This is a genomic window from Lactobacillus sp. ESL0785 (assembly GCF_029395455.1).
Lineage (GTDB): Bacteria > Bacillota > Bacilli > Lactobacillales > Lactobacillaceae > Lactobacillus.
The window spans coordinates 1095757-1211099 of record NZ_CP113916.1 but is presented as its reverse complement, the minus strand read 5'-3'; the positions used below and the strand labels follow the sequence as shown (position 1 = coordinate 1211099).

At 37.3% G+C, this 115343-nt stretch carries 99 protein-coding genes, 2 tRNA genes, 2 pseudogenes and 2 other annotated features (2 of these 105 only partly in view); of the genes and pseudogenes, 82 read left to right on the top strand and 21 right to left on the bottom strand.

All coding sequences use genetic code 11. The features are described 5' to 3' along the window. Both leuS and OZY43_RS05735 read left to right on the top strand, forming a co-directional pair. Positions 1-43, top strand: partial view of a leucine--tRNA ligase gene (gene leuS / locus OZY43_RS05740; RefSeq protein ID WP_277164118.1) — the 3' end only. It extends 2372 nt beyond the left edge of the window; 43 of the gene's 2415 nt are visible here — the last part of the coding sequence; its start codon lies beyond the left edge, outside the window; it ends in the stop codon at positions 41-43. Positions 44-140: 97 nt separating this feature from the next. Beyond that, positions 141-1784 carry a polysaccharide biosynthesis protein gene (locus OZY43_RS05735; RefSeq protein WP_277164117.1) on the top strand — a complete coding sequence of 548 codons (1644 nt, stop codon included), beginning with the start codon at positions 141-143 and terminating at the stop codon, positions 1782-1784. Positions 1785-1905: 121 nt separating this feature from the next. Here OZY43_RS05735 and OZY43_RS05730 read toward each other — a convergent pair whose 3' ends face one another. Together OZY43_RS05730 and OZY43_RS05725 are read right to left on the bottom strand one after the other, a co-directional pair. After that, on the bottom strand, positions 1906-2133 hold the full coding sequence (locus OZY43_RS05730) for a PspC domain-containing protein (protein ID WP_277164116.1): 228 nt from the start codon (positions 2131-2133) through the stop codon (positions 1906-1908). A 70-nt stretch (positions 2134-2203) separates the two neighbouring features. Then, positions 2204-2287: transfer RNA gene (locus OZY43_RS05725), tRNA-Leu, on the bottom strand. 158 nt (positions 2288-2445) lie between these two features. On the opposite strand from OZY43_RS05725, the gene OZY43_RS05720 reads away from it, so the two are divergent. The 7 genes and pseudogenes from OZY43_RS05720 to OZY43_RS05690 form a co-directional block, all read left to right on the top strand. Further along, positions 2446-3669, top strand: a complete 1224-nt coding sequence (locus OZY43_RS05720) for a serine hydrolase (RefSeq protein WP_277166370.1) — start codon at positions 2446-2448, stop codon at positions 3667-3669. Between the two features lie 2 nt (positions 3670-3671). Next, on the top strand, positions 3672-4514 hold the full coding sequence (locus OZY43_RS05715; RefSeq protein ID WP_277164115.1) for an NAD(P)H-hydrate dehydratase: 843 nt from the start codon (positions 3672-3674) through the stop codon (positions 4512-4514). 63 nt (positions 4515-4577) lie between these two features. Continuing rightward, complete coding sequence (locus OZY43_RS05710) at positions 4578-5234, top strand: L,D-transpeptidase (RefSeq protein ID WP_277164114.1); 657 nt, start codon at positions 4578-4580, stop codon at positions 5232-5234. A 266-nt stretch (positions 5235-5500) separates the two neighbouring features. Next, entirely contained in the window at positions 5501-7186 is a 1686-nt protein-coding gene (gene argS / locus OZY43_RS05705) for an arginine--tRNA ligase (protein ID WP_277164113.1), read from the top strand. A 108-nt stretch (positions 7187-7294) separates the two neighbouring features. After that, on the top strand, positions 7295-8209 hold the full coding sequence (fba, locus tag OZY43_RS05700) for a class II fructose-1,6-bisphosphate aldolase (protein ID WP_277164112.1): 915 nt from the start codon (positions 7295-7297) through the stop codon (positions 8207-8209). Between the two features lie 262 nt (positions 8210-8471). Continuing rightward, the gene (locus tag OZY43_RS05695) at positions 8472-8774 is read left to right on the top strand and encodes a MerR family transcriptional regulator (protein ID WP_277164111.1); all 303 of its coding nucleotides are present in this window, start codon (positions 8472-8474) and stop codon (positions 8772-8774) included. Continuing rightward, positions 8771-9034, top strand: a pseudogene (locus OZY43_RS05690) (TipAS antibiotic-recognition domain-containing protein); the annotation flags it as partial. The gene OZY43_RS05695 and the pseudogene OZY43_RS05690, both read left to right, overlap by 4 nt. 44 nt (positions 9035-9078) lie before the next feature. Here the strand turns inward: OZY43_RS05690 and OZY43_RS05685 are convergent. Continuing rightward, positions 9079-9936: an RluA family pseudouridine synthase gene (locus OZY43_RS05685; RefSeq protein WP_277164110.1), complete on the bottom strand. Its 858-nt coding sequence runs from the start codon at positions 9934-9936 to the stop codon at positions 9079-9081. An 86-nt stretch (positions 9937-10022) separates the two neighbouring features. Between OZY43_RS05685 and OZY43_RS05680 the strand changes: the two genes are divergently transcribed. The 6 genes from OZY43_RS05680 to OZY43_RS05655 all read left to right on the top strand — a co-directional run bounded on the left by OZY43_RS05680 (position 10023) and on the right by OZY43_RS05655 (position 18314). Beyond that, positions 10023-12080, top strand: a complete 2058-nt coding sequence (locus tag OZY43_RS05680; RefSeq protein ID WP_277164109.1) for a PBP1A family penicillin-binding protein — start codon at positions 10023-10025, stop codon at positions 12078-12080. A gap of 16 nt (positions 12081-12096) precedes the next feature. Further along, positions 12097-12447: a YlbF family regulator gene (locus OZY43_RS05675; protein ID WP_277164108.1), complete on the top strand. Its 351-nt coding sequence runs from the start codon at positions 12097-12099 to the stop codon at positions 12445-12447. Between the two features lie 8 nt (positions 12448-12455). Continuing rightward, complete coding sequence (locus OZY43_RS05670; RefSeq protein WP_277164107.1) at positions 12456-13661, top strand: DNA repair exonuclease; 1206 nt, start codon at positions 12456-12458, stop codon at positions 13659-13661. Beyond that, a complete protein-coding gene (locus OZY43_RS05665; RefSeq protein ID WP_277164106.1) occupies positions 13648-16155 on the top strand; it encodes an AAA family ATPase in 2508 nt (835 codons plus the stop codon). The genes OZY43_RS05670 and OZY43_RS05665 overlap by 14 nt, the downstream gene beginning before the upstream one ends. Next, on the top strand, positions 16148-17125 hold the full coding sequence (locus OZY43_RS05660) for an HD domain-containing protein (RefSeq protein WP_277164105.1): 978 nt from the start codon (positions 16148-16150) through the stop codon (positions 17123-17125). Before OZY43_RS05665 ends, OZY43_RS05660 begins: the two co-directional genes overlap by 8 nt. Before the next feature lie 181 nt (positions 17126-17306). After that, entirely contained in the window at positions 17307-18314 is a 1008-nt protein-coding gene (locus OZY43_RS05655) for an SLAP domain-containing protein (protein ID WP_277164104.1), read from the top strand. 95 nt (positions 18315-18409) lie between these two features. Here the strand turns inward: OZY43_RS05655 and OZY43_RS05650 are convergent, their stop codons facing one another. From OZY43_RS05650 to OZY43_RS05640, 3 genes are all read right to left on the bottom strand, one after another. After that, positions 18410-19309, bottom strand: coding sequence for a peptidylprolyl isomerase PrsA (locus OZY43_RS05650; protein ID WP_277164103.1), 900 nt, complete (start codon positions 19307-19309; stop codon positions 18410-18412). A gap of 128 nt (positions 19310-19437) precedes the next feature. After that, positions 19438-19758 carry a hypothetical protein gene (locus OZY43_RS05645; protein ID WP_277164102.1) on the bottom strand — a complete coding sequence of 107 codons (321 nt, stop codon included), beginning with the start codon at positions 19756-19758 and terminating at the stop codon, positions 19438-19440. Positions 19759-19767: 9 nt separating this feature from the next. Continuing rightward, positions 19768-20199 carry an HIT family protein gene (locus tag OZY43_RS05640; RefSeq protein WP_277164101.1) on the bottom strand — a complete coding sequence of 144 codons (432 nt, stop codon included), beginning with the start codon at positions 20197-20199 and terminating at the stop codon, positions 19768-19770. A 90-nt stretch (positions 20200-20289) separates the two neighbouring features. Here OZY43_RS05640 and OZY43_RS05635 point away from each other — a divergent pair, with 90 nt between their 5' ends. Genes OZY43_RS05635 through ytpR form a run of 5 tightly spaced genes read left to right on the top strand, consistent with a single transcriptional unit; the run spans position 20290 to position 23907 of the window. After that, a complete protein-coding gene (locus tag OZY43_RS05635) occupies positions 20290-21030 on the top strand; it encodes an ABC transporter ATP-binding protein (protein WP_277164100.1) in 741 nt (246 codons plus the stop codon). After that, positions 21023-22222: an ABC transporter permease gene (locus OZY43_RS05630; RefSeq protein ID WP_277164099.1), complete on the top strand. Its 1200-nt coding sequence runs from the start codon at positions 21023-21025 to the stop codon at positions 22220-22222. The genes OZY43_RS05635 and OZY43_RS05630 overlap by 8 nt, the downstream gene beginning before the upstream one ends. Positions 22223-22225: 3 nt before the next feature. Beyond that, complete coding sequence (gene trmB / locus OZY43_RS05625) at positions 22226-22885, top strand: tRNA (guanosine(46)-N7)-methyltransferase TrmB (RefSeq protein ID WP_277164098.1); 660 nt, start codon at positions 22226-22228, stop codon at positions 22883-22885. Between the two features lie 35 nt (positions 22886-22920). Next, entirely contained in the window at positions 22921-23241 is a 321-nt protein-coding gene (locus OZY43_RS05620; protein ID WP_277164097.1) for a thioredoxin family protein, read from the top strand. Between the two features lie 18 nt (positions 23242-23259). Beyond that, positions 23260-23907 (top strand): YtpR family tRNA-binding protein, encoded by a 648-nt coding sequence (gene ytpR / locus OZY43_RS05615; RefSeq protein ID WP_277164096.1) that lies wholly within the window; start codon positions 23260-23262, stop codon positions 23905-23907. A 90-nt stretch (positions 23908-23997) separates the two neighbouring features. On the opposite strand, the gene OZY43_RS05610 is transcribed toward ytpR, so the two are convergent. Beyond that, entirely contained in the window at positions 23998-24831 is an 834-nt protein-coding gene (locus OZY43_RS05610) for a helix-turn-helix domain-containing protein (protein ID WP_277164095.1), read from the bottom strand. 678 nt (positions 24832-25509) lie between these two features. On the opposite strand from OZY43_RS05610, the gene OZY43_RS05605 reads away from it, so the two are divergent. The 26 genes from OZY43_RS05605 (at position 25510) to OZY43_RS05480 (ending at position 52412) form a co-directional block, all read left to right on the top strand. Continuing rightward, positions 25510-27234: an ABC transporter ATP-binding protein gene (locus tag OZY43_RS05605; protein ID WP_277164094.1), complete on the top strand. Its 1725-nt coding sequence runs from the start codon at positions 25510-25512 to the stop codon at positions 27232-27234. Between the two features lie 14 nt (positions 27235-27248). Then, complete coding sequence (lanKC, locus tag OZY43_RS05600; protein WP_277164093.1) at positions 27249-29858, top strand: class III lanthionine synthetase LanKC; 2610 nt, start codon at positions 27249-27251, stop codon at positions 29856-29858. Positions 29859-29991: 133 nt separating this feature from the next. Further along, positions 29992-31308, top strand: a complete 1317-nt coding sequence (gene murC, locus OZY43_RS05595) for a UDP-N-acetylmuramate--L-alanine ligase (protein ID WP_277164092.1) — start codon at positions 29992-29994, stop codon at positions 31306-31308. A gap of 130 nt (positions 31309-31438) precedes the next feature. After that, positions 31439-34117, top strand: coding sequence for a DNA polymerase I (polA, locus tag OZY43_RS05590; RefSeq protein ID WP_277164091.1), 2679 nt, complete (start codon positions 31439-31441; stop codon positions 34115-34117). Positions 34118-34129: 12 nt separating this feature from the next. Then, entirely contained in the window at positions 34130-34960 is an 831-nt protein-coding gene (gene mutM / locus OZY43_RS05585; RefSeq protein ID WP_277164090.1) for a bifunctional DNA-formamidopyrimidine glycosylase/DNA-(apurinic or apyrimidinic site) lyase, read from the top strand. Then, positions 34957-35571 carry a dephospho-CoA kinase gene (gene coaE, locus OZY43_RS05580; protein WP_277164089.1) on the top strand — a complete coding sequence of 205 codons (615 nt, stop codon included), beginning with the start codon at positions 34957-34959 and terminating at the stop codon, positions 35569-35571. Before mutM ends, coaE begins: the two co-directional genes overlap by 4 nt. Beyond that, positions 35558-36025: a transcriptional regulator NrdR gene (nrdR, locus tag OZY43_RS05575; RefSeq protein ID WP_277164088.1), complete on the top strand. Its 468-nt coding sequence runs from the start codon at positions 35558-35560 to the stop codon at positions 36023-36025. The genes coaE and nrdR overlap by 14 nt, the downstream gene beginning before the upstream one ends. 2 nt (positions 36026-36027) lie before the next feature. Beyond that, on the top strand, positions 36028-37404 hold the full coding sequence (locus OZY43_RS05570) for a DnaD domain protein (protein ID WP_277164087.1): 1377 nt from the start codon (positions 36028-36030) through the stop codon (positions 37402-37404). 8 nt (positions 37405-37412) lie between these two features. Further along, the gene (gene dnaI, locus OZY43_RS05565) at positions 37413-38312 is read left to right on the top strand and encodes a primosomal protein DnaI (RefSeq protein ID WP_277164086.1); all 900 of its coding nucleotides are present in this window, start codon (positions 37413-37415) and stop codon (positions 38310-38312) included. Between the two features lie 280 nt (positions 38313-38592). After that, the gene (thrS, locus tag OZY43_RS05560; RefSeq protein WP_277164085.1) at positions 38593-40527 is read left to right on the top strand and encodes a threonine--tRNA ligase; all 1935 of its coding nucleotides are present in this window, start codon (positions 38593-38595) and stop codon (positions 40525-40527) included. Positions 40528-40729: 202 nt separating this feature from the next. Further along, a complete protein-coding gene (locus OZY43_RS05555) occupies positions 40730-41467 on the top strand; it encodes an amino acid ABC transporter ATP-binding protein (RefSeq protein ID WP_277164084.1) in 738 nt (245 codons plus the stop codon). 13 nt (positions 41468-41480) lie between these two features. Beyond that, positions 41481-42296 carry a transporter substrate-binding domain-containing protein gene (locus OZY43_RS05550; RefSeq protein ID WP_277166368.1) on the top strand — a complete coding sequence of 272 codons (816 nt, stop codon included), beginning with the start codon at positions 41481-41483 and terminating at the stop codon, positions 42294-42296. Next, on the top strand, positions 42293-42931 hold the full coding sequence (locus OZY43_RS05545) for an amino acid ABC transporter permease (RefSeq protein ID WP_277164083.1): 639 nt from the start codon (positions 42293-42295) through the stop codon (positions 42929-42931). The genes OZY43_RS05550 and OZY43_RS05545 overlap by 4 nt, the downstream gene beginning before the upstream one ends. A 10-nt stretch (positions 42932-42941) precedes the next feature. After that, on the top strand, positions 42942-43595 hold the full coding sequence (locus tag OZY43_RS05540) for an amino acid ABC transporter permease (RefSeq protein ID WP_277164082.1): 654 nt from the start codon (positions 42942-42944) through the stop codon (positions 43593-43595). 65 nt (positions 43596-43660) lie between these two features. Next, positions 43661-43772 (top strand) — a sequence feature (ribosomal protein L20 leader region). Between the two features lie 22 nt (positions 43773-43794). Further along, on the top strand, positions 43795-44319 hold the full coding sequence (gene infC, locus OZY43_RS05535) for a translation initiation factor IF-3 (protein ID WP_277166366.1): 525 nt from the start codon (positions 43795-43797) through the stop codon (positions 44317-44319). 28 nt (positions 44320-44347) lie between these two features. Continuing rightward, entirely contained in the window at positions 44348-44548 is a 201-nt protein-coding gene (gene rpmI, locus OZY43_RS05530) for a 50S ribosomal protein L35 (RefSeq protein ID WP_122018520.1), read from the top strand. A 44-nt stretch (positions 44549-44592) separates the two neighbouring features. Beyond that, positions 44593-44949 carry a 50S ribosomal protein L20 gene (rplT, locus tag OZY43_RS05525; RefSeq protein ID WP_046307264.1) on the top strand — a complete coding sequence of 119 codons (357 nt, stop codon included), beginning with the start codon at positions 44593-44595 and terminating at the stop codon, positions 44947-44949. Between the two features lie 105 nt (positions 44950-45054). After that, complete coding sequence (locus OZY43_RS05520; protein WP_277164081.1) at positions 45055-45579, top strand: YqeG family HAD IIIA-type phosphatase; 525 nt, start codon at positions 45055-45057, stop codon at positions 45577-45579. Further along, positions 45572-46684 carry a ribosome biogenesis GTPase YqeH gene (gene yqeH / locus OZY43_RS05515; RefSeq protein WP_277164080.1) on the top strand — a complete coding sequence of 371 codons (1113 nt, stop codon included), beginning with the start codon at positions 45572-45574 and terminating at the stop codon, positions 46682-46684. The genes OZY43_RS05520 and yqeH overlap by 8 nt, the downstream gene beginning before the upstream one ends. Positions 46685-46693: 9 nt before the next feature. Beyond that, on the top strand, positions 46694-47332 hold the full coding sequence (locus OZY43_RS05510; protein ID WP_277164079.1) for a nicotinate-nucleotide adenylyltransferase: 639 nt from the start codon (positions 46694-46696) through the stop codon (positions 47330-47332). Continuing rightward, the gene (yqeK, locus tag OZY43_RS05505; protein ID WP_277164078.1) at positions 47325-47924 is read left to right on the top strand and encodes a bis(5'-nucleosyl)-tetraphosphatase (symmetrical) YqeK; all 600 of its coding nucleotides are present in this window, start codon (positions 47325-47327) and stop codon (positions 47922-47924) included. The genes OZY43_RS05510 and yqeK overlap by 8 nt, the downstream gene beginning before the upstream one ends. 10 nt (positions 47925-47934) lie before the next feature. Next, positions 47935-48282: a ribosome silencing factor gene (gene rsfS, locus OZY43_RS05500; RefSeq protein ID WP_277164077.1), complete on the top strand. Its 348-nt coding sequence runs from the start codon at positions 47935-47937 to the stop codon at positions 48280-48282. A gap of 6 nt (positions 48283-48288) precedes the next feature. Beyond that, positions 48289-49443 (top strand): nucleotidyltransferase, encoded by a 1155-nt coding sequence (locus OZY43_RS05495; protein ID WP_277164076.1) that lies wholly within the window; start codon positions 48289-48291, stop codon positions 49441-49443. Between the two features lie 2 nt (positions 49444-49445). Continuing rightward, positions 49446-50009, top strand: coding sequence for a DUF177 domain-containing protein (locus OZY43_RS05490; RefSeq protein ID WP_277164075.1), 564 nt, complete (start codon positions 49446-49448; stop codon positions 50007-50009). Positions 50010-50146: 137 nt separating this feature from the next. Continuing rightward, positions 50147-50860 (top strand): response regulator transcription factor, encoded by a 714-nt coding sequence (locus OZY43_RS05485; RefSeq protein ID WP_277164074.1) that lies wholly within the window; start codon positions 50147-50149, stop codon positions 50858-50860. After that, positions 50838-52412: a HAMP domain-containing histidine kinase gene (locus tag OZY43_RS05480; protein ID WP_277164073.1), complete on the top strand. Its 1575-nt coding sequence runs from the start codon at positions 50838-50840 to the stop codon at positions 52410-52412. Before OZY43_RS05485 ends, OZY43_RS05480 begins: the two co-directional genes overlap by 23 nt. A 66-nt stretch (positions 52413-52478) precedes the next feature. On the opposite strand, the gene yidC is transcribed toward OZY43_RS05480, so the two are convergent. After that, complete coding sequence (gene yidC, locus OZY43_RS05475; RefSeq protein WP_277164072.1) at positions 52479-53447, bottom strand: membrane protein insertase YidC; 969 nt, start codon at positions 53445-53447, stop codon at positions 52479-52481. Between the two features lie 34 nt (positions 53448-53481). Further along, a complete protein-coding gene (locus tag OZY43_RS05470; protein ID WP_277164071.1) occupies positions 53482-53814 on the bottom strand; it encodes an acylphosphatase in 333 nt (110 codons plus the stop codon). A 92-nt stretch (positions 53815-53906) separates the two neighbouring features. Between OZY43_RS05470 and OZY43_RS05465 the strand changes: the two genes are divergently transcribed. The 5 genes from OZY43_RS05465 to greA all read left to right on the top strand — a co-directional run bounded on the left by OZY43_RS05465 (position 53907) and on the right by greA (position 59407). Next, positions 53907-54671 carry an RNA methyltransferase gene (locus OZY43_RS05465; RefSeq protein WP_277164070.1) on the top strand — a complete coding sequence of 255 codons (765 nt, stop codon included), beginning with the start codon at positions 53907-53909 and terminating at the stop codon, positions 54669-54671. Positions 54672-54752: 81 nt separating this feature from the next. Then, positions 54753-55103: a helix-turn-helix domain-containing protein gene (locus OZY43_RS05460; protein ID WP_277164069.1), complete on the top strand. Its 351-nt coding sequence runs from the start codon at positions 54753-54755 to the stop codon at positions 55101-55103. 47 nt (positions 55104-55150) lie between these two features. Continuing rightward, positions 55151-55354, top strand: a binding site (T-box leader). A gap of 36 nt (positions 55355-55390) precedes the next feature. After that, positions 55391-56440: a phenylalanine--tRNA ligase subunit alpha gene (gene pheS, locus OZY43_RS05455; protein WP_277166364.1), complete on the top strand. Its 1050-nt coding sequence runs from the start codon at positions 55391-55393 to the stop codon at positions 56438-56440. Continuing rightward, positions 56440-58857, top strand: a complete 2418-nt coding sequence (pheT, locus tag OZY43_RS05450) for a phenylalanine--tRNA ligase subunit beta (RefSeq protein WP_277164068.1) — start codon at positions 56440-56442, stop codon at positions 58855-58857. Before pheS ends, pheT begins: the two co-directional genes overlap by 1 nt. A gap of 73 nt (positions 58858-58930) precedes the next feature. Then, positions 58931-59407: a transcription elongation factor GreA gene (gene greA / locus OZY43_RS05445; RefSeq protein WP_277164067.1), complete on the top strand. Its 477-nt coding sequence runs from the start codon at positions 58931-58933 to the stop codon at positions 59405-59407. A 55-nt stretch (positions 59408-59462) separates the two neighbouring features. On the opposite strand, the gene OZY43_RS05440 is transcribed toward greA, so the two are convergent. Next, positions 59463-60374, bottom strand: a complete 912-nt coding sequence (locus OZY43_RS05440) for a BadF/BadG/BcrA/BcrD ATPase family protein (protein WP_277164066.1) — start codon at positions 60372-60374, stop codon at positions 59463-59465. A gap of 200 nt (positions 60375-60574) precedes the next feature. Between OZY43_RS05440 and OZY43_RS05435 the strand changes: the two genes are divergently transcribed. From OZY43_RS05435 to OZY43_RS05370, 14 genes are all read left to right on the top strand, one after another. Beyond that, entirely contained in the window at positions 60575-62668 is a 2094-nt protein-coding gene (locus tag OZY43_RS05435) for a penicillin-binding protein 2 (RefSeq protein ID WP_277164065.1), read from the top strand. Between the two features lie 84 nt (positions 62669-62752). Beyond that, entirely contained in the window at positions 62753-62902 is a 150-nt protein-coding gene (rpmG, locus tag OZY43_RS05430; RefSeq protein WP_172999151.1) for a 50S ribosomal protein L33, read from the top strand. Positions 62903-62959: 57 nt separating this feature from the next. After that, positions 62960-63526 carry a 5-formyltetrahydrofolate cyclo-ligase gene (locus OZY43_RS05425; protein ID WP_277164064.1) on the top strand — a complete coding sequence of 189 codons (567 nt, stop codon included), beginning with the start codon at positions 62960-62962 and terminating at the stop codon, positions 63524-63526. A gap of 15 nt (positions 63527-63541) precedes the next feature. Beyond that, entirely contained in the window at positions 63542-64219 is a 678-nt protein-coding gene (locus OZY43_RS05420) for a rhomboid family intramembrane serine protease (RefSeq protein ID WP_277164063.1), read from the top strand. After that, positions 64219-64437, top strand: coding sequence for a YqgQ family protein (locus tag OZY43_RS05415; protein WP_277164062.1), 219 nt, complete (start codon positions 64219-64221; stop codon positions 64435-64437). The genes OZY43_RS05420 and OZY43_RS05415 overlap by 1 nt, the downstream gene beginning before the upstream one ends. A 55-nt stretch (positions 64438-64492) precedes the next feature. Beyond that, positions 64493-64897, top strand: a complete 405-nt coding sequence (locus OZY43_RS05410) for a rhodanese-like domain-containing protein (protein ID WP_277164061.1) — start codon at positions 64493-64495, stop codon at positions 64895-64897. A 72-nt stretch (positions 64898-64969) separates the two neighbouring features. After that, positions 64970-65890 (top strand): tRNA (adenosine(37)-N6)-dimethylallyltransferase MiaA, encoded by a 921-nt coding sequence (gene miaA, locus OZY43_RS05405; protein WP_277164060.1) that lies wholly within the window; start codon positions 64970-64972, stop codon positions 65888-65890. Further along, positions 65883-67130 (top strand): methionine gamma-lyase family protein, encoded by a 1248-nt coding sequence (locus OZY43_RS05400; protein WP_277164059.1) that lies wholly within the window; start codon positions 65883-65885, stop codon positions 67128-67130. The genes miaA and OZY43_RS05400 overlap by 8 nt, the downstream gene beginning before the upstream one ends. Positions 67131-67300: 170 nt before the next feature. Further along, the gene (gene glnA / locus OZY43_RS05395) at positions 67301-68638 is read left to right on the top strand and encodes a type I glutamate--ammonia ligase (protein WP_277164058.1); all 1338 of its coding nucleotides are present in this window, start codon (positions 67301-67303) and stop codon (positions 68636-68638) included. Positions 68639-69465: 827 nt separating this feature from the next. Beyond that, positions 69466-72273, top strand: a complete 2808-nt coding sequence (locus OZY43_RS05390) for an SLAP domain-containing protein (RefSeq protein ID WP_277164057.1) — start codon at positions 69466-69468, stop codon at positions 72271-72273. Between the two features lie 46 nt (positions 72274-72319). Further along, on the top strand, positions 72320-72946 hold the full coding sequence (locus OZY43_RS05385) for an SLAP domain-containing protein (RefSeq protein WP_277164056.1): 627 nt from the start codon (positions 72320-72322) through the stop codon (positions 72944-72946). 150 nt (positions 72947-73096) lie between these two features. Beyond that, the gene (locus OZY43_RS05380) at positions 73097-74275 is read left to right on the top strand and encodes an MFS transporter (RefSeq protein WP_277164055.1); all 1179 of its coding nucleotides are present in this window, start codon (positions 73097-73099) and stop codon (positions 74273-74275) included. A 140-nt stretch (positions 74276-74415) separates the two neighbouring features. Then, positions 74416-75909 (top strand): glutamate/gamma-aminobutyrate family transporter YjeM, encoded by a 1494-nt coding sequence (gene yjeM, locus OZY43_RS05375; RefSeq protein WP_277164054.1) that lies wholly within the window; start codon positions 74416-74418, stop codon positions 75907-75909. A 126-nt stretch (positions 75910-76035) separates the two neighbouring features. Beyond that, positions 76036-76539 carry an HXXEE domain-containing protein gene (locus OZY43_RS05370; protein WP_277164053.1) on the top strand — a complete coding sequence of 168 codons (504 nt, stop codon included), beginning with the start codon at positions 76036-76038 and terminating at the stop codon, positions 76537-76539. Between the two features lie 39 nt (positions 76540-76578). On the opposite strand, the gene pyrE is transcribed toward OZY43_RS05370, so the two are convergent. Both pyrE and pyrF read right to left on the bottom strand, forming a co-directional pair. Further along, complete coding sequence (pyrE, locus tag OZY43_RS05365; RefSeq protein WP_277164052.1) at positions 76579-77223, bottom strand: orotate phosphoribosyltransferase; 645 nt, start codon at positions 77221-77223, stop codon at positions 76579-76581. A 1-nt stretch (position 77224) separates the two neighbouring features. Further along, on the bottom strand, positions 77225-77932 hold the full coding sequence (gene pyrF / locus OZY43_RS05360; RefSeq protein WP_277164051.1) for an orotidine-5'-phosphate decarboxylase: 708 nt from the start codon (positions 77930-77932) through the stop codon (positions 77225-77227). A gap of 249 nt (positions 77933-78181) precedes the next feature. On the opposite strand from pyrF, the gene OZY43_RS05355 reads away from it, so the two are divergent. The 7 genes from OZY43_RS05355 to carB all read left to right on the top strand — a co-directional run bounded on the left by OZY43_RS05355 (position 78182) and on the right by carB (position 87420). After that, the gene (locus OZY43_RS05355) at positions 78182-79039 is read left to right on the top strand and encodes a MetQ/NlpA family ABC transporter substrate-binding protein (protein WP_277164050.1); all 858 of its coding nucleotides are present in this window, start codon (positions 78182-78184) and stop codon (positions 79037-79039) included. Positions 79040-79129: 90 nt separating this feature from the next. Next, positions 79130-80053 carry a dihydroorotate dehydrogenase gene (locus OZY43_RS05350; protein ID WP_277164049.1) on the top strand — a complete coding sequence of 308 codons (924 nt, stop codon included), beginning with the start codon at positions 79130-79132 and terminating at the stop codon, positions 80051-80053. A gap of 148 nt (positions 80054-80201) precedes the next feature. Next, entirely contained in the window at positions 80202-80747 is a 546-nt protein-coding gene (gene pyrR / locus OZY43_RS05345) for a bifunctional pyr operon transcriptional regulator/uracil phosphoribosyltransferase PyrR (RefSeq protein ID WP_277164048.1), read from the top strand. Between the two features lie 182 nt (positions 80748-80929). Continuing rightward, complete coding sequence (locus OZY43_RS05340; RefSeq protein ID WP_277164047.1) at positions 80930-81886, top strand: aspartate carbamoyltransferase catalytic subunit; 957 nt, start codon at positions 80930-80932, stop codon at positions 81884-81886. Next, on the top strand, positions 81886-83160 hold the full coding sequence (locus OZY43_RS05335; RefSeq protein ID WP_277164046.1) for a dihydroorotase: 1275 nt from the start codon (positions 81886-81888) through the stop codon (positions 83158-83160). The genes OZY43_RS05340 and OZY43_RS05335 overlap by 1 nt, the downstream gene beginning before the upstream one ends. Then, positions 83160-84245, top strand: coding sequence for a carbamoyl phosphate synthase small subunit (locus tag OZY43_RS05330; RefSeq protein WP_277164045.1), 1086 nt, complete (start codon positions 83160-83162; stop codon positions 84243-84245). The genes OZY43_RS05335 and OZY43_RS05330 overlap by 1 nt, the downstream gene beginning before the upstream one ends. Beyond that, on the top strand, positions 84238-87420 hold the full coding sequence (gene carB / locus OZY43_RS05325; RefSeq protein WP_277164044.1) for a carbamoyl-phosphate synthase large subunit: 3183 nt from the start codon (positions 84238-84240) through the stop codon (positions 87418-87420). Before OZY43_RS05330 ends, carB begins: the two co-directional genes overlap by 8 nt. 55 nt (positions 87421-87475) lie before the next feature. Here carB and OZY43_RS05320 read toward each other — a convergent pair whose 3' ends face one another. Together OZY43_RS05320 and OZY43_RS05315 are read right to left on the bottom strand one after the other, a co-directional pair. Continuing rightward, entirely contained in the window at positions 87476-89875 is a 2400-nt protein-coding gene (locus OZY43_RS05320; RefSeq protein ID WP_277164043.1) for a Xaa-Pro dipeptidyl-peptidase, read from the bottom strand. Positions 89876-89960: 85 nt separating this feature from the next. Continuing rightward, complete coding sequence (locus OZY43_RS05315; protein WP_277153081.1) at positions 89961-90317, bottom strand: arsenate reductase family protein; 357 nt, start codon at positions 90315-90317, stop codon at positions 89961-89963. A gap of 154 nt (positions 90318-90471) precedes the next feature. On the opposite strand from OZY43_RS05315, the gene OZY43_RS05310 reads away from it, so the two are divergent. From OZY43_RS05310 to OZY43_RS05295, 4 genes are read left to right on the top strand one after another with little or no spacing between them, the layout of a single operon-like run. After that, positions 90472-91065 (top strand): hypothetical protein, encoded by a 594-nt coding sequence (locus OZY43_RS05310; RefSeq protein WP_277164042.1) that lies wholly within the window; start codon positions 90472-90474, stop codon positions 91063-91065. Beyond that, on the top strand, positions 91055-94138 hold the full coding sequence (locus OZY43_RS05305; RefSeq protein ID WP_277164041.1) for an HsdR family type I site-specific deoxyribonuclease: 3084 nt from the start codon (positions 91055-91057) through the stop codon (positions 94136-94138). Before OZY43_RS05310 ends, OZY43_RS05305 begins: the two co-directional genes overlap by 11 nt. A gap of 11 nt (positions 94139-94149) precedes the next feature. Further along, entirely contained in the window at positions 94150-95805 is a 1656-nt protein-coding gene (locus OZY43_RS05300; protein WP_277164040.1) for a type I restriction-modification system subunit M, read from the top strand. Beyond that, entirely contained in the window at positions 95798-97006 is a 1209-nt protein-coding gene (locus OZY43_RS05295) for a restriction endonuclease subunit S (protein ID WP_277164039.1), read from the top strand. Before OZY43_RS05300 ends, OZY43_RS05295 begins: the two co-directional genes overlap by 8 nt. A gap of 62 nt (positions 97007-97068) precedes the next feature. On the opposite strand, the gene OZY43_RS05290 is transcribed toward OZY43_RS05295, so the two are convergent. Next, positions 97069-97341 carry a type II toxin-antitoxin system YafQ family toxin gene (locus OZY43_RS05290; protein ID WP_277164038.1) on the bottom strand — a complete coding sequence of 91 codons (273 nt, stop codon included), beginning with the start codon at positions 97339-97341 and terminating at the stop codon, positions 97069-97071. 3 nt (positions 97342-97344) lie between these two features. Continuing rightward, positions 97345-97602: a type II toxin-antitoxin system RelB/DinJ family antitoxin gene (locus OZY43_RS05285; RefSeq protein WP_277164037.1), complete on the bottom strand. Its 258-nt coding sequence runs from the start codon at positions 97600-97602 to the stop codon at positions 97345-97347. 143 nt (positions 97603-97745) lie between these two features. Here OZY43_RS05285 and OZY43_RS05280 point away from each other — a divergent pair, with 143 nt between their 5' ends. Next, positions 97746-98666 (top strand): site-specific integrase, encoded by a 921-nt coding sequence (locus OZY43_RS05280; RefSeq protein ID WP_277164036.1) that lies wholly within the window; start codon positions 97746-97748, stop codon positions 98664-98666. 16 nt (positions 98667-98682) lie between these two features. Further along, positions 98683-98844: a hypothetical protein gene (locus OZY43_RS05275; protein ID WP_277164035.1), complete on the top strand. Its 162-nt coding sequence runs from the start codon at positions 98683-98685 to the stop codon at positions 98842-98844. A gap of 162 nt (positions 98845-99006) precedes the next feature. On the opposite strand, the gene OZY43_RS05270 is transcribed toward OZY43_RS05275, so the two are convergent. After that, the gene (locus OZY43_RS05270) at positions 99007-100056 is read right to left on the bottom strand and encodes a restriction endonuclease subunit S (protein WP_277164034.1); all 1050 of its coding nucleotides are present in this window, start codon (positions 100054-100056) and stop codon (positions 99007-99009) included. Positions 100057-100972: 916 nt separating this feature from the next. Between OZY43_RS05270 and OZY43_RS05265 the strand changes: the two are divergent. After that, positions 100973-101119 (top strand): annotated as a pseudogene (locus tag OZY43_RS05265) (D-2-hydroxyacid dehydrogenase); the annotation flags it as partial. A 116-nt stretch (positions 101120-101235) separates the two neighbouring features. Here OZY43_RS05265 and OZY43_RS05260 read toward each other — a convergent pair. Next, positions 101236-103002 carry an oligopeptide ABC transporter substrate-binding protein gene (locus OZY43_RS05260; protein WP_277164033.1) on the bottom strand — a complete coding sequence of 589 codons (1767 nt, stop codon included), beginning with the start codon at positions 103000-103002 and terminating at the stop codon, positions 101236-101238. A gap of 203 nt (positions 103003-103205) precedes the next feature. On the opposite strand from OZY43_RS05260, the gene OZY43_RS05255 reads away from it, so the two are divergent. Continuing rightward, entirely contained in the window at positions 103206-104171 is a 966-nt protein-coding gene (locus OZY43_RS05255; RefSeq protein WP_277164032.1) for a D-2-hydroxyacid dehydrogenase, read from the top strand. 64 nt (positions 104172-104235) lie between these two features. Here OZY43_RS05255 and OZY43_RS05250 read toward each other — a convergent pair whose 3' ends face one another. After that, positions 104236-105273 (bottom strand): PTS sugar transporter subunit IIC, encoded by a 1038-nt coding sequence (locus OZY43_RS05250; RefSeq protein ID WP_277164031.1) that lies wholly within the window; start codon positions 105271-105273, stop codon positions 104236-104238. A gap of 417 nt (positions 105274-105690) precedes the next feature. Here OZY43_RS05250 and OZY43_RS05245 point away from each other — a divergent pair, with 417 nt between their 5' ends. Beyond that, entirely contained in the window at positions 105691-107049 is a 1359-nt protein-coding gene (locus OZY43_RS05245) for a serine hydrolase (protein WP_277164030.1), read from the top strand. 35 nt (positions 107050-107084) lie between these two features. Here the strand turns inward: OZY43_RS05245 and OZY43_RS05240 are convergent, their stop codons facing one another. Beyond that, the gene (locus OZY43_RS05240; RefSeq protein ID WP_277164029.1) at positions 107085-107723 is read right to left on the bottom strand and encodes an SAP domain-containing protein; all 639 of its coding nucleotides are present in this window, start codon (positions 107721-107723) and stop codon (positions 107085-107087) included. 426 nt (positions 107724-108149) lie between these two features. Continuing rightward, a tRNA-Arg gene (locus tag OZY43_RS05235) sits at positions 108150-108223 on the bottom strand. 506 nt (positions 108224-108729) lie between these two features. Between OZY43_RS05235 and OZY43_RS05230 the strand changes: the two genes are divergently transcribed. Further along, positions 108730-115343: the 5' end (the start) of an SLAP domain-containing protein gene (locus OZY43_RS05230; RefSeq protein WP_277164028.1), read on the top strand. It continues 13168 nt past the right edge of the window; 6614 of the gene's 19782 nt are visible here — the first part of the coding sequence; the start codon lies at positions 108730-108732; its stop codon lies beyond the right edge, outside the window.

Here is a 115343-nt window from a genome sequence, read left to right as displayed (position 1 = left end):
AATTGTTGTGCCGAACAAGATTGTGAATATTGTTGCCAAATAAATTTTAATTTTTCCTAAAATGGTTGATTATTTTGTTGAGAATAACAGGATTTACTTGCAGAATAGGATAGTTAGTACACTAGATTTAGGGAAAATTAATGAGAGAAAATAATTTGAAAGAACAAAACACGCAGGATACCTTTATTAAAGGTAGTGCGTGGATGACTTTTGGTTCAATTACATCACGGATTCTAGGTGCATTGTACATTATTCCGTGGTTTATCTGGATGCAGCCGTATGGTAATATTGCTAATGCCTTAACGGCGCGTAGTTATAATATTTATAGTATTTTTATTTTGATTTCTACTGCAGGAATTCCCGGTGCTGTTGCTAAGCAGGTCGCAAAGTATAACGCGTTAAACGAATACGGTATTGGTCGGAAACTATTTCGCAAGGGTCTGCTGTTAATGGTTATTTTAGGGATTGTTTCAGCGGCAATTATGTATTTTGCTTCACCTCTGTTGGCTTCAAATGGCTCGCGTAGCGATCCCAGACAAGTTGCAGTAATGCGAAGTTTGTCATATGCAATTTTAATTATTCCTATTCTTAGCATCATGCGGGGCTATTTTCAAGGTTATGCAGATATGATGCCGTCAGCAATGTCACAATTCATGGAGCAATTAGCTCGGGTTATCTGGATGCTGCTTACGGCTTACGTTATTATGCAGGTACAGCATGGTTCTTTTGTTGATGCCGTAGTGCAATCTAACTTGGCAGCAGCGATTGGTGCTGTTTTCGGAATTGTTGTTTTAGCATGGTTTTTACTGTCACGGCGTAAGAAACTGAATAATTTGGTTGCCAATTCCAATAATGAAATTGAAGTTTCAACTATGGGGCTTTTTGGTGAAATTATTGCTCAAGCGATTCCATTCATTATCATTGATGCCGGAATTCAATTGTTTTATTTGGTTGATCAGTATACGTTTCACCCAATGATTGCCAGTTTATTACAGGTTAAATATAATACGATTGAAACTTGGTATGCTTTGTTTGCTCTTAATGCTAATAAGCTAATTATGATCATTGTGTCACTTGCTAGTGCGATGGCAGTGACGGCAATTCCGCTGTTGTCTGCTGCACATGCTAGACATGATTTTCAGGGAATTGCTAAGCAGATTGGCAATACTTTAGATTTGTTTTTGTTTGTGATGATTCCGGCAGCATTTGGAATGGCGGCAATTGCCACACCGATATATACTATCTTTTATGGTTTTGACAAATTAGGGTCAGATGTTTTGTATCTGTCATCTTTTACAGCGATTAGTTTAGGTTTGTTCACGGTTTTAATGGCTATTTTGCAAGGTTTATCAGAAAATGGCTTGGCAATTAAATACCTAATTTTGGGCTTAATAATTAAAATAGTTGTGCAATATCCAATGATTTACCTGTTCAAAATTTATGGGCCGCTGATTGCGACTAATTTAGGGATGCTGGCAATTATTTTTCTATCACTTAAGCATCTACAGGTTAATTATAATTTTAATAGTGGGCGGACAAGTCGACGTTTTATTGGGATTACTGCATTTTCAATAATGATGTTTATCATTGTTCTAGCAGTTGAAAAATGCTTGGAAATATTCTTAAATCCAGCGGGAAGATGGCAGGCACTAATTATTGTTGCTGTTGCTGTCATAGTTGGCGGCATGTTCTATGTCTTTGTGGCAATTAAGTCTAATTTGGCCCAAAAGATTTTGGGTGACAAAATTGTCCCAATATTACGAAAATTACATCTGCAGTCATAGAAAAAGACATTATCACTTTTAATGTGATAATGCCTTTTTTGACTGTAAAATAATTTTAAGATTATTTTATGTGCCCCTGCCAAGGAACTTTATTGTAGCAATTGTAGTTGTTAAATGCAATTTAACGCCGATGAAATTCACCGTCTATTATATGATCGTGATTATGACTGTTAGAATTAGGCATAGCAAATGCAGCAATGATATACAGGAGCAATCCCCAACCAGTGAAGCAAGCAATGGCACCACCGCAAATTCTGGTCCAAGCTTTGTCCCAGTTGAAGTATTCAGCAATCCCGCCGAAAACACCAGCAATAATTTTGTATTGAGATTTTGTTAAACGCTTCTGCATTAGATGGTCCTCCTTTAAAGTTGCCGTTAACAAAAAAAGCTGATCATTATGATCAGCTTTTTGTTTTATATGCCCCGAAAAAGATTCGAACTTTCACTTAGTTGCCTAAACAGCGACCTGAACGCTGCGCGTCTGCCAATTCCGCCATCGGGGCGTAAATATTTTTAATCCAGTAATAATAATACCAAAAATTTGGTAAAATGTAAGCATAAAACGCAAATTAATTAAAAAATTTCGGATAAAGGAGAATTTATGACTTTCAAGCGTAAGTTTAATAAGTTAATTGTTGCTCTACTAGCGGCATTACTGCTAATGGTGCCAACGCAAGTTGAGGCAGCTAATGTGCCTAATAATTATCATAATGAGCAATTGAAGTTGAAGGTTAAGTCAGCGCTGGCAATTGATAGCAAGACTGGACAGCTTTTGTATGGAAAAAATATTAATCAACCTTTGCCAATTGCATCGATGACTAAATTAGTAACAGTTTATTTGACTTTAGCAGCTATTAAACAGGGCAAAATTTCGTGGCAAACGTTAGTTAAGCCAACACCCGCGATTGTCAAAGTAGCTAATAACAAAGATTTTTCCAATGTGCCCTTACATTTAAATCATGCGTACACAATTAAGCAACTCTATCAGGCAACTTTGATTGAGTCAGCTAATGGTGCTGCAATGCTGCTAGGCCAAGCTGTCAGTGGCACGCAAACGGCTTTTATCAAAAAAATGCGTGAGCAGCTACGTAAATGGGGGATTGAAGATGCGCAAATTTATACTGCATGTGGTCTGCCAAATAAGAGCATAGGCACTGCTGCATATCCTGGAATTACTGGTAATGCTGAAAACGAATTATCAGCTAAGGATATGGCAATTGTTGGGCAGCACATATTGGCTGCTTTTCCGCAGGTGATCAAAACAACGCGGCTTGCCCAGCTGGATTTTAGTGATAACAATGTTAAAACGCCGATGAGCAATTTTAACTGGATGCTTAAAGGCTTGCCGCAATATGATTCACATTTGCAAGTTGACGGTTTAAAAACGGGGACTACTGATGCTGCTGGAGCCTGTTTTATTGCTACAGCTAAGCATCAAGGCACCCGAATTATTACTGTTGTAATGGGTGCGCGGCACCGGGATGGCAATGATCCGTCGCGGTTTATTGAAACTAAAAAATTACTTAAATATGTATACGCTAATTATCATCCGATTATTTTTAATCAAAATGGGGTAATTACTGGTTTAACAAGTTTGCGGGTTAATAATGGTCAGGCACGCCAAATTAATATTGGTATGAAAGACAAGAGTTCGGTTTGGGCTCCTACTGGTGGCCAAAAGTTGCAGGTCAAATTGGCCAATTCACAAATTGATGCGCCAGTAACAGCTGGACAAACAGTGACTAAGTATATGTTTAAGTCAGGAGGAAGTAAACTAATTTCTTTGAACCAACCTAACGGTTTACAGCTGCCAGCTAAGGCACTGCAGTCAACAGGTAAGGTTAATTTTTTGATTCGTTTCTGGCGTTGGCTGTTTGGAGGTTAAAAATGGTTGCAATTACGGCAGATATTTTAACAACAGTGATTAAAAAGCGGCGTAGTAATACTCATAAAGGCAATTACGGTCGCGTATTATTAATTGGCGGCAGTGAAAATTATGGTGGTGCGATCATTATGGCTGCTGAGGGAGCTCTAAATAGTGGCGCAGGCTTAGTTGCGGTTGCGACACATTCGCTTAACGCCGCAGCATTACATGCTCGGGATCCAGAAATAATGTATGTTGACTGGCGCGACCGTAATTTACCAGTTTTAATTAAAAAAATGGATGTTGTTGTCTGTGGTCCTGGTTTAGGGTTAAGCCCATTTGCTTCAAAAATTATGCATTTGCTCTGCTCAAATCTGACGGAAAAACAAACTTTAGTGCTAGATGCCAGTAGTTTAGATCTAATTGCTCAAGATTATAATTTAATTCCGCAACTGGCAGGTAAAATCATTTTAACCCCCCACCAGATGGAATGGCAGCGGGTCAGTCAGATTAAAATTCCTTTTCAAGCTGATAGTGCGAATATCGCCACACTCAATAGACTTTTTCCGCGGCAAAATGCGGTGTTGGTGTTGAAATCTAACCATACGCATATTTATGATGGGCAGGGACAGATTTTTGTGAATCCATTAGGCAATCCCGGAATGGCAACTGGTGGTACGGGTGATACTCTTGCAGGAATTATTGGAGGCCTCGTTGCTCAATTCGGTAACAATCTTGATGTGATTTTGGCTGCAGTTTATTTGCATTCATTAGCTGGTGATCAGATTGCTCAAACTGATTATGTGGTAAGGCCAACTAAGCTTAGTGCACTTTTGCCACAAATAATGCGCAAATTTGCTAATTAAATTTCACAGCTGCACCCCTCTTTGTTGTAAAATAAGATTATCAATTAGGGAGAATTATTGAGGATGAAAAAAAGTCTGTTAAAGCCACTAACGTTTTGCTTTGTGATATTAATTTGTGTAATTAGTTTAGCGCGGCTTTCAATGCCTAATGTCGGTGCACCTTCATCAAAGCCTAAACAGCAGGAAGTTAAAACAACGGCAGTTAAGAAGAAAACAGCAGCTTCTTTTAGACCGTATCAGGATCCAGCTGATCTGCGGCAGCCACTAGATTGGCATCAATCTAGTGAATATAAGTCGTATCCTAAAATTAAGCGGCTTGAAAATGATATTACGATTCGGGTTTCACTTAAGGGCAATCGGGTTTATATTTTGCGTGATAATCGGCGGATTTATACGATGTTAGCTAGTGGGGGGCTTTTTAAAAAGGGTAAATCACTTACACCAACTGGCTCATTTAAAATTCAGGATAGTCGTGGTGATTCCTTCTATAATCCTAATTTAAATGAGGGTGCGAATAATTGGACCAGTTGGGATCCGAATAATGTATATTTATTTCATTCAGTACCCACAAAAGATGATGGGCAGTATAACGTCAAAGAAGCCAAAAAATTGGGAAAGACCCAAGGTTCACACGGTTGTATTCGTCTGAGTATCGCTGACTCACATTGGTTGCTAAAAAATATTAAGGTTGGTACCAAGGTAATTATTAAAGATAATTAATTGAAAAATGTTGGCGCGGTTCTTTTTTCCTGCTATAATTGGGATTTGAAGATGTTAGAAGTAGTAACCATTTTTTCTAGTTAAGCGAGTCTGCGGTTGGTGTGAGGCAGGTTAGGAAGATGGCTGAAGGCGTGTCTAACTAATAATTTAGTAAACTTAATAAGCGGATACTTTGTATCAATTAGAGTGGTACCGCGGGTAAAAACTCGTCTCTTCTTGCCAGTAGGGCAGGAAGGGGCTTTTTTATTAGATAAGTGAGGTTAAGGATGAATTTTAAGAATGAAGTTGTTGAGCTGCTTGCACCGCAAGTAGACTTACCTAAAGAAAAAATTGCAGCGTTAATTGAGCGTCCGAAAAATGAAAAAATGGGTGATTATGCTTTTCCTGCTTTTGCATTAGCTAAAACGATGCATAAAAATCCAGCTGAAATTGCTAAAGAAATTGCGTCACAACTTAGCAGTGCGGATTTTGCAGGTATTCAAGCAGTTGGCCCATATGTCAATTTTGCCATCAATCATGAAAAGTTGATTAACCAGACTTTGACTGAAGTTTTGGCCGAAAAAGAACATTATGGTGACCAAAAGTTAGGTGAGGGTAATGTTCCAATTGATATGTCTAGTCCTAACATTGCTAAACCGATGTCCATGGGACATTTGCGCTCAACAGTTATTGGTAATTCAATTTCAGAAACCTTAAAGAAAGTTGGCTATACACCAATTAAGATTAATTTCTTGGGTGATTATGGAACACAGTTTGGGAAATTAATCGCGGCTTACAAGCATTGGGGAGTTGAAGAAGACGTTAAAAAAGACCCTATCATGAATTTATTCAAATATTACGTTAAGTTCCATAAGGAAGCTGAAGAACATCCTGAGCTTGATGAAGAAGGCCGTGCTTGGTTCAAGAAGCTTGAAGATGGTGATCCTGAAGCAGTTAAGTTGTGGCAATGGTTCCGTGAGGTTTCATTAACTGACTTTAAGCGTATTTATAAGGAATTAGGTGTTACCTTTGATTCATATAAGGGTGAAGCGTTCTTTAATGATAAGATGCAACCAGTAATTGATGAGTTGCGGGAAAAAGGCATCTTGCACGAATCCCGTGGAGCTCAAGTTGTCGACATGGGTGAAGATGAAAATCCAGCGATGATTATCAAGTCAGATGGTACTAGTGTGTATTTGACACGTGACTTAGCTGCTGCAATTTATCGAATGAAGACATACAATTTTGTCAAAATGCTTTACGTTGTTGGGAATGAGCAGGCACAGCACTTTGTCGAATTAAAGGGTGTTCTGAAGAAAATGGGCTATAACTGGGCAGATACAATTAATCATGTACCATTTGGCTTGATTACTCAAAATGGTAAGAAATTGTCAACTCGTAAAGGAAATGTTGTTTTCTTAGATCAAGTATTAAAAGATGCCGTTTCATTAGCGCAAAAACAGATTGAAAATAAGAATCCTGATTTGGCTAATAAGAAACAAGTTGCTCATGATGTTGGTGTCGGTGCCGTTATTTTTCATGATCTAAAGAATGATCGGACAGATAATTTTGATTTTAACTTGGACGAAGTTGTCCGGTTTGAAGGTGAAACAGGCCCGTATGTACAATATACTAACGCACGGGCTCAAAGCGTTTTGCGTAAAGCTGCTAAATTAAATCAAGCACCTGACTTAACTAATCTGAACTTGAGTGATGATTGGTCCTTTAGTGTGGCTAAAGCCTTAGCTGATTTCCCACGAATTATTGCACGTAGTAGCGAAAAATTTGAGCCGTCAATTATTGCTAAGTATGCACTAGATTTGGCTAAGAAATTTAATAAGTATTATGCCAATATTAAGATTTTGACCAATGATGAGCAAATCAATGCGCGACTTGCACTAGTTGAAGCAACTTCAATTGTTTTGACAGAATCGCTTAGATTATTGGGTGTAAATGCTCCTAAAGAAATGTAAAGTAAGATAAATATTTTAAAACAGCGCTTACATAAAATAAAAGATTGTTCAATGATTAATTATTACGGTACAATATCTATGTAAGTTTTTATAGGAGGTATTTTATTAATGGCTTATTTAGATAACGGTAATCAAATCTTTAAAGATGCTCGTAAAAACCATTATGCAATTGGTGCATATAACACTAACAATTTGGAATGGACACGTGCAATTTTGCGTGCAGCTGAAGAAACTAGAACTCCAGTTTTAATTCAAGTTTCAACTGGTGCTGCTAAGTACATGGGTGGCTACAAGATCGTTAAGGATATTGTTGAAGACACAATGGACTCAATGAACATTTCAGTTCCAGTAGTTTTGAATTTGGACCACGGTGACTTTGAATCAGCTAAGGAATGTATTGCACTTGGCTATTCTTCAGTAATGTTTGATGGTCATGCATTGCCAACTGACGAAAACCTGGCTAAGACTAAGGAAATTGTTAAGTTAGCACATGAACGTGGAATTTCTGTTGAGGCTGAAATTGGTAAAATTGGTGAGAACCAAGGTGCTGATGGTGGTGAATTAGCATCAGTTGAAGATGCTAAATTGTTCGTTGCTGCTGGTGTTGACAAGCTTGCTTGTGGTATTGGTAACATTCACGGTGTTTATCCAGAAGGCTGGAAGGGCTTGAACTTTGATCGTCTGAAGGAAATTGCTGATGCAGTTTCAGTGCCATTAGTTTTGCATGGTGGTTCAGGTATTCCAGAAGACCAAGTTAAGAAGGCTATTTCTCTTGGAATTTCTAAGGTTAACATTAACACTGAATTCCAATTGGCCTTCCAAGGTGCTACTCGTAAGTACTTCGAAGCTCACAAGGATGAAGATAAGGGCAACAAGGGTTATGACCCACGTAAATTGCTTTTGCCAGGTACTGAAGCTATTACCGATGCCATGAAAGAAATGATTGGCTGGTTAGGTACTCCTTCAATTGATGAAGAACTTAAGAATGCTGCTTTTGATAGAAGCTCATTGAACGAAGAATAATTTAGCTTGATAATTAATAGCAGTTCTATTTGACTAATGAAATTATTCAAGGCAATTTGCCTCTTAAATCCTAAAGCTGATTACTTTAGGTAGTTTTAAAGCCTCCGTGTTAGTTCACGGGGGCTTTTTAGCACTTTAAAAGTTGTCGTCAAACTTTTTTGGGGGGAATAAATTTAGTTTCTAATAATTGCTTCAATTCTTATGATCTTGTTGACTCTAACCTTGCGTCAACCTTTATAGTTATGAATAGGAGGTATAGATATTGATTACTAGCAAAAAAATTCAAGAATTAACTGGCTTATCTGCACGAACTTTGCGTTATTATGAGCAACTTGGTTTGATTAAGCCCGAGCGTGATTCTACATCAAATTATCGTCAATATCAGGAAAATGATGTAACGACTTTGCAACAAATACTTATCTTTAAAAAGATGAACTTCAGACTGAGTGTCATTAAAGATATTTTACAAAATCCAGAATTTGATCTTGATGAAGCTCTAAAGATGTCTATGAGGCAGCTCGAGAAAAATTTGCTAAACTATCTGAAAATTCATACCGTGAGTTAGTTAATAATGAAACAAAGTTAATTCAAAATTTGCATACTATGTTACTTAATCCTGAAAAAGAAGTGGACCTAAAAGCAAGTATTTTTGCGGAACACCAGGCATGGCTTAAACAATTATTGCCGCAGTATACGACTAAAATTCACTCTGGGATTATCCAACTCTACCAATGTGATAGTCGTTTTAGTGCGTATTATGATAAGCAAGCTGGTTCAGGTGCAACTGACTTGTTAGTAAAAATTTGTCAATCGTTTCTGGCATAAAGCAGTCTCCTTTTCTCAAATGGAAGAGGAGACTTTTGTATATCTTAAAATTTAATCTTTTTCTGTGGTAACTTAACTTGAACTTTATCAAAGGAAAAAGGCTTGTTAAACGACATTTGGTAGGCAGTTAAATGTAAAAATTCGTCTGACTCACATACGGGATTGTAAAGAGGATCGCCAACAATCGGGCAGCCAATGGCAGCTAAGTGGACACGGATTTGGTGTGTGCGGCCGGTTTCAAGTCGTAATTTAATTAGTGCCGTGTCCGTAAATTTATTTAAAACTTGATAGTGGGTGACTGATGTTAATCCATCTTCACGAAACATTCTTTTACGTTGGTCATCAGGGTCTTGACCAATTGGCAGAGAAATTGTCCCATTTGGCAATAAATTCTCTGCGTGATTAACGACTGCAAGGTATTCACGATGAAAAATTTTGGTGGTTAATTCGCGATTAAGAATTGGGACAACAGCCGGATTTTTAGCGACTAGCAGCAAGCCACTAGTTAACATATCTAAGCGGTGGACAACAAACGGACTAAAGCCTAAGTAAGTAGCACAGTCGTTTAATGCAGTATCAGCTTCAGCTAAATTAGGATGTGTCTTTTGCCCAGCTGGTTTATTGATTATTAATATGTCTTGGTCTTCATAAATGATGTCGGGCAAGTTGCCACTGGCTGGATAAGTACCTTGTTGAGAATCAACGCAATCCAATTCCAATTCAATTTTGTCATTGGGATAGACTAATTGGTTAAAGTAACGATAACTGCCATTAATGTGGATTTTTTGCCCAATGCGTAAGAAATGACGCCATTTGCGTGGGATTAAAAGTTGACGTAACAAGTCGCTGACAGAACATGGTTTGAGATTTTTAGGATAATTAAGTGTAAAATAATAGCTCATAAATATTTATTAAGTCTTTTTGTAAGAAAAACTAATCCTCTTTGAATATGATACAATTTTAGATGTTTTTAAAAGGAGCAGATTAAATGGACAATAATGAACCAAAGAAAAACGGCTTAAGCAGTGCGTGGCACCGCTTCGATAACCGCTTTTATATCGGTCGCTGGATCATCTTGATCGCGCTTACTATGATCCTTTTGGTTTGTACGTATTATACCGTTAAAGTAAAAACATCAAATATTTCTAATTTAAAGGCCTCTTTGTCAACAACGACTGCCATTTACGATTACAAAGGACAAAAAGCTGGTTCGCTTTATTCACAAAAAGGTTCTTTTGTTGAATATAATAAAATTTCACCAAATGTCAAGAATGCAGTTATTTCAACAGAAGACCGGACATTTTGGACTAATCCCGGTTTTAGTGTAAAAGGAATGGCGCGTGCTGCTCTTGGGTTAGTTATCCATCGAGGTCAAATTTCTGGTGGGGGTTCCACGATTACACAGCAACTTGCCAAGAACTCATTATTGACGCAACGGCAGACTTTTTCGCGTAAATTAGAAGAATTATTTTTTGCAATAGAAATTACCCACGTTTATTCTAAAAAAGATATTTTGACCATGTATTTAAATAATGCTTACTTTGGCAATGGCGTTTGGGGTGTGCAAGATGCCAGCAAAAAATATTTTGGTAAAAATGCGAGTCAATTGACGGTTGGTGAGGGTGCAACTTTAGCTGGAATTTTGCGAAATCCAAGTAAGTATAATCCGATTGATCACATGTCATATGCGCTCTCACGACGTAATTTAATTTTAAGCTTAATGGTAGCAAATAAAAAGTTATCTGCCAAACAGGCCCAACAAGTGCAGCAGCAAGGCTTGATGCTGAATGATACTTATCACAATCAAAATGGTTATCGTTATCCTTATTTCTTTGATGCAGTAGTTGATGAAGCAATTAACCGCTATGGTTTAAGAGAAGAAGATGTGATGAATAAAGGCCTGAAGATTTATACTAGTTTGAATCAAAATTATCAACAACAGCTGCAGGACAAGTTCAACCAAGATTGGCTCTTTCCGCAAAATGCTGCTGATGGAACTAAGACTCAAGGTGCAAGTGTAGTGATGGATCCGACAAACGGAGCAGTACGGGCAGTAATTGGTGGTCGCGGACAACATGTCTTTCGTGGCTATAATCGAGCTACGCAGATGAAGCGTCAGCCGGGGTCGTCGATTAAGCCGCTTGTCACTTACGCGCCGGCTTTGCAAGAGGGCTATCATTATGATTCAGAATTGTCTAATAAACTGCAGCGCTTTGGAAAAAATGGTTACGAGCCACACAATGTTGATAATGGCTATTCAAATAAAATTCCGATGTATTCCGCTTTGGCTCAAAGTAAAAATGTTCCGGCAGTCTGGCTCTTAGATAGAATTGGCGTTGCTAAGGGCGTGCAGTCAGCTAGCAATTTTGGCTTGAAGGTACCTAAGGAAGATCAAAATCTTGCATTGGCTTTAGGGGGATTATCAAGTGGGGTTTCACCTTTACAAATGGCACGGGCTTATTCTGCTTTTGCTAATGAGGGCAATTTGCCTAATAATTCTTATTTTATTACTAAAATTACGGATGCTAGCGGTAATGTCTTGGCTGAAAATAGTAACCCAGGCACGCACCGAATAATTTCTGCGAATACGGCAAAAGAAATGACAACTATGCTTTTGGGCGTTTTCACTAATGGGACAGGAGTTTCAGCGCAGCCGAATGGTTATCGGGTTGCTGGTAAGACTGGCTCAACTGAAGTACCAAATTCGTATGGTTTTGGTACCAAGGACCAATGGATTGTTGGCTATACGCCAGATGTTGTAATGGCAACGTGGGTTGGCTTTGACCGTACTAACCAAGAACATTACATGCATGGCGTTTCAGAAACTGGTATTACGCGGCTATATAAGGCAGAAATGGAAGGTATTTTGCCGTATACTGCCCAAAATCAATTCACGGAAAAAGCACCTAACCAGATTATTAAGCACAATGGCGCTGCCACTGATTGGACAGCTGGCATTGGTGATAAAATTGAAAAAGGTTTAGGATCTGCGGGAGAAAAGTTCAATGAATGGTATAATGATATTAAAGGCCTAATTGGCCATTAATCTAGGAGGATTTCTTATGGTAAACATCTACGACTCAGCTAATCAATTAGCTTCCGATATGCAAAAAACTGACGAATACAAGGCTTTACAAGCAGCTATTACTGAAGTTAAAAATAATGCAGCCAGTGCAGCCATTTTTAAAGAAATGGATAAAATGCAGAGCCAGATTATGCAAGCTCAGGCGCAAGGCAAGGATATTGCCAAGGACATTCAGGATCAATATAAAGAGTTGAACGAAAAAGTTCAAAAAGATCCTCAGATTGTTAAACTTTTGCAAGCTGAACAAGGACTTTACAAAATAATTGATGACGTACAAAAAGCAATTACCAAACCAATTAATGATCTCTATGATGGTCTTAGAAACTAAAAATAACAATGAAATTTATCCATTTTGCGGATGCGCATTTAGATAGTCCATTTTTGGGACTATCTTTTTTGCCATCTAACCAATTTTATCGAATTCAACAAGCACCTAACCAATCACTGACAAAAATTGTTGACTTAGCATTGCAAGAGCAAGTTGATTTGGTTTTGATTGCTGGTGATACATTTGACAGTTCGCGGCCTACTCCGAGCAGTCAATTGTTTTTTGCTCGTCAAATTAAGCGCTTAACCGCAGCGGAAATTCAGGTTGTGATGATTTTTGGTAATCATGACCATATGCAGGCAACTGACTTACTAGTACCTGAGAGCCCGTACTTCAAGTTGCTGGGGGCTGGCGAACAAGTTGAAACAGCAACTTTTAAGACTGCAGCGGGCTTTGTTTACACTGTTAATGGTTTTTCTTATCTTAATAATCATATTACAACTGATTTGGCAGCTCAATTACCGACTAAAAGCAGTAATTATACTTTTGGCTTAATGCATGCCCAAGAGAAGGCAAGCAGCAATCAGAATGTTTATGCACCATTTACTTTAAGTGAACTGAAAGATTTACATTATGATTATTTTGCCTTGGGTCATATTCATTTACGACAAATCTTGTCTGAAGACCCGCTAATAGTTTATCCAGGTAATATTCAAGGACGGCATATTAATGAACGTGATGCTAAAGGCTGTTATTTGGGTGAAATTAATGAGCAGACTAAGCAGACGACAATTAAGTTCGTTCCCACCAGTCCGATTAAGTGGGCTAAGGCTCAAGTTAAGCTGACTGAAGAAATCAGTCAAAATGACCTGCGTGAGCAAATTTTGGCTAGTATGAAACCGCAAGAGCCAACGTATTATAGCTTGGAAATTGTTGGTGCAGAATTTTTGAATGAGCAGGAGCAGGAGCTGCTTAAAGATAGTTCATTTTGGCAGGCACTTTCAGAACAGTTGACTGACTCACAGCTAGTTGATGTTCGCTTTGCAACTAATAGTCGGCTGCAAATTGCCGCCAGCGATCAAGTTTACTTTTCTCAGGCAGCTGCAGAAATTTTTACAGCTGATAAATTTCGCGCTTTGAGTAAAAGTTGGGCTAAAAAAGATGACCTAGCAACTGAATTAGCGCAAGAGCCACAGTTTTTGCAGGAAATAAAAGAATTAGCCGCGGTCAATTTAAATAATAAGCTAAAGGGGCTTAGTGATGAAACTGATTAAAATCAAAATTGTTAATTTTGGCCAATTTTCAAATGTAACTTTTACTTTGCCTAATTCTGATTTAAATGTCTTTTTTGGGGCTAATGAAGCTGGTAAAAGTACGGTTGTTGCCTTTATTAAGCAAGTACTGTTTGGCTTTTATCTTCAAAAACGTGCAACGGATTTTTTTGAAGATTACGCGCCGCTGGCACGAGTTAGTCCGATGGGTGGGTCGCTATTTTTTGAAAACGATCAGGGTGAACAGTATGAACTTGAGCGCCTCTATGCTAAAGGCAAGGGGTCGAAGCTCGGGACTCTGACAGTAAAATGCAATAATCAAGTTGTTCCTGCTAGCATCTTTTTTGATCAAATTAAAAATATCACGGGTGATTTTTATGCCGATAGTTTTATTTTTAATCAGGATATGCTTGCTAAGGTTATTAAGATTAAGCAAACAGATTTGCTTGAGAGGATTTACTATTTAGGGGCCGCTAATAGCGACCAATTAATTGCCATGCGGGATGATTTTAATAAAAAAGCTGATACTTTATTTAAGAGTCGAGGAACAGTACCACCGGTAAATCAATTATTAACTCAGCTGAAGCAGCAAAAAGGTAAGTTAGCAGCCGCCGAAATGGAATTTTCAGATTATAAGGTGCTTAATGAGACATATACCGAAAAGCAGCACCAGCAAGCTGACAGCGAACGAAATTTGCAACAGCTGCAAACTGAACTTGGCGAACTCGAGCGTTTACAAAAGCTTGTGCCTAGTTATCAAAAGCTACAATCATTAAAAGCACAAATTAAAGAAGTCAAGTTTGACCAACAGCAATATCAGACAGCACAAAAGTTAAATTTACAAAAGCAGAGTTTGCAGCAAGCGATAGATTCATTAAAAAAGCGGCTTGAACAAATTACTGAAAAACCAGTCGATTTTGCAGCTGCGACTAAGATTAGTCAAAAAAAGCCAGAGTTATTGCAGTGGCGGTCTGAATATCATCATTGTCAACAGCAGGAAGAACAAATTACGACAGATGAACAGCAATTACTTGCTCTGAATCCTAAGTTAGCGCAGATTGCCAAGTTGGGCCAAACAGAAGTCATTCAACTGCAAGAAGAATACCAAAAGCTGCCTGAGGATAAGTTAGAAACGCCTACTGCTACCAACAGCTCAACTAGTAAATTATTATTAATGGCTGGTGTCGGAATACTAGTTGCTGGCTTGATTTTATTGCTGACAGTCAGCAAGGTTGGTGGCGTAGTACTAATTATTTGCGGTTTAATTGGTGTTTTTGCTGTTTTAAGTCGGCAAAAACAGGAAAAAGTACAGCAAATTGCGGTACAAAAACAAAAAGCAGCAGTTAAGCAGCAACGGGCACAATTTGCTCATCAGTATGGGCTTGATCCTGATAAGCTAGACTTACCAACTCTGATAAATCAGTGGCGGCAATTGCAATCGTGCCAGCAAAAACGGCAGACTAATCAAGAGCAAGAAGCTACTTTATTGGAAAAAGTAGAGAATTTGGCCGGTCAAGTTAGTCAGTTACTGCAACGACATGTTACGTCAGATTTTGCAGCTGTGTTGGCAGCACTTGATTCATTAACGGAAGTAATTACTAAGGTGCAGCAAAGTCAAGAAGCCAAGCAGAATTTACAAGCTAATTTAACAGCTAAGCAGACAAATTTGCACGAAATTGACTTGCAGCTGACAGCAAAATTTGCTGTAGCGGGTGTGACCACAATGTCAGATTATGAAAAGCGGCAGCTCAAGGCACAACAGCAAGCCCAGCTTAAAGCTCAAGCAGCAGCTTTAAGTGCTAATTTAACACAAGACTTACCGCAATTAACAACTCTGTTGCAAGATCAAAAACAAGTCGGGTTCCGCAAGCAAAAACTGCAACAAAAAATTAGTGACTTGCAAAGAGAACTACAGCAATTACAGAGTGCAATTGCGGAAATTAAGGTTAAGATGAAAAACTTGGCTAATTCCACAGCCGTTTTTGCTGCTAAACAGGAATTGGCTAATACGCAAACTGAATTTCGCAAGCAAAGTGTTCAATATTTTGCGAACTTACTTACTGCGCAATGGTTAAGTCGCACGCTAGATTTGGCTTCTAATGAACGTTTTCCTAAAATGGTTAGTGCTGCACAAAATTATTTGCAGCTGCTGACAAACAATCGGTATAATAAGATTAACATTGATAAATCCTTGTCTGTTATTCGCGATGATGGTAAGAAAATTAAAGTTGAGTACTTATCGCGCGGAACGCAAGAGCAGCTTTACTTTGCATTAAAGCTGGCTTTTGTGCAACAAATTAAGGATCAGATTAATCTGCCGTTGTTAATTGATGATTCCTTTGTGAATTTTGATGATCAAAGGACAGAGCAGATTGAGCAGTTATTACGGCAAATCGCACAAGGCAATCAAGTCTTGATTTTTACGGCTCAAACGAAGTTGGTTGACCAATTGAAGTTGCAACCGCTGACTTTTACGAAAGGAACCGAAAATGTTTAAACGCTTACGGGATTATAATGATGGTGAAGAACTAGAGTTAGTTGTTTTAATTAAAAATTCACAACTACGTCACACCAAGAAGGGTAAGTTGTATTTAGCAATGTCCTTTGGTGACAGTTCAGGTGAGATTCGCGGTAACTTTTGGGATGCGAATAATCAAGATGCTGCGACTTTTAGTGCGGGAACGATTGTTGAGTTAAATGGTAAACGTGAAGAATATCAGGGTCAGCCGCAAATTAAAATTTATAGTTTACGTGTTGTCGGTCCTGAAGAAGGTTATGATCTTAAACAATTCATTAAGTCGGCACCGGAAAAAATTGCGGATATGAAGGAAGAAATTAACCAGTGTGTTTTTGAAATACTGAATCCAACATGGAATCGCATTGTCCGTTACTTGTTAAAGAAGTGGGATGAACGCTTCTTTGATTATCCAGCTGGTAAAAGCAATCACCACGCAGTTCGGGGCGGGTTAGCATATCACACTGTTTCGATGTTGCGTGATGCTAAGGGAATAGCTGATAATTATCCGCAAGTTAACCGCTCACTCTTGTATGCAGGTTGTATTCTGCATGATATGGGTAAGGTACTCGAACTAACGGGGCCAGCTGCTACTCAGTATACTACTGAGGGAAATTTAATTGGGCATTTGGTTTTAATTGATGAACAAATTATGATGGCCGCTCAGGAGATGAAAATTGATCCTGAGTCAGAAGACTTGCTTTTGTTGCGACATATGGTTTTATCACATCATGGTAAGTTTGAATATGGTTCACCGAAATTACCAGCTTTGCTTGAAGCAGAATTGCTGCACAGAATTGATGATATGGATGCAGCAGTTTATGCGATTACTAATGCGCTGCAACACACACGACCGGGTAGCTTTACTGACAATATTATGAGTCAGGGTGGTCGCCGTTTTTATCGGCCGAAGGTTGATGAGCCACTAGATAAGTCACATAAATTAGAATAAAAAAACTAAAAAGAAGACAGTTTCAGCTGCCTTCTTTTATTATGCAATTATCATATAATTATAGCTGAGTGCCAAAAATACTATTAAAAAATTTAACCAAATGTATACAGCGATTGTTTTTTTGTTAATATATAATTTGTAAGCGATTATAACTTATAATTTATTGATTGAGGAGAAGTAAATGAAAAACAATAAAAAGTTACTTACGATGCTTTCTGCAGCAATGTTAATGACTGCACCAGCAGCATTAATATCTAATAGCAATCAAGCTCACGCAGCACAAACTACTGACCAACAAGCTGATACTAATCAAGGGATGTTGACATTAAACCATAACACTCGTGTTTATAATAAGAATGGGCAGAAGTTATATTCTTATCAGAGAAATAATGGCTTGCTTAAAAAGAGTGCTACGGTTAAATACGCTAAAAGCACGCAGGCAATAACTGATCCAAGTACAGTTAGGTATTCGTTCCATGATGATGATTGGAATTGGTTCTATTTACCATATAAAACAATTAAGGGCCAAGAATATTACAGTATTGGACATGGCGGTTATATTAAAGCTGTGAATGTTCAGCAAATAAATGGAAAGTATTTGTATACTAATAAAGCTAGTTTGAAGATAGATAAATCTTATTCAAATGGTGTCCAAGTAATGGATAGTAAAGGCAAATCGAAAAATAAAAAGCTTAATCCAGGACAAAAAGTAATGTTTGACCGGTCAGCATCTAATATTGATTTTTATGGTAATAATACTGATGGTAATGGTGATAGTAAAAATTATCGTATTGCTGGTTCAGATGAATTTGTCAGTATGGATTCCGATGTTTTACGTCAACAATTATTGCCATATAGCAATTATATGAATGTATATTTAACCAAAGATACGAATGTTTATACTGATAATGGTGAACAGTATGTTCCTACAGCTAATAAAAATGAGATTTTATTAGGAGTTAATAAAAATAGTTCGGTTGAGTCAACTAGAGAACCAGAAGTATTACCTAAAGGAAGGATTGAGAGTGTAATTAAGGAAGTTAATATTAAGCTTCCAAATGAGAATAAAGCTGAATTGTTTTATCAATTGCAATCTACTAATGATTCAGTAGCTAAATTTGTTAAAGCTGCAGACGTTAAATATGCGTATGGTCAACATTTACAAGTCACGGATCTTGCAACTAAGTAAATGGTAGCAAGTCAAATGTTAATTTAAGAATATAAAAAAAGGCTAGCTTTGCTAAATATGGTAAAGCTAGTCTTTAATTTTCAAAATAAATCTAATTATTTTTGTGAACTTGAGTTAGAAACGTATGATGCTAAAACGTTCTTCAAATCATTGTCCTTGATTGATACATCAGCCTTCTTCAAAACAGTCGCAATTACACTGCGCATTGTTTCTTGGTCTTGTGACATTGATTGGTAAATTTGATCATCAATTTCCTTCTTATGTGAAGCAAATGAACCTTTAGCTGGGTGATTAATCATCTTAATAACGTGATAACCTGATTGTGATTTAACTGGACTCTTAGTTGTTTCACCAGACTTTAATTTGAAGGCAGCAGCCTTGAAAGCTGGGTCTAAGCTTGAGTCAGTTGAATCAAATGCTGGTAATTTGCCGGCATTTGATTTGGTTGCAGTATCAAGTGAATACTTCTTAGCCAATGTTTTAAAGCTCTTACCATTCTTTAACTGGTTGATGATGTCTTCAGCTTGCGACTTTTTAGCTACCAAAATATGTTGAACTGTAACTTTAGGTTGGTATGACTTCCAAACCTTGTCTTCTTGACTCTTAGAAACCTTCTTGATGTCTTTTAAGGCAGCTTCTGAAAGTAAAGTGGTCTTCAAGTTATCCTTGAAGCTGGCTTCAGTCATTCCTTGTTGTTGCAAAACAGCACTGAATTGAGAACCATATTGCTTCTTATAATTATTGAATTGCTTGTCAATCTTACTCTTAGAAATCTTATTACCATATTGTTGATCCAAAACATGGTTAATAATCATGTTTGCCAAAGTGGTTTGACCAGCTTGAGATTTTTTCATCTCAGTGTAGTAATCATTTTGGGTAATTTTACCACCTTTATAAGAGGCAACAGTCTTACCACCATTTGAACAAGCAGTGGTTGATAATGCAATACCGGCTACAGCAACAACTGCAGCTACTTTTTTCATATATTTTTTCATAAAATAGATTCTCCACATCCTTAATAAAATTAAGTTATCGACAACTAATATAACATAAATTAGCTGGCAGCGTTTTTAATTTTTAGCTTTTTAGCAAAAATTCTACCATTCTTTACTAATTTTTAGCATTAATTTTTGAGATCGTGATTAATTGCTTTTTCGGCATCTTTTAAATTTTCGATCAAGCTAGGCATTTTCTTCTGATAATATTTAATTTCATCTTGTAAAGCACCAATTGTTTTTTGTGCTTGGGGCAAAGCTTGAGTAAGTTCTTGCTTAGCTTGTTTGAAGTCGTTAGCCGCGTTAAGCAGGCTATTGGCATCTTCTTTAGCGCCATTAAATTCGCGCTTAATGGGTTTGCCAATGCGATCACCGGACTTGGTCTTAAACATGGATAAGACGATACCCAAAGCAGCTCCAGTCATTAAACCTAAACTAAAATGCTTCATAATTACTCCTTAAAATTGTGCCTTAATTGCATCAGCGATTTTTTGGTAATCTTCTTCCTTGTACTTATCTGCATTGTTGCGAGTTGCTAGCTTAAGTCCATCACCTGCAAAGCGCGGGACAAAGTGAATGTGTGAGTGCATTACTACTTGATTGGCGCTGGCACCATTATTAGTGTTAATGTTCATACCAGTAATTTTGGGGTCGAACTTTTTAACAGCATTGGCAATTACAGGAATATATTGCAAAAATCTTCTGGCATCCTCAGACGTATAATCAAAAAAGTTAGTAATGTGCTTTTTGGGTACCATTAAAGTATGACCAGGATTGACTTGTGATAGGTCAAGAAAAGCTTTAACATCATCATTTTCAAATACCGTATAACTGGGCACTTCGCCGCGAATAATTTTACAAAATAAACAATCTTTGTCTAATTCATCCATTTTAAAAACCTCTAATTCAAACTTTAGTTTCTACATAATATCATGCTATCATATAAAATAAGGAAATTCATTAAAAGAAAGACAGGAATTATGGTTCTGAAAATCGAGCACTTGACTGGTGGCTACACAGGCGTACCAGTGATTAAAGATATTAACTTAGAAATTAAACCGGGCGAAGCCTTGGGCTTAATTGGTTTAAATGGCGCGGGTAAGTCGACAACAATTAAACATATCTTGGGCTTATTACGGCCGCAACAAGGTACAATTAGCCTCAACGGTGTGGAACTTGTTAAGCAGCCAACCCAGTTTAAGCATGAAGTTGCTTATATTCCAGAAACGCCCGTTTTATATCCAGAATTAACATTGAAGGAACATTTGGAGTTGACTATGTTGGCTTATCAACAGATCCCACAGACAGTTTGGCCTAGAGCAAAAGAATTGTTAAAACTGTTTCGGCTGGATGATAAGCTTGATTGGCTGCCGATTCACTTTTCTAAAGGGATGAAGCAGAAGGTAATGATTGTCACGGCTTTCTTGGCCGATACCAGTTTGCTGGTAATTGACGAGCCGTTTACGGGACTTGATCCGTTGGCTGTTGCCAATTTGATTGCCTTGATTAAAAAAGCGCTGGCTGATAATAAAATGGTTTTGATGACCACTCATGTTTTGGCTGATGCCGAGCAGGCGATTTCTAATTATGCGGTTTTAAATAATGGTACAATTGAGGTTATTGGCAGTTTGACAGCAATCCGCGAGCATTACGGTTTAAAAGATAGTGACGCGTTTGACAAGTTGTATCAAGTTTTGAGTCAGGAGCAAAAAAATGCGTAGGTTGGCTCAAATGCGGTTGCGGCGTAATTTGCAGCAATCATTAAAATATTTATTGTTGGTCTTTAACGACTTCTTTATTTTGGCGCTGATTTTTCTCTTTGGAGCATTGATGTATTGGTATGCTCAAAGCATGAAAACAATCCCGCAAAATCTATGGCTATATAAGCCATTAATCAGTATTTTACTGTGGCTGCCGTTACTCATTGGTAATCTTGTTACCTTGTTACAGCAAGCTGACCTGCAATTTTTATTGCCTCAGGATGAGCAAATGGTTCTATATTTGAAGCCGCTCGTTAAATACAGTTTAATTGTACCCACCCTGCTCATTTTACTGATTGCTGGAATTTTATTTCCTTTTGCAAGTCTTAAGGCTGGCCTTGCTCCTAACAATTATTGGCTTTTTGTCTTAGTAGTTTGGCTAGCAAAAGTTTTACAATTAAAATTTGCTGAGCAAAATTTATATTTTGGGCCTAAAACACCGTTGTGGCTGGTTAACTTGGTCTTGTTGCTTATCTTAGTTTTGGCATTACAAAGTAATTATTTAGTTTGGCTTGTTTTAGTAATTTTGTTGTTCGGCTTAATAGCAATGTATTTTGTACTTGAGCGTAAGACTATGTTTGATTGGCGTTATGCGGTTAGTCAAGAAACCAAAAGAAAGAATCGGGTCTACACGGCATTTAGCATGTTTACCGATGTCAAAGAAAAGCAGGTCAACATTAAGCGGCGCAAGTATCTAGACTTTTTATTGCCCCGATCACTGGCCAAGGAAAATCCCAACCGCTTCTTGTATCGGCGGTCACTATTGCGTAATCCTGACAATCTTAATTTATTAGTGCGAATGACGGCATTTGCGGTGTTAATTTCATGGTTGGTGCAAAATTGGGCGTGGGCTCTGGGATTGTCATGCTTAGTGATTTTTTTGACAGCTTACCAATTATTACCGCTAGCTGATGAATTTGATGATAATATTATGTATCGGGTAGCACCAATTGTGCGCAATCAGCGGGGACGTGACTTAATCGTTGCTTTGTCTTTGCCAATGCTTTTACAATGGTTGATAATTAGTGCAGCTTGGCTAGTTTTGTTGCCAATTAACTTGCAATTATGGGAAGCAATTGGCTTATTGGTCTGCTTTAGTGTGAGTGTCGTGCAGCTGTATTTGCCTTACAAAATTAAGAAGAGGAAGATTTAATAGATGAGATTACGTAATAAGCCATGGGCTGTTGAATTAGTGAAAGATCACCCAGAAAGTGTCTTAGACCGGCCAGATCCAGAGGTAAAGATTGATTGGACCAGCCGCTTTTCTAAGCCTGAACAGCCACTGGAAATTGAGGTTGGTTCAGGTAAGGGGCATTTTATTACGACACTGGCTGAACAACATCCTGAAAGGAATTTTGTGGCGGTTGAATTACAAATTACGGCGGCAGGAATTATTTTGCGCACCAAGCTTGAAAAGCGTTTAGATAACTTGCAAATTTTATGTGCTGATGCAGCAGCGCTTGATTCCTTTTTTGCTCCTAATTCAACGAATGTGATATATCTTAACTTTAGTGATCCGTGGCCGAAAACGCGTCACGAAAAACGCCGGCTGACTTATCAGTCATTCTTGCAGCGGTATGAAAAAGTGTTAATGGCAGATGGACATCTTGAATTCAAGACGGATAATGCGGGGCTATTTGCATATTCACTCAAGAGTATGAATAATTATGGGATGCACTTTGACTTTGTATCAGTTGACCTGCACCATGAAGTAGAAGAAATTGTGGCGCAAAATGTGGAAACGGAATATGAACACAAATTTGCGGCTCAGGGTAATCCGATTTATGCTCTTCATGCCGATTTTGGGGTAAAATAATAAGTATTAATTTAACAAAAAAGAGGTTTTTAACGATGGAACAAATTAAAGAATTAACGCGAGCAAAATTAACTAAAATCACTAAAAATGGTCGGACTGTCTTGGAATTTTCAGCTGATTGGTGCCCAGATTGCCATTTTTTAGCCCCATTTATGCCAGAAATTGAGCATGATTTTTCTAGCAGTAAGTTTTACCAAATTGACCTGGATGGTTCGCTTGATTTGGCAAAAGAATTAAATATTATGGGAATTCCATCGTTTGTTGTCTACCAAGATGGTGCAGAAATTGGTAGACTAGTAAATAGGGATCGTAAGACTAAAGATGAAGTTGAGGACTTTTTACGGTCACTTGACTAGTGAAGGAGATAAATTTTAATGATTACTAGTATTAATAGACGTAGTTATCCTAACACCCTAATCGTGATTTTGAGTCAGGATCACGGTAAGAGTGAATACGTGGAAAAGGGCGACATTACCCAAATTACTGATGCTGAAGGTAATGTTACTGGTTACAACTTTTTTAACGTTGACAAGGTAATTGACTATGCTAACTTGCCAGATGGTCAAGTTAAGTTAACAGATGCTGATTTGACAGCTTTGAACCAAAAGTTAATTGCTGCTGGGTTTGATACTGAATTAGCTTACGGCAAGCCAACTCTTGTTTATGGCTTAGTTAAGACTTGTGACAAGCACCCAGATTCTGACCACTTGCATGTCACCACGATTGAAGTTGGCGATGGCGAGCAGCACCAAATTGTTTGTGGTGCACCTAATATTGCTCAGGGTCAAAAAGTGGTTGTTGCCCTGCCTGGTACGTTAATGCCTAATGGTCAACAAATTTGGCCTGGCGACTTACGTGGCGTTGCTTCATACGGTATGATTTGTTCAGCTCGTGAATTAGGCTTAGAGCATGCAGAGCAAAAGCGCGGGATTATGGTTGTGCCTGATGACTTTACAGTCGGTGCTGCTTTTGACCCAGAAGCATGCGATGCATTATTAGCCAGCGGCAAGATTAAGTTATAAGTCATCTGGAAAATTTGGATTTTACTCTATAAAGCTAAATAGTAATTAAAAAGGCTGTCACGATTGTGACAGCCTTTTTATGTGTACTTTTTAAAATTGATTATTGAATTTTGTTATTTCTTCGCGTAATGCTTGTTGGACATTGATAGCTCCCATTTCCTTTAAAACATTTAAACAATATAAAGCTTCTTTTTTATTGTTATTACAAATAGCTAGTCTGCCTTTTGCTAAAAACAGTTTGTCATAGCGAAAAGAATGCTCAATAAGTGGCAGTGCCCTATTTAAACTAGTAATTGCACTGTTGAAATCTTGCCGTTCCATATAAAGAATGGCTTGATTAAGAAGAAAACTAGATTCTAGTGACTTTAAGAATTGATAATTATTTTCAATTGTCTGAATTGCCTGTTCCGATATACAAGCCATAGTTTCTTCATCAAAAACAAAGAAAATCAAATTAATAATGCAGAGGTCTAATATTGTCCAAGTTTCAATCTTAGATAAATAATCATTCCAAACAGGCAGAATAAGCTTTTTTGCTAAGCCTAAGTTATTTGTATTAGCAGCTTTAAATCCTTTCAAAATAGGTATTAGTCTAGTAATTATTGGATTTGAAGATAATGAAGTACCCTGTTCAATTATCTTGTCAATCTTATTTGTTTCTGTGCTGTAAGCGATATTGAGAATATCATAAATTATCTTGTCATGTGCATTAAGTTGATAATTATTGCGAATATAAGAAAATTCATCTGGAGTAATTCCTAAAGTTCTGATTAATCTAACTGCTATTTCGTAAGCGGGTTCTTCAGTTGAATGTTCAATCTTAGAGATAGTTGATCTATTTAATAAATTATTATCTGCTAATTGTTGTTGAGTTATATTTCGTGAATTGCGAATTTGTTTAAGGGTTTCACCAAAGGCTTTCATAGTTTCTCTTTCTAAAAATATATAAATGTGAAATTTGGCAACAAAATAACACTTATATTTATAACCCTGATTTAATAATAATGTCAATAAAAATTATAAATTGAAGGCAGGTGAGATAAATTGAATCGAATTATAGATAATTTTATTCATGAGATGGAAGAATTAGCTCATGACAGTAACAAAAAGAAAAGTGGTATTCATGGAATAAAGGATAAGAATAGAACTTATATTTGTTATCATGATTTCAAATTTTTAAAATTATAGGCTGATGTGAGGAGGTATGTAGTTATGCTTGAATGTATTTTAGCCCTACAAAAACATGCTTTAAAGCATAAGAGACATAAAAATAAACATGTAAGATGTTCACTCTTATGTGGCAATGTAGTTCATGGACATAAGGTTTCCGATATTTTTATTGATTCGGCAGGTGATAGCAATGAGTAATAATATTTTGCAGCTACAAAAAAAGCATAAATGTCATAAGAAAAAGAAAAAAATGAAATTTCATGTTTGCGTAGATGCAGATGGTAATACATATACATCCTTAATTTGTGGTCATACATTGGAAAGTATAAAATTGCCACCTATATTGTAAATTTTGTTTTAAGTTTTAAGGGCACATCTTTAGGCTACTTTTGGATGTGCCTTTACTAGTTGAAATAGAATGAGAGTCTAGTTATGGAAAAGAAGATAACTTTATATACCTTATCGTGGGGATTTGTTTTTGGAATATTGCTTAGTGTTTGTGGGACCTTTGTTAATATTTGGGTACCATTAGTTATTAAGCAATTAGTAGATGCTAAGACCAAAATTGTTCATCATTTAAATATCAATTTGGCGTTAGTAGTTGCTGGTGCGATTATTCTAAGTGCTATTGTGAGTGCAATTAGTGAGTATCTTATCAGTGTAGCAGGTGATCGCAAGATTGCTGCTGTGAGAATGCAGGTTGAGCAGCATTTACTTACACTGCCAATGAGCTTTTTCGCTGATAAAAGAAGTGGTCAACTTTCAAGTCGAGTAATTAATGATGCTGAGGTTGTACAGGATTTTATGACTAGTAGTATTCCAACGACCATTAATAGTTTGATTACGATTGTTGGTTCATTTTTGATTCTCTTTAGTCTTGATTGGCGATTAACGTTATTTATTATTTTGTCTTTTTCATTAATTATTTTTATTGCCATTCCCATCGGAAAGATTAGTGAGAAGTTGTCAGTAATCACACAGAATAAGCTGAGTGAACTGTCAGGTCAGAGTACAGAAAATCTCTATAATATTCGTAGCATTAAGTTAAATAATGCCTATCGGCCAGTTTTAGCTAATTTTAAAGACGTTGTTAATAATCTCTTTAAGGTATCTAAGAGAACTGACAAGATTTTTTCAATTGTTGGGCCAATCCAAACCGTTTTTACTCTTGGAATCATTCTAATGATCATTATTTATGGTGGTATTCGTGTCCAGCAGCAGAGTTTGAGTATTGGAACATTGGTTTCTTTTTTAATATATCTTTTCCAGGTAATTGATCCTATTAACTCTTTAGGCAACTTTTATACGGGATATAAGCAAGCTAAAGGTGCGACTGTTAAGCTTAATAAGATTCTAAATACACATGGTGAACAGGATGTTTATACAAAGCAAATATCTCAATTACCTAGATGTGGCGATTTAGTTTTGCAAAATGTCTCTTTTTCTTATAACGATCAGGAACCAGTTTTACAAAATGTGTCACTTGAGTTTGCGGCGGGTAAGAAGACAGCAATTGTTGGCCCATCTGGTGCAGGGAAAACAACAATTATTAATCTATTGGCAAGATTGTATGAAATAGAGCATGGAAAATTACTTTTGGGTCAAGAACAGGCATCAGAATATAAGTTAAGTACTTGGCGAGATATGTTTGCTGTTGTGACGCAAGAAAATACAATTATTTCGGGAACAATTTATTTGAATTTAACCTTTGGTTTAGCCCAAAAACCAAAAGATAGTGAAATTTGGTCGGCACTTGAAAAGGCGAACTTAGCTGCTGAAATCAAAAAATTACCGCAAGGATTACAAACTATTGTTGGTGAGCAAGGCGTAGGTCTATCTGGTGGTCAGAGGCAGCGCTTGCAATTGGCACGTGCATATTTAAGAAACGCTAACTTTTTAATTTTAGATGAAGCAACATCCAACTTGGATCCTGATTCTGAAAAAATTGTCTCGGATGCTTTAAATAAAATTATGATAGGGCAAAAGACAACCTTAATTGTGATTGCACACAGACTGTCAACAATTGTCGATTCCGACAAAATTTACTTTTTGGATCAACATCATGTTATTGGCAGTGGCACGCATAAAGACTTAATGCAAAAAGTTCCTAAGTATCAGCAGTTTGTTAAGGAACAAATTTTAGCGGTTAATGAATAGAAAGTAGGGCAATAATGGAATTAACAGGTAATGATTACCTCGGGTTTATCAAGGATGATAAGACATTATTTTATCAACCTAACAATAATCATCATAATGGTTTTAAATATCTTAAGCCAACTGGCAATTTTTATGATTATAGTGATAATTATTGGCATTACATTTTGTTTAATCATCAATTGCCTGAGCAAGGTTGGAAAATCCATATTTCAGCAAATGTTAAGGATGCTCAGCAGTTGCTACTTGCTGTTAGTAAATATTTGACGGTTAAACATGTAACGTATAAATTTGTGAATACTTTGGATGAGTTAGTCTTAAGCAATTCAAAGTATGGCGATCGTGCAGGCTCAGGAAAGTTCATTACCGTTTACCCAAGAACTGATAAAGAATTTGTGGAGCTGCTTGATGAACTAGCGCAAGTTACAAGCAATTTTTTAGAGGGACCATATATTCTAAGCGATAAGGAATGGCATGATACTCATATTTTCTACCGTTATGGTGCATTTAAAGAAATAAAAGCAAGAATTAATGGTAAAGAAGTATATTGCATCAAGGATAATCATGGAAATCTAATTGAAGATAAAAGAGTACCATACTATCAAACTCCCAAGTTCATTGTGGAACCTGCTGAATTGAAATCCAATGTTCAACAATATGATAAATTTGAATTTAAGCAATTGATGAAGTATCGAATTGACTCTGCTTTGCATTTTAGTAATGCTGGTGGAGTTTATCATGCAACTTTAAATGGTAATGAGTGCGTCTTAAAAGAAGGTCGTGCTTATGCTGGCCTTGATGCTAATGGTCTTGATGGGTTTAAACGAGTAGAACGCGAATATAAGGCTTTAGCAAAATTACATGATGTTCCAGAGACAGTTAATGTCTATGAAAAATTTAAGGCATGGAAGCACTTATACTTGGTAGAAGAATATCTTGAAGGAGATACATTAGCTGACTTTATTGACAGTCAGTATCCGTTTACTGCAAGTAAAGTTGAAAAAAAGAAGTATGCACAAAAATGTACTGCAATTATTAATGCGTTGACAGTGGCAGTTGAGCATATCCATAGTTATGGCTTAGCGATTGGCGATTTACAGCCAGATAATGTTATTTTGCTTAATTTAACAGACAATATCATTAAATTAATTGACTTTGAAAATTCGCAAAAATTGACTGCTAAATATCAGCCGGGGATGGCAACACCAGGTTACGCTGATGTTAATGCTCATACCTTTGGGGAAGCTGATAACATTGCTTTGTATAAGATTGCACGTTATATGATTTTACCAATAGCCAGTGATTTTGATTGGGCTCCGGAAATGGAGCAAGAACAGGATAAAAATATTGCTGATGAATTTGGTCCTGAAATTGTAGATTTCTTTCATTGCTTGAAAAATAAGTTGAGCCTGAATTTTAATACTTCTACACGACACCCACAACATTATCAAGCAAATTTGTTTAAGCCAAAAACAAGTTTTGATATAGATAACCTTGATAAAAATATTTCAGAAATAGCACAGGGGATTATCCAACACCTTGATTTTGATTTTATGGGCTTAATTCGTGGTGATATTACTGAATATGATTCTCAAATTAGTTATTATTCAGTAGCTAACGGTGCTTTTGGTGCAATTATGGCATTGACAAGGTCTAATTGCTTAAATAGCAAAATTAATCACCAGATTCATAATTGGATTGACTATCAGATTACTAATATTAAAAAATTGCTAGATAATCAGGATAATAATAGCGGGTTATTTACAGGACTTACGGGTATTGCGGTGGTTTTAGCTGAACAGGGCTATCAAGAGTTGAGCAAATTAATTATGGACAAATTGTTGTCTTGTAAATTAAACCAAGATATTTCAATTTATTCTGGAATCTCTGGTGTAGGTCTGGCTTACTTAACTTTTTATTTGCAGAATAATGATGAAAAATACTTACGGCAAGCACAATTATTAGCTAAGAAAGTTAGTGAACTTACTCAATCAGAAATATATACTAAAGAATGTGATAGTGGCTTGTTAACTGGCTGGTTAGGTGCAGCTCTGTTTTTGTGGAAAATGTATGTTGCTACTCAGTCTGAAAAATATAGAATAGAAGCATTAAGAATATTACATTTGGTATTGAACAATTCACTCGAAATTAATCAAACAGTTGCTTATATTAAAGACAATACACTATCTTATGAACGGTTGATGCCGTATGTAAATCATGGTAGTGCAGGGTTGGCGCTATTATTAATAGAATTTATTCAAGACAGCCCCGAAAGTATTAATCAGAATGAAAAAGCTATATTACAAAAATTAATTAAAGCTAACGATGTTTTTGTAACATACTTAGATGGTTTATTTGATGGCTTTATTAGTTTAATAGTTTTGGATACTGCAGTTGCCAATTTAACTGATGATAATCGATTAGCGCACAAGCTAAAATTGCTTAATAATTATATTGTAGGTCAAAACGATGTAGCTTTTGTTCAAGGAAGATTTGGCTATAAACTGTCACTTGATTTAACAACTGGTAATAGTGGTTTATTATTAGTACTTAATGATATTAAGCAGCATAAGTGGGGCTCATGGATGCCACTTTTTAAAAGCAATAAATTTAAACTGTTCTGTTAAATAAAAGTGAAATAACAAATCAAGTTTCATAATTCTTGCTGCTCTGTTGATTAAATTCGTCACTTGTTACTCTTTTGCCCGTAATAATGGTAAAATAATAAACGATTATTGAATAAAATTTGGAGCAAATGAAATGTTAGATAAGAACAAACAGATTTGGTTTATCGGAATTAAGGGCACGGGCATGGCTTCTCTTGCTTTATTGCTGCACGACTTGGGTTATAACGTTGCCGGCAGTGACATCACTAAGTATACTTTTACGCAAGTACCGCTAGAAAAAGTTGGGATTAAAGTTACTGACTTTGCGGCTGCTAATATTAAGCCTAGTGGTCAAGTAATTGTTAAGGGTAATGCCTTTAAAGACGATAATGTTGAAGTTAAGGCCTGTGAAGACCAAGGCATTACTTGGCAGAGCTATCCTGACACCGTCGAAGAAGTCGTAGCGATGCATACCAGTATTGGCGTTTCTGGAACTCACGGCAAGACTTCGACAACAGGGCTATTAGCTCATGTACTCGGTGAAGCTGCACCAACTTCTTATTTAATTGGTGATGGTGAAGGTAAAGGCGTGCAAAATTCTCGTTTCTTTGTTTATGAAGCCGATGAATATCGCCGTCACTTCTTGGCTTATCATCCAGATTATCAAATTATGACTAACATTGACTTTGATCACCCTGATTACTTTAAAGATCAAGATGATTATACTTCAGCCTTCCAAACAGCTGCCGATCAAACTAAGAAGGGCTTGTTTGTCTGGGGTGGCAACAGCCGGCTGCAAGCTTTAAAGACTAGTATTCCTAAGTATACTTATGGCTTTGATGACAGTGATGACTTCCAAGCAGTTAACATTGACCGAACAACCACTGGTTCCACCTTTGATGTTTTAGCTCATGGTGAAAATATTGGCCGCTTCACAGTTCACTTGTTTGGTGACCATAACATTTTGAACACGACAGCAGTTGTGGCAGTTGCTTATACTGAAAAAATTCCGCTGGCAGACATCCAGGAAGGTTTGTTAACATATCGCGGTGCAAAACGCCGCTTTACTGAAACTGACTATGGCGATATTAATGTGATTGATGACTACGCTCACCACCCAACTGAAATGCGAGCTACTATTCAAGCTGCACGGCAGAAGTTCCCAGGTAAACGGTTGGTAGTTGTCTTTCAGCCGCATACATTTTCGCGGACAAAGAAGTACGCTAAAGATTTCGAAGAAATTTTGCGCGACGTTGATAAGGCATATGTCACTCCGATTTATGCATCAGCGCGTGAGAGTGCTGGCGATATTTCTGGCGAGGATTTGACCGCCCAGATTCCAGGTTCAGAAGTCATTGACTTAGACAACATTGCTGACTTAACACAAAATAAAAATAGTGTGATTGTCTTCATGGGTGCCGGCGATATTCCTAAGTATGAAGATGCCTTTGAAAAATTATTGCAAAAATAGATTAATTAGAAAACTAGTTGCAGTGCGACTAGTTTTTTTAACTGTCATTAAGTCAGTATGCTGCTAGAAGCTAGTAAAAACTGCTAGAATAGTATGTAATAATTAACTAATTGATTGATGAAGGAGAAATATGGCTGATCCAAAATTACTTTTAATTGACGGTAATTCCGTTGCTTTTCGTGCTTTTTATGCGTTGTATCGCCAACTGGAGAATTTTAAGAACGCGGAAGGTTTGCATACTAATGCAATTTATACTTTTAAAAACATGCTGGATGTACTTTTAAAAGATGTTCAGCCTGATTACGTTTTAGTAGCTTTTGATGCTGGTAAAACCACTTTTAGAAATAAAATGTACGATGATTACAAGGGCGGTCGTCAGAAAACACCGCCAGAATTACTGGAGCAGTTACCGTATATTCAAGAAATGCTGCATGATTTGGGTATTACTACTTATGAGTTAAAAAATTATGAAGCCGATGATATCATTGGTACTTTTGCGCGTCTTGGTGAAGAACAGAACTTTACCGTCACGATTGTGACCGGGGATAAGGACTTAACACAATTGGCTTCAACTAAGACGACAGTGATGGTTACTAAGTCAGGCGTGTCGGACTTAGAAGCTTATACGCCTGAGCACATGCAGGAAGTTAATGGCGTGACGCCAACCGAATTTATTGATATGAAGGCCTTAATGGGGGACAATTCTGACAATTACCCGGGTGTTACTAAGGTGGGCCCAAAGACAGCTTCACGTTTAATCCAGGAGTATGGTTCAGTTGAAGGACTTTACGAGCATGTAGCTGATATGAAAAAGTCTAAGTTAAAGGAAAACTTAATTAATGACAAGGATAAGGCCTTTTTAGCTAAAAAATTAGCAACCATTAACCGTGCAACGCCAGTGACAATTACTTTAGCTGATGTTAAACGTCAAGATGTTAAGCAGGAAGAATTACGGCAATTTTATGAAAAAATGAACTTTCGTAAATTTTTAAACCAAATGGATACCTTGAGTGATACTGCTGCCGGTGAAACTGAAACTAAGCATGAAGCAATTAAAATTGATTATATTGAACTAACAGAAGACGAATTAGCTCAAATTAAAGTTGCTGCAGGAACGCCAGTTAGCTTTTATTTGGGGATGTTAGGTGCCAATTATCACTTGGCAGAATTTATTGGTTTTGCCTTAAAAATTGCTGATCAAACCTATGTCAGCCGCGATGTTGAATTGTTAAAACGTGCGCCACTTAAAGATTTACTAGAAAATGCCCAAATTCCAAAAGATGTTTTTGATTTAAAGCGGACAATGGTCGGCCTTAATCGGTTGGCAATCCATGTTCAAGGTATTGATTATGATATGTTGCTGGCATCTTATTTGTTAAATAACGAAAACAATTCAAATGATATGGGTGAGATTTGTCATTTATACGGTGACTATTCAGTTAAAACCGACCTTGAAGTATATGGCAAAGGCAAGAAAGAGCATATTCCTGATGATGACCAGCTTCTGTTTAATCACTTGGCAAGTAAAGCTCAAGCCCTGGTAAGTCTTAAAGCTGAACTACTTAAGCGGCTTCAAGATCATGAGCAAGATGACCTTTATGCCAATATTGAAATTCCAGTAGCGCGTGTTTTAGCAGTGATGGAAATGAACGGTATTAAGGTGCAGGCTGGAACTTTAATTCAGTTGCAAAATGAATTCGCTGTGGAGCTGCAAGATTTAGAAAATAAGATTTATCAAGAGGCTGGGGAACGTTTTAACCTCAATTCTCCTAAACAATTAGGGCATATTTTGTTTGAAAAGATGGGCTTGCCGCCAATTAAAAAGACTAAAACAGGTTATTCAACTTCTGTTGACGTTTTGAATCAGCTAAAAGAGCAGAGTCCGATTATTGATGAAATTTTGACTTACCGCCAGATTGCTAAAATTCAATCGACTTACGTAAAAGGGCTGCTAGATGTTATTCAAAAAGACGGCTGTGTTCATACCCGCTACTTGCAGACGTTGACGGCAACAGGGCGACTTTCGTCAGTTGATCCGAACTTGCAAAATATTCCTACGAGAACTGAAGAAGGTAAGCAAATTCGCAAGGCCTTTGTACCTAGTGAGCCTGATGGCTATATTTTTTCGTGTGACTATTCGCAAATCGAATTGCGGGTGTTAGCTCAAGTTTCTGGGGACGAACATATGCAGGAAGCCTTTAAGACGGGGTATGATATTCACTCACATACGGCCATGAAGATCTTTCATCTAGATTCACCAGATGAGGTGACGCCGTTAATGCGGCGACGTGCTAAAGCTGTCAACTTTGGGATTGTATATGGAATTTCTGATTATGGCTTGTCTAAGAATTTGAACATTAGCCGTAAGCAAGCAAAAGAATTTATTGATAATTATTTTGAGCAATACCCACAAATTCACGATTATATGGATAAGGCCGTTCAAGAAGCACGTGAAAAAGGTTATGCTGAAACAATTATGCATCGTCGTCGGTATCTGCCAGATATTCACGCTAAGAATTTTAATGTGCGGTCATTTGCAGAGAGAACTGCAATTAATTCACCAATTCAGGGATCAGCCGCTGATATTATTAAGATTGCCATGATTAATATGCAAAAGAAGTTAGATGACTTGCATCTTAAGACCAAGATGGTTGTTCAAGTTCATGATGAGTTGATTTTTGATGTTCCTAAAGCTGAATTAGAGACGATTAAACAAATTGTTCCTGAAGTAATGCAATCAGCTGTTAAACTTGATATTCCGCTAATTGCCGATTCAGGCTGGGGCCACAATTGGTATGATGCAAAATAAGGAGATAAATTAATGCCAGAAATGCCGGAAGTTGAAACAGTTCGCCGCACTTTGATGCCACTAATTAAGGAAAAAATGATTACTAAGGTGACCTTGTGGTACCCCAAAATTATTGCTAGTGATCATGATGAATTTGTTAAGAAAGTTGCGGGCTGTAAAGTTCTAACCATTGATCGTTATGCAAAGTATTTATTAATTCGTTTAAGTGGTGATCTGACGATTGTGTCGCACTTGCGGATGGAAGGAAAGTATCGCTTAACGACAATTGCTGCACCTAAGGATAAGCATGACCACGTGCAATTTGCCTTTAGTGATGGGACAGCTTTGCGTTACAATGATGTGCGCAAGTTCGGCCGCATGCAATTAGTTGAAACCGGAACGGAAAAAATAGTTACAGGAATTAGTAAACTTGGCTATGAACCTAATTCTGCTGCTTTTACTACGGAATATTTGCAGGCTGGACTTAAACGCAAAAAGAAAAACATTAAAAGCACTTTATTGGATCAGACAGTTGTTGCTGGTCTAGGTAATATTTATGTTGACGAGGTCTTGTGGAAAACTAAAATTCACCCATTAAGTGTTGCTAGTCAAATTTCTGCTGCTAAGGTGGCCCAGCTGCATGACAATATTAATGCGCTGATTACACTAGCAATTGCTAAGCGAGGGACAACGGTTCATACCTACCTTGATGCCAATGGTGAAACCGGTGGCTTTCAAAAAATGCTACAGGTTTATGGTCATCAAGGTGAACCTTGTGCGCGTTGTACAACACCTCTTGAAAAGATCAAGGTTAACGGCCGCGGCACGACATTTTGTCCTAATTGTCAGGTAATTTACAAATGACTTTAGTTTTAGGAGTAACTGGCGGTATTGCCAGTGGTAAAAGCACAGCTGATGCTTTTTTTAGGCAAAAGCAAATTCCGATTATTGATAGCGATCTGATTGCTCATGATATTTTAAATCCTGGTAAAATTGGTTATAAGCAAGTTGTGCAGCAATTTGGCCCCACAATTTTAAATGCTGATGGAACAATTAATCGCCGTAAGTTGGGACAGCTTGTTTTTGGGGATGCTGAACAACTAGCAATATTAAATCAGATTACCCATCCGTTGATTTTTCAAACAATTCAGACTAAAATTACGCAAAATAGACAAACTGGTGCCGCAATCGTAATTGTTGATGCACCAGTGTTATTTGAGTCCGGTGGGCAAAAATATTGTGACCAGACACTGCTTATTGCCATTCCTAAAGCATTGCAGGTCAAAAGGCTGATGCAGCGTGACCAATTGAGTAAGCAAGCTGCTCTAGAACGGATTAATAGTCAAATGCCGCTTGCACAAAAAGCAAAATTGGCTGATTATGTAATTACAAATACTGGTACAATAGAAGAATTGACAGCAAAATTGGCACAATTGCTATTGAAATTGAGAGGAGATAAGAATGGAATGTCCTAATTGTCGACAAAATGTCTCGCGTGTAATTGATTCTCGTCCCAGTGATGAAAATCGGGCGATTAGACGCCGGCGTGAATGTGAAAATTGTGGTTTTCGTTTTACGACTTTTGAGCGGGTCGAAACTTCACCTTTATTAGTAATTAAAAATGATGGTACACGCGAACCTTTTAGTCGCAAGAAAATTTTGCATGGGGTAATGGCTGCAGGACAAAAACGGCCAATTACCAGTGCGCAGTTCGAAGAATTAGTTGATCATGTCGAAAACAAGGTTCGTAAACTAGGAGTTAGTGAAATTTCATCAAAGAAAATTGGCCAAATTGTGATGGATGAACTAGCTAATATTGACGATGTTGCTTATATTCGCTTTGCGTCTATTTATCGTGAATTTAAGGACATGTCTAGTTTTATGAAGACAATGGAAGATATGATTGCTAAACGTGAGAAAGGAAATTAATAATGTTTGCGACTGCTGATCCCAAACAACCTTTTTTAATTGTTAACCATGTTGATGTTTTCCCTCATGATTTGCGCATTTTGATTAAGCTGTACCAGCCACTAGTTGGTGGTTTGGGCTTAGCCCTGTATTTAACGCTAATAGAAGATTATGATGCTCAGATGATTTTGTCTGACAGTAAGGGAATTTATCACTTGCAAGAGCAGCTTGATTGCAGCTTGCAGAATTTGTTTAGTGCATTGCATAAGATTGAAGCAGTTGGCTTGGTGCAAACTAGAGTAATTACTAATGAAATTATGGGGCAAGTTTTACTCTTTCAATTAACTCGCGTGCCTAGCAGTAGTGAGTTTTTTGCGACGGAACTTTTGGCAAGTTTGTTAAAAGAAAAGGTAGGGCTAACAACTTTTCAAGAGTTAAGTCATGCCTTTGCTGCGGAAAATAAAAAAGAAAAGAATCATGTTGTAGGGATGCAGAGTGCTCCAGATGTTTCGGCTTCTTTTATGGATGTTTTTCGGTTGCCTGAAGAGGAGGCAATTAGTCCGTCTGCAGATGTCCGAACGGCTGCTAAAGAAAATCAGGTTAAACCGGTAAAAACAGCCAGCGTTAATAAGCAAGATGATGTTGACTGGGCTTGGCTTAAGCAGCAATTCGCAAATTACCATATTAAGGATATTGAGATTGACCAAAATCAGGACGCTATTCGCGGAATTATGCGCACTTATGGCTTATCTGAACAAGAATTTGTTGATGAAACTTTGCCTTGTCTGCATGGCAGCTATCAGTTGGATATCCCCTTAATTAAAAAAACGATTGCTGAAAATATTCATGCACTTGATCAGAGTAATGAACTTAAGCGCCAGTTAAATACCGCGCAACCACAAGCTGTGAATTATAATTTTACTGCTCAAGAGCAAAATTTACTTAAGGCAGCTAAATCAATGTCACCAAGTAATTTTTTGTATAAATTAAAACGCAAAAAAGGCGGTGCTGTCGCGCCTAATGAAAATCAGCTACTCTATATGATAATGAATCGGTATGGTCTTTCTGCTGAAGTAACTAATATTTTAATATATGCACGGTTGCGCGATTATCCGCATTTAAGTACGTCTTTTGTACAGACTACGGCTGATGATTGGTTGCAGCATCGAATTACAAGTGCTGAAAAGGCGCTTAATTATTTGAAAGAACGGGATGCTAAGAAGCTGGCTAGACGTAAGCAAGCACAAAAAAGGTACTATACTGCGTACAATAGTAAACAAAAGCATGTTGAAAAGGGTACTGATTGGAGTAAGAAAAAAGCGGCTGATAATGCGGAAGTTTCTTCTACAGACTTGAAGAACTTTTTTAAGCATTTGGAAGATGAAAACGGAATGAAGTAGGTGATGAAATGCAATCAATTGAAAAAATTATTAATAAATTAAATCCAGAGCTTGTCAAAAAGCATGATTTGGCTAAGGTTTATCAGCAAGTACTGGCAGATCCTAGTGTGCATGAATTTTTAACTGCTCATCGCGGACAAATTAATTCTGAAATGCTTAAAAAAAGTTGGCCTAACTTATACGAATATTATGTCCGTCAGCATAAGGCCGATCCAGTAACAGTGGGGTACAAGACAGAATTGTTTTTGAATAATAATGCGATTGATCTGCGTTACGTACCGGATAAGAGCAAAATTGATCATGATCGAGAACTTGCAACTAAGAAGCATTTGCATTTAATCAAATTGCCGGAGTCACTGCACAATGTTCGTTTAAGTCAGGTTGAAGTAACCCCAGGCCGCTCTCAGGTGCTAACCGCTATTCAGCAGTTTTTGGCAAAATTTGCCCAAAATCCACACCAAAAGGGACTATATTTATCTGGAGATTTTGGTCGTGGTAAAACCTATTTGCTTGCTGGCCTTGCTAATCAAGTGGCAGCAATGGGTAAGGAAGTTGTCTTCTTGCATGTGCCGACATTTATTGCGGAACTGTCAAGTCACTTTGAAGATAATAGTCTGCAGACGGAAATTGACCGGGTGGCACAAGCTGATTTGCTAATTCTTGATGATATTGGTGCTGAAAGCCTGAGTCAGTGGTCGCGTGATGATGTCTTGGGTGTGATTTTACAAGCGCGGATGGATAATATCTTGCCCACCTTTTTCTCATCAAATTTGGCAATGGCTGATTTAGAAGAGCATTTTAAGGAAACAAAGAATGCGATTGATCCAGTTAAGGCAGCACGGTTGATGGAGCGAGTTAAAACCTTAGCAACTGAAGTTGTGGTGTCAGGTGAAAATCGCCGGCATTAGTTTTCGATTAAAAAGTTCTTGCAATTAAATATTAATTGCGTATAATAAAGAACAATGAATGAACATGATGTTGCTCAACTCAGAGAGAAAGACGTTTTTCTGAAAGTCTTTCATGAGCAAGACCCCACTCATTCTACTAATAAGGGTTTTAACAAAGGCTGGATTCCATTATCGATCTTAAGAGAGGGTTAGAGCTATTCTAATCTAATTTGGGTGGAACCACGCTACATACGTCCCAGTGCTTAATTGCACTGGGACTTTTTTTGTTTACGGAGGAAATATGAGTTTTTCAATTACTTTGCCAGACGGGTCAAAACGCGACTTTGATCAGGCTGTATCAATTGCCGACTTGGCACATGACATTTCAACATCACTTGGTAAGGCAGCATTAGCCGGAAAAGTTAACGGTGAATTGAAGCCAGTTGATTACGAATTAAATGATGATGCAGAAGTAGCAATTATTACTGATAAAGATGAAGACGGTTTGAACGTTTTACGCGCAACTGTTGCCTTTGTTTTTGAAGCAGTTGCTAAAAAGGCGTATCCAGAATTACGGTTTGGTGAACATGCAGCTGACGCCGATGGTTTCTTTGTTGATACAGACAAGGAAAATCAAATCAAAATTGGTGAATTACCACAATTAGAAAAGGCAATTCAAAAGGCAGTTAAAAGCGGCGCCAAGATTGAACAAGTAGAGATGCCTAAGAGCGAATTAGAAGATATTTACAAGGATGACAAGTTCAAGCTTGAATTATTAAAAGCTGAAAAAGGCGACACAGTTGCAGCTTACAAGTTAGGCAACTTCGTTGACTTTGGTTTTAGTGCATTGTTACCGAATACTGGTAAGATTAAGCAATTTAAGTTGTTGTCAGTTGCCGGTGCTTATTGGCGAGGTCAATCAGCTAACCCAATGCTCCAACGGATTTCTGGAACTGCCTTTTTCAAGAAGGCTGACCTTGATGACGACATTAAGCGCCGCGAGGAAATTAAGGAACGTGATCACCGGACAATCGGTCGCGACCTGGACTTGTTCTTTGTTGACCCTAAAGTCGGTGCTGGTCTTCCTTATTGGATGCCAAAGGGTGCTACCATTCGCCGCGTAATTGAGCGCTACATTATTGATAAGGAAGTTTCTCGCGGCTACCAACACGTTTATACACCAGTCTTAATGAATCTTGATGCTTACAAGACTTCTGGTCACTGGGCACACTACCGTGATGATATGTTCCCACCAATGGACATGGGTGATGGCGAAATGCTTGAAATAAGACCAATGAACTGTCCATCACATATTCAAATTTATAAGCATCACATTCGTTCATACCGTGAATTACCAGTGCGGATTGCCGAACTAGGAATGATGCACAGATATGAAAAATCAGGTGCTTTGTCAGGTTTGCAACGGGTTCGAGAAATGACTTTGAACGATGGTCATACTTTTGTTACTTTGGACCAAGTCAAAGATGAATTTGCCAGAACTTTGCAATTAATCATGGATGTTTACAAGGACTTTGACATTACTGACTACTATTTCCGTTTGTCATACCGTGATCCAAAGAATACTGAAAAGTACTTTGCTAATGATGACATGTGGGAAAGAAGTCAATCAATGCTTAAGGGCGCTATGGATGACATGGGCCTTGACTATGTTGAAGCAGAAGGCGAAGCAGCATTTTATGGTCCTAAGCTTGATATTCAAACTAAGACAGCTTTGGGTAGCGACGAAACGATGTCAACTATTCAACTTGACTTCATGTTGCCGGAGCAATTTGACTTAACTTACGTTGGTCAAGATGGCGAGGAACACCGTCCGGTTATGATTCACCGCGGAATTGTTGGTACCATGGAAAGATTTATTGCTTACTTGATTGAAATTTACAAGGGTGCCTTCCCAACTTGGCTGGCTCCAGTTCAAGTAGAAATTATTCCAGTTAATCTTGATGCTCATGGCGACTACGCTAAGAAGGTTCGCGATGAATTGAACAAGCGTGGTTTCAGAGCAGAAGTTGACTTTAGAAATGAAAAATTAGGTTACAAGATTCGTGAAGCTCAAACCCAAAAAGTTCCTTACACGCTTGTTTTGGGTGATAAGGAAATGGCAGCTGACAGTGTTAATGTTCGTCCTTATGGTACTGACAAGGAAATTGCTAAGAGTTTAGACGAATTTATTAAAGAAATTGATGCTGACGTTAAGTCATATTCACGCGAAAAATAAAAAGTTTAACTAGAATAATTTAGTTTGTCATAGGACTAAACAACGTATTAATAATTTCAGCACTTTTAAATTTAAAAGTCCGTTAGGTATTGTAAGTCGAGTTACAACGGTTGTGTAGACGATTTACTTTACTGGATTTTAGCTAGCTGAGTGTTCAATTTGATACTTAAATTTAGAATTAATTTTGATTAAGGAGAAATTTATGTCGATGATCGAATTCCGCAATGTGCAGAAATTTTACGGTAAGTTCCATGCTTTGCATAATATTAATTTGAAAATTGATCAGGGTGAAACAGTAGTTTTAATTGGTCCATCTGGATCTGGCAAGAGTACCTTAATTCGGACGATTAACCGCCTAGAAACAATTGAAGGTGGACAATTAATCGTTAACAATCATGATCTGTCGGATCCAAAGACTGATGCGAATATTTTACGTCGTGATGTCGGGATGGTATTTCAACATTTTAATTTGTATGCTAATAAAAATGTCCTTGAAAATATCATGTTAGCACCGCGGGTTGTCAGTCATCTTCCAGAAGCCGAGAATAAAGAACGGGCGCTGAACTTACTTAAGATGGTTGGTTTAGCTGATAAGGCAGAAAACATGCCGCGCCAATTATCCGGCGGGCAAAAGCAGCGGGTTGCAATTGCTCGGTCTCTAGCAATGCGACCTAAATTACTACTATTTGATGAACCAACTTCAGCACTTGATCCCGAAATGATTGATGAAGTACTGCAAGTAATAAAGCGGGTTACAACTGCTAGTGACATGACGTCCTTGATTGTGACGCATGAGATGGGTTTTGCCAAAGAAGTTGCCAACCGGGTAATTTTCATGGATCGGGGTCATTTAGTTGAAGACGATGATACCAGTAGTTTCTTTAAGCAGCCCAAGACTGAACGCGCCCAACAATTTTTAAGTAAAATTATTGCGCATTAAGGAGCTGACCATGATGAAAAAGAAATTTTGGTTAATTCCTCTAATCATGTGCGTGCTACTTTTGACAGGTAGTAAGCAAAAAGTTGCTGATCAGGCAGTTTTAAAGAATGCTCAAGCTTCCAAGACAATTACTTGGGGTGTCGAAGCTGATATGAAATTGTTTAGTTTAATTGATGTGCGCGATGACTTACACAAAGGGTTTGAAATTGATTTGGCTCAAGCAATTACCAAACAAATTTTGGGACCACAAGGGCAGGCTAAGTTCGTGACAGCGACAGCTCAGTCGCGGATTCCTCTACTTAAAAATGGTAATGTGGATGCTGTGATTGCAACGATGTCAATTACACCTGAGCGGAAACAAGTAATTGCTTTTTCTACACCATACTTTAATGCTGGTGAGTCCTTACTTGTACCGCAAAATTCTAGTATTAAAAATGTACATGATCTGAATGGCAAAACAGTCATTGGGATTGTTGGCGATAATTCTTCTGAAGTAGTAAAAAAATTTGCTCCAAAAGCAAAAGTAATTGGGATGCAGAATTACGGTCAAGCTGTCAGTGCACTGAAGTCGCATCAAGGTGATGCTTTAGTATCTGACAACGGTGTGCTTTATGGACTAGCTGTTGAAAATCCGGGTTTAGTGGTTAAAGGTGGCACCTTTACTAAAGAACCATACGGGATTGCTATTAACCAGCAGCAGAAGCCATTTGAGCACGCAGTTAACCGCGCAATTAAGCAATTGCAGCGTAATGGTGAATATAACCGGTTAATTAAAAAATGGTTTGGCCAAGTTCCAGGATTTAACTATCGGGAGATGTATCAACAATGATTTATATTTTTACGCATTTTAGTAAGCAACTTTTAGTTGGTCTAGGTTGGACGCTGTTAGCTAGCTTAATTACGTTAGTTTTAAGTTTAATAATTGGCACTACGCTGGCACTTTTACAGATGCTGCCGAGTAAGTTAGTTCATTTTCTGTGCCGTGTTTATATTGAGATCTTTCGTAATATTCCATTGTTGGTCATTGTGATGTTCTTTTACCTGATTATTCCATTGTATTTCTTTAAGATTAATGGTTTTACCGCGGGAACAATTGGGTTGACACTATACACATCTGCCTTTATTGCTGAAATTATTCGCTCAGGAATTCAATCTGTTGAATCAGGGCAGCTGGAAGGTGCACGTTCAACAGGGATGACTTACTGGCAGGCAATGAGATATGTGGTTTTGCCACAGGCATTTAAAATTGTGATCCCTTCTTTAGGTAATCAATTTGTTAATTTGATTAAAGATTCTTCAATTTTGGCTTTTGTAGCCGGGTTTGACTTGCTTTATCAGGCTAATGCGATTGCTTCAACAACTTTTGATACGATCAATAGTTACTTAGTGGTTGGTATTTTGTACCTATTGTTAACTATGCCACTGAGTTACTATATGCATCATTTAGAAAAGAAATTGGGTTAGGAGGAAGGTTATGCAAACTTGGATTAATGCTTTTGCCTGGATTAATATTAGATTTTTATTGCTAGGTTTAAAAGTAACACTGTATATCTCGTTAATTGTAATGATCTTGAGCTTCATTATCGGTTCATTTTTAGGAATTATCCGTTTTGCCAAGATTAAGTATGTGTCAAAAGTTACTGGCTTAATAATTGATGTTGTACGTAATTTGCCATTACTGCTAATTATTTTCTTTACCTACTTTGGCTTGCCTAACTTTGGCTTTCGGCCTGATGTTATTCCAGCAGCAATTATTGCCATGACTATTTTTGAATCAGGAATGATCGCAGAAATTGTGCGTTCCGGAATTCAATCAGTTGCTAGTGGTCAAATGGAGGGTGCGCGTTCAACGGGAATGAGTTTTGCACAGGCAATGCGCTATGTGGTTTTACCCCAAGCCTATAAGCATATGATCCCAACCTTAGTTAGTCAGTTAGTGTCCTTAATTAAGGATACGTCACTGGCAACGATTATTGTTGTCCCTGAGATGACGCAGCAGGCGCAGATTGTTTATGGTCAAAATGCTAATTTTACATTGCCCATGTTTGTAGCTTTGGCAGTACTTTACTTTGTTGTTTGTTTTATTTTGTCAATTGTTGGCAGTCTACTTGGCAAACAGTTAAATTAATTTAGTTAAAATGATAATAGTGATTGACAGATGGCTAGTTAATGTCCTATAATTGTTAATTAGTTGAGAACAAGAAGGAGCTCCCGCTTCTCGCCTAAGTTAAATTGACCTCTGGGCTAATCGATATTTTCTGTTGATTAAAGGCGGGTAACTTAATACCCGTCTTTTTCTTGTCCTCAAATTAACACGGAGGTGAAGAATCATACCAAGAAATTTAATATTAAACGATCAAATTCGTTCACGCGAAGTTCGTTTAATTAATGCAGATGGTGATCAAGTTGGTGTAGTAACTAAGACTGAAGCATTACGGCAAGCAAGTGTTGCGAATTTAGATTTAGTTCTGATTTCGCCTAATGCTAAGCCACCAGTTGCCCGCATCATGGACTATGGTAAGTACCGTTTTGAACAACAAAAGAAACTCAAAGAGTCGCGTAAGAAGTCCAAGACGGTTAGCGTTAAAGAAATCCGTTTAAGTCCAACCATTGAAGGTAACGACTTTAACACTAAGCTAAAGCACGCGCAAAAGTTCCTCACTAAAGAGGGTGCTAAGGTTCGTGTTTCGATTCGGTTCAGAGGTCGTGCAATCACCCACAAGGAATTAGGACGTGAAGTGCTGGAGAAGATGGCTGAAGCTACTTCGGATATTGCTACTGTGATTAGCAAGCCGAAGATGGAAGGTCGTTCAATGTTCTTGATACTCGCTCCTAAGAGTGACAAAAAGTAAAAACTAGTTAATTTGGAGGAATTGAAAAATGCCTAAAATGAAAACCCACCGCGCTTCTGCAAAGCGTTTTAAGAGAACTGCTTCTGGTGAATTAAAGCGTCATCACGCATTTACTGGCCACCGTTTCCACGGTAAGACCAAGAAGCAACGTCGTCATTTGAGAAAGGCTGCATTAGTTTCACGCAGCGACTTGAAACGCATCAAACAGATGCTCTCTCAAATGCGTTAATTATCAAGTTAGACGAGAACAACGATATTTAGGAGGAATTTCAGATGCCAAGAGTTAAAGGTGGAACAGTAACACGTAAACGTCGTAAGAAGGTTATGAAGCTTGCCAAGGGTTACCGTGGCGCAAAGCATATGCAATTTAAGGCTGCAAGTACACAATTATTTGTATCTTACAGATATGCATTCCGTGACCGGAGAAGACGTAAGAGCGACTTTAGAAAGTTATGGATTGCCAGAATCAATGCTGCAGCAAGACAAAATGATATTTCATATTCTAAGTTAATGCACGGCTTGAAAGTTGCCGGTGTTGACATTAACCGTAAGATGTTAGCTGACATTGCTTATAACGATTCAAAGACTTTTGCACAATTAGCAGAAACTGCTAAGAAGGCTTTAAATTAATTAAAAATGGCGCTTATGGCGCCATTTTTTTATGTCAAAAATTATGACCTTGACGCTGATTTTTGATATATTAGACTAAGAACATGGCAGAGAAGGGGTAGCCAGATGATATTCAGGCCACGTTATACAATTGATACAATCTATCATTTAGATACTGCTGTCTTGCATCAGATGGGCATTCAGGCAGTGTTTTCGGATTTAGATAATACATTGCTTGCTTGGAACGAGTTTGAAACGGCACAAAAGATGGATCAGCTTAATCGGCGATTTGCGCAAGCTGGGATTACACTAGTAGTGATTTCCAATAATAATGCGCAAAGAGTGGGTAAAGTACTTAATCCGTACCATATTCAATTTGTTGCTAAGTCTAAAAAGCCGTTGCCGTTTGCAATTACAAGAAAGCGTAAGGAAATGGGTTTGAGTCAAAAGCAAGTAATGATGGTAGGTGACCAATTGATTACTGATATTCAGGCTGGTAATTTAGCTGGTGTAGAGTCGGTTCTAGTTGAGCCACTGATAAAAACTGATAAATGGAATACTCGAATTAATCGTTTTTTTGAGAAGATCATCTTTTTCTTTTTGGCAATTTCACACCGGGTAACTTTTAAGGAGACATTAAAAAATGGATGATATTATTTGTATCGGTTGTGGGGCAAAGCTGCAATCTGCTAACCCTGAGGAAGCTGGCTATTTACCAGCTTCACGTTTAACGAAGGCGTTAGCAAGCGAGGATGAAGACAATGATATTTATTGTCAGCGGTGTTTTCGGTTGCGGCACTATAATGAAATTATGCCAGTTAAGGTCGATAATGATGATTTTTTAGCTTTGCTTAATTCATTAGCTGAAAAAAAGGCGTTAATTGTCAATGTTGTTGACTTATTTGACTTTACGAATTCACTTTTATCATCAATGAAACGTTTTGTTGGTAATAATGAGTTGATTTTAGTTGGGAATAAGTTTGATTTGTTTCCGTTAAATTCACGGGCAAGCAAGATTAAAGATTGGATGCGGCAAGAAGCCAATCGTGTTGGCCTTTTTCCTAAGAAAATTTTCTTAATTAGTGCTGCTAAAAAGAAAAATTTAGATAATTTAATTGCCTATTTAGATAAAAAATCACGTACTGAAGATGTTTATTTTGTTGGCATGACTAATGTAGGTAAATCAACGTTACTCAATGCAATCGTTGACAAAATGGGTGATATTCAAAATTTGATTACAACTTCTCGTTTTCCGGGGACAACACTTGATCGAATTGAAATACCGCTGGAGAACGGCCATTTTTTGGTTGATACACCAGGAATTATGTCAGAAAATCAACTGGCAACACATCTTGATGTTAAAGATTTAGCAGCAATTTCTCCGCAAAAGCCGCTTAAGCCAGCAACTTATCAATTAAAGCCGGGTAATACACTTTTTTTGGCGGGATTGGGTCGAATTGATTATTTGCAAGGTGAGTCAACTAGCTTCACAGTTTATGTAGCGCGGGACTTGTATGTTCACCGAACAAAGACAGAAAATGCGGCTAATTTTTATCAAAAGCACTTGGGTGATTTGTTAACGCCACCATCTGAAGCAACAACTTTACCGGCACTTAAGGGGCAAGAAATGCATACGACTTACAAGAGTGACTTACTGTTTGGCGGGATTGGCTTTATTACGGTTCCAGCAGATTGTTTAGTTAAGATTTATACGCCTGGTAAGATTGGTTTGGGAATAAGGCGTGCGTTAATTTAGAGGCAAAAAATGACGTTTGCAAAAAGTATTGAAAAGAAACCAGTTGTTCAAGTTAAAGAAGAAACAATAGCTGATAATCAAGGTCGACAAATTGGGATTATGGGTGGTACTTTTAATCCGGTTCATTTAGCACATCTAGTTGTAGCTGAGCAAGTATTAACTAAATTACATTTGGATGAAATTTGGTTTATTCCGACGAATATTCCACCGTTAAAGGATAAGCCAACAGTTGCTGCTCAAGATCGAGCTAATATGTTGGAACTAGCAACGCAAGATAATCTACATTTTCATGTAAAATTATTTGAATTATTTCGCGGTGGTGTTTCTTATACGGTTGATACACTAACTTACTTACATGCAAAAGCACCGCAAAATCATTATTATTTGATTATGGGTAGTGATCAGGTTAATAATTTAGCTGAATGGAAAGAACCGTTAAAGCTGGCACAATTGGCAACTTTAGTTGGCATTAGGCGCCCAGGCTATGAACAAAAAGCACAATTACCAATTATTTGGGTTGATGTGCCGCAGATTGATTTAAGTTCATCTTCAATTAGGCAAACAATTGCGATGGGCGGTTCAATTAGATATTTAGTTCCAGAATCTGTTCGCGATTATATTCATCGAAAGGGCTTGTATTATGACTGATTTATTTTTTGCCAAAACGTATTCACCATTATCTAGTAGTGCAATTATTGCTAAGGAAAAAGCAAATATGGATGAAACGCGGTTTAACCATTGTGTCCGTGTTAGTGAAACAGCGCAAAAGTTAGCACGCTTGAATAATTATGATGAGCAAAAGGCGGCATTAGCAGGTTTTGTTCATGATTATGCTAAGCAAGTGCCAGTTGCAGAATATAAACAAGTAATTAAGACGCAAGGTTTTGCCCAAGATTTGTTAAACTGGAATCGGGCAATCTGGCATGGCATTGTGGGTACATACTTTATTAAACGGGACTTGCAGATTACTGATCCAGAAATTTTAACTGCTGTTGATCGTCATACTACAGGTGATACAAAAATGACAACTTTGGATAAAATCGTTTTTATGGCTGATTTTATTGAGCCTGGACGCGATTTTCCCGGAGTTGAAGAAGCTCGTAAAATTACATTTGCTAATTTAGATGCTGGGGTTGGTTACCAATTAGCCCATAGCCTCAGTTATTTGGCTACTAAAAGAGAAAAAATCTATCCTCGCACGTTTGAAGCATATAATGTGTGGAGTATTGATAATAATTAAGGAGAACAATTTGACTAGTAAAGAAATTTTAACTTTTGCGTTGAAGGCGATTAGTGATCGTCATGGTGAAGATACAGCAGCATATGATATGCAGGGAATTAGTATCTTAGCCGATTATTATGTTGTGACTAGTGCCAGCTCAAACCGCCAATTACACGCGATTGCTAATGCTGTAATTGATGAGGCCCATCAAGTTGACTATTATGATTATCGGATTGAAGGTTCAAGTGAATCTAACTGGCTTTTGCTCGATTTAGGCGATGTAGTTGTCAATATTTTTACACAAGAAGCACGTGAATTTTATAATGTTGAAAAATTATGGTCTGCTGGTAAAAAATTGGAAATAAAGGAAGATTAATAAATAATGAGTGTAGTGGGGATCATTGCTGAATTTAATCCCTTGCATAGCGGCCATGAATTTTTATTAAATCAGGCACGTTTATTAGCTGGTAGTAGTGACCCGATTGTGGTTTTAATGTCAGGGAATTATGTGCAGCGCGGTGAAATGGCAATTATGGATAAGTGGGCCCGTGCGCAAGCAGCTTTAGCAAGTGGAGCAGATCTTGTCTTTGAAATGCCATTTTCGACGTCAGTTGAGCCGGCTAACCTATTTTCGCTTGGTAGCATTAATCAGTTAGCCAAGTTGGGAGTAAGTGACTTGGTATTTGGTGTGGAAGATGCAACGCTGAATTTTGCCTATTTAGGCAGCAAAATTGCTGAAATTCCGCCCAATCACATGGATTTTAATGATTATAGTCAAACTTATTCAACGCAGTATAACCAAATGGTTACGCGGGAAGTTGGCTATGAGGTTAATCAACCTAATGCGATTTTGGGGTTAGCTTATGCAGTTGCTAACTATAATTTGGGCACGCCGCTTATTTTGCATGCAGTAAACAGAATTGGTGCTGGACATGATGATTTGTTGCAGCGTGAAGGTGTTGTACAAAGTGCTAGTGCAATTCGCAATATTATTTTGCACCGTAAAACCGGCACAGCGCTAGAGCAATGGCTTCCTAAAAAGGAAGTAGCTGCTTTGTATAAGCAACCGGAATATCCTAATTGGAATCTATTGTTTCCATTTTTAAAATATCGGCTTGAGTCCTCATCAGTAGAACAGTTACGCCAAATTTATCAAATGAGTGAAGGGTTAGAATACAAAATGAAGCAAGAAATTCACCAAGCGCATAATTTTACTGAATTCTTGCGTGCGATTAAGTCAAAGCGGTATACTTATTCCCGCTTACGTCGACTTAGTTTGTATACTTTACTAAATGTTACTCAAGATGATATGCTGGCTAGTTTTAATCATGAATCATTATTTTTATTGGGTTATAGTAAAATTGGCCGGCGTTATTTGAAAAAAATCAGAAAAGAAACTACGGCTGAGATTGTTTCTAAAATTGACCAAAAGAATACCCAACAGGGTTCATTGCACTTACAGTTACGGGTTGACCGTTTAGTTGAGCAGATTTTGCAGGTCGATCAAAACTTTGGTCGACGACCGCTGGAGGTTTAAAAATGTTGACGATTAATTTTTCACAAATAAAAAATAGTAAAACCCCACTCACGCATTTTGAAAATGAAGTTGTGATACGGCCAGAGTTTTTAAAAAGAAGTCAAAAATTGCTTTATCAGGTAGAAAATGTGCAAGTAACAGGAGATGCTTTTTATAATGTGCCATATGTTACTTGTGCTTTGCGTGTGACAGCGGACTTGATTGTACCGTCAAGTCGTAGTTTAGCACCGGTTAGTTATCATGAAGATTTTCAGTTTAATGAAAATTATTCAGAGGACAAGGTGGCTAAAGAAGAACTGGAAAAGAGTGCAACACCGATTGTACCGGTTGAAGATGATGTGATTGATTTGCAAACAGCCATTGAAGATAATTTACTGTTGCATATTCCGACAACAATTTTGACTTCTGAAGAGAAAGAAAAAGATATTTACCCAGAAGGTAAAGGCTGGTCTGTTATTTCGGAAGCTGAGTTTGATGCCGGTAAAAAGAATCAGGTCAATCCAGCATTTGCTAAGTTAAAGCAACTACTTGAACAGAAGGATGAACAACAAAATAAGGGTAAGTAGATTAACTGCTTAAGTTTGCTGTAACTTGAATTTTTAATCTTGTCTTAACACAAGTTTTAAAGTATGCTTGAATTAATATTAGAGTATTAGAAATATTTAAGTTTTGTATGGAATATAGATATTAAGGGATGTAAAAAATGGCAAAAATTTTAATTATTGAAGATGAAAAGAACTTGGCTCGCTTTGTCGAGCTGGAATTAAAACATGAAAAATATGAAACAGTTGTTGAGAGCAATGGCCGCAAGGGCTTGGAAACCGCTTTAAACGAAGACTTTGATGCTATTTTGCTTGACCTAATGCTGCCGGATCTAAATGGCTTAGAAATTGCTCGTCGGGTTCGGCAAGTCAAGACAACACCAATTATTATGATGACGGCGCGTGATTCTGTGATTGATCGTGTTTCTGGTCTTGATCATGGTGCTGATGACTATATCGTTAAACCATTTGCAATTGAGGAATTGTTGGCTCGTCTGCGTGCAGTTTTACGGCGAGTAAAGATTGAACAAGAAGCTTCTGATGATACAATCGAAAAGAAGGTTATCAAGTTCAAAGATATGACAATCGAAACTGCTAACCGAATTGTTCGCCGCAGTGATGGTAAAGCAGTTGATCTGACTAAGCGGGAATATAATCTGTTTATGATGTTGATTAAGAATAAGAACAATGTTGTCAGTCGTGACCAATTATTAGCTAAAATTTGGGGACCAGGTTCAAATATTGAAACTAATGTTGTTGAAGTTTATGTTCGCTATTTACGTAATAAGATTGATATTCCGGGCAAGCCATCATATATCAAGACCGTTCGCGGAACTGGTTATATGGTAAGAGATGAAGACGATGAAGAAAAGTAAAAATCATAAAAATAAAAAAGAGACCAAACACTCATCACTTATTGTTCGGTGGGTCAGTATCGTCAGTTTGACGATTATGGTCTCTTTTATTGCTTTTTCAGTTATTATTTATTCTTTTGTAGGGCAGCAATCTTTGGGCCAGCAAAAAGCAACGTCTAACCAAATGATTGTTAAACTAAATAATAGTCTTAGTGAAATTCCAACTGAATTGCAGATTGCTAACGTTGTGCCAGCATTAACGCCATCTACTAGAAAGATATTGCAGGGTAATCCTGCGATTGAAAACGATCAGCGTGAGAATAAGGCCTTTAATGACGACCTGTTGTCATCTTTGACTAATCCAGATTTAAACGTAGTTGTTTATAATTTGCAAAAACAAGATGTTTTTGACAATGGCAGTGATGATGCAATTCCAGCTTTTAAGCAATTTAATGGTGAATATCACATGGAACGTGTTTTTCAAAATCACCGCCAAGAGTTAGTCACTTATCAGAAGGTGCGGTCAGTTAAAAACGGAAAACTGACAGGTTATATTATAGTAGTCAACAGAATGTCTTATTATAATGGCTTGATGCGGAATTTGCTTAAGTGGATGGTGCGCATTTCGTTAATTGCGGTAGTGGTATTTACAATAATCGCCTTTATGATTGTTCATAATATTGTTAAGCCAATTAAGGAAATGTCTAAAGTTGCGCGTGAAGTTAATGATGATCCCAATAGTACAGTACGAATTAGGAATTTTCACCGGCATGATGAATTACAGGAATTGGCCGTTTCCTTTAACCAAATGTTGGATAGAATGCAGCGTTATATTGAGCAGCAGAAAGAATTTGTCGGTGATGTTTCTCATGAATTACGAACACCAGTTGCGGTAATTGAAGGACACCTGAACATGCTTGAGCGTTGGGGAAAAGATGATCCAGAGATCTTGGATGAATCGATTAAGGCTTCGTTGCAAGAAGCTAAGCGAATGCAGCATTTAATTCAGGAAATGCTTGATTTAACGCGAGCAGAACAAATTAACGTTCAATACCCGAATGCAGTGACAAGAGTTTCTGAAGTTCTTAATCGTGTTGTTGGTGATATGTCACTTGTGCATCAAGATTTTGAAATTGGTTTGGATATGGATGATTTACCACAAGATACAGAAATTCAAATTTATCAGGGGCATTTAGAGCAGTTACTGGTTATTTTAATTGATAATGGAATTAAGTATTCAACTGATCGTAAGCAGATGAATGTTTCAGCAGGACTTTCGCATGATGAGGTTAGCATTATGGTGCAAGACTTTGGCGAGGGTATTTCTAAAGAAGAGCAAGATAAAATTTTTAACCGCTTTTACCGGGTTGATAAAGCCCGAACGCGAGAAAAGGGCGGCAATGGGCTAGGTTTGTCGATTGCGCAAAAGTTAGTAACCAGTTATCACGGTCAAATTAGTGTTGACTCTGTAGAAGGACAGGGCAGCCAATTTAAGATTGTCTTTCCAGCTTTGACTAAGGAGCAGGCGGCAAAGTTGCGCAAGCGCGCAGAAGGCGATGAAAAAGAAAAGTAGCTAACAAAAAAGGTCTAGTTATGACTAATACTCATAACTAGACCTTTTTATTTGCATAAAGCAGGATTATTTATGTTTGTGTTGCTTGCCTTTATTGCGATTCCGCAAATTTTCGTGCATTTGTACTGTGTCTTTATTAGCTGTCGGTGTTGCTGCTGTTTGGTTAAGTAAATCGTCAATTTTAGCTTGTGTGACAATTTCTTTAATTGGCTCATGTTGTAACTCTGCATCGACACTTTTCTTTACCCGCGGCATGATAATGAAGGTTACAATTACCTGCTGAATAATAGTAAAGAAGTTACCAGCAGCCCAATATAGAGCAACTGAACCCGAAACAGACATTGAAATAAACAGTGTCATAATTGGGTTCATTAGCATCATTGACTGCATTTGCTTTTTCTGTTCTTTGGGAATGCCAATTAGTGAAATATAGCCCTGAACAAAGGCAAAAGCAGTACCGATGATTGCCATTAACATTGATCTGCTACTCAGTGAGATACCTAAGAAAGTAGAATTAGCTAAAGTCTTGGAATACATTACAGCCTGATAAATTCCAATCATAATTGGAAATTGAATAATCAGTGGTAAACAGCCCATGCCACCAGTTAGTGACAGATTATTTTGTGAGTATAACTGACGCTGCCAAGTTGCCAAGGTCATTTGTTGGTCTTGAGTCAAATTCTTGTTTTTCATTGCGTCCTGGATTAGTTTCATCTGCGGCTGCACACGGGACATTTTTTCTTGCTGAGTTGTTGTCTTCTTCTGTTGGTTTAACATTAATGGCAGTAAAATCATTCTCACAATCAAAGTCATTAAAATAATTGCCCAGCCAGCACCATTAGTTCCGCCAATCACAGCGTAGCAACGAAGCATAATATTCTGCAAAGGTCGGCCGATAAAACTATAGATCCAGCCATAAATTCCGCTTGAAGGCGGCGTATTTAAGGCATTGCTGCTTTGAGCACAGCCAGTCACGATAAGCATGACTGTCAAAGTTAAAACAGCCAATCCCAGATATTTACGATATTTTTTCATTTAAATTCACCACATCATTATTTTTAGTCAACATCTAATATAATACATGAAAACCATGCATTTTGCCCGTATTTGTTAGTTTTTCTTTCTTAATCTTTGTAATATGGGCAAATTGTGAGATATTATGCGGCAGTTCTTGGCAAAATTGATTGACATGACTTGAGTCTGTTTGCAAGATAATAGTTACCGTCTGATCTGCATTGTTGTGGACTGTGCCGGGCAATTGCAGTTTGTCCGCTAATACTTGGACGTTCCAGCGAAAGCCAACGCCTTGGACGATGCCGAATACGGTTAATTGCCAAGTTTCATTGCTACTATTTGTAAAATTATTGCTATTTTGATGGTTATTTCGATTAAAAAAGCCCATAATTAATCCTTTCAATACTTGTTTACTTGATTTTACCATTTTTAAAATTAGAAAGTTTACATTAAAATAGAGTCTGAAAGAAGATGTTTGAATTGGAACAAATTAGTTCAGTTAACAATAAGCTAATTAAAGACTTAGCGAAGTTGAAGCAAAAGAAGCACCGTGAAGAAACAGGAATGTACTTAATTGAAGGCTTTCATCTAGTTGAAGAAGCAATTAAGGCCAAGCGAAAATTTGTGTATTTGTTGGGAACCCAGCAGGCATTAGCGAAGTTAGAAGCAGAAGGAATAATTGATTTAACTACTAAAGTTATTCTGATTAATACTGCGATTGTACGGCATTTATCTAGTACTAAAAATTCACAAGATATCTTTATGGTACTTAAAATTGCTCAGCCCAAAGCTTATCCCTTTAATTATGGTAAGTGGGTGTTACTTGATCAGTTAGCTGACCCCGGAAATGTGGGTACGATCATTAGAACTGCTGATGCAGCTGGCTTTGATGGTGTGATTTTATCACCAAGTAGTGTTGATTTATACAATCCTAAGACGCAGCGAGCAATGCAGGGCAGCCAATTTCATATTAATCTGATCATTGCGGATTTGGTAGAAACAATTAATACTCTAAGAAATAACGGAATTCCAATTTACGCTAGTATGTTGGATCAATCAGCGCAAAAGCTGCCTGACTTTAAGCAGGAGCCGCAATTAGGTTTAGTAATTGGTAATGAAGCCCATGGTGTAAGCACTGAGGTAGCTAATAGCTGTGATGAAAAGTTGTATATTCCAATTAAAGGGCAGGCTGAGTCATTGAATGCAGCAGTTGCGGCTGGCATTATGATCTATTACTTTGCATAAGCGTAGGTGCTTGTTTTTAGTAAGTAATTTTTTTATAATAATTCTTGAGGTTATTACAGTAGTAGTGGGAGGAATGGTTATATGGCCCAAGGAGCAAAATTTAAACAAACTAATGGGTGTCGGGCTGTTACGTATGAGTCATGTCCCCATTTTATTAATGCATTTCGGATTATCGGCAAGAAGTGGAATGGTTTAATTATTAGTTCTCTATGCGAAACTAATTATATGCGTTTCAAGGATCTGGCTAGTTGCGTGTCTGCTTGTTCTGATCGCGTGCTTGTTGAGCGCCTTAAAGAACTTGAACAAGAAAAAATTGTTAAACGCTCAGTAGATGATCAGACTAAGATTATTTCATATGGTTTAACTAAAAAAGGTGCAGAATTGCAGCCAGTTTTTGATCAAATTCATGAATGGGCTGATAATTGGGTTTAAAGTAAAATTTTACTTGCAAGTTGTCTGCAAAAGAATTATTCTAGTAATTAATTACTAAGAGCAAGACTAGTAGCAGTACTCATTTATTAGAGAGAGCCTTTTATTGAGCTGAGAGAAGGATTTAAATAGAGCTGTGAATTTCACCTTGCTAGTAGAATCTAATCAATTCCGGTATTCACCGTTAACGAAGACTTGAGTGTGGACTTGCAAGAGTTCAAACTAGGGTGGTACCGCGTAGCTTCGTCCCTTTTAGGGATGGAGCTTTTTTGTTTGAAAGGAAAAGTTTTATGGACTTATTTGATCGGTTGAAAGAACTTCGTGATAAAGGTCTTGCCGAAATTGACAGGGCAAAGAGCGAAAAGAAATTGAATGATGTACGGGTAAAGCTGATTGGTCGTAAAGGCGAATTGACAGAAATCCTACATTCAATGAAAGATGTTGCACCAGAAAATAGACGTGAAATTGGTCAGCGGGTAAATAAACTTCGCGACTTATTTAACACCAAATTGGATGATGCTAAAGCAGAAATTGTTAAGGCATTAGTTGAAGAACAACTAGAAAAAGAAGAACTTGATGTAACTTTGCCGGGACGGGAAACGCATCTTGGCTCAGAGCACCCAATTAATATTATCTTGGATGATTTAGAGAAGTACTTCATTGGGATGGGTTATCAGGTAGTGCAGGGTCCAGAAATTGAAACTGATCATTATTGTTTTGAAATGATGAATTTACCTAAGGATCACCCAGCTCGTGATATGCAGGCGACTTTTTATGTTGATTCTGAAGACTTGTTACGGTCACAGACGTCAGGTGATCAAGCGCGAGTTTTAGAGAAGCATGACTTTACTAAGGGACCTTTAAAGATGGTTGGTCCCGGTAAGGTTTATCGGCGCGATGATGATGATGCAACGCACTCCCACCAATTTATGCAGATGGAGGGCTTAGTAATTGATAAAAATGTGACGATGGGCGACCTAAAAGGAACGCTGGAATTATTAACCCGGCATATCTTTGGTGAAGACCGGGAAACACGTTTGCGTCCAAGTTACTTTCCATTTACTGAACCATCAGTTGAAATGGATGTTTCCTGCTTTAATTGTGATGGTAAGGGTTGTCCAATTTGCAAGTATACCGGCTGGATTGAAGTTTTAGGTGCTGGTATGGTACACCCGAATGTGTTAGAAAATGCTGGTGTTGACTCAAATGTTTACGGTGGTTTTGCCTTTGGTGTCGGTTTGGATCGGTTTGCTATTTTGAAATATGGCATTGACGATATTCGCGACTTTTATACTAATGACGTCCGTTTCTTAGAGCAATTCCGTAAGGAGGAAAGATAATGCTAGTTTCATACAATTGGCTACAAGATTTTCTAAAATTAGATCAAGATCCCAAACAATTAGGCGAAAAAATTACCCGAACCGGTGTTGAAGTAGCTGAAGTTAAGCACCCTCAAGAAGGATTAAAGAAGTTGGTTATCGGTCATATTATTGATTGTGAGCCAATTGAGGGGACGCACCTTAACATAACTCACGTTGATGTTGGCGAAGATGAACCACATCAAATCGTTTGTGGAGCGCCGAATGTTGCCGCTGGTGAAAATGTAGTTGTTGCCTTGCCAGGTGCACGAATTGCTGACAACGTTAAGATTAAAAAGGGCAAGCTGCGCGGTTTTGAATCTAACGGCATGATTTGTGGTTTACAGGAAATTGGCTTTGCTGACAATTTAGTTCCTGAAAAATACACTGATGGGATTTATGTTTTCCCTGAAGATGCAGATATTAAACCAGGTCAAGATGCCTATGAACCTTTAGGGATGGACGACTACATTTTTGATTTTGACATTACGCCTAACCGTGCTGATACTCTGTCAATGGAGGGCTCAGCTTATGAAGTTGGCGCAATTGTTGATGAGCCAGTTAAAGTTGAAGATGTGACACTAAAAGCTGACGGTCCAGATTGGACTAAGGATTTTACTGTTGAGGTTGATCCCAAATTAGCACCTAAGTTTTATTTGCGGAAAATAACTGGGGTTAAAATTGCAGATAGTCCATTATGGTTGCAGCGTCGCTTGTGGAATGCTGGTATTCGGCCAATTAATAATGTTGTTGATGTCACTAATTACATGATGTTGTTAACGGGCCAACCAATGCACACCTATGATGCTCGGGCATTTAAGAGTGGTAAGTTGGTTGTCAGAAAGGCTAAGCAGGGTGAAAAGCTGACACTGCTTAATAACAAGGATGTTGACCTTGATCCTAATGATATTGTCATTACTGATGGTGACCGAGTAGTCATGATGGCCGGTGTCATGGGTGGCTTGAATTCAGAAATTGAAGATGATACGACTGATGTTATCTTAGAGTCAGCTGTTTTTGATCCAACTTTAATTAGAAAAGCTGCCTTGCGTCACGCTAACAGAACTGAAGCTTCTAGTCGTTATGAAAAGGGTGTTAATTGGGATGCTACGATGCGTGCTCTTGACATGGCTGCCTTGCTGCTCAGAAATGATGCGCAAGGAACAGTTTGTCAGGGTGTAATTAAGGGCAGCGATGAAAAGCATAAACCAGTTGTTATCAAAACGACAGTTTCATATATTAATAAAGTTTTGGGAACAGAAATTTCTGGTACCGAAATGGTTCATATTTTTGACCGATTGAACTTCCAAGCCGAACTTGCTGGTGATAATTTAACGGTTAATGTACCAGCAAGACGTTGGGATATTGCGATTCCTGCTGACTTAGTTGAAGAAGTTGGCCGCTTGTATGGCTATGACAATATTAAGTCGACACAGCCGGTTTTAGCAGAAACCCACGGTGGTTATTCTGCAGAAGAAACGGCATTAAGACGAATTAAGAAGGTTGCTCAAGGGCAAGGCTTAATTGAAGCAATTTCTTATTCTTTAACCTCACCGGAAAAGGCACTATCTTTTGTTAAACAGCCTAAAGAAGTTGTTAGAGTACAGATGCCACTTAATTCTAGTCGCTCAACTTTACGGCAAAATCTGTTAACGGGCTTAGTCGATGCTGCTAGTTATAACATGGCACGTAAGCAGAACCAATTAGCTCTCTATGAGCAAGGCCGTGTTTATGACCGAGAAAATGGTACTTACAATGAACATGAGCACTTAGCAGCATTATATTCGGGTAATATTTATTTTGCTAACTGGCAACATGAAGATGAAAAGGTTGATTTCTATTATGTTAAGGGTCAATTAACTAACCTGTTTACTGCAATTGGTATTAATCTTGATGATGTTGAATACCGTGCAGAAGTAATTGTGGGGATGCACCCAACAAGAACTGCGGGTATCTATATTAAAGGACAATATGTTGGTTTAATTGGGATGATTATTCCAATGATTACGATGGCTGATAAGGCACTAAATGGCTCCGAGCTATATTGCTATGAACTTGATTTGGATCAGATTATTCCGCTCATTTTACGGCCTAAGACGGTTTCAACACCGGCTCCGAAATTCCCAGCAATTGAACGTGATTTGTCAATTTTGGTTAAAAAAGAAATTACTAACAGTGAGCTTGAAAAAGTTATTTGGGCTAATGGTGGTAAGTACCTTAAGACTGTAAGAGTAATTGATGTTTACCAAGGTTCACACATTGATGATGATAAGAAGAGTTTAGCTTATAGTTTACGTTTCTTAAATGAGCAGGATACGTTGACTGATGAAGTTGTTTCTCAGGCAATGAGTGTAATTAGTACTGCCTTAACAGAAAAACTTGCAGCAAAAATTCGTTAGAGGTTGACTTTAGGCGTAGAAATTAATATCATAGACCATTGCAAAGAAAATTTAGCTTTAAGGAGTATATTTTATGCCTGAAAAATCATATCCAATGACTGCTGAAGGGAAAGCAAAGCTTGAAGCAGAACTTAAGAATTTAAAAGTTGTTAAACGTCCAGAAGTAATTGAACGAATTAAGGTTGCGCGTTCATATGGTGACTTATCGGAAAACTCAGAGTACGATGCCGCTAAGGATGAACAAAGTCATCTTGAAGATCGAATTAGTGTAGTTGAGGAAATGCTCAAATATGCGCACGTTGTTGATGCTAATGCAACTGATCCTGATGAAGTTTCTGTTGGTAAGACAGTCACTTATACTGAAGTTGGTGAAGATGATCCAGAAACTTACACGATTGTCGGTAGTGATGAATCTGACCCATTAAATGGTAAGATTTCTAACGATTCACCAATTGCCCAAGCTATTTTGGGTAAAAAGAAGGGTGACAAAGTAACAATTACAACGCCAGGCGGCAAATTTGATGTTGTCATTGATAAAGTTGAAGAATAAGATTAACAAAAAAGAGCAGCTGTTAAGGCTGCTCCTTTTTTATTGTTAAATTTAATTAGTTAGTAAAATGCCGGTAATCATTGCTTCTATCAAAAACGACACCACGGGCATTCTCACCGTTGGAAATTGAAAATTCTGCTTGCGGATATTTAGTATGAACCTTGTCTTCTAAAAAGCCCCGCAGCATCGAGTTATTAGCTAAAACTGAGCCAGTCAACGCCACTTTCATCGGTTTCGGATTGTCATAGCGATCCATGCCGATGATAATATCGCGAGCCAGCAATTCTGCTTGTTCCTTAATGACGGCAGTAGCATTTGGCTCGCCTTCATCGGCTAACTTAGCAACACTGACCGCCATTGCAGCAATTTCAGGGTTAGTCATTTGGTAAAACTTAGCAGTACCGTCAACAATATTAGTAACGCCAAGTAAATGATTAAACATTTGAATTAGATCGTTTTCTTCACGTTTGTCCCAACTAAGGAGGGCAGATTTAATTGCGGCTAAAGTAATAGCATATCCTGAACCTTCATCGCCTAAAGTAGCACCATAGCCGCCTGTTGTAATAATATGACCGTTTTGTAAGCCGTTAAAAACAGAACCAGTTCCGGCAATAACTAGTCCGCCATCAGCGCCCTCAAGTCCATTATAAAGGGCAAGGAGTGAGTCAGTTACTGCTCGTGTAGGTAGATTATTAATTTTAGCAGAAATGGTGGCAGCTACCTGTGGTGCATTGCCGATAACGGATAAGCCTGCCATACCGCATAAGACGCGCTGACAGTCACCATCGATTTGGTTAATTAACTGGTTGATTGCCTGACTGATATTAACAATTGCGTTGTCATAATCAGTATTTACTTGTCCGGGACCAGCTTCAGCGCGGCCTAGTTCTTGACCGTCTAAGTCGTAAGCAATTGCGGTCGTGTGGGTGCCGCCAGCATCAACGCCAATTTGATATTTAAGTGTCATTATTAAATCCTCTTTCTTTTTTGTTATCGTCTTCATTTTATTACAAATAGGGTAGATACAGAAGAAATTTTTAGGCTTGCTTCTTCACTTTTTGGCGGTAGCTGCTAATCTTTTAAAATTTTGCCAAAGCTCAGGGTAAGTAATAGAATTGCAGCCTAGTTTTTGTTAAAATGACTCTAGTTTAGAGAGGTTTGAATTAAGTGAAATATTCTAATAAAAATCACGGAACTGCTAATTCCAAGAATCAGTCTTCAACACCAATTAGAATGAAGATTATTTTAGGAATTATTTTTGTCTTGTTTGCAACTCTTGTGGGGCAACTGGCTTACTTGCAGTTAGATTACGGTTCGCGCTTTAAGGCGGAAGTGCAGAAGTCTAATTCGGCCGTTGTGTCCAGTCAAGTACCGCGGGGAGTAATGTATGATAGTAAGGGGCGTGTTTTGGTTGGTAACAAGGCTCAAAACGCAATTACTTATACTAAAAGTGCATCAACTACCGCAGCCCAAGTTTATTCGATTTCTAATGCTTTGAGTTATTACATTAGTTTAGATGATGAAAAACCCACTGAGCAGCAAGTAATCGATTATTATTTGGGTGACAAAAATAATAGTATCAAGGAAACAGCTAAGGTACCTAAAGCAATTAAGGCTACTGAAGATGAGGAATTGATCAATAATGCAATCGACAACCAAGTGCGCAAAGAACATATTAAGTTAACGCGGCAGCAAAAGACTGCTGCACTAATTTATAATAAAATTTCTGGTGCGTACACCTTATCAACTATTTATGTTAAGAATAAGGGTTTAACTGATAAGGAAATTGCCGAAGTGGGTGAGCATTTATCTAGTTTGCCTGGAGTTGGGATTGGAACTGATTGGCAGCGGTCATATCCTAACGGCTCATCAATTCAGAGTATTATCGGTTCTGTTTCAACAGAAAAGGCTGGGCTGCCAAGTGATAATTTACAATATTATTTAACTAACGGTTATTCACGTAATGATCGGGTGGGTACTTCCTATTTAGAAGAAGAATATGAACCGCTGTTAAAGGGAACCAAGTCAACTAGTAAGGTTTGGACTAAGACAGATGGCAACATTGAGCAGACTAAGTCAATTTATTCTGGTCAGGCTGGGGCAAGTTTAGTTTTAACCCTAGATGCTAAGTATCAAAAAGAAGTCCAGAATGCACTTAAGCAGGTGTATTCATCAGCAATTGCATCTGGAGCTGCTCATTATTCTAACGGGGCTTATGCTGTAGCAATGAATCCGCAAACGGGTGCGTTACTGGCAATGGCAGGAATTAGCCGTGATCCGAATAAAAATAAAGTAACCGATAATGCCTTAGGCGTGATTAATCAAACTTACGTTATGGGGTCAGTGGTTAAGGGTGCTATGGTCGGCGGCGGCTTAATTAACAAAGTAATTACCCCGACTAATAATACTTTGCCCGATACGCCAATTTATTTACCCGGTTCACCGATCAAAAAATCTGTTTATCCGGTTGGCACGTTTGGTGCATTAGATGCGCCAACGGCTTTGGAAGTATCTAGTAATATTTATATGATGCATTTAGCAATGAATTGGGTTCATGCTAAGTATGTACCTAAGGAATTTATTAGCATGCCGGATACGGCGTTTGACACATTGCGGCGTAATTTTAATATGTTTGGCTTAGGGCAAAAAACAGGTGTTGATTTACCCGGTGAATCTGCGGGTATTCAAGGGAAGTCCTTTAATAGCCAAGGACAAATTCTGTCGGGTTCTGTGCTTGATTTGGCTTATGGCAACTATGATGCTTATACCCCAATTCAATTGGCGCAGTACGTGTCAACGATTGCTAATGGTGGCTACCGTCTCCAGCCGTATGTTGTCCAATCAGTTGGACGCACGGCTAATGATGGTAAGAAAATTTATATTGATTATAATAAACGGCCAAATGTTCAATTACGGATTCCGTGGACACCGGATGAGCTAGATGTAATTCATCAAGGTTTTTGGCGAGTAGTTCATGGCACTAACGGTTGGGGTACAGCTCATAAGCTTAAGGATATTAAGCCTTCCATCTCAGGTAAGTCAGGGACAGCGCAGACTTTTTACTATGATCCAGATCATCCTAACCGAAAGAATCCACCAGAACTAATTAATGCAACCTTTGTGGGTTATGCCCCGTCAAATAATCCTAAATTAGCAGTTGCGGTTATTTTTCCGGGACTTGATCCCGATTTGGAGGGTTCATATACGTTGCAAATGACTAAGGCAATGGTTCAAGATTACTTCAAATTACATAAAAACTAGAAATTTAGCAATATCACTGGTAAAAACGTTAGAAAAATGCTATCATAATTCAGTCAGAATAATAAATTGTAGGTGGTGAAAGAAATGGCAGATAACATCATTTTGGAATGCACCGAATGTGGCGATAGAAGTTACTTATCTAAGAAAAACAAGCGTAAGCATCCGGAACGTTTAAGTTTGAAGAAGTATTGCCCTGTTGAAAGACACGCAACTCTTCATCGTGAAACTAAGTAATAAACCAATATGGCAGGGGCATTTTGTTCCTGCTATTTTTTGTAGTGAAAGAAATCGATGAATAAAAAAGATTTACGACAAAAACAAATAAGTCGATTGCAAGATTTTGCAAAAACTGAACAAAAAGAGCTTGAGGACCAGCAACTATTAGAAAAAATAATTGCTTGGGACGAATTGAAAAATAGTCAAACAGTTGGCGTGACTTCTTCGCTTGCTTATGAAGTTGATACTTCACGGTTAATTGCCTTACTCTGGGATCAGGGCAAGGATGTTTACTTGGCTAAAGCCTATAATAATTCAGAACGTTCTCAAGATTTTCTGTATTATAGTTATATGACTAAATTGACGACTTCTAAGTTTGGTGTTGTGGAAGTTGACGATCCGAATGCGAAAATCAATAATGACTTGGACTTAATTATTGTGCCGGGGCTTGCTTTTGCTGAAGATACACACCAACGGCTTGGCTTTGGCGGCGGTTATTATGATCGCTTCTTAGCCCAGCATCAGCAGACTAAGACGGTTGCTCTGGTAAATTCACAGATGATTTTTGATACAACTGTATGGGACGTTGAACGAACGGATGTACCGATGCAAACGATTATCACGCCCGATGCAGTCTTGTAAGTTAGCGAGGCTATAATGCAAAAACAAAGTTTTAAAGATAGTTACATGACATGGACCATTTTAATTGTTTTGTTTGTGGTCTTTTTAATCGAAACTGCCCTAGGTGGTTCACAAAATTCCGCCGTTTTAATCAAAATGGGCGCGATGAGTAATTATGCTGTGGTGGCAGGCGGTCAATGGTGGCGCTTGTTTACCGCGCAATTTTTACATATGGGGATTATGCATATTGTCTCTAATGCTGTGATGATCTATTATTTGGGCATTTATATGGAACAAATTTTGGGTCATTGGCGTTTCTTACTTGTTTATCTATTATCAGGGATTGGCGGTAACTTATTAAGTTTGGCTCTTGGTAGTGATCAGGCAATTAGTGCTGGAGCTTCAACAGCTTTGTTTGGCTTGATGGGCGCGATGACGGCAATTGGCTTGCATAATCGTGATAATCCCGTAATTGTTTATTTAGGTAAGCAGGCATTTTGGCTGGCACTAATTAATATTGGGCTTGACTTATTTGATACTAATATTGATATTCAAGGTCATATTGGTGGTTTTATTGCTGGCTGTTTGTTGGCAATTATTCTTGGTGATCGTTCAATGCAAAAATATTCAGCTAAGTCGCGGTTTGTTGCTGGCGGAATTTTGCTTGTTTATTTGGTTGCAACGGTTAGAATGGGCATGGTTATCAGATTTTAATGAAGACTTTGTATGATGTTCAGCAGCTCCTTGAAAAGTATGGTGTCTTAGTGCATGTTGGTAAACGCATTTGGGACATTGAGCTGATGGCACTTGAGCTTGATAATATTAACAGATCACAGTTAATTAGTAAGCATGATTACTTAATTGCTAAAATGATTTTACGGCGCGAGCATGAGTATGAAGAACGCAAAGAAAAAGAAAAGCATAGAAGCTAGAATAATTTAGTAGTAAAATTATTCTATTAAGTTTATTTAGAAAAGAGTTAAGTCGATGTCAACCTTTTTAATTATTTTGGATACGGTATTAGTTGTTGTCATTTTGGCTTTTGTCGCAGTTTGGCTTTGGAATAAAATTCAGACTAAGCGGCTAGGCAATGGTGACCTGACTAATGAAGAATTTAATCAAGGAATGCGTAAGGCACAGATTGTTGATTTACGGGAAAAAGCACCGTTTAAAAGAAAGCACATTGATGGTGCCCGCAATGTTCCTTACACTACGTTAAAATATCAATATAATGAGCTCCGAGCTGATTTGCCGGTTTATTTGTACTCAGATTCTTTAACTGTAACCTTACGTGCAGCCCGCTTTTTACAAAAAAAGAAGTTTACTTCTATTAAATGGTTAAAGAACGGTTTTGATGAGTGGAATGGTCGCACTAAAACATCTAAATATTAAGTAAAAAACATGTTTGACGCACTTTCGCAAACGTGTTTTTTACTTTTAGAAAGATAATAAGGAATAATAAAGATGCAGAAAGTAGTAGCAATTGTAGGACCGACGGCAATTGGTAAGACCAGTTTGGCAATTAAGCTAGCACAAAAGTTAAATGCAGAGATTGTTTCTGGTGATTCTATGCAGGTTTACCAAGAAGTTGCAATTGGAACGGCCAAGGCAACGCCAGAAGAACAAGCACAAGTTAAGCATTACTTAGTTGACACGCAGTCGGTTTTTTCGTCGTATTCAGTTAAGGACTTTGTTGAGCAGGCACAGGTGGCAATTAATGAAATTACTGCTAAAGGGAAATTACCAGTACTAGTTGGTGGAACGGGATTTTATGTTAATGCATTACTTAATCAAATGCAGCTAGGTGAAAAGCAGGTACATGAAACAGCGGTTGCATCTGAATGGCAAGAATTTTTGCGGGAACATGATTCGGCAACATTATGGCAAGAATTAAATAAGCGTGACCCTGCTGCAGCTAATAAAATCCCCCCTGCTAATTCGCGGCGTGTCTTACGCGCACTAACAGTAATTGCAAGAACTGGTCAAAAATTTTCCGAGCAGCAAACGGAGATTAAGCCCCGTTATGACTATTTGATTATTGGTCTTAATTCTGATCGTCAGGAAATCTACCGCCGCATTAATTTGCGGGTTGATCAGATGATGCAACAAGGAATGCTTAACGAAGCTAAATTTGTTTATCAAAATCGGGCGCGTGAATACCAGGTCTTGCAGGCAATCGGCTACAAAGAATTTTTTCCATATTTTGCTGGTGAAAAAAGTTTGTCAGCGTGTGTTACCCAGCTAAAAACGGCTTCTCGCCGCTATGCTAAACGGCAGTTGACTTATTTTCGAAATCAATTACCTTGTTATTGGTTTGATCCTCTGAATGATCAAGAATGTATTACAAAGATAGAACAGAAAGTTGAGGAATGGCTTCATGAATAATTGGCCAAAAGAATTACAAGAAATTGTGAAAGAAATTGATGCGCAAATTGCGCCACAGTTAGCAAAAATTGATGATAATGTTTTTTATAATCAAAATAAAGTTTTGCAGGCATTTAAGGATAAGGCAGTTGCTGAAGCTGACTTACTAGGGACAACCGGCTATGGTTCAGATGATTCTGGTCGCGATAAGCTTGACCGAATTTATGCGCAGATTTTTAAGACAGAAGATGCATTGGTACGGTCACAATTTGTATCGGGTACGCATACGATCGCAACAGCGATGGCGGGCAATTTGCTGCCGGGAGATGAATTAACTTATCTTACAGGGATGCCTTATGATACTTTGCAACAGGTTATCGGTGTTGCTGGTGACGGTCGTGGTAGCTTAAAAGCATATGGGGTTAAGTTTTCACATGTTGACTTAAAGGATGGTGCAGTGGATTATGAGGCTGCACGTAAATTATTAAGTGCACATCAGCCTAAAATGGTTGTTATTCAGCGTTCACGCGGTTATGACACGCGGCAAAGTTTTACCGTAGCTAAGATTAAGTCAATGATTAAGATGATCCGTGAAGTTAGTCCAAATAGTATCATTATGATTGATAATTGTTACGGTGAATTTTCAGAAAAGCATGAGCCTACTGAATATGGTGCTGATTTGATGGCGGGATCATTAATTAAAAACGCTGGAGGTGGTCTTGCTAAGATTGGTGGCTATGTTGTCGGTAAACATGAGTTAATTGAAAATACGGCTGCGCGGCTGACTGCTGGTGGTATTGGTCGTGAAGAGGGTGCTAGCCTTAATAATAATTTGGATTACTTTGAAGGCTTGTTCATTGCTCCTAACACAACTGGTAATGCTATTAAGGGAGCAATTTACTCTTCTGCTTTGCTTGCTAGAATGGGTGAAGAAGTGACACCAACATGGGATGAAGACAGAACTGACTTAATTCAGACTGTGATTTTTCATAATCAAGACAAGATGATCAAATTTGCAAAGGTTTTACAGGAAAATTCTCCGGTTAATTCCTTTGTTGATCCGATTCCTAGTCATGATACGGGTTATGAAGATAAGGTGATTATGGCTGATGGTTCCTTCATTGATGGTGCCAGTATTGAATTTTCTGGTGATGGTCCCATTCGTCCGCCATACGCAATTTATATGCAGGGTGGTTTAACTTATGCCCATGTTAAAATTGCGATAACTAATGCAGTTAACGAATTATTTTTCAAAAATTAAGGTCTTATTTAATTAAGTAAAAGTTTGTTAAAGGTTACATTATTTTTACTAGACCACTTTGACTTTTGGCAAGGGGTCTGCTATCGTGTTAATCAGATTTATAGCAGGCTAAGGAAGCTCTGCTTGAATCAGACCAATTATTATACAATTTGAGTTTTTTAGGTGGAAAAATGGTAAAGAAAATTACAGCAGATGATATTAGAAAGAGCGTCGCTGATAATGACGTTCGCTTTTTACGCTTGGCGTTTACCGACATTAATGGTACTTTAAAGGCCGTTGAAGTGCCGAATAGTCAACTTGAAAAGGTATTAACGAATGATATTCGCTTTGATGGTTCTTCAATTGATGGCTTTGTTCGCTTAGAAGAAAGCGACATGGTATTGTATCCTGACTTTTCAACTTGGGCAGTATTGCCTTGGAGTGATCAACAAGGTGGTAAGATTGGGCGACTAATTTGTTCTGTACATACAACGGATGGTAAGCCATTTGCTGGAGATCCGCGCAATAATTTGAAGCGGATTATTGAGCAAATGCGGGCAATGGGCTTTTCTGACTTTAATATTGGCTTTGAAGCTGAATTTCACTTACTTAAACTAAATGAAAATGGTGATTGGACTACACAAGTACCAGATCATGCTTCATATTTTGATATGACCTCAAATGATGAAAGTGCTAGTTGTCGGCGTGATATTGTTGAAACGTTGGAAAGTATCGGTTTTGAAGTTGAAGCTGCTCACCATGAAGTTGGTGATGGTCAACAAGAAATTGATTTTAAATTTGATAATGCTTTGACAACTGCTGATCGAGTACAGACTTTTAAAATGGTTGTTCGTGAGGTTGCTAAGAAGCATAATTTATTTGCAACTTTCATGGCTAAACCATTGCAAGGTGAAGCTGGTAACGGGATGCATACTAATATGTCATTATTTAAAAATGGTAAAAATGCTTTTTATGATCCGAATAATAAATTCCATCTGTCTAACACGGCACTTTACTTCTTAAATGGTATTTTGACGCATGCACGAGCAATTACAGCTGTGGGTAATCCAACTGTTAACTCGTATAAACGTTTAATTCCTGGTTTTGAAGCACCAGTTTATATTTCTTGGGCCTCAAAGAATCGTTCACCAATGGTGCGGATTCCATCAGCTGAAGAGATTAATACCAGATTGGAGATGCGGTCAGCTGATCCAACTGCTAATCCATATTTACTGTTGGCAGCTTGCTTAGCCGCTGGTTTAGATGGCATTAAGAAGGAAGAAATGCCAATGGCTCCAATTACTTCTAACTTGTTTGAAATGAGTGAAGAAAAACGTTCAGAATTAGGAATTAAGCCATTACCAGCAACTTTACATAGTGCTCTTAAGTCCTTTAAGGCAGATAAACTGATTCAAGATGCATTAGGTGAACACTTATCTAAGAGTTTTATTTCTTCTAAGGAATTTGAATGGGCTCAATATACTCAAACTGTTTCTGATTGGGAACGTAATCGTTACATGAATTATTAAAAACCAATTTAAACTTCGAGTTATTTTAGTCTAGTTGCTAAAGCAGCAGCTAAGTCTTTATTTTAAGCATATGATTGCGGTTGCAATCATATGCTTTTTGTTTTCTACTAAGAACTAGACCAATTGTAAATTTCAAAAAAATAATTCTCTTTTGTACTATCAGATAACCAAAATATCTTAAGGGGAGGTGGTTAATTTATTAAAAATTAACTTTTTTGATTATGTTAGTTATTTAAAAATTGAAAATTATTAAGAATTAGTCATTGGACTAGAGCTCAAAATGATTAGAAAATCGAAAAAATAACATATTTATTTAGACTGATTTGTTAATGCTTTACACGAGTTTTTGATAAAATTATCATATAATATATAGCTATTTAAAAGTTGGAGATCCAAAAAAATCACTAAATAAGTTTGTTATTATTTAACACCCAAGTAATCACATGTTTTATGAGGGCGATAATAATTATTGCCAGCTACATAATAATTATGTTATTCAAATTTTAATTTCTTATTTACATAACATAAAGGGCTTAGAAAAGGTGATTTTAAGCCAAAAGTTGGTGAAAATAAAATTTAAATCTAGTTGCAAAAAGTTAAAAAAGTGTTATTCTATTTTTAGAAGCGATTTAGTACTGTCAATGCTATAATTTAATCTAATTGATTTTATGTTATTTTTAATCTAGTTACATAATGATAATCAGTTTATCTGCTTCTGAGTTTATACCAATTTTTTTGCGGTATTTTATTGACATATTTTGGTAATTTGATTACTATGGTTATGTAATTCATATAGTTATTTACTATAACTAAGAAAGAGAGGAATTATGTTAGGAAAAAACAATTTTAATGAGAGGTTAAGACAAATAGAAAATGAATCTAAGCAAGATCATTTTTCTATTCGTAAATTAACCATTGGAGCAGCATCTGTATTGATCGGCTTAACTTTTGCAGGGTTGAATTCACAAACTGCTAAAGCTGATACAGTTTCGCCAGATGCACAAGCTACAGAGGTATCAGGAAAGCAAACTGATAGTAGTGCCACAGACACTACAAAGGCAGACCAAAAAGCAGCTCCAAGTGCCACTAACACTGAAGCTGCTTTAAACAAAACTAAGAAAGATTCTAAATCAGATTTATCTTCATATAAAGGTTTAAACTCTTTCTTAAAAGATGCTAATAGTAGTGATACAGCATCGAATACTAACACTACTAATGACAATAATACAGCAACATCAAATGGACCTCAAGTAAGTGACCCTAACACTGCTGATGTTCGTGATGCTCAGAATTTCCTTACTGCTATGGCTAACAGTGACTATACGACTGTTAACTTGCTTACTGATGTTGATATTCCAAGCGGTATTACTGATTGGAAGGTTCCAGTTATCGGCGGTAATGTTGGTCTTGGCCAAATTGGTGTTAAGGGTAATAAAGTTATTAACGGTAATGGTCACACCTTAAAACTGAACAATAATCAATTAAGTGGTAACATCATTCAAAGTGGTAAATTGCCAAGCGTAACCTTTAATAATATTACAATTGAAGGTACAGGATCTTATATGGCAGACTTGCCAATTATTGATGGTTACCCTTGGACTACATTAGGTGATTTCAGTAATATTAACTTGAATAATGTTCACACTAGTGGTATTACCTTTGGTGGTGGCTTAGATGCAAGTCTTATTAGCAGTAAAGTTAATATTTCTGGCACTACTACGATTGATTACAATGGTAATGACAAGAATTCTAAGAATTCAACATTATTTGATGGTAATGTCACTATTGCTGATGGTGCCAATGTTAAGATTAATGCAGCAAACTTAATTCAAGTCTTCAATGGTGAAGCGATGAATGACATCAGTAATATAATTCCAGATTGGAATCAAATTAAGTCTGATGGCTTATGGAATGCTATTTCCAATGTTAGACTTGGTTCTAGATTTGCTATTGGTAAGAACGCTAATGTTAATGTAAACCTTGATTCAACAGTAACTCGTTTATGTGATTCAGCTTTGCTTAACATTGATGTTGCTAATGGTGCAACTTTCAAGATGGTTGATAATGCACCTGCAATTGCCTCACCAATACTTGATGCAACTGCTAACTGGGTATTTTTGACTGCTAATAGTCCTAAGTCAATTAAGATTATTACAACTAACCCAGATCTTGATCGACCACAGGTTACTTATGTTGGTACCGATATTTCTGGTAACTTAGGTATGTCTGATGCTGCTAAGGGTAGAAACTGGACATTTACTGCTCAGAATTCTAACTTAATTGCATTAACTAATTACTTTAATTTGGGTGATCCAATTAACGATATTCTAAGTACTATCCTCCCACAACTTAACTTAACTGGCTTTAACACTACTTTGAAAGATAACTACCCAACTCCAGTAGCTGATATTCCAACTAAGGGTAAGGCATCAAAAGCTTATGCTGCTATGAGTACGGCAAAAGATTTCCGTGATTATGCTTCATACCTGAATGGTCCATTGTTTAATGCCTCTAGCCTGCCAATTGTTGGTGGTGTAGCTGGTGATGCAATTAACAAGCTGCTTGGAATTAATACTGTTCCAGGTCTTGAAATTGGTACTGACTTAGATGACGTCTTAATTAAGACTGGTGCTGGCAGATTTAATGTTTCTGCTAATAAGCAAACTGTTGCTAAGGATGAAACTTCTATTGGTTCAGCTGCTAATATTATTTCAGTAGTTGATTCTAAGACTGGTGAATACGCTACTCTTAATGATTTGACTAATAAGAAAGTAGTTATTGGTGTTGCTTGGATGCCTGGTAAAGCGATGGCATCTGATGGCTCTATCATTGATGGTGGTGTAGTAACTAGAAATGACGGCCATCTTGATAAGACTGTTGGTAATACTACTGCCAATGAATTGGGTAATGCAGTTGCTATTGTAACTTATGCTGATGGTACTAAGGACTTTGTTCCAGTACAAGTCCAAGTTAATGACGATGCAACTGGTAGCAATACAGACAATGGCTCAACCGGTTCTAACGGCTCAACTACTTCAAACGGTAGTAACGGTTCTAACGGCTCAACTACTTCAAACGGCAGCAATGGTTCTAACGGTTCAACTACTTCAAACGGTAGCAATAGTTCAAATAGCTCAACTAGTTCCAATGGTGGTGGTTCTTCGACTAATGGAAATACACCTGCACCAAATCCTGCACCTACTAACACTTCAACTGGTTCTAACGGTTCAAATACTTCTAATCCTTCAACTGGTTCAGATAATTCAAGTCAACCAGCTGTTCAAAAGAAGATTCAACATGATGCTTATGTTTACGATGCTAATGGTTCTCACACCACTAACAAGTACAAGGCTGGTACCAAGGTTGATACTTATGGTACAAAGAGTATTAATGGTCGCAAGTATTACAGCTTAGGTGATAGTAAGTACATTATTGCTTCTAATATTGACGGTACTAAGAGAAAGCTGAAGCGCAGTGCTTATGTTTATAAGAACAACGGTAAGAAGCGTGCTAGCAAGAAGGCCTTGAAGAAGGGTAAATATGTTAAGACTTATGGTACGGCTGTTAAGCGCCATGGCAAGTCATTTTACATCATTGGTGCAAATAAACTTGTTAAGAAAGCTAACTTTCGTTAATAACTAATATTTATAATCCTTTCTATATTATTAAAATAGCATATACATGAGAAAAGATCGTTTGATTATTTATCAAGCGATCTTTTTATTTTGTCTTGAATTTCTTCATGAACATAATTTGTTGTTGGCTGATAGTCAAGGACGCAGAATACCTAGCATTATTTTACAAGCTGGTTCGATTGTTCCGGTTTATGAAACGAAGGTTATTGCTGTGAACAGTTATTATGCACTGACAAATGACCTTAACCTTGCAACCAGTGATGTTCAAGGTTGTATGCGGTGGTTGAAGCATCGTGCACTGCTATATGACAGTCATGGTAAACGTATTTATCATAAAAAAGCTTTGAAAGCACATCAAATGGTAAAAACTTATGGTGAACCAAGTAAAATTCACGGTCAACACTATTTTCAAATTGGACGTAAGCGCTGGTTAAAAGTGGGTAATTTTGCTAATGGGCACAATTATCTACACCTTAAAAAATCTAATATTGAGCCTGGTAAGCGTTTAATTACACATGCAGCATATCTATATGATATCAATGGTAAACACCAAAATAAGGTAATTTTAGCTGCAAAAACACGCGTAAATGTTGAAGGTACTAAAAAGATAAAAGGTAATACTTTAGTTGATATTGGGAGTGGCTATTATATTAATGCAGCTAATATTGAATAGCTAAAAGTAGCTTGATCATCAGATCAAGCTACTTTTTTGTGTATTGAGAACAATAGATAGTTTTAATGTTAATCTAAATTTATCAAAGCATTAATTAACTTCGTTAGAAGTGGTAAAATTAAAGTATTAATAATTTAGGTGAGGTAAAAAGTGATACATAAAAAATCAATTTATACTAAAGATGTTATATTAGTAATGGCAGCATCGTTTTTCTTTATGTTTAGTACGATGTTTGTCAATCCGTTAATCAATGGGTATGCCAAAAGTTTGGGTGCTAGTAGTGCTTTTGCCGGTATTATTGTTGGTATCATGAGTATTGCGGCGATGTTTTTACGACCAATTGCTGGTAATTTAACTGATAAATTTTCTAAATACCGCTTATCATTAATTGGCGGTATTTTAATTTTTGTTGGTGTAACGGGTTATGTAGTTGCGCCAAAAAGTAGTTGGCTACTCTTATTTCGGTTAATTAATGGTGCTGGCTATGTTTTAGACACTGTTTGCATGACAACTTGGTTGGCGTTTTTGGTTCCGCGGGAACATGTCGGTGAGGCAATGGGCTTTTATGGTTTGATGAATGCACTAGCAATGGCAGTAGCTCCAGCATTAGCAATTAATGTTTATCAAAAAACAGGTTATCGCTTAGCAATTATTGCTTCAGCAGTTTCTTCTTTTTTGATGATCATTACTATTCAATTTGTTGGTAATCGCGCCAAACCTAAAAATAAAGCAAAAGAAGCAATTTCTTTTAAACATTTCAAAATTATTGAGATGAAAGATCTTCCGATTGCTTTGCTTACAACTTTATTTGCGTTTCCGTATTTTGCAACTCAGGCAGATTTAGTAACGTATACTGAGGAGCGACATTTGAGTGTGGCTGTTGGGTCGTATTTCCTTATTTATGCCGTAGTTTTACTTGTTATTAGAATTGGCTTAAAGAATTTATTTGATACGGTTCGTTTTGGTATTTGGTTTTGGCTAAGTACTGCGGGGACAGCAATTTATATTTTGCTTTTAGCTTTTATGAAAAATAACTGGGAAATGGCATTGGCAGCTTGTGGAATGGCAGTTGGCTATGGCGTCATTTATTCGGTCTTGCAGTCTACGGCACTCTTACTGGCACCAATCAATGAGCAAGGTTTGGCCAGCAGTACCTTTTATTTGGGGTTAGATGTTGGGATGTCATTTGGCCCGATTATTATGGGTTTTGTTAATGACATGCTACCAATTAAGTACTTTTATTTGGTTCAACTACTTATTATTCCACTAGTAATTATTATTTATCTGCGTTATCGCAAGCGATTGAATAATGCAATTAAGCAGCATTAATTAATGAGCAGGCTTTGCCTGCTTTTTAATTTTATCTGAATAAAATTTTAAAAATAAATTACATAAAGATAAGATTTTTTGAATAATTAGCGAAAAAGGTCCATAATAGTAAGGTCTATTTTGAAAAGGAGCTACTATTTATGGATAAAAAACAGCCGAATAAAATTACACTTGGTACGTTAATTTTAATGATCTTTTCGTCCATTTTTGGATTCAGTAATTCACTAACGGCGTATTACCAAATGGGTTATGCAAGTATTATTTGGTATGTGATTGCAGCAATCCTGTTCTTTCTGCCGTCTGCATTAATCTTTGCGGAGTATGGTGCGTCTTTTAAGGGCGTCAAGGGTGGTATCTTCTCTTGGCTTGAAGAATCAGCTAATGAGAAGGTGGCGTTTGTAGGGACCTTTATTTGGTTAGCTGCTTGGGTTGTATGGCTGGTTTCTTCCACGCAATTTTTCCTGGTTGCGCTGTCAACCTTAATTTCGGGTAAAGACATGACGCAAACGTGGCATTTGGGCTTCTTGTCATCAACACAACTCTTAGGTGTTCTTGAAGTTGCCTTCATGGTAATTGTCACGTTCTTTGCTGCCAAAGGGATTGATAAGATTACTGCCGTTGATAAAGTTGGCGGGGCTTTTGCAATTATCATTGCTTTAGGCTTCATGTTGGCGTCACTAGTAGTCTTTGCCGTTAGTCATGGGCATTTTGCTGAACCAGTTACAGCAATGAATTTTACTAAGTCGCCTAATCCAGCCTTTCAGACACCAGTTGCGGTATTATCATTTATTGTTTACGCGCTATTTGCTTATGGTGGCCTTGAAACTTCGGCTGGGGTCATTGATTCAGTTGACAAGCCTGAGAAGACTTTCCCCAAGGCCATGATGGGAGCAATGGCTCTGATGACTGGTCTTTATGTAATTAATATTTTAATGTGTGGTATTTCAACCAATTGGACTGCTATTCTGGGTGCAAAAAATGTCAATATTGCCAATATGGAATATGTGTTAGTCAACAATTTGGGAATTGTGATGGGTCACAGTATGGGCTTATCGCAATCTGCTACATTGGCATTAGGGACGATTTTTTCCCGTCTTGCTGGTTTAGCTGACGTTTTATCTGGAATTTCCGCAGCTTTCTTAATGGTTTATTCACCAATTAAGTCCTTTATTGAGGGTTGTGATGCGCGGCTGTTACCTAAAAAATTAGTAAAATTGAACAAGCATAATATGCCTGAACGGGCAATGTGGGCACAAGCAGCGCTTATTAGTGTCATTATCTTGTTTATTTCCTTTGGTGGTAATGCTGCGGGACAATTTTACACGATTTTAATGGATATGATGAACGTTTCTTCAACTGTACCGTATCTGTTCTTGATTGGGGTATTTCCGTTCTTCAAGATGAAGAAGGATATTGATCGACCATTTGTCTTTATCAAAGGTAAAGGCAAAGTATGGGCAGTAACAATTGTTGTCTGGCTGGTTGTTGCCATGGGAATTATCTTTACTTGTGTTGAGCCAATGCTGTCTGGAGACTATATGACGTCGTTCTGGACGGCAATTGGACCAGTTGCCTTTGGTGTCATTGCTTATGTCTATTACACTTATCGTGAACATCATGATGCAAAATTTTAAAAAATATCTATATTTGATCTGAATCCTGAAGTTAGTTTAACTAACTTTGGGATTTTGCTATGGCTAAGTTAGTTAAACAAGATAAATTTCTAATAAAAATATATAAAACAAATAAGGAGAATAATAATGGATTTTAGGATATATATTGCCTTATTTCCAACGGTTTTTATGTTCCATGAATTAGAAGAAATTTTATTCTTTAAGAATTACAGAAAACTAATAAATAATAAAGTGCCTAAAATGTTCAAAGGTAACTATTTGAAAAAATATCTTAATTTATCGTCAACAACATTTATTTTTACAATATTTGAAGAATATATAATTTTAGTATTGATTACTTGGATTACGTTACTTAAAATTTCATACTTAGAATTTTATGTATCTCTGATGTTGGCATATAACTACCATATTTTAGGACATATAATTCAATCAATTATAGTTAAATCTTATGTACCAGGACTTATTTTTGGTATAGCTAGTAGTATAGTTAGTATCTATTGGATAAGTGCGATGCCAGTACATAATTGGTCTTTTGTTTTATATTGTTCAGTTATAATACTAGTTTTAATTTTTGTGAATATACAAATTTGCTTTAAAATAGGTAAGAAAATTATTAATCGGAAAAGATAAAAAACACAGGTATTTTTACCTGTGTTTTTGGGATTAAAGTTACTTATCTTGATTAAATTTTTTGCCCCATTGCCAAGGGTCTTCATGCCAAGTTTTAAGTGCATCATATTCAGCTTCCGTGATGTAATTCAATTCTTTTTCTTTTGCTAGCAGTTCTGGATAAGAAAGTAGGGGATTGAAGGCAACGTTGGCTGCCGCAAAATTTTGCTTTGCGTCTGGTAGATAATAAGTAAAAATGGAACTGACACCAATAACATTGCCGCCTTCGTTTTGGGTTGCCTTAACTGCATTTAAGACGGAACCGCCGGTGGTAATTAAATCATCAATCAAGACAATTTTTTCTTGGTCAGTAAAGCGACCTTCGATTTGACGGCCTTTGCCATGATCTTTAGGCTTTGGTCGGACGTAAATCATTGGCAATTCAAGTTTAGCTGCGACCAATGCAGCATGAGGAATACCAGCAGTTGCAACACCGCCAATAATTGTAACGTCTGGGAACTTAGCTTTAATTAAGGTAGCTAAGTCACTGGCAATCCAATCGCGCAAGTCAGGATAAGAGACTGTCAGGCGTAAATCGGTATAGATGGGTGAAAGCATACCGCTTGCGTAAGTGAATGGCTTGTTAGGTGATACCGTAATGATTTTTTCGGCGATTAATTTGGCAATAATTTGTTCTTGATGCATGTTAGTTAAACTCCTTCTTAATTGCTTGATAGGCCATTTGTGGATTAGCAGCTTGAGTAATCGGGCGACCAACAACAATTGCGCTGGCACCGTATTCTTTTGCCTCTTTTGGCGTAGCGACACGTTTTTGGTCGCCATTACTAGTTTGAGCAGGTCTAATTCCCGGCGTAACATAGAGAAAGTCAGAGCCAATTTGTGACCGGAGATTTTCAACTTCTAGTGGCGAACAGATAACACCATCAGCACCAGCTTTTTGGGCGGTTTGGGCAAGGCTTACAACTTGTTCATTCATTGGCAGTTGACAATTTTGCTCATCTTGCAGAATTGAATCAGAAATTGAGGTTAATTCTGTCACTGCTAAGAGTTTAGGTACACTTTGACCAGCTGGTGTACCAGCAATTAAGCCGTCTTTGGCAGCCTTAATCATTTCACTCCCACCTAGGGCATGAATAGTAATGCAAAATACGTTAAGCTTAGCTAATTGCTTGGCAGCATGATAAACGGTGTTAGGAATGTCATGTAATTTTAAATCCAAGAAGATGTGGTATCCTTGTTCGCTTAATTTTTTAACTAGGGTACTTCCAGAATGATAAAAAAGCTCCATACCAATTTTTAAGTAAGTTTCTTGCGCTGCACCAAGCTTTGGCAAAAGTTGTGCAACTTCTTGCTCGTTAGCATAATCTAGGGCGACGAAAACTGCTTTTTCCATTGCAAACCTCCAAAAAAAGTCTATTCTGGCACAGAGCGCGTCAAAATAGACTTTTTTGGTAATTTAGTCATGTTTAACTTGCGGTCTCTCTGTACCGTTTAAAGTTCATTGTTAGTAAGTCTAGCATCATCTTACTCAAAAGACAACTAATTCTTGCTAGTAATTTTAATAAATGTTAATTCTAGTAGTTTATTTTGGTATAATTATTATAAATTCAGGTGAATTTTTTATTAAGAAAAGGAATAAAAAATGAGTAAGAAGCGAAAGAAACATATTATTACTTGGTCAATTATTATTTTAGTTTTGCTCGTTGCCGGCTGGTTTAGCTTCGGCCCAGGCATTTCTAATAATACACCCAAGCAGCGAGTAGTGACGATTGGTGTTGTCGGCGAAAGTAATTCTGAACAAGTAATTTGGCAGCATGTTGCGCAAAAGGCCAAGCGTGATTATAACATTATCGTTAAGACCAAAGTTTTTACGGATTATAATCAACCGAACAAGGCCTTGCGTGATGGTGAAATTGATCTAAATGCAATTCAGACAACAACGTTTATGCATACTTGGTCCAAGGCCAACCATGCCAACATTGTTTCAATTGGTAAAACCTATATTGCGCCCATTCGGCTATATTCCAAAAAGTATCACAAGTTAAGTCAGTTGCCGCAAGGTGCCACGATTGCGATTCCTAATGATGCCGCAACTGAGTCACGAGCACTTCATGTTTTAAAAAATGCTAAGTTAATCCGGTTGACTGCAGGTAAAAAATTGAAAACAGTTGCGGATATTACAAGTAATCCTCATCATATCAAGATTAAAGAAGTCAGTGACGAGCAGTGTGCGCGGATTATTAATTCGGTTGATGCTGTAATTGTTAATAATGATTTTGCCGTGCCAGCTGGTCTTGGCCCAAAAGAAACTATTTATGTTGAGCCAATTAATAAAGAGTCAGCAGGAGCAATTAATAATATTTGTACTACCGCGGCTAAGAAAAACGATCCTGACTATCAAGATGTTGTAAAATGTTACCAAACTGCAGAAACTAAGAAACTTTATCGTAAATTTTATGGTTCAATGCAGCAGGCTGTGTGGGATGTTAAACTGAAATAAAAATTAAATCTTGGCAAATAATTAAAAACGTGTAAAATAAACTGCAAAAATAATTGTAATGTCTGTGAGCATACATTTTTGGAGGTAAAGATGACTAATCTTAGTGTAAAATTACCCGGTCTAAACTTGAAAAATCCGGTGATGCCGGCAAGTGGCACTTTCGGCTTTGGCGATGTTCCTGCTGCTAGTAAGTTTGACTTAAATGAGTTAGGAGCATTGGTACTAAAAACAACGACGCCATTAGCTCGCCTTGGTAATCCGCAGCCGCAAATTGCGGTTTTAGAATCTGGTGTTTTAAATTCGGTAGGGTTAACTAATCCTGGAGTTAGCAAGGTTGTCAGTGAAAAAATACCGCGTTTGCGGCAGCAATATCCAAACTTACCAATTGTTGCAAGTGTTGGCGGCAGTACTGAGTCCGACTATGTTCAGGTAGCAAAAGAATTGTCTGCATCTGGTCTAGTAGATGCACTGGAACTTAATTTTTCTTGTCCTAATGTGGCTCGCGGCGGCATGACCTTTGGCGTTCATCCGGAATTGGTTGAGCAGCTGACAACTGCCATTAAGCAAGTAGTTAAGGTGCCAATTTATGTCAAATTAACTCCGAACGTAACTGATATTACTGAGATTGCTCGTGCTGCCGAGAGTGGTGGCGCCGCTGGCTTGTCCCTGATTAATACAGTGATGGGTTTGCGGATAAATCTTGAAACGCGTAAGCCATTTTTAGGTAACAATGTTGGTGGACTTTCAGGTAGTTGTATTAAGCCGCTGGCTCTATATCAGGTTCATCAGGTATATCAGGCAACCAAGCTGCCAATTATTGGGATGGGCGGGATTGCAAGCGCTGAAGATGTGGTTGAATTTATGTTGGCAGGAGCCAGTGCTGTGGCCGTTGGTAGTGCACATTTTCATGATGACTTAGTCTGCCAGCATATTATTCAAAAATTGCCAGCATTATTAAATAAATTGGGTGTTAGTGATATCAATGATCTTGTCGGTCAAGCTCAATTTAATTAAAAATTTAATTTGACAATTATCATAATTGTTCGTATATTTAACTTAATATTCCTTTAATTAGTCCAGAGAGGCTAGCAAGGCAATCACAAGTTAGCGCCTAGTTTCTCGACTAGGTGCTTTTATTTTAGGGATATGAGAGGAGAACAAGATGGCAAAAGAAATTTGGGATGCACTCGCAATGAAGCGGGCATTAACAAGAATTACTTATGAAATTATTGAACGCAATAAGGGAACTGAGAATTTGGTGCTTGTTGGCATTAAAACGCGGGGTGTTTATTTAGCTAAACGAATTCATGACCGAATTCAAAAGTTAGAGGGTGTGGATGTCCCTTTAGGACAGCTTGATATTACCCTTTATCGTGATGATCGTCATGATGCAACTCTCAAACAGGATCCGGTTGTTAATTCCAATAAAGTTGGCGTTGCGATTGCCGACCAGCATGTTGTCCTTGTTGATGATGTTATTTATACAGGACGAACAATCAGAGCAGCAATGGATGCCCTAATGGACATTGGTAGGCCAAGTTCAATCGCTGTTGCTGTTCTGGTTGATCGTGGTCACCGCGAATTGCCAATTCGGGCGGATTTTGTTGGGAAAAATATCCCAACATCTTCACAAGAACAAGTTGCTGTTAATGTTGAAGAAGTTGACGGGCAGGACAGTGTAGAATTAAAGCCACTGCCGGAAAAATAGTATAAGTTAAGTTAATTTAATCATTCAACCATTTAATTGACTCCAGAGAGGGTCAGAAGGGTTTGAGTTCTTTTGGAGTATCTTAAAATAGGCCAAAAATCCCTTTTGATTAACCTGGAGCAATCTAAATGCTTCAGGTTTTTTTGTATCTTTTTTTGTATCTTAAAGAAAGGGTTTAGATCATGAAAAATTATAATTTAGTTAGTTTGCCGCATTTTGTTAGTGTAGCTGGTTTGCAGGCAGATGAAGTACGCGCCCTGATTGACCGTGCAGAGTATTTTAAGCGTGGTGGGGCTAGACCAAAATTAGCTAAGCCGGTTTATGTGACCAACATGTTTTTTGAAAATTCAAGCCGAACTCATACTAGCTTTGAAATTGCGGAACGTAAATTGGGCTTGACCGTTATTCCCTTTGATCCAGCTCATAGTTCAGTTAAAAAAGGTGAGACTTTATATGATACCTCGCTGATTATGGCAGCCTTGGGGGTTGACCTTGAGGTTATTCGCCACCCGCAAAATGAATATTACAATGAGTTAATTTCTTTAGAGCCTGAGCAGCACTTAGACATCGGTGTCATTAATGCTGGTGATGGCAGTGGTCAGCACCCATCGCAATGTCTGCTTGATATGATGACAATTCACGAGCATTTTGGCTATTTTAAAAATTTAAAAGTGGCGATCGTTGGTGACATTACAAATTCTCGGGTGGCCAAAAGCAATATGGAGTTATTAACTCAGCTTGGTGCACAAGTTTACTTTTCTGGACCAGAATATTGGTATGATAAGCAGTTTGATAAGTATGGGCAGTTTGCGCCACTTGACGATTTGGTTAGTCAAGTTGATGTGATGATGCTACTGCGAGTTCAGCATGAACGACATGAGGGTGACCTGAATGAAAGTAAGTTTGATCCAGAGCAATATCACGAGCAATTTGGTATTAACGAACGTCGTTATCATGCACTAAAAAAGGATACAATTATTATGCATCCAGGTCCAATTAATCATGATGTTGAATTGGCTGGCAAATTAGTTGAGGCACCCAAGAGTATGTTTGTCCGCCAGATGCAAAATGGTGTCTTTATGCGTATGGCAATGATTGAAGCCGTAATGCGAGGTCGTCGGTTAGGAGGACTAGAATAATGGCTCTGGTTATTAAAAATGGTCAGGTATATTTGGATAACCGGCTTACCCAGTGCGATATTTTAATTGAAAATGGCTATATTAGTGCTATTGGTCAAGATTTGACTGCTGAACAAGTCATTGACGCGCAAGATAAGTTGGTTAGTCCAGGGTTAATCGACATGCACGTTCATTATCGTGATCCTGGTCAAACGGCAAAGGAAAATGTTCATTCGGGGACGCTGGCTGCAGCTCATGGCGGTTTTACAACTACCGCGGCAATGCCTAATGTAGTGCCAGTTCCTAATACCGAGGAATTACTGCAAAAGATGGTAACTAATAATGAACAGAATGGTATCGTTCATGTTTTACAATACGGCCCAATTACAGTTGATGAAACTAGCGATACGCTTACTGATTATGCTGGTTTAAAAAAAGCTGGGGCAATTGCTTTAAGTAATGACGGCAAAGGTGTCCAGAATGCACAAACGATGTACCGGGCGATGCAGCAGGCAAAAGACAATCATTTAATCATTGCCGAACATGCTCAAGATGACACTCTTTTTGATCTTGGAGTAATCAATAATGGCCCCAAGGCAACAGAATTTAACTTGCGACCGATTACGGAATTAGCGGAAACCACGCAAATTGCTCGTGACTTGTTATTAGCTGCTAAGACTGGTGTGCATTATCATGTTTGTCACGTTTCAACTAAAACCAGCGTTGACTTAATCAGAATTGCCAAAAAGCGTGGCGTACATGTTACTTGTGAAGCAGCGCCGCATCATTTGTTATTAACAGAAAATGATATTGCGCAAAATGATAGTAATTTTAAGATGAACCCGCCGTTAAGGTCAAGGAAAGACCAGCAAGCGTTAATTGCCGGACTGCTCGATGGCACAATTGACATGATTGCCACCGATCATGCGCCACATACCCGGCAGGATAAAGCTGGGGATTTTGCCCAAGCAGCTTTTGGCATTACCGGCAGTGAAACTGCTTTTAGTGAGCTTTATACGCAGCTAGTCAAGAAGGGTCATTGCAGTTTAACGCAAGTACTAGCTTGGTTAACAATTAAGCCAGCGACAGTTTTCAATTTACAACATGCAGGTAGGATTGCAATTGGCGAACCAGCCGATATTGCCATTTTTGACTTACAGACTAAGAAAAAATGGCGTCAGCAGGACTACTTTTCAAAAAGTTGTAACACTCCGTTTACCGGTGACACTGTCTACGGTTCAACAATGATGACAATGGTTGCTGGGCGTGTAGTTTATCAAGCAAAGGAGCAATAATGAAGTATCTGATTTTAGAAGATGGCAGTATCTATCAGGGTGAAGGTTTCGGCGCTGCAGGTGAAGCAAAAGGCGAAGTTGTCTTCACAACAGGGATGACAGGTTATCAGGAAGCCATTACGGATCAATCTTATGCTGATCAGATTTTGGTCTTTACTAACCCCTTAATTGGTAATTATGGCATTACATTAGCAGATTATGAATCGCTTGAGCCGGGGATTAAGGGCGTGATTTGTCATCAAGTGGCGCATCATCCTGATAACTGGCGAATGCAGACAACCTTGCCAGATTTTCTTAAAAAATTAAATATTCCCGGTATTCAAGGAATTGATACACGTGCTTTAGTTAAAAAATTGCGACTGCACGGCACCATGCGCGGTCAGATTGCTAATTCTGCGACTGAGGCAGCTAAAATTGTTCAAACTTTGCAAAAAGAAAATTTAACTAAGGGAGCAGTTAGCCGAGTTTCAACAACCCATTCGTACCCAGTTCCCGGTTCTAAACGTAATATTGTAGTAGTTGACTTTGGCATTAAAAATAGTATCTTGCGCGAACTAGCACAGCGTGATTGTAACTGTATCGTTGTACCTTATAATATCACAGCCGAGCGTATCTTAAGCTTGCATCCAGATGGAGTATTGCTTTCTAATGGTCCCGGTAATCCTGAGGAAATGTCGAGTGCTGCAACAATGGTGCGGCAAGTTGAGCAGCATTTGCCGTTAATGGGGATCTGTATGGGACATCAAGTTTTTGCTTTGGCTAATGGTGCCAAGACATTCAAAATGAAATTTGGTCACCGAGGACTTAATCATCCAGTTCGCGAAATTGCGACAGGTAATATTGGCTTTAGCTCGCAAAATCATGGTTATGCGGTTAAGTCAGAATCAATTGCGGCAACTGACCTGATGGTAACCCATGTTGAAGTTAATGACGGTACAATTGAAGGTCTGCGGCATAAGAAGTATCCAGCATTTTCAGTGCAGTTTCATCCGGATGCAACTCCTGGACCACACGATCAGCAAGGGATTTTTGACTACTTTATGCAAATGATTGATCAAAGAAAGGAAATTAGTCAACATGCCTAAAAGAACAGATATTCATAAAATTATGGTCATCGGCTCGGGCCCAATAATTATTGGTCAAGCCGCAGAATTTGACTATTCGGGAACGCAGGCATGTTTAGCTTTGCGTGAAGAAGGTTATGAAGTTGTGCTGGTTAATTCCAATCCAGCAACGATTATGACGGATACGGCAATTGCCGACAAGGTTTATCTTGAACCATTGACAGTTGATGCAGTTTCGCGAATTATTCGTCAAGAATATCCAGATGCAATTTTGCCGACATTGGGCGGTCAGGTTGGCTTAAATATGGCTTTGTCTTTGGCCAAAAGCGGTATCTTACAAGAATTGGGGATTGAGCTTTTGGGAACTAAATTAGCGTCAATTGAGCAGGCAGAAGATCGGGAAAAGTTCAAGCAACTGTGTCAGCAGCTGGGTGAGCCAGTTCCACCATCTAAAAGTGTTAAAACAGTCGCTGAAGCATTGGCGTTTGGGGATGAAATTGGTTATCCCATCATTGTTCGTCCTGCATTTACCATGGGTGGTACTGGCGGCGGAATTTGCAACGACCACGATGAACTTGCGCGTGTTGCCAAAAATGGTTTGGAATTATCGCCGGTTACTGAATGTTTAGTAGAAAAATCGATTGCTGGCTATAAGGAGATTGAATTTGAGGTTATGCGCGATCATGCCGATAATACAATGATTGTTTGCTGCATGGAAAACTTTGACCCTGTTGGTATTCATACTGGTGATTCGATTGTTTTTTCACCATCACAGACACTGTCAGACAAGGAATACCAAATGTTGCGTGACTGTTCACTGCGACTAATTCGGGCATTAAAGATTGAGGGCGGCTGCAATGTGCAGCTAGCACTTGATCCGAATAGTTTTAATTATGACGTGATTGAAGTTAATCCAAGAGTGTCACGTTCATCAGCTCTGGCCTCAAAGGCAACGGGCTATCCAATTGCCAAGATGGCTGCGAAAATTGCGGTTGGATTAACGCTAGATGAAATCAAGAATCCAGTAACAGGAACAACTTTTGCAGAATTTGAACCGTCACTTGATTATGTCGTTTGCAAAATTCCGCGTTGGCCATTTGATAAATTTCCTAAGGCTAACCGCGAGCTCAGTACCCAGATGAAGGCAACAGGTGAGGTAATGGCGATTGGACGTACAGCTGAGGAAGCCTTTCAAAAAGCTGTCCGGTCACTAGAAATTGATCAAAAAGACTTTTATTCAGCAGACGCACACAAGGCAAGCGATGAAGATTTGGAACAAAAGCTAGTTAAAGCACAAGATGATCGCCTCTTTTATCTTGCCGAAGCCTTTCGCCGGGGCTATTCGATGACGGATGTCCATGAATTGACCAAAATTAATTTTTATTTTTTGGATATTGTGCGCCACATCGTTGATATGGAGAAGACCATTGGAGCACATCCAGATGATATTACTGTACTTAAAACAGCCAAGAAGTATGGTTTTAGTGACCAAACAATTGGTAAGTTATGGCATCAAACACCTGAACAAGTAAGGCAATTACGTAAGAAGCATGGTATTGTTCCTGTTTACAAAATGGTTGATACCTGTGCGGCAGAATTTGCTTCGCAAACGCCATACTTTTATTCAACTTATGACTTAGAAAATGAAAGTCAACGTGACCATAAAAAATCTGTATTGGTTATTGGTTCTGGGCCAATTAGAATTGGTCAGGGGGTTGAGTTTGATTATGCAACTGTGCATTGTGTTAAGGCATTGCAAAAGATGGGGTATGAGGCAATCGTTATTAATTCCAATCCAGAAACAGTTTCGACTGACTTTTCAATTTCTGATAAATTATACTTTGAGCCTTTAACACTTGAAGATGTGCTTAATGTTTGTGATTTGGAACAGCCAGAAGGTATTATTATTCAGTTTGGCGGTCAGACATCAATTAATCTTGCTGCAGGACTTGAAGAACACGGTATCAAAGTATTAGGAACAAGCGTCAAAGACTTAAATCGAGCTGAAGACCGTGAATTGTTTGACCAAGCAGTTAAGGAATTACATCTAAAGCAGCCACAGGGGATTACGGCGACAACCCACGCTGGCGTTATTCAGGCAGCAACCAAACTAGGTTATCCAGTTTTAGTACGGCCAAGTTATGTTCTGGGTGGTAAAGCAATGGCAATTGTATACAGTCAAGATGAATTAGAAGATTATTTACAGGACCATGTAGATATTGCCAGCAGTCATCCAATTTTAGTAGATGATTATTTAGATGGTCGGGAGTGCGACGTTGATGCCATTTGTGATGGCGAGCAAGTACTCATTCCCGGAATTATGGAACATATCGAGCATGCCGGTGTGCATTCAGGAGATTCAATGGCTGTTTATCCGGCTCAAACTTTTTCGATTGAAATTAAGCAAAAAATTGTCAAACTTACGAAGGAGTTAGCATTAAAGCTAAATTGCCACGGAATTATGAACTTGCAGCTGATTGAACGGAATAATGAAATTTATATCATTGAAGTTAATCCCCGAGCTAGTCGAACCGTACCGTTTTTAAGTAAAATTACTGGTATTGAAATGGCCCAAGTTGCAACGCGAGTGATTATGGGGCAAAGTTTACGCAGTCAAGGTTATGCCGCTGGTTTGGCACCAGAGCCAAAATTGGTTAGTGTAAAAGCACCTGTTTTTTCATTCAGTAAATTAGCTGATGTTGATAGTTATTTGGGACCAGAAATGAAGTCAACTGGTGAAGTAATGGGCAGTGATGTGAGTTTTCCTAAGGCTCTCTATAAGGCTTTTGCTGGTGCGGGGATGCAGATTCCTGATAGTGGCAATGTATTGTTAACTATTGAGGATAGTGATAAGGAAGCAATTTTACCGTTAGCGCAAAAGTTCGCTCAGATTGGTTATCGGATATTTGCAACCAGTGGAACCGCAGCGTTTCTGCAAAAATATAATTTACATGTAACCTTACTCAGTAAAATTCATGAACCGGCAGACAATAATTTGTTGGCAATATTGCGTAGTGGCCAGATTGATCTGGTAATCAATACAATGGGGCATGACCTGGCCAAAAATTCTGATGGGTTTATTATTAGGCAGACGGCAATTCAACAGAATGTGCCACTAATTACTAGCTTAGATACAGCACGCGCATTATTAACGGCACTTGCCAATCGGTCATTTTTAACAACTAGTTTGAAGTAAAATAGTTTAAAAATAAAAAATACAGATGTATTGGTTTACATCTGTATTTTTGATATTATTTTTGACTAAACTTGATTGCGGTTTTTGCCAAATCAATTGTATAAGTTACTTCTTCAAGTGGACGCTTAGTCATGCCTTGGTCAGTCGAATAGATGATTAAGCAAAGCTGACTGCCAACAGGTAGGCGATAATAAGTCGGCTGTAATTTAAAGGTTAGGTCATAAAATTGACCGGATTCAATTGCCGATGGTTTCTTCATGTCGGCGTAATTTTGCAGGTTCATGTGTGCCTTAGTAATTAACTTGGCATGAGTCAATTTGTCCGGCATAAATTCTTGCAGAGTGTCGGTGCCAAAACGGTAACCAAGTTCTTGCCCACCGGGCATGATGAATTTAGGTGTGGCGGTTAGGCGCTGGCGGTCACCTAATTCAACTAAAGCGACTGAAAGCTGACCTTTGTTCACAATGGAAGAAACATGGATTGTAACTTCAGGCCGGCCAACAATTGTTACGGGATGAATAAATTCATCCGTTGTAAAACGCAGGCTTGATGAAGCCCACGGCTTTTGACCACAGATAAATTGGTATTGCCATTCACTTTCGGAGATATGAGCTTGCTTAAATTTTTGTCCGCCCACATCAACGAATGATAATTGTTTTTTACCATTGCCATCTTTTTGCAATTTACCATCGTCAGTTGGGTAATAGGTCACTTCTTGACCTAGATCATCACTCCAGTCATCTTCTTGATGCCAAGTATCTGCTTCTAGATTGTCTTGAACCATGACGGTTGGCCATTGCTGTTCAGCACCATTGTTAACTTCAAGCAATTCATGAACAAACCAAAGGTTCATTAAATCGGTAAAGTCAATTGAAACCAAATTATTCATGTTATAATGTGGCCCTTGATGCAGGAATAAGTGCGGCTTAATTGGCAGCTGCAGCTGTTTTACTTTTTGCCAAATTTTGTAGACATTTTTAGGTTTAACATTCCAATCATTTAGGCCGTGAACGCTGATCCATGAGCATTTGATATTATCCGTCTGGTGGCGGTAATTGCGGGCTTCCCAAAAGTCTGAATATTGTCCAGTTTTGCGGTCTTCTTTAGTTAAAAGCTGCTCTTGCATGGCGTCGTACTTAGGTTTGATTTTTAAATAGGAACCTGCGTCCCATAAGTTAGACTGACAAGTCTCAGCCAGCAAGTCCATGTCTTCACCTTGGCAGTCTTCAGGAGCAATTACCAGACCGTGCTCGCGGTAATAGTCGTACCAAGAAGAGATTGCGGCTTCAGATACCACGGTTTTTAAACCTTTAACACCAGTTGTGGCAACTGCGATTTGCAAGGTACCAAGGTAAGAGCGACCAGTCATACCGATATTACCATTACACCATGAAGCCTTAATTTGATGAGTGCGGTTGCGGTCAGTATAGGCAACTCGATCGCCGTGCAGCCATTCGATAATTTCTTTAGCACTTTCTGTTTCTTCAGGAGAACCAGTAATCCGTAAGCCATCAGAACCACGCGTGCCGATACCGCCGGCGAAAGCACTGGCGAAGCCGCGTGCCAGCATGTATTCGTTTAGTGGGTAAGAGGATTTGCCGACAGCTTCTTCAGTTGCTACATGATTTTCAGAGCCGGACTGCTTGGCCTTTACGCGTGCAGCTGGTTCATATTGCGGATTAGTCCAGTCAGTAGCATCACTCAAGTTCTCATCGACATTGTGATTACGCTTAACATTATCGATAACGCCGCCAAAGTAGGGACTAGCAGTATAGAGTGCTGGTACCTGCATCATTTCGCTTTCCACTGGCCGAAAAATGGTCGTTTGTAATAGGTCAGATTTACCATCGTCATCAGTATCAAGGTCACTTTCCACATAGACAACCTCATGAATTACGTTACTGGTATCAAATATGGGTAAGCTTTTGCCGTTAAATAAGATGAATTTGTTATCGAGATCACCAAGAAGTTTTCCGTGAAAGTAACCTTTGCCAGCCATGACGTCAATTAAGAGCTGACCGTTTTTAGCACGGGTATTTAATAAGCGGTAAAAGGCATGAATTAGTTCATTCTGATTATTAATGCTAGAAACAGCTGGCAAGGCTTGCTTAGTCATAAAGCCTAATGGGTCAGACAGTTGATAATCATAGTGAACATGATAACCCAACAGCTGCAGGGCAACATTGTAAAATTGGTCTGGTGTAATATTTTCTGGATTAGTTGCTAAAAAGTCGGCTAAGTTCTGCGTTTCAGAAACGGCAAATTCGCCTAACTTGGCTTGTCTAGCAAAATCCGCAGAGGGATTAACTTCTGCCAGCGCGTTTTCGACAAATTCCGTCAGTAACTCGCTAAAAGACAGTTCTTGATAATTTTCTGGTAAAAATTTGATAGTAAGTAATTCTTGCACCTGTGTTTGAAAGTCAGTTTCGACATAGGCATATTGATTGTATTTCATACTGTGCTCCTTTTTTATTTCCTATTATAAGGGTTATTGCAGGCATAGAAAATAGACAAAATAAAAACGAGCATTAAGCTCGCCCTTATAGCCAAGTATCTTTGTAAACATCTTCATTAAAGCCGCAAGTTAACTTGTCGCCGTCAACAACTAGTGGGCGCTTGATTAGCTTGCCGTTCTTAGACATCATCTCGGCTGCCTCATCAATGGTCATACTTGGTAATTGATCCTTCAAGTGCAATTTGCGGTAGTCCATGCCGTGGGTGTTGAAGAAGTAGCGCAAACCGCGGTCTTGATGGTCAGTCATCCACTTAACCAGGTCTTCTTTTTTAGGTGGCTGTTCTACCAAATCTTGAAAGTCGACATCAACATCATGTTCATGCAGCCACTTTTCGGCACTGCGTGAGGTTGAGCAACGTTTATAACCATAAAATTTAATCATTTTTGTACCTTCTTTTTATAGTAATCATAATTAATTATAGCAATAAGTGATGAAAATAAAGTAATTTTTAAAAATTACACTTGATTTTAGTGAACAATGTATTATAATTATTTATGTAATTTAGCTAAATTACCGAAAGAAAGGAGAACCAAATTTGAAATTAAAGAACCTTTTCGAATTTAAAAGTGGTTCATTACAATCTAGACTAGAAGCCAATAATAAAAGTAATACAAAATCTTACTTTGTTTATGATAGAAATTGTTATTTAGAAGATACTTTTCAATCTCTAACAAATAATAGCAAAACAAAGCAAATAAAAACTACATCTGATGTGGTTCTGGTTAAGCAAGGTGACTTGATTTTTAACCTACAAAGTGGAAAAGCAGCCATTATAACTCAGAAACACGACAAATACATTTTAACACAGAATTTTGTTAAATTAATTCCTAGAACTTCTGTATCAATTGAATATATTCTTTTTCTATTAAACGAAAGTAGATGTTTTGATCGACAAATAAAAAAATATTTGCAGGGTAGCATTGTTTTTAAATATACAACAAAAATTCTCAAAGAAATTATTGTTCCGGAATTGAGCGTTGAAAATCAAAAAACAATTGGAAAGTTATATGTGGACCAGTTAAAACAGTCTAATCAATTGTATAAAAATATTTTAAATAGAGATAGGATTGTGTATCAAACTTTAGACAATATCATTGGTATTAAAGCAGAGGCGAAAAATGGCAATTGAAAACAGCGAATTAAAATTTGAAGATGAATTAATTGATTATTTAACTAAAATTGGTGGTGACAAGCAATGGACCTATATGTCAAAAATAAAAACGACTGAACAATTATGGGCGAACTTTAAGCAAATTTTAGAACAAAATAATCAAGATAAATTAGATCAGCCACTAACTACTAATGAATTTAACCAAGTTAAGGTGCAAATTAAGAATTTATCTACACCTTATGAAGCAGGGCAATTTTTATACGGAGTTAATGGAATTTCCCAAGTTGAAGTAGATTTGGATAATGGTAACCATGTTTTCCTTACCGTTTTTGATCAAAGTCATATTGGTGCTGGTAATACTGTTTATCAAGTTGTTAATCAGATTTGGCGTGACCCTGTAATAGTAGGTCGCAAAAGACGAAGATTTGATACTACCTTGTTAATTAATGGTCTGCCGATTATTCAGATTGAAGAAAAAGCTGATGCACATGATGCTAAAGAAGCACTCAATCAGATGCAACAATATATTTCAGAAAATCAGTATAGTGATATTTTTTCAACAGTACAGATTTTAGTTGCATTAACGCCGCATGACGCACGTTATATGGCTAATACCACTTTGGATAAGTTTAATACAGACTTTGCTTTTCGATGGCAACGAGAAAAAGACAACCATCCGGTATATGAATGGCGTGAGTTTGCTAGACAAATGCTTTCAATTCCGATGGCTCATGAAATGGCAACTAACTTTATGATTTTAGACGGTACAAAAAATCATGAAAATGTTAAAGTAATGCGTCCATATCAGGTATATGCAACTAAACAAATTTTAGAAAAATTACGGCATCATTCCTTTGGTTTTGACCCTAAAGAGGTTGGCTATATTTGGCATACAACAGGTTCTGGTAAAACTATTAGTTCCTTTAAAGCTGCTTGGTTAGCTGCCAGATTACCTAATGTTGATAAAGTTGTTTTTGCAGTTGATCGAAAAGCATTAACTAAGCAAACTTTTGAACAGTATTTATCCTATGATCCAACAGCAGATACTGCCGTTGGTGGATCAATTTCTAAAACTAAAAACCATTATGATTTAGGTCGGCAATTGAGGTCTAAAAGTAATAATATTATTGTGACTTCGATTCAGAAATTATCTAGTCTTGCTAGTCATAAAGAAGTTTATGGGTCTAATAAAAATATTGTCTTTATCATGGATGAAGCTCATCGTTCTACTGCTGGTGACATGATGCAAAAGATTAAGGCAGCATTTCCAAAATCAGCATTTGTTGGCTATACAGGAACGCCAAATTTTGATGCCAAAAAAGGTCCAACTACCCAAGAAGTATTCGGAGACCCGCTTCATATCTATACCATCAAGGACGCAATTTCTGATAAAAACGTCTTAGGTTTTAAAGTTGATTTTGAAACGACTTTATCAGAAGAAGTGATGAAGAACCAATATTTACCAAGATACTTTAAATTTAGATACCCTAAGTTTTCTCAAGCTCAAATTGAAGAGCGAATTAATAATTTAACACCCGATGATATGGATGAGATGGTGGAGCCAAGCGTCTATGATCGTAATCCTAAACATGTTGAAAAAGTGGTTGAGGATATTCTTGAAAAGTGGGACAAGCGTTCCAATAAAGGTCAATATAACGCGTTACTGACTACTCATGTTGGTCAAGGTTCTTCATCAGAAATGGCAATGATGTATCTTGATGAATTTAATAAGCAGATGGCAAATATGGCTAAGCCATTAAAGGTTGCCGTAACTTTTAGTCAAAGTACAAGTAATGATGATACCCAATTAATTAATAATACTAATTTAAGAAGAGCAATGGATAATTACAATTCACTGTTTAATACCAATTTTACAGATGATCAGGTAGATGATTATGAACAAGACCTGATGTCTAGGCTCAATCGCAGTGCTGATGATCGAAATTATCTGGATTTAGTAATTGTAGTTGATCAATTATTGACGGGCTTTGATGCTCCTGAATTAAATACTCTTTATGTTGACCGAACGCTGAAAGGGTCTGCTCTGATTCAAGCTTATTCAAGAACAAATAGGGTTCATGATATGCAGAAAAAGCCCTTTGGTCGCATTGTTAATTATCGCTGGCCTAAGAACGCTGAAAAGCTAATGAAGCAAGCTTTGGCAACTTATGCTGACAGGCAATCTGCTTTTGTGCAAGAAGAATTACCTGAAGTTGCCGCAACCTCAATTTTAGCAAAGTCGTACGATGAAGAAGTTGAAGCGCTAAAGAAGACAGTGGATGAATTAGCCACGTTAACTAATAATTTTGATGATATTCCTCATAGTGAAGTTAAACAAAAGCAAATGTATAACACTCTGAATGATTACAGTCATTCAATGGCTAGAATTAAGCAGGATGAGAAATATGATGAGGAACATCCAGAAAAATTATTGCAAGAGCTCGGAATGTCTGAAGATGATGAGGCAAAACTTACAGGTGCATTTACTAGTCAAATAAAAGAATGTGTAGCTAAAAGTCGGCATTTGGACGTTAGTGACTTAACTTTAGAAATGGAACATATCAAAGATATTGACGTTGACTATGACTACCTCGATGAATTAATTGCACAGTTGGCAAATCAAGTTAATGATGAGCAAATGACCGAGGCTGTTAAAACCAAACTGCAAATTGAAAACTTCATTGCCCAATTAGAAGATGAAAAATATGCTAAAGATGTTCAAACTGTAGCTAATGACTTAATGGTTCATAAAGTAGATATTCAAAAATATCCGGTTTTATCAGAAGAAGTAAAACAGTTAATTAAAGATCATACCGAGAAGAACCATCGAACAGAAATTCTAGACTTTAAGAAAAAATGGGGCTTAGTTGATATTACTGATTCACAAAGAATCAACGAGCTATTAGAAAAACACGTTGTTGGTCAAGATGACTTGGATGTTGAAGGCGGTCTATCCAAGATAGTGCAGGAAGGCCAACAGAATTACCAAAATGACGCAGAAGATACAATGGTTAGAGAACTTAGTAAAATTAAATATCATACTAAGTTGCGTCAATCATTTAAAAAGTTTGCAGATCAGTTAAATAAGTAAGGGAGAAACAAATGAGTGAAAATCGTGCTCAAGAAATTACAAGTAAATTATGGGCTATGGCCAATGAATTGCGAGGAAATATGGCAGCTGATGAATATCGTAATTATATTCTGGGTTTCATGTTTTATCGTTATTTGTCAGAAAATCAATTAGATCATTTACGTAAAAGTGATCTATTGACTGGAAATACTTTTGAAGAATTAAATAAAGACTATCTAGAGCAAGCAGTAGGAGATGAACTACAAGACTTCCTAACAGCAATTGCTGAAGACCTAGGTTATGCAATTGAGCCAGAATATACTTGGCAGTCAATTACTGATAAAGTCAATAATAATACGTTGAAGCCAGAAGACTTTCAAGAGATGTTTAATCGCTTCAACGACAACACTAAGATTAATACTGATGCCGAACAAGATTTTAGCGGGGTCTTTGCAGATATTAACTTAGGTAACAGTCGTTTAGGAAATAATACTAATCAACGTGCTAAGTCATTAATGAAGATTGTTAATTTGGTTGATCAGTTTGAATATAACGATGAATCTGGCCATGATATTCTAGGGGATGTTTATGAATATCTAATTGCTAAGTTTGCTGGTAATTCTGGTAAAAAAGCCGGGGAGTTTTATACACCACACCAAGTCTCACAAGTTTTAGCAAGATTGGCAACTGCATCTGCAACAGATAATGGTGAACCATTTAGTGTCTATGATGCTGCAATGGGATCAGGCTCGCTGTTATTAACAGTTCAAGGTGAATTAAGTAAGCAACTTGCTAAAAAGATTCCGGTCCGCTTTTATGGACAAGAATTAAATACGACAACATACAACTTAGCACGGATGAACTTAATGATGCACCATGTGCCATATCAGAATATGACTTTATCTAACGCTGATACTTTAGAAGAAGATTGGCCTAAACGTAAAAATACTGATGGTAGTGAAGGCCCACAAACTTTTGATGCAGTGGTTATGAACCCGCCATATTCACAAAAGTGGGATAATGACGACCGAAAATTAAAGGATCCGCGATTCGGAGAATATGGTGCATTACCACCTAAGAGTAAAGCAGATTATGCTTTTGTTTTGCACGGCTTATATCACTTGAAAGATAGCGGTACAATGGCGATTGTTTTACCTCACGGTGTCTTGTTTAGAGGTGCTAAAGAAGGAAAAATTCGTCAGGCGTTAATTGATAAGAATCGTCTTGATGCTGTAATTGGATTGCCAGCAGGGTTATTCTATTCGACTGGTATTCCAACAGTTATTTTGGTATTAAAGAAAAAGCGTGAGCGTAAAGATATCTTCTTTATTGATGCCAGCAAGGATTTTGAAAAGGGTAAAAATCAAAATCTATTGCGTGAAACGGATATTGATAAGATTGTTTCTACTTATCTTAAGCGTGAAGACGTTGATAAGTATGCCCATGACGCTAGTTTGGATGAAATTAAGGAAAACGAATATAACCTTAATATTCCACGTTATGTAGATACATTTGAAGAAGAACCACCTGTTGACATTAAAAAAGTCGTGGATGAAATTCAAGAAACTGATAAAAAGATTAAGGAGCTAAATAGCTCTATATTGGAAGATTTGAATGACTTAGTAGGTTCTGATGAACAATCAAATCAAGAAATAGAATTGCTGAAGGAGTTGTTCAAGAATGAGTAAAGATACTAATGTACCGCGGATTAGGTTTAAGGGATTCACTAACGCTTGGGAACGGCATAGAGTTGGAGATATTGGAAAAATCATAATGGGACAATCTCCTAATTCGAAGAATTATACTACAGATTCAAGTTATTATGTTTTAGTACAAGGAAAAGCTGATATTAAAAATAACAAAATTTGTCCTAGGGTATGGACAAAGCAAGTTACAAAATTGGCGAAGACAAATGATATACTTTTTACTGTTCGTGCACCTGTGGGAGAGGTATATAAAGCAAGTCTAGATGTGGTTATAGGTCGAGGTATGGCTTCAATTAAGGCGAATAACTTTATTTTTCAAAGACTTAAACTATTGAACCAAACTAATTATTGGTCAAGAATTAGTTCCGGATCAACTTTCGAAAGCATAAGCTCTAAGGAGCTAGAAAATACTGAAATTAAGATTACTACAATTAAAGAGCAAAAAGAAATATCTTATTTATTAGAATCGGTTGACATTCTTCTAACTCTCCAAGAACGTAAGCTAAAACTGTATAAACAACTCAAGAAATATTTGCTTCAAAAGATGTTTGCCAATGAACAGGAAAAAGCTCCACAAATTAGATTTAAAGGATTTGAGGAAGACTGGAAAAAGAAAAAATTAGGTGAAATTATGGAAGTTTCATCAGTAAAACGAGTTCATCAATCTGATTGGACAAACAAGGGAGTTAGATTTTTTAGAGCAAGAGACATAGTGTCTATTTCAAAACATATTGAACCAAGTGAAAAAATATATATTCCTTTTGAACTTTATAATAAGCTTTCAAAAATATCAGGAAAAGTAAAATTAGGTGATTTAATTGTTACTGGAGTAGGCTCTATAGGTATACCTCTATTAATAAGAGATACCAACCCAATTTATTTTAAAGATGGTAATATTATTTGGTTTAAAAATAGCGGAAAAATTTTTGGTGAATTCTTTTACTATTCTTTTATTGGAAACAGCATTCAAAAATATATTCATATCTCATCCGGCTCAGGAACTGTAGTAACATATACCATTAACAGTGGTAAAATAACCCCTATTAGACTTCCTAAATACGAAGAACAAGTCAAAGTAGGTAGTACATTAAAGAGAATTAACGAAAATATAAATTTTAATATGAATAAAAACAAATTTTTCAAACAGCTTAAACAATACCTTCTTCAAAACTTATTCTGCTAAGGTACATACAAAAAGCCATATTCTTCAACTAGATCAAGAATATGGCTTTTTTGTATAAAATTCTATTTTTTAAATAATTCTGCATGACTGCCTGTTCTAATAAGAGCCAAAGTTGTTTGAGTAATTTGATAGATTAACAACCAATCTGGCTTTATATGACATTCAAGATAATTAGAGTAAGTTCCATCTAAAGCATGATTTTTATAATTAGAGGGCAGGACATGATTTTGTTCTAGTTCATGAATAACTAACTTAAGTTGAGTCATTGGTAACCCTTGCTTATTACACCGCTTGACGTCTTTCCTAAACTTAGCTGTAACCTTAATATTTAACATATTTTAAATGCCCAAGTCATGCCATAATTCATCTGAATTATCGTAAGTCTTAGTCTTAGATAAATCTTCATGCATCGCATCTAACGTTTCTTCATTTGGGATTTCAGGTTTTTTAACTGCAAAAGGCAACCCATTATTCCATACAATTTGTTGATAAAAAATTTTCAAGGCAGTTGAACGATTAAGTCCTAAATCTTTTAAGATACCTTCTGCCTCATCCATAAGTTTACCATCCATTCGGGCCTGTAAAGTTTTATTCATAATATCACCTCAAATTAATTTTATTATTTTTATATGCAATTAGCAATAATTTATAACTACAATTGCATTGCTTTTTTAATCTTTATCCAAATGGTTTAAGCTAAGTAAGTCCTAGGGGCAAAATTATTTTGGGGGTATATTTTATGAAGAAGCAATTATTTTGGGAGTATTTTGAAGAATGGATAGAATTATATAAAAGTGGTGCAGTTAGACCTGTTACCTTTGCAAAGTATCAGATTACACTTAGAACATTAAAGAAATTAGCACCGCATGTTACTTTAGATCAATTAGACCGTAAATTATATCAAAAAATCATTAATGAATATGCGCAAAATCATGAACATCAAACAGTAATTGATTTTAATCGTCACCTTAAATCTTCGTTAGTTGATGCTCTTGATGATGAGTTAATTAAGCGTGATCCAACCCGTAAAGTTGTTATTAAAGGAACAATAAGTCGTAATCACAAAAAGAAATATCTTAGTCAAAAAGAACTAATCAAATTAATGCGAGAGTTGGAAATAGGTCCAAGAATTTCTTGGGACTATTTAATTTTGCTTGTTGCGAAAACGGGTTTAAGATTTAGTGAAGCATTGGGATTAACTGCTAAAGATTTTGATTTTGAAGCTAGAACTCTTAATGTTAATAAGACTTGGGATTATAAATCAAAAATTGGCAATTTTATTCCAACTAAAAATGATTCATCAATTCGCAAAATACCAATTGATAGCAAATTAAACACACAATTTAAACGTTTGACTAAGAAAATGGATGCAAGTAAACCAATATTTATTCAGGAGCAGCAACGAATATTTAATTCTACAATTAATAATCGCCTGGAAGTCTTATGCAGTCGTGCTAATATTCCAGTAATTAGTGTTCATGGTTTAAGACATACTCACGCTAGTGTGCTGCTTTACGCTGGTGTTTCAATTGCTTCAGTTGCCAGAAGATTAGGTCATTCTAGTATTACAACAACTCAAGAAACATATCTGCATGTGATTCGCGAACTAGATAATCAAGATAACGATAAAATTATTAAGTATATTTCAACATTGAAATAGTTGATGAGGTTAAGGCATGAAAGTTCACAAAAGATTATATCAATTACGAAAAAATTTAGATTATTCTAATTCTGTTAATGAAACTTTATATCTTAAAAATTCTGGTGTACTGAAAAACATTCGTGAACGACAAACAGATAAGACAGGATTTGCTAGCATAGATTGGTATAATTTATAGCGTATCATTGGTATTACCAATAATAAGCAAAAATAGTTTATATATTTTTTGTTCAAAGTTGTTGAAAATAGACGACAATTTTGAACAAATCAAATAAAAAGGACATACTTTTTCAGAATTAACTGAAAGACATATCCTTTTTCGTATGTATTATATTATGATTTAACAGAATAAATTTTGGAGAAGGTATTGTTTTACAGCACTTAAGAAATTTATCTGATTTTCTTGTAATAATAATTTTTTGTTGATTTTTTTAAGTTCATTGCTTATCAGATTTTGTTCGTCAATTAAAGGTACGTAAACTCCTATCTTTTTAAATAAAGGAAATTTCAAATTCCAAGTATCAGAAGTGAGACCTTGAGAGTGCTTTTGGAAAAGTTGTTTTATTTTCTCCTGTTTAAATAATTCAACAAAAAAATCAGGAGATGTTGATTTATTAGGTGTAATAACCGTATATGCAGGACTGACAATACCACAATAATTAGACACGCCACACGCCCCCTGCCACATACGCATAGTGTTATATGCAATATCATTAATGTTAACTAATTTATATTTTGACTTATCTTTACTTGAATTATCTTTTTTATTTAATTTGCAAAATGGAATAACGCCATGATTAATCGTTACAGAAAGCATTTTACCTTTTGAAGAACGTTTATTACTTTCAGAAAAATAATTTTCTAGCCTTTTCTTTTCCCATTTACCATCAAATCCCTTAAATCTAATTTGTGGAGCTTTTTCCTGTTCATTAGCAAACATCTTTTGAAGCAAATATTTCTTAAGTTGTTTATACAGTTCTAGCTTACGTTCTTGGAGTGTAATAAATTTTTGAATATTAGTAAGTAATATTCCTATATTTTGTTGCTCTAACAGTTGTGGGATATATATTTGCATTTCACTTAATTGATTAAAGGAAAGAGTATCTCTTACGCCTCCTTCCGAAAAAACTTCTCTTTGCTTTTCAAAATTCTGAGTTTTAAACCAATACCACAAATAAGTATCCCCAAGTTTTTCTGTAGTTTTAAAAGAAATATATAAAGGAGAAACAATAGAATTTTGTTTTCCTTGTGATTTATAGGCAATAGATCCCACATTAATACGTGATGGATTGTAAGCAAATGTATACTCACTTATGACAAAATAATTTGATAAGTCTGTGCTTGCAACTGAATAATCTCCAAACTGTTCAGTTTGTTTAATGAATCCCACTTTATTAGATATGGATTCTACATTATTAATTTTTAAATCTTTATTCTTTTTATTATTTCTAATCAGTAGGTCAATAAATTCATTCTGTTCCCAAGTAAATGTATTATGTGATAGAAACTAATTAATACTAAATTATCCAAATAATTATTGGCAGTATTCTAACTATCTGAGTAATACATTAAAGATAGGCGATAGCATAATAATTGTGTCATAACTTAGGTACTTAGTCATAGCTTAAACGAAAAGAAAAATTGATATTACAAAGCAAGAGTATAATTTTTATTCTCAAAATTCATGTGCTATAATGACAAAAGAAAAGGAGTTCTAATGGGAATAGAACTCCTCACAGAAGCCACTAGCTAAAGTGGTGGCAAATAGTAATTATCTAGTAATCATCAGCTCTGCCAAGCTAAAGTGATTACTTTTTGTTTCTCGTAAAAAATAGTTTGATTACAAGAAACAATCTTGCTAAAGCAATAATCCAAGTGGTTAAGGAATTTGTCGCATTCGTTAAAGAATACAGTAAGTAGCTTAATACGGTAAAGATAATTGCCAAACGCAAGATAAAAAGTGCAATACCCATAAAGGTATCGGGCTAACCTCCTTTCATTAGGATTTTGCATCAGGTGTAGACACACCATAAGCACCACCTCTTTTGAAGGAAATAGCCACCAGCTTTAGCTGTTCTGTAATAAATATTATATCTAAAAAATAGATATAAAGGAATACAATTATAGTTTTCCTATTTTAAAATAATCTGTTGTAATAACAATTGAAAGGCAGTTCTATTAGTTACCTGCAATATTTTACTATCTAAGTTATGCGTTAAAAATAAGCAATACAGCGATAATTAATCTAATTAATTGCTATAATAAGATTGATTAAAATTCTTTGATGATAGAAACGAGGAAACAGCGTGAAAATTGTAAATTTGGATAGTTATGCCTTGAACCCAGGTGACTTAGATTGGTCACCACTAAAAGAATTTGGCGAATACAGATTATATGATCGGACACCAGTTGATGATAACGCAGAAATTTTGCGTCGGATTGGTGATGCTGAGAAAGCCGGCTTTATATAAATAGTGAAAATTAAACGTTATTGAATAAAAAACAAAAGAGCAACTTTTCAATTTGAAGAGTTGCTCTTTCCTAGTGCAAAATTAAGAAGAAATTCTAATTATTTAGCATAACCTACTTTATACCAAAGTGGCTGATTGTTGTTTGATTGTGCTGGTTCCTTAGAATAGCCCGTAATATTAGAGTTAACAGCGGTAATTGTATAAGCATTATCGATTGGAATAGCCCATGCCTCATCAGTCATATACTTTTGCCATTCATGGAATTTCTGTACCCGATATTTGTGGTTGAATGCCTTAGGAGAATCAATTTCTTGTAATAATTTATTGTTTTCAGGTGTTACATAACGCATGTAATTCAAAATTGAAGTCTCACTATAATATGATTGTGGCGATGGCTCACTTGGCAGCCCCCAGCCGGCCATGTACATGTCAATTGATGGGTCATCATTTTGAATTTTGTCATAGAATGAATTAAATTCAGTTAATCGACCACCGGCTAATTTAACGTTTAAGCCAATCTTGTGCCACTGTTGTAAGTAATTTTGAACAATTGGTTCTTGGTTAGTGTCACCACTCATTGCTGCAAAGGTAATTGTCAACGGCTTGCCATTTGGCTGGACACGCCACTTGCCCTTCTTTTTGAAGCCAGCCTTATCTAAAATATTATTGGCCTTTTTCAAATCATAATTAAAGCCAGAATTGGTTTTATCTGAATAATCACCATATTGTGCTGGAATTAGGGTTGGTACACGGAACTTGATGCCATGAGTGTAGTGTTTATCTACTTGATCAACATTCATTGCGTAGCCGATAGCTTCACGTAATGCCTTATTGTTCATTTTAGAATTTTTGTTCATGACATTCTTATTCTCTTTGGCATTCCATTTACCGACTTTAAAGCCGATGTAGTGGTAAGATAGGGGAATTTGTGCAATAAAATTAACCTTTTTGGTGTTTTTAACCTGAATCCATTGTGTTGGTATGACATCTGCAACATCAAATTTATGACTCTTAATTGCCTGGGTTGCAGAGTTAGGAGCAACAACCTGAACAATTATTTTATTCAGTTTTGGTTGACCGCGCCAATAGTACTTATTAGGTGTCCAAGTTACAGATTGACCTCTGACAATTTTGCTGATTTTAAATGGACCGAAAAACAGTGGCTTTTTCCGAATTTGATCAGATGAAATTAATTTATTAAAAGGAACGTCCTTTAAGTAGTGGTATGGCTCTGCGGATTCCCAGAAATAACGGTTACCACTGTTGTACATGCCGGGCTTTAATTCATAAAAATGGATAATAATTGTCCGACCATTTTCACCATCAGGCATTTCGATACCAGAAATGCTTTGGGCTTTGCCATCATGGTAGTCTTTTAGACCTTTAATATTTTCTAAGTTTTTATTATAACGTTCAGATTTGGACTTTTTATTAGCAATGATTTCATAGGGATATTCCAAGTCCTTAGCTGTTACCTGGTGCCCATCTGACCACTTAACCCCATTTTTAACAGTAATTGTAACTGTATTATTTTTGCGATTTAGCTTTAAAGTCGCTGGGCCTTTGTCAGTAATTCGATAATGATTATCAGTATCAAAAAGGGTCTCAGCACCAGGACCGGCAACACTAGAGTCAATATCACTAGTTGACAATTCGTTTGAAAAAATTCCTGAAAATGGTGTGTCTGTTTCTAGAGCTAATTTTAATGTTCCACCTTGCTTGGCAGTTTTGGCAGGTGTAGTTTCTGGTAATTTGCTGACATCTTTGCTTTCATTGCTAGTATCGGCACTTTTACCACATGCTGTTAAGACTAAGAGAGTTGAAGTCATGATTCCGATTGAACCTAATAATTTGGCTGTTTTCATATTGTTACTCCTTAATATTAAAAAAATAATAATTTTGTTATATATTCTAACATATTATATTAATAAAATGAGGAAAAATTTAACATTTATTTATTTTTAATGTTTGCTGATAACTTTATATTAAATTTTAAAAAGCATTACCCTAATTATTGTTATAATGAATTAGAATTAATGCTTTTTAAATCTAGAAATGAGGGACTTACATGAAAATCGTTAATTTAGATAGTTATGCGCTTAATCCTGGTGATCTTGATTGGACACCACTAACCAAATTAGGTGACTGCAAATTTTATGATCGAACACCAATTACTGATAATCAGGAAATTTTAAAACGGATTGGTACTGCTGAAATTGTTTTAACTAATAAAACGCCACTTGATAAGGAAGTTATCATTAAAGCGCCTAATTTGAAGTATATTGGGGTTACGGCAACAGGCTATAATGTCATTGATCTTGCTGCAGCTGCAGAAGCTGGTGTAACAGTAACTAATGTTCCAAGTTATGGTTCAGATGCGGTTGCTCAATTTACTTTTGCGTTATTGCTGGAAATTACTAATCAAGTTGGCTTACACAATAAGTTAGTTCATGAAGGTAAGTGGACGAGTAATCCTGATTTTACTTTTTGGGCTAAGCCTTTAATGGAATTAACGGGTAAGACCTTGGGTTTAGTTGGTTTTGGAGCAATTGCTAAACGAGTAGCTGAAATTGGTCATGCTTTGGGGATGAAGATTATTTTTTATAATCATCGACCTAAAGCAATTACTAATACTTGGGTTAAGCAGGTTAGTCTTGAACAATTATATAAAGAGGCTGATGTTATCAGTTTACACGTGCCACAAACCCCTGAAACCACAAATTTGATTTGTACCCAAGCAATTAAGCAAATGAAAAAAGGGGTAATTATTCTGAATACTGCTCGCGGTGGGTTAATCAACGAAGCCGATCTTGCTGAAGCATTAAATAGTGGTCGGATAGCAGCTGCCGGGGTGGATGTTGCGCAGACAGAGCCGATCCCTGCTACTAGTCCATTGCTAACTGCTAAAAATTGCTATATTACACCACACATTGCTTGGGCTCCAAAGGAAACTCGCGATCGGTTATTACAAATTGTGTTTGCTAATTTGCGAGCTTACTTAAATGGTGAGAACTTAAACGTTGTTAGCGAATAAAATCGCCAGCAGTAGGTGGGGGTACTTTTCCTAAATCTAAATAATGGTGCCGCTTTGATATTTCTTAGCTGAAGTCTAATTCAAAATCTTTGCTAGAGAAGTAATGCAGTTGGTGATTGAAAAGGTAATTTATTATTAAACCTAAGATAATAGGGATAATTATGAAGAGCATTACAATTAAGGTGATATTGCTAGCGTTTATTGGCCGATTGGCTAATGCCGCTAGTGGACCGATTAATCCAGAGAAGCCGAAGCCGGCACTCATCGGCGTACCACCAATATTAAAAGCAGCACCTAGTCCGCCACAGATTCCAGCATTGAGGATTAATGGCAGTAATAATTTGGGTTTGGTCATTAAATTGGCCATTTGCATCTTGGGCGAGCCTAAAAAATGGGCAATTGAAGTACCAATTGTGTTTGCCTGCCAGCCAAAAATTGCCAAACTAAATCCTACAGCTGTAATTCCGAGATTAGCAGCACCGGAAGCAATTCCAGAGATACCGATCGCAGTCGCAATTCCAACTGAAGAAATTGGCGAAACAATTAGTAGGGCAAAAATAACTCCCATAATGATGCCCATGATAATTGGCTGTAAAGTTGTCAGGTGCTTAATTGCCAGACTAATTAGAGCTGTCAGTTGCCCAACTGGTATTCTAGTTAAGCTACCAAGACCGCCAGCAATAACTAATACTAGTAGTGGTACTAATAAAATAGTGTATGCCTTAAGTTTTTTACCTAAGATTAAAATTAATCCATAGGCAATCATAATTGTAATTGCAGTGTTAATGACATCACCGGAGCCATTGATCATGAGTTTTCCGTGTTGCATGACGAAATTACCGGCTCCAGCTGTAGCAGCAAGGGCTAATGAAGATGTTTGAATTGGTGTTAATTTAGCATTCATGCCAACACAGACACCACTGATTGCCGGCAATAATCCGGTAGCAAATGCTGTTAATGCCAAAATAAAGTTTAGTTGCGGCCAAGTTGGCAATAATGCTTTAACGAGTTGATTGACTAGCGCTCCGGGAATTAAGGCAACAACAACCCCCGTTGAGAGTCCATTTAGCGTGTCAAGGACAATTTGTTTGATAACTTTCATTTGATTATTTCTCCTGATAAAAAAACGTACACAGATGACGACAACTGTGTACGTTTTTTAAGAAGAGAAGAAGGTACTGTACTTAATAAAGGCACACAATTGTCAATTTCATGACCTGTGTGTCTAATGTAATGACAAATACGGCACTCAGATCGTTTTGCTAAAGTACCGAAGATAATATTTAACTTGTGTTTGATGAAATTTAATTGTCGTCATAATTATTTACCTCTCATAAATGTTTAAGCATAATATTACTAGATTTTGAAAAAATAGCAAGCCAAAATATTAATTTGCTAAAAATTTATACGAATAGAAAAATCATTTGCTTAAGCAGTTCAATTTATTTTTTATAAAAATTTTAATGTAGTAATTAAAATAAATGCTATAATCAAAGAATATACAAGGAGGACTTAAATCATGAAAACCCAAGAAATTGATAATTATGCTGAAAAAATTCGGGCAAACTTTAGACTGCCGAGTTTAGGATTAGGAATCTATTACAAAGGTGAAACTTACAGTCATGTGTATGGTGATGCTGAGCAAGATACACTGTACCCACTGGCTTCGATTTCAAAAACTTTTTTAGCAACAGCAATTTGTAAGTTGGCTGATGAAGGTAAGATTGATTTGGATCAACCATTGAAAAAGTACTGGTCTGGCTTTAAGATGGTTGATCCTTATGTAACGGAGCATTTAACGTGGCGGGATGCATTGAGTCACCAGAGTGGGTTACCAGCTCATGATTGGATGCGGATTACTAATTGCAATAAGCAAGACTTAACTTTGGCACAAAAAGTTGCCGCTGTGAGTCATCTTGAGCCTAATCACGAGCTGCGAGTTAAGATGCAATATAGTAACTTGATTTTTGCAGTTGCTACTTATGTGATGGAACAAGTGATTAATCAGGATTATGGTTCTTATATTCATGAAAATTTACTCAAGCCGTTACAATTAAGCAGTACATATATTAATCATCATGAATGTGATCGGGATCAAATTGCCAAGCCCTATCTGCTAGATCATGGTAAGCTACGAGAAGTACCTTTGATTGCTCCGGGAAAAGTCGGTGGTGCTAGTAGCATGCTTGCCAGTATTTCGGATTTGCTCGAATGGGCTAAGTTTCAGCTAAAAACGGCTCAAACTGGCAGTGGCATTACGATGCAGCGGTATCAACCGCAATCAATTATGCCGGTTGATCGCGCTTATGGTGGAGCATCCTTCTCAAATTATGGTTTGGGGATGATGATGGAAGATTACCATGGTTACAAGTATCTCTTCCATAGTGGTTCATATGTCGGCTATTGTTCTTTCTTGGGCTTTATTCCTGAGCTTGATTTAGCTTTTGTTTCCACGATGAACTTGGATTCAACGGATGCGATTTTTGCTTTGGCATACCAAACGATTGATACCTTTGCTGGTCTTAAGCAACATGACTGGATTAAGACTTCATCGGACTTTATGACGCAAAGATTAGCAACTAAGCAACGCAAGTTCAGTGAAGCAGAAGGTGATAATCCGCAACCTGTTAAGGCTAAACCGGAGCTATTGGGTGATTACCGCAATCCAGGTTACGGGATTGTTACAATTAGTGAGCAAGATAATCAATTATTGGCAACAATTGGTCATTGGCCGTTTCCAATTATTGAAAATGAACGCGGGCAAAAATTTATTGAAATAAAAATCTATGATACATTGCTGCCGCTGAAATTTACAACTGCAGGGCTAGAAATAATGACTGAACCAGCGCTAGGTAAGCCAACAATCTTTAAAAAATAGCAAATAAATAGGAACCTTCCTGTATTAGGAGGTTCCTATTTATTTTTATTGAACTGATTAATCTCTGCGGCATAAGTATTAACTAAGTCAAACGTAAATTCTTTCGGTTTAGTTGAATTTTTGACATGGTGCCATAAGATAGCCGCAACTTTTAGCTTATTATTGAACTGTTGACTAACTGGATCTTGACAGAAAGCACGGACAAAGTTGTTCCATTGATAAGTATGTTCTTCAACAGTTTGGTCAATAATTTGTTTGCGCTGTTTAGCTGAAGTTAGTTCTTGATATTGAGCAATTAAGTCAGCAACGGTCATGTCTGTGTCGTGGCGAGTCTCGGCTGCACGTTTAATAATTGCCATTTCTTTTTTAAAGGAAAAATGTTCAACATGAAAGTATTGTGCGAAAAATTGCCGACTGGCAGCGTTAAAGGAAAAGCCGGAATCAACAATTGGCGTTCTCAATGTAATCTCGCTTGCTGCTAATTGCTGCACCTGCTTCTTTTTTCTTGCTGGCTTGATCTGCTCCTTAGGCGTGCCAGATAAAAAAGCCTGCAGGTAAGAATTAAGTTCGGCCTTGGTTCCAGAAGTTGGCAGGCCATATTGTCTGCATAAGTCTTGAAGTTCAGTTTTATAAAAATATTTTTGCTTAAATTCGTTCAGGGTAAGTTGTTTCATAGTAGATTAGTCCAGATTTTAGTTGTGGAGGTAATGAAGTAGGGTAAATACTATATCGACCTCGTTAATTGAATACAGCAAAAACAGGACACCGGCCAAGCTGCTGAGCAAAATTCTTAATGTTTTGTATTTAGGTGACTGATTTTGCCGCCGCGTTTTGAAAAAATCATAGAGCGGATATAAGAGATACAAGCCAAGAGCTAAAGTTATAATTAATAATAGTAAATTCAATATTAAACTTGTTGGGCTAGAGGTAATTTCCATAACGTTGTCCTTTGTCCCTCATAAATATAAAATTGTGTTAAATAACTATATTTAGTCTAATGAGTAATTTTAGTATACGCTTTTTAGACAGTTGGACGTAATAATTTTTAAAACAAAAAAGCTAGGGCCTTTGCATCGAAACCCTAGCTTTTTTTGTATGAATGATCCGGGTGAGATTCGAACCCACGACCCACGGTTTAGAAGACCGTTGCTCTATCCAGCTGAGCTACCAGACCATTGTATGTTTGCTTGTTCCTCACAGAACATTAACTATTATAGAGTAAATTTTTGCTAATTGCAATAAAAAAATTTGCTTTTCAGTACTTTTTTATTTGGCTCCTAGATTGTGGCACGTTAACCAATCTGCCCGTTAATGAAAAATTAAATATATTTATTTGAAAATATATAGAATTAACAGTTAGCTTTCCTTAAAAATCAAAAATTACTTTTATTATTTTTTATTACTTAATATTCATTAATTAAAACTAAATAATTATTGTGGGCTCGTATAGAAAATGCTATTACTGCAATAATTTACAATAATTTATTATATTGTCAGTGGCATTAAAATTTATTGTGAAAGAAACATTATTTTTCCTATACATAGATGTTATTTTCTAACGTTTACATTCATTCCATGACCACCTATGCTTATTACTGTATATACTTGTTGAAATTTAGTGTTACAAAAGGAAAGAAATGTATGTTAGGAAAAAACAATTTTTTTGAAAGACTTCATAAAATGGAGTTGCAAGATAAGCAAGACCGTTTTTCTATTCGTAAATTAAGTATTGGTGCAGCCTCAGTGCTATTAGGATTTACATTCTTCAATGCCGGCACTCAAAGCGTACAAGCTGATACAGTTGATTCTGCTGCACAAGTTAAGCAAGTTGAGCAGAATACTTCTGCTGCGGATTCTAATGCTTCACAAGCAGGTAGTACAGCTGCAAACGCTGAACAAAATAGTGCTGCAACGACGCCCAAAAAGCAAAAAGTAGCTACTGCTCAGCCTGAAGCCAAGCCGGCTGCTAAAAAAGAGCCAAAAATTGATACTTATGATAAGTTAAGCAAGTTTTTGCGTGGCAGTGATCCTGAAACTGCAAATACTGCAGCTAAACCAGATACTGCTAAAAAACCGACAACTTCGGCTAAACCAGATACTGCTACTGCAACTGCAGCGCAAACCCCAGCTGTAAGTACTTCTAATGATGTAGGTACTGATAACAATACTAGTACTACTTCAGCAGCTGCCAATAAGCCAGGAGCTAGCGATATTACTAGTGGTAATGCAACTGATGTTAAACCAGTACAAAAGCCAGAAACTTCAACTGGTGATAACGCTGTTGCAGTAAATAATGAGGGTAGTAATCAAAAAAGAGAAGCCGAACAGGTTGCTACTAGTCAAAGCAGCGATGGGCTTCCTTTACTAACTACTCATGATCATATTGCCTACGTAAGTAGTTGGTCAGACTTAATGCAAGTGTTTAGAAATACCAATATTACTAAGGTTTATTTGACTCAAGATATTGCTGACGATGAACAAGGCTCTGTGTGGGGCAATGATTGGTGGGGCAGCGGTGTTGGTGCTCATTATGGTACTGGTGATAGATATGTTGCTGATCGAGTAGGTGGACTAACGATTACTTCTAACCCAACTAGTGGTAAGCGATTCAAAATTGACTTTAAAGGTTTACAACCTCGTCCAGAGAAAGCCAGCAGATTTTCAGCTCAGTTCGCTGCTGGCGATGGTGATGGTACCAATGGTACTGATGGTCGGATGTTTTTGACTTATGACAATGTTGATCTTTGGAGTGAATCTTATTATGGTGTTGCCGAAACGGAAGGTGTCGCCACTACAGTTACATTTAATAATATTAATTTTCATGGAACGCAGATGCTCTATCTAGGAGCAGACGTTGAAGTTCACTTTAAGGGTACTGATATAGCTGATGTTATTAGAACACCATATGTTGGTCCGGTTGATGGGGATACAAATGAAGTAACTCCCGATCCAACTACTCAACAATTATTTCAGTTTACAGGTGCTAATAGTAAACTTTTCTTTGATGAAGGTTGTACTTTTACTGGTTCAACTTATCAAGGTAATGTTATTGAAATGTCGGGACCTAACAGTTCAGTGTTCGTTGGTAAGAATGCTACCGTTACTTTAAATCCTACTGGTAACGCTGATTCGAGGGCAACAGCTAATGGTTCGGAAAATACTGGGAAGTCCAATGGTATTATCATTAATGGTTCGGGCAATAATACAGTTACTGTTGCCCAAGGTGGTAAGCTAATCATTAATGTTGGTGGTAAAGATGAAGCTACTCGAAATAGCTATCGAGGTGGTTATGATTATCATCAAGCAGCAGCGATTACTTTAATTTCTGATAAGAGTCAAATTATTAATAATGGTATTATTGATGTAAATACCAATGGGGACATTAGTACTAATTGGACAAGTGGAGCAGCAAAAACCTTAATTTATGACAATGGTAACCTTAAAGTAAATCAGGGTGCTGAATTAAATATTACTGGTACAAATATGCAAGATTATAGTGGCACTCTTGTATCTATTACCCGTAATGCATATTTGGAAAATGCTGCCTTTAATATTAAACTTGTTGATCCAAGTGGTAAGGATATTAAAGGAGCGACTACTGGTGGTACAGGAACTATTACTTTAGTTGATGTTACTGGTAATTTGGTAGTTAATAATCCGACTAAATTAACATTAGATGACCATTTAAATGATGATCCAAGTCACAAAACTTCAATTATTGGTGATCATCCAATTACTATTCAGAATGTACGGCAGAATTTGAATCTTGGTGGTAGTCTGATTTCGTTACCACCGTTTCATAAATTAGTAGTACATCATACTAATCCAGATGGTCTTCATAATTTGATTTTGGTTGATAATATTGAATTGTTAAATGGTAAACGAAAACTAACGCCAGAACTTGCTGAAGCTCTTAAGAAGAATCCACAGATTAGTGCTATGCTTGGTGCAATTGCTAGCCAACTTGATAGTTTGGTTGGGAAGACTTTTGATGAAATTTTTGCTGGTATTATTGAAGCAGCGTTTATGGATCCCAATAGCCCTGGCTATAATGATATTGCATTTGTCTCTGCAAACCAAGAAGGCTTCTTAAATATTGATAATGCTAAGGTTATTACTCAGCCTGAAGATGATGGCTCTAGAATAGTAACTGGTTCAATTGAAAATTATACTGATCAGCTTGATGGCCCAAATAGTGACGGCTTGTTTGGTAAGATCTTACCTGGAGGTACTTATGCATATATTACAGCTAGTATTGTACATAAAGACAATGCTGGTAATTGGGTACCTAAGAAGAATTGGACTGATCCAACTCTGACAGATGATCCATATGGCATGACAGATTTATGTACAATGGATACTGATTTATCAGATTTAAGTAATCACATAATTAAAGGCACTCATCCTCAGAACCCTAATGGTGATCCAAGTTTGCCCCAAAAGATGACTTTTGCGGCTAAAGTTAACCCAGATGGTACATTTAGTTTTACGTTACCTGCTGAATTTACTTCTGGCTTGGAAAAGGGTGATGCTATTGAATTAACACCAACTGCTAACTTTATTGGCTATGATCCTGAAGTTAAACCTACAGTGCTTGATTTAAACATTCTTAACGTTACTGATGTGCAAGCAGCTGCTGATGCAGCAATTAATAAAGCTGCAAATGATGCAATTGCGAAAGTTAAGGCTGATGCTGAGGCTGACCCAGATCAAACGCCAGAACATCAACGTAATTATCAAACTTATGAAGCTGCAATTAATGCGATTAAGAATAATGCGTTAAGGAATCCAACTACAGCGTCTGATACAGATTCAATTTATAATCCGAATAGTAGTACTGCTGATATTAACAAGGCTAAGCAAGCAGCTCTTGATAAATTTAATAATATGGTTACTATGGCAGCTAAAACGTATGCTTCCAGCGATACACAATATTATTTGCAAGCTGCTAAGAAGGATTTAAAGGATGCTGGTATCCCTGATAGTGTGATACCAACTGCTGCAACACTACCTTTAATTCATGCCATTACTGCTGCTGCCACACCAGATGCTGCTACTATGGCAGATACAACTGCCAAGAAAAGTATCTTAAACGATTACCAAACAGCTGTTCAAAATGCACTTAAAAATTATGATTCACCTGCTAAGACTGATCTTAATAAGCTAAACTTGTCAAGTGAGCAGAGTTCAATCTGTAACAGCGCAATTACATCTGCTAGTGATCTTGATGTTATTGATAAACTTGGTTACGTAGGTGATGGCACAGAATTTAACAATAGTGCAGCTATCATTGCCGCTCATAAGCAAGTAGACACGGCATATCGGAAGGCTCGTGCCTTATCAGCATTACGTAATTATTGTGATACCATCGGTACTGCATATCCTAACGCTAAGGACCAAATTATAGCTGCCTCTGCTGCTCAAGAAAAAGTCATTCAAAATGAAACTAATGATAGCAATTTGCAAGATAGCAAGACTGGTGCTGACGCAACTGATGATAACCGGGCTAATGTTCCTGATGATCAAGTTGGTATAACTGCCATTGATAATGCTGTTAAAGCTTATAAAAAAGGCTTAAAGGACAATATCAATGAACAACAGAGTAAGTTAAATGACGAATTAGATACTGTTAAAAAGTTACTAAATAATCATGGCTTAGGTGATGACCCTGATATTGCTAATGATTTTAAGGGTCTACAAGATGAGTTGGCTGAAGCTGCCGCAATTGCTAAGGATCAAGATCAAGTAACTAATGGTGATCCAGCAGATGCTGCTGCTATTGATAAAGGTCAAGATGGTAAGACAACTGAACAAGCTCATCAAACGGCTCAAGACTTACTCGATGATGTTCAGCATCGTCTTGATGCCCTTAAAGATTTAGAAAATTATGCTACCAATAAAGCTAATGCTAATTCAGGTAGTAAGCCAAATATTGATAAAGTTTTAGCTTCTGCTTCTAAGGACATTTTTAAGGCTCCTAAAGATACAACTGGCAAGACACCAATTGAAGATGCTGCTCAAAAGGGTAAAGATACAATTGACAGGATTGTTGAAGATACACCTGCTAATGATGACATTCAAAAGGCTGCTGAAGAGGCTCATAATCAAGTTAACAATGCGAATATCCCGCAAATTCAAAAGGACGCATATAATAAAGCAATTGATGATGCTAAGAATGCGGCCTTAAACCCAACTCCTGACAAGGATGATACTAGTTCAATTTATGGTTCTGATAATCCAGAGGACATTAATAATCGTAAAAACAGAGCTATTAACAAGATCAAGAAGGCTGCTGCTAAGGCTGCGATCAATGGCTATGCTCAAGATGCTAAGGATATTGTTGCTGGTGATACTGCTGCTATTGATGCCGCTGCTAATGATGCAACAGCTGATCAGACTGGTACAATTGACAAAATTTCGGATGGTGGTCTTTCTGCAAATGATAATTCTGCCAAGATTGCCCAAGCTGAAGAAAAAGCTAAAGAAAATATTTTGGCAGCAGCTCAACATAGTGCTGATAAACAGTTAGCCGATAAAGAAAAAGAAGTCGAAGATGCACTTGGTAAGTTGTCAACTTTAACTGGTGATGAATTAGCTGCTGCTAAGCAGAAGGCTCAAGGTCTGATTCATAGTTCAGATAAGACAGGATCACAGGATAAAGTTGATGCAGCCAAAGATCTAACTGGTGTTGGCGCTGCATTGAATGATGGTATCGATGCGCTTAATAATTTCCTAATAGATGCAGTTAATAAGGATAGAAAGCAACAAGCTATCAATGACGTTGAACAAAAGCGTCAAGATGTAATCAACGATCTTAATGATAAAACTAAGTATCCAAATTTAACGGATCAAGAACGTCAAGACTTAATTACTAGTGCGAATAACACCGCTAAACAAGATGAAGGTACTATTTTAAATGGTGCTGATGATGCTGTTGATACTAATAAGACAACTGCTATTGATCATTTGAATGATATTATAGCTAATGCTAATACTGTAAATAATACACATACTAATGAACTTAAAGTAGCTCGGCAAACTGCACTTGGAGCTTTAGCTGTAGCTAAGCAACAGGCTGAGAAACGAGTTAATGCTTATGATGATACTGCTGTCGATCAAAGTAAGAAAACTGCTATTATCAATAAAATTGAAGCTGATTACAAAGCTGCTGTAAATGCTATTAATGGCGCTACAAATCAGGATGCTGTTTCTTCAGCTGAAGAAACCGGTGCAAATAACATGAATGCTGATGCTGATGAAGCTGATCTTGAGGCGAAAAAGTCTCAAGCTATCAATGCTTTACAGCAAAAACGTGATACTGATAAAGCGATTGTTGATCAAGCTGCTAAAGACGGTAAGATAACACCAGATCAGCAAAAGTCGATGGACGACCAAATTGATAATTACTATCTTGATGGTGCTAAGAACATTAATAATGCTAAAAACCAAGATGAAATTACATCTGCTCAGAATACTGCAGGAAAGCAGATGGATGGCGTGGTTGCTACTATTGATAATACAACTTTAGATAATGATCGTGATCAAGCTAATAATGATTTGGATACGCTTGCTGGCAAAGCTAAAAAACATATTGATGACTTAAGTAATCTTGGTTCTGATGAAAAAGCTAAGCTTAAAGGCGATGTTGATAAAGAATTGGCTGCCGCACATACTGCAGTTAATGGTGCTAAAACACCGAAAGATATCACTTCTGCTTCTGCTATAGGTCAAAACAACATCCAAGATGTAGCTAATACTGCTGATTTAGAGGATGCTCAGAATGCTGCTAAGAATAAGCTTGACCAAGAAAAATCTAAGGTTGATCAAGCTCTTGATGGTTTACAAAACATTGACTCAGATAGTTTGGCTGCCTTAAAACAAGATGTTCAAAACGCTTATGATGATGCTTTAGGTAAAATTAATAATCCTACACCAGCAACAACTGATCAGGTTGGTAAAGAAGCCCAAACTGGTTGTGACAATATGGATCAAGTTCTTGAAAATGCTCAAGGTCTTGATCAAACCAAGACAAATGATAAGACCGCATTAGATCAAGCTGCCAAAGACGCTAATGCTCGCATTGATCAATCCGATTTAAATGATCAAGAAAAACAGAATGCTCATCAAGCCATTAATCAAGCTCGTGATGCTGCGAAAAACAGGGTTGACGCTGCAGGAACTATTGCTGACGCGAATAATCAAAGAGATTATGGTAAGCAAGCAATTACAGATGCTGAGGCTGATGCTCGTAAGCAATATCTTAACGACTTAAAGGATCAAGCTAATAAAAAAAT

Bases quoted from the DNA above. Each gene is read 5' to 3' on its own strand.
- carB (WP_277164044.1), top strand. From the start codon at position 84,238: ATGCCTAAAAGAACAGATATTCATAAAATTATGGTCATCGGCTCGGGC.
- rpmI (WP_122018520.1), top strand. From the start codon at position 44,348: ATGCCTAAAATGAAAACCCACCGCGCTTCTGCAAAGCGTTTTAAGAGA.
- OZY43_RS05620 (WP_277164097.1), top strand. From the start codon at position 22,921: ATGGAACAAATTAAAGAATTAACGCGAGCAAAATTAACTAAAATCACT.
- glnA (WP_277164058.1), top strand. From the start codon at position 67,301: ATGGTAAAGAAAATTACAGCAGATGATATTAGAAAGAGCGTCGCTGAT.
- greA (WP_277164067.1), top strand. From the start codon at position 58,931: ATGCCTGAAAAATCATATCCAATGACTGCTGAAGGGAAAGCAAAGCTT.
- OZY43_RS05350 (WP_277164049.1), top strand. From the start codon at position 79,130: ATGACTAATCTTAGTGTAAAATTACCCGGTCTAAACTTGAAAAATCCG.
- OZY43_RS05260 (WP_277164033.1), bottom strand. From the start codon at position 103,002: ATGAAAACAGCCAAATTATTAGGTTCAATCGGAATCATGACTTCAACT.
- OZY43_RS05610 (WP_277164095.1), bottom strand. From the start codon at position 24,831: ATGAAAGCCTTTGGTGAAACCCTTAAACAAATTCGCAATTCACGAAAT.
- OZY43_RS05425 (WP_277164064.1), top strand. From the start codon at position 62,960: ATGAATAAAAAAGATTTACGACAAAAACAAATAAGTCGATTGCAAGAT.
- OZY43_RS05735 (WP_277164117.1), top strand. From the start codon at position 141: ATGAGAGAAAATAATTTGAAAGAACAAAACACGCAGGATACCTTTATT.
- OZY43_RS05240 (WP_277164029.1), bottom strand. From the start codon at position 107,723: ATGAAACAACTTACCCTGAACGAATTTAAGCAAAAATATTTTTATAAA.
- yidC (WP_277164072.1), bottom strand. From the start codon at position 53,447: ATGAAAAAATATCGTAAATATCTGGGATTGGCTGTTTTAACTTTGACA.
- OZY43_RS05480 (WP_277164073.1), top strand. From the start codon at position 50,838: ATGAAGACGATGAAGAAAAGTAAAAATCATAAAAATAAAAAAGAGACC.
- OZY43_RS05645 (WP_277164102.1), bottom strand. From the start codon at position 19,758: ATGAAGCATTTTAGTTTAGGTTTAATGACTGGAGCTGCTTTGGGTATC.
- OZY43_RS05415 (WP_277164062.1), top strand. From the start codon at position 64,219: ATGAAGACTTTGTATGATGTTCAGCAGCTCCTTGAAAAGTATGGTGTC.
- OZY43_RS05605 (WP_277164094.1), top strand. From the start codon at position 25,510: ATGGAAAAGAAGATAACTTTATATACCTTATCGTGGGGATTTGTTTTT.
- ytpR (WP_277164096.1), top strand. From the start codon at position 23,260: ATGATTACTAGTATTAATAGACGTAGTTATCCTAACACCCTAATCGTG.
- murC (WP_277164092.1), top strand. From the start codon at position 29,992: ATGTTAGATAAGAACAAACAGATTTGGTTTATCGGAATTAAGGGCACG.
- OZY43_RS05635 (WP_277164100.1), top strand. From the start codon at position 20,290: ATGGTTCTGAAAATCGAGCACTTGACTGGTGGCTACACAGGCGTACCA.
- OZY43_RS05290 (WP_277164038.1), bottom strand. From the start codon at position 97,341: ATGTTAAATATTAAGGTTACAGCTAAGTTTAGGAAAGACGTCAAGCGG.
- polA (WP_277164091.1), top strand. From the start codon at position 31,439: ATGGCTGATCCAAAATTACTTTTAATTGACGGTAATTCCGTTGCTTTT.
- OZY43_RS05485 (WP_277164074.1), top strand. From the start codon at position 50,147: ATGGCAAAAATTTTAATTATTGAAGATGAAAAGAACTTGGCTCGCTTT.
- OZY43_RS05520 (WP_277164081.1), top strand. From the start codon at position 45,055: ATGATATTCAGGCCACGTTATACAATTGATACAATCTATCATTTAGAT.
- OZY43_RS05655 (WP_277164104.1), top strand. From the start codon at position 17,307: ATGAAAAACAATAAAAAGTTACTTACGATGCTTTCTGCAGCAATGTTA.
- trmB (WP_277164098.1), top strand. From the start codon at position 22,226: ATGAGATTACGTAATAAGCCATGGGCTGTTGAATTAGTGAAAGATCAC.
- OZY43_RS05460 (WP_277164069.1), top strand. From the start codon at position 54,753: ATGGCCCAAGGAGCAAAATTTAAACAAACTAATGGGTGTCGGGCTGTT.
- OZY43_RS05245 (WP_277164030.1), top strand. From the start codon at position 105,691: ATGAAAACCCAAGAAATTGATAATTATGCTGAAAAAATTCGGGCAAAC.
- yqeH (WP_277164080.1), top strand. From the start codon at position 45,572: ATGGATGATATTATTTGTATCGGTTGTGGGGCAAAGCTGCAATCTGCT.
- miaA (WP_277164060.1), top strand. From the start codon at position 64,970: ATGCAGAAAGTAGTAGCAATTGTAGGACCGACGGCAATTGGTAAGACC.
- OZY43_RS05715 (WP_277164115.1), top strand. From the start codon at position 3,672: ATGGTTGCAATTACGGCAGATATTTTAACAACAGTGATTAAAAAGCGG.
- OZY43_RS05295 (WP_277164039.1), top strand. From the start codon at position 95,798: ATGAGTAAAGATACTAATGTACCGCGGATTAGGTTTAAGGGATTCACT.
- argS (WP_277164113.1), top strand. From the start codon at position 5,501: ATGAATTTTAAGAATGAAGTTGTTGAGCTGCTTGCACCGCAAGTAGAC.
- OZY43_RS05410 (WP_277164061.1), top strand. From the start codon at position 64,493: ATGTCAACCTTTTTAATTATTTTGGATACGGTATTAGTTGTTGTCATT.
- OZY43_RS05275 (WP_277164035.1), top strand. From the start codon at position 98,683: ATGAAAGTTCACAAAAGATTATATCAATTACGAAAAAATTTAGATTAT.
- OZY43_RS05250 (WP_277164031.1), bottom strand. From the start codon at position 105,273: ATGAAAGTTATCAAACAAATTGTCCTTGACACGCTAAATGGACTCTCA.
- pheT (WP_277164068.1), top strand. From the start codon at position 56,440: ATGCTAGTTTCATACAATTGGCTACAAGATTTTCTAAAATTAGATCAA.
- OZY43_RS05330 (WP_277164045.1), top strand. From the start codon at position 83,160: ATGAAGTATCTGATTTTAGAAGATGGCAGTATCTATCAGGGTGAAGGT.
- OZY43_RS05630 (WP_277164099.1), top strand. From the start codon at position 21,023: ATGCGTAGGTTGGCTCAAATGCGGTTGCGGCGTAATTTGCAGCAATCA.
- OZY43_RS05570 (WP_277164087.1), top strand. From the start codon at position 36,028: ATGTTTGCGACTGCTGATCCCAAACAACCTTTTTTAATTGTTAACCAT.
- rpmG (WP_172999151.1), top strand. From the start codon at position 62,753: ATGGCAGATAACATCATTTTGGAATGCACCGAATGTGGCGATAGAAGT.
- OZY43_RS05335 (WP_277164046.1), top strand. From the start codon at position 81,886: ATGGCTCTGGTTATTAAAAATGGTCAGGTATATTTGGATAACCGGCTT.
- OZY43_RS05300 (WP_277164040.1), top strand. From the start codon at position 94,150: ATGAGTGAAAATCGTGCTCAAGAAATTACAAGTAAATTATGGGCTATG.
- OZY43_RS05490 (WP_277164075.1), top strand. From the start codon at position 49,446: ATGTTGACGATTAATTTTTCACAAATAAAAAATAGTAAAACCCCACTC.
- OZY43_RS05305 (WP_277164041.1), top strand. From the start codon at position 91,055: ATGGCAATTGAAAACAGCGAATTAAAATTTGAAGATGAATTAATTGAT.
- OZY43_RS05420 (WP_277164063.1), top strand. From the start codon at position 63,542: ATGCAAAAACAAAGTTTTAAAGATAGTTACATGACATGGACCATTTTA.
- OZY43_RS05315 (WP_277153081.1), bottom strand. From the start codon at position 90,317: ATGATTAAATTTTATGGTTATAAACGTTGCTCAACCTCACGCAGTGCC.
- OZY43_RS05400 (WP_277164059.1), top strand. From the start codon at position 65,883: ATGAATAATTGGCCAAAAGAATTACAAGAAATTGTGAAAGAAATTGAT.
- OZY43_RS05470 (WP_277164071.1), bottom strand. From the start codon at position 53,814: ATGGGCTTTTTTAATCGAAATAACCATCAAAATAGCAATAATTTTACA.
- OZY43_RS05440 (WP_277164066.1), bottom strand. From the start codon at position 60,374: ATGACACTTAAATATCAAATTGGCGTTGATGCTGGCGGCACCCACACG.
- OZY43_RS05730 (WP_277164116.1), bottom strand. From the start codon at position 2,133: ATGCAGAAGCGTTTAACAAAATCTCAATACAAAATTATTGCTGGTGTT.
- fba (WP_277164112.1), top strand. From the start codon at position 7,295: ATGGCTTATTTAGATAACGGTAATCAAATCTTTAAAGATGCTCGTAAA.
- OZY43_RS05280 (WP_277164036.1), top strand. From the start codon at position 97,746: ATGAAGAAGCAATTATTTTGGGAGTATTTTGAAGAATGGATAGAATTA.
- OZY43_RS05675 (WP_277164108.1), top strand. From the start codon at position 12,097: ATGGTAAACATCTACGACTCAGCTAATCAATTAGCTTCCGATATGCAA.
- OZY43_RS05720 (WP_277166370.1), top strand. From the start codon at position 2,446: ATGGTGCCAACGCAAGTTGAGGCAGCTAATGTGCCTAATAATTATCAT.
- pyrR (WP_277164048.1), top strand. From the start codon at position 80,202: ATGGCAAAAGAAATTTGGGATGCACTCGCAATGAAGCGGGCATTAACA.
- OZY43_RS05650 (WP_277164103.1), bottom strand. From the start codon at position 19,309: ATGAAAAAATATATGAAAAAAGTAGCTGCAGTTGTTGCTGTAGCCGGT.
- pheS (WP_277166364.1), top strand. From the start codon at position 55,391: ATGGACTTATTTGATCGGTTGAAAGAACTTCGTGATAAAGGTCTTGCC.
- OZY43_RS05390 (WP_277164057.1), top strand. From the start codon at position 69,466: ATGTTAGGAAAAAACAATTTTAATGAGAGGTTAAGACAAATAGAAAAT.
- OZY43_RS05370 (WP_277164053.1), top strand. From the start codon at position 76,036: ATGGATTTTAGGATATATATTGCCTTATTTCCAACGGTTTTTATGTTC.
- OZY43_RS05670 (WP_277164107.1), top strand. From the start codon at position 12,456: ATGAAATTTATCCATTTTGCGGATGCGCATTTAGATAGTCCATTTTTG.
- lanKC (WP_277164093.1), top strand. From the start codon at position 27,249: ATGGAATTAACAGGTAATGATTACCTCGGGTTTATCAAGGATGATAAG.
- OZY43_RS05660 (WP_277164105.1), top strand. From the start codon at position 16,148: ATGTTTAAACGCTTACGGGATTATAATGATGGTGAAGAACTAGAGTTA.
- pyrE (WP_277164052.1), bottom strand. From the start codon at position 77,223: ATGCATCAAGAACAAATTATTGCCAAATTAATCGCCGAAAAAATCATT.
- OZY43_RS05495 (WP_277164076.1), top strand. From the start codon at position 48,289: ATGAGTGTAGTGGGGATCATTGCTGAATTTAATCCCTTGCATAGCGGC.
- OZY43_RS05545 (WP_277164083.1), top strand. From the start codon at position 42,293: ATGATTTATATTTTTACGCATTTTAGTAAGCAACTTTTAGTTGGTCTA.
- OZY43_RS05710 (WP_277164114.1), top strand. From the start codon at position 4,578: ATGAAAAAAAGTCTGTTAAAGCCACTAACGTTTTGCTTTGTGATATTA.
- thrS (WP_277164085.1), top strand. From the start codon at position 38,593: ATGAGTTTTTCAATTACTTTGCCAGACGGGTCAAAACGCGACTTTGAT.
- OZY43_RS05640 (WP_277164101.1), bottom strand. From the start codon at position 20,199: ATGGATGAATTAGACAAAGATTGTTTATTTTGTAAAATTATTCGCGGC.
- OZY43_RS05340 (WP_277164047.1), top strand. From the start codon at position 80,930: ATGAAAAATTATAATTTAGTTAGTTTGCCGCATTTTGTTAGTGTAGCT.
- OZY43_RS05555 (WP_277164084.1), top strand. From the start codon at position 40,730: ATGTCGATGATCGAATTCCGCAATGTGCAGAAATTTTACGGTAAGTTC.
- OZY43_RS05510 (WP_277164079.1), top strand. From the start codon at position 46,694: ATGACGTTTGCAAAAAGTATTGAAAAGAAACCAGTTGTTCAAGTTAAA.
- OZY43_RS05255 (WP_277164032.1), top strand. From the start codon at position 103,206: ATGAAAATCGTTAATTTAGATAGTTATGCGCTTAATCCTGGTGATCTT.
- OZY43_RS05685 (WP_277164110.1), bottom strand. From the start codon at position 9,936: ATGAGCTATTATTTTACACTTAATTATCCTAAAAATCTCAAACCATGT.
- OZY43_RS05285 (WP_277164037.1), bottom strand. From the start codon at position 97,602: ATGAATAAAACTTTACAGGCCCGAATGGATGGTAAACTTATGGATGAG.
- OZY43_RS05680 (WP_277164109.1), top strand. From the start codon at position 10,023: ATGGACAATAATGAACCAAAGAAAAACGGCTTAAGCAGTGCGTGGCAC.
- pyrF (WP_277164051.1), bottom strand. From the start codon at position 77,932: ATGGAAAAAGCAGTTTTCGTCGCCCTAGATTATGCTAACGAGCAAGAA.
- OZY43_RS05550 (WP_277166368.1), top strand. From the start codon at position 41,481: ATGAAAAAGAAATTTTGGTTAATTCCTCTAATCATGTGCGTGCTACTT.
- OZY43_RS05540 (WP_277164082.1), top strand. From the start codon at position 42,942: ATGCAAACTTGGATTAATGCTTTTGCCTGGATTAATATTAGATTTTTA.
- OZY43_RS05355 (WP_277164050.1), top strand. From the start codon at position 78,182: ATGAGTAAGAAGCGAAAGAAACATATTATTACTTGGTCAATTATTATT.
- mutM (WP_277164090.1), top strand. From the start codon at position 34,130: ATGCCAGAAATGCCGGAAGTTGAAACAGTTCGCCGCACTTTGATGCCA.
- OZY43_RS05320 (WP_277164043.1), bottom strand. From the start codon at position 89,875: ATGAAATACAATCAATATGCCTATGTCGAAACTGACTTTCAAACACAG.
- yjeM (WP_277164054.1), top strand. From the start codon at position 74,416: ATGGATAAAAAACAGCCGAATAAAATTACACTTGGTACGTTAATTTTA.
- dnaI (WP_277164086.1), top strand. From the start codon at position 37,413: ATGCAATCAATTGAAAAAATTATTAATAAATTAAATCCAGAGCTTGTC.
- OZY43_RS05665 (WP_277164106.1), top strand. From the start codon at position 13,648: ATGAAACTGATTAAAATCAAAATTGTTAATTTTGGCCAATTTTCAAAT.
- nrdR (WP_277164088.1), top strand. From the start codon at position 35,558: ATGGAATGTCCTAATTGTCGACAAAATGTCTCGCGTGTAATTGATTCT.
- coaE (WP_277164089.1), top strand. From the start codon at position 34,957: ATGACTTTAGTTTTAGGAGTAACTGGCGGTATTGCCAGTGGTAAAAGC.
- yqeK (WP_277164078.1), top strand. From the start codon at position 47,325: ATGACTGATTTATTTTTTGCCAAAACGTATTCACCATTATCTAGTAGT.
- OZY43_RS05385 (WP_277164056.1), top strand. From the start codon at position 72,320: ATGAGAAAAGATCGTTTGATTATTTATCAAGCGATCTTTTTATTTTGT.
- rplT (WP_046307264.1), top strand. From the start codon at position 44,593: ATGCCAAGAGTTAAAGGTGGAACAGTAACACGTAAACGTCGTAAGAAG.